This is a genomic window from Oscillibacter hominis (genome assembly GCF_014334055.1).
In the GTDB taxonomy this organism is placed as follows: Bacteria; Bacillota; Clostridia; order Oscillospirales; family Oscillospiraceae; genus Oscillibacter; species Oscillibacter hominis.
This window is the reverse complement of record NZ_CP060490.1, coordinates 2671416-2784587: the sequence shown is the minus strand read 5'-3', so window position 1 is coordinate 2784587 and position 113172 is coordinate 2671416. Positions and strand designations below refer to the sequence as shown.

The 113172-nt window shown below is 61.9% G+C and carries 109 protein-coding genes, 2 riboswitches and 1 other annotated feature (2 of these 112 running past the window's edge); of the genes, 46 read left to right on the top strand and 63 right to left on the bottom strand.

What is annotated here, in order from left to right:
- The 3 genes in view from dnaX to H8790_RS13610 are tightly spaced (at most 56 nt apart) and all read left to right on the top strand, a layout consistent with a single transcriptional unit that may run on beyond the window.
- A protein-coding gene (dnaX, locus tag H8790_RS13620) for a DNA polymerase III subunit gamma/tau (RefSeq protein WP_187333055.1) crosses the window boundary here: on the top strand, positions 1–417 show its 3' end. The gene continues 1299 nt to the left of window position 1, outside the view; only the last 417 of its 1716 coding nucleotides appear in the window; its start codon lies off the left edge, out of view; it ends in the stop codon at positions 415–417.
- 17 nt (positions 418–434) lie between these two features.
- The gene (locus H8790_RS13615) at positions 435–803 is read left to right on the top strand and encodes a YbaB/EbfC family nucleoid-associated protein (protein ID WP_187333054.1); all 369 of its coding nucleotides are present in this window, start codon (positions 435–437) and stop codon (positions 801–803) included.
- Positions 804–859: 56 nt separating this feature from the next.
- Positions 860–2617 carry a DUF4127 family protein gene (locus H8790_RS13610; RefSeq protein ID WP_187333053.1) on the top strand — a complete coding sequence of 586 codons (1758 nt, stop codon included), beginning with the start codon at positions 860–862 and terminating at the stop codon, positions 2615–2617.
- A gap of 46 nt (positions 2618–2663) precedes the next feature.
- On the opposite strand, the gene H8790_RS13605 is transcribed toward H8790_RS13610, so the two are convergent.
- Together H8790_RS13605 and H8790_RS13600 are read right to left on the bottom strand one after the other, a co-directional pair.
- Positions 2664–2930: a hypothetical protein gene (locus H8790_RS13605; protein WP_187333052.1), complete on the bottom strand. Its 267-nt coding sequence runs from the start codon at positions 2928–2930 to the stop codon at positions 2664–2666.
- Between the two features lies 1 nt (position 2931).
- On the bottom strand, positions 2932–3417 hold the full coding sequence (locus H8790_RS13600) for a hypothetical protein (protein WP_187333051.1): 486 nt from the start codon (positions 3415–3417) through the stop codon (positions 2932–2934).
- A gap of 268 nt (positions 3418–3685) precedes the next feature.
- Here H8790_RS13600 and H8790_RS13595 point away from each other — a divergent pair, with 268 nt between their 5' ends.
- Genes H8790_RS13595 through H8790_RS13575 form a run of 5 tightly spaced genes read left to right on the top strand, consistent with a single transcriptional unit; the run spans position 3686 to position 7763 of the window.
- Positions 3686–4705 (top strand): FAD:protein FMN transferase, encoded by a 1020-nt coding sequence (locus H8790_RS13595; protein WP_187333050.1) that lies wholly within the window; start codon positions 3686–3688, stop codon positions 4703–4705.
- Complete coding sequence (locus H8790_RS13590) at positions 4683–5087, top strand: NusG domain II-containing protein (RefSeq protein ID WP_187333049.1); 405 nt, start codon at positions 4683–4685, stop codon at positions 5085–5087. The genes H8790_RS13595 and H8790_RS13590 overlap by 23 nt, the downstream gene beginning before the upstream one ends.
- Before the next feature lie 12 nt (positions 5088–5099).
- Positions 5100–5621 (top strand): Gx transporter family protein, encoded by a 522-nt coding sequence (locus tag H8790_RS13585; protein WP_187333048.1) that lies wholly within the window; start codon positions 5100–5102, stop codon positions 5619–5621.
- Between the two features lie 19 nt (positions 5622–5640).
- Positions 5641–6777, top strand: coding sequence for an AAA family ATPase (locus H8790_RS13580; RefSeq protein WP_187333047.1), 1137 nt, complete (start codon positions 5641–5643; stop codon positions 6775–6777).
- The gene (locus H8790_RS13575) at positions 6774–7763 is read left to right on the top strand and encodes a 2-hydroxyacid dehydrogenase (protein ID WP_187333046.1); all 990 of its coding nucleotides are present in this window, start codon (positions 6774–6776) and stop codon (positions 7761–7763) included. The genes H8790_RS13580 and H8790_RS13575 overlap by 4 nt, the downstream gene beginning before the upstream one ends.
- Before the next feature lie 60 nt (positions 7764–7823).
- Here the strand turns inward: H8790_RS13575 and mreB are convergent, their stop codons facing one another.
- The 7 genes from mreB to H8790_RS13540 form a co-directional block, all read right to left on the bottom strand.
- Positions 7824–8852, bottom strand: coding sequence for a rod shape-determining protein (gene mreB / locus H8790_RS13570; RefSeq protein WP_187333045.1), 1029 nt, complete (start codon positions 8850–8852; stop codon positions 7824–7826).
- 126 nt (positions 8853–8978) lie between these two features.
- On the bottom strand, positions 8979–9629 hold the full coding sequence (locus tag H8790_RS13565) for a ComF family protein (RefSeq protein WP_243208522.1): 651 nt from the start codon (positions 9627–9629) through the stop codon (positions 8979–8981).
- The gene (gene recD2, locus H8790_RS13560; RefSeq protein WP_187333043.1) at positions 9626–11833 is read right to left on the bottom strand and encodes an SF1B family DNA helicase RecD2; all 2208 of its coding nucleotides are present in this window, start codon (positions 11831–11833) and stop codon (positions 9626–9628) included. The genes H8790_RS13565 and recD2 overlap by 4 nt, the downstream gene beginning before the upstream one ends.
- Positions 11796–12185 carry a hypothetical protein gene (locus tag H8790_RS13555; RefSeq protein WP_187333042.1) on the bottom strand — a complete coding sequence of 130 codons (390 nt, stop codon included), beginning with the start codon at positions 12183–12185 and terminating at the stop codon, positions 11796–11798. The genes recD2 and H8790_RS13555 overlap by 38 nt, the downstream gene beginning before the upstream one ends.
- A gap of 14 nt (positions 12186–12199) precedes the next feature.
- Positions 12200–12685: a GNAT family N-acetyltransferase gene (locus H8790_RS13550; protein ID WP_243208521.1), complete on the bottom strand. Its 486-nt coding sequence runs from the start codon at positions 12683–12685 to the stop codon at positions 12200–12202.
- 237 nt (positions 12686–12922) lie between these two features.
- Positions 12923–15751, bottom strand: a complete 2829-nt coding sequence (uvrA, locus tag H8790_RS13545) for an excinuclease ABC subunit UvrA (RefSeq protein WP_187333040.1) — start codon at positions 15749–15751, stop codon at positions 12923–12925.
- A 40-nt stretch (positions 15752–15791) separates the two neighbouring features.
- Positions 15792–16010, bottom strand: coding sequence for a helix-turn-helix domain-containing protein (locus H8790_RS13540; protein WP_187333039.1), 219 nt, complete (start codon positions 16008–16010; stop codon positions 15792–15794).
- A 74-nt stretch (positions 16011–16084) separates the two neighbouring features.
- Here H8790_RS13540 and H8790_RS13535 point away from each other — a divergent pair, with 74 nt between their 5' ends.
- Positions 16085–16330, top strand: coding sequence for a hypothetical protein (locus H8790_RS13535; protein WP_187333038.1), 246 nt, complete (start codon positions 16085–16087; stop codon positions 16328–16330).
- Here the strand turns inward: H8790_RS13535 and ybaK are convergent.
- From ybaK to radC, 6 genes are all read right to left on the bottom strand, one after another.
- The gene (gene ybaK / locus H8790_RS13530) at positions 16283–16795 is read right to left on the bottom strand and encodes a Cys-tRNA(Pro) deacylase (protein WP_187333037.1); all 513 of its coding nucleotides are present in this window, start codon (positions 16793–16795) and stop codon (positions 16283–16285) included. The genes H8790_RS13535 and ybaK overlap by 48 nt on opposite strands.
- Before the next feature lie 5 nt (positions 16796–16800).
- The gene (locus H8790_RS13525) at positions 16801–17679 is read right to left on the bottom strand and encodes a DMT family transporter (protein ID WP_243208520.1); all 879 of its coding nucleotides are present in this window, start codon (positions 17677–17679) and stop codon (positions 16801–16803) included.
- 15 nt (positions 17680–17694) lie between these two features.
- The gene (locus H8790_RS13520; protein ID WP_187333036.1) at positions 17695–18450 is read right to left on the bottom strand and encodes a hypothetical protein; all 756 of its coding nucleotides are present in this window, start codon (positions 18448–18450) and stop codon (positions 17695–17697) included.
- Positions 18450–18830, bottom strand: a complete 381-nt coding sequence (locus H8790_RS13515) for an MmcQ/YjbR family DNA-binding protein (RefSeq protein WP_187333035.1) — start codon at positions 18828–18830, stop codon at positions 18450–18452. The genes H8790_RS13520 and H8790_RS13515 overlap by 1 nt, the downstream gene beginning before the upstream one ends.
- Positions 18831–18932: 102 nt before the next feature.
- Positions 18933–20903, bottom strand: a complete 1971-nt coding sequence (uvrB, locus tag H8790_RS13510) for an excinuclease ABC subunit UvrB (protein WP_187333034.1) — start codon at positions 20901–20903, stop codon at positions 18933–18935.
- A 25-nt stretch (positions 20904–20928) separates the two neighbouring features.
- Positions 20929–21606, bottom strand: coding sequence for a RadC family protein (radC, locus tag H8790_RS13505; protein WP_187333033.1), 678 nt, complete (start codon positions 21604–21606; stop codon positions 20929–20931).
- A 232-nt stretch (positions 21607–21838) separates the two neighbouring features.
- A riboswitch (M-box (ykoK) riboswitch) is annotated at positions 21839–22000 on the top strand.
- 131 nt (positions 22001–22131) lie between these two features.
- Here radC and mgtE point away from each other — a divergent pair.
- The 6 genes from mgtE (at position 22132) to H8790_RS13475 (ending at position 26308) form a co-directional block, all read left to right on the top strand.
- Positions 22132–23520, top strand: a complete 1389-nt coding sequence (gene mgtE, locus H8790_RS13500) for a magnesium transporter (RefSeq protein ID WP_187333032.1) — start codon at positions 22132–22134, stop codon at positions 23518–23520.
- An 88-nt stretch (positions 23521–23608) separates the two neighbouring features.
- Positions 23609–24166, top strand: coding sequence for an RNA polymerase sigma factor (locus H8790_RS13495; protein ID WP_187333031.1), 558 nt, complete (start codon positions 23609–23611; stop codon positions 24164–24166).
- Positions 24159–25151, top strand: a complete 993-nt coding sequence (locus H8790_RS13490) for a hypothetical protein (RefSeq protein WP_187333030.1) — start codon at positions 24159–24161, stop codon at positions 25149–25151. Before H8790_RS13495 ends, H8790_RS13490 begins: the two co-directional genes overlap by 8 nt.
- A gap of 131 nt (positions 25152–25282) precedes the next feature.
- Entirely contained in the window at positions 25283–25474 is a 192-nt protein-coding gene (locus H8790_RS13485) for a DUF1540 domain-containing protein (RefSeq protein WP_187333029.1), read from the top strand.
- Between the two features lie 109 nt (positions 25475–25583).
- Positions 25584–25931, top strand: a complete 348-nt coding sequence (locus tag H8790_RS13480) for a TSUP family transporter (protein WP_187333028.1) — start codon at positions 25584–25586, stop codon at positions 25929–25931.
- A complete protein-coding gene (locus tag H8790_RS13475) occupies positions 25928–26308 on the top strand; it encodes a sulfite exporter TauE/SafE family protein (RefSeq protein WP_243208519.1) in 381 nt (126 codons plus the stop codon). Before H8790_RS13480 ends, H8790_RS13475 begins: the two co-directional genes overlap by 4 nt.
- Positions 26309–26324: 16 nt before the next feature.
- Here H8790_RS13475 and H8790_RS13470 read toward each other — a convergent pair whose 3' ends face one another.
- The 6 genes from H8790_RS13470 to H8790_RS13445 form a co-directional block, all read right to left on the bottom strand.
- Positions 26325–27053, bottom strand: coding sequence for an ABC transporter ATP-binding protein (locus H8790_RS13470; protein ID WP_187333027.1), 729 nt, complete (start codon positions 27051–27053; stop codon positions 26325–26327).
- A complete protein-coding gene (locus tag H8790_RS13465; protein ID WP_187333026.1) occupies positions 27050–27835 on the bottom strand; it encodes an ABC transporter ATP-binding protein in 786 nt (261 codons plus the stop codon). Before H8790_RS13465 ends, H8790_RS13470 begins: the two co-directional genes overlap by 4 nt.
- Positions 27836–27872: 37 nt before the next feature.
- A complete protein-coding gene (locus H8790_RS13460; protein ID WP_187333025.1) occupies positions 27873–28682 on the bottom strand; it encodes an ABC transporter permease in 810 nt (269 codons plus the stop codon).
- Positions 28675–29628, bottom strand: a complete 954-nt coding sequence (locus H8790_RS13455) for an ABC transporter permease (protein ID WP_187333024.1) — start codon at positions 29626–29628, stop codon at positions 28675–28677. The genes H8790_RS13460 and H8790_RS13455 overlap by 8 nt, the downstream gene beginning before the upstream one ends.
- Before the next feature lie 18 nt (positions 29629–29646).
- The gene (locus tag H8790_RS13450; RefSeq protein WP_187333023.1) at positions 29647–31200 is read right to left on the bottom strand and encodes an ABC transporter substrate-binding protein; all 1554 of its coding nucleotides are present in this window, start codon (positions 31198–31200) and stop codon (positions 29647–29649) included.
- 149 nt (positions 31201–31349) lie between these two features.
- On the bottom strand, positions 31350–32585 hold the full coding sequence (locus H8790_RS13445; protein ID WP_187333022.1) for an AI-2E family transporter: 1236 nt from the start codon (positions 32583–32585) through the stop codon (positions 31350–31352).
- 163 nt (positions 32586–32748) lie between these two features.
- Here H8790_RS13445 and H8790_RS13440 point away from each other — a divergent pair, with 163 nt between their 5' ends.
- A complete protein-coding gene (locus tag H8790_RS13440; RefSeq protein WP_187333021.1) occupies positions 32749–33639 on the top strand; it encodes a diacylglycerol/lipid kinase family protein in 891 nt (296 codons plus the stop codon).
- Between the two features lie 62 nt (positions 33640–33701).
- On the opposite strand, the gene H8790_RS13435 is transcribed toward H8790_RS13440, so the two are convergent.
- Together H8790_RS13435 and H8790_RS13430 are read right to left on the bottom strand one after the other, a co-directional pair.
- Entirely contained in the window at positions 33702–34634 is a 933-nt protein-coding gene (locus tag H8790_RS13435; protein WP_187333020.1) for an alpha/beta hydrolase, read from the bottom strand.
- A complete protein-coding gene (locus tag H8790_RS13430) occupies positions 34625–35647 on the bottom strand; it encodes a PhnD/SsuA/transferrin family substrate-binding protein (RefSeq protein ID WP_187333019.1) in 1023 nt (340 codons plus the stop codon). Before H8790_RS13430 ends, H8790_RS13435 begins: the two co-directional genes overlap by 10 nt.
- A 153-nt stretch (positions 35648–35800) precedes the next feature.
- On the opposite strand from H8790_RS13430, the gene H8790_RS13425 reads away from it, so the two are divergent.
- A complete protein-coding gene (locus tag H8790_RS13425; RefSeq protein WP_187333018.1) occupies positions 35801–36142 on the top strand; it encodes a cupin domain-containing protein in 342 nt (113 codons plus the stop codon).
- 50 nt (positions 36143–36192) lie between these two features.
- On the opposite strand, the gene H8790_RS13420 is transcribed toward H8790_RS13425, so the two are convergent.
- The 4 genes from H8790_RS13420 to H8790_RS13405 form a co-directional block, all read right to left on the bottom strand.
- Positions 36193–36741: a YcxB family protein gene (locus tag H8790_RS13420; RefSeq protein ID WP_187333017.1), complete on the bottom strand. Its 549-nt coding sequence runs from the start codon at positions 36739–36741 to the stop codon at positions 36193–36195.
- A 109-nt stretch (positions 36742–36850) separates the two neighbouring features.
- Entirely contained in the window at positions 36851–41464 is a 4614-nt protein-coding gene (locus H8790_RS13415) for a PAS domain-containing protein (protein WP_243208518.1), read from the bottom strand.
- Position 41465: 1 nt separating this feature from the next.
- Complete coding sequence (locus H8790_RS13410; protein ID WP_187333016.1) at positions 41466–41828, bottom strand: Hpt domain-containing protein; 363 nt, start codon at positions 41826–41828, stop codon at positions 41466–41468.
- Between the two features lie 3 nt (positions 41829–41831).
- Positions 41832–45431, bottom strand: a complete 3600-nt coding sequence (locus tag H8790_RS13405) for a response regulator (RefSeq protein WP_187333015.1) — start codon at positions 45429–45431, stop codon at positions 41832–41834.
- A 256-nt stretch (positions 45432–45687) separates the two neighbouring features.
- A riboswitch (cobalamin riboswitch) is annotated at positions 45688–45910 on the top strand.
- Between the two features lie 106 nt (positions 45911–46016).
- Between H8790_RS13405 and H8790_RS13400 the strand changes: the two genes are divergently transcribed.
- From H8790_RS13400 to H8790_RS13385, 5 genes are read left to right on the top strand one after another with little or no spacing between them, the layout of a single operon-like run.
- Complete coding sequence (locus tag H8790_RS13400; RefSeq protein WP_187333014.1) at positions 46017–48755, top strand: DUF4430 domain-containing protein; 2739 nt, start codon at positions 46017–46019, stop codon at positions 48753–48755.
- A gap of 14 nt (positions 48756–48769) precedes the next feature.
- On the top strand, positions 48770–50368 hold the full coding sequence (locus tag H8790_RS13395) for an S-layer homology domain-containing protein (protein ID WP_187333013.1): 1599 nt from the start codon (positions 48770–48772) through the stop codon (positions 50366–50368).
- 17 nt (positions 50369–50385) lie between these two features.
- A complete protein-coding gene (locus H8790_RS13390; RefSeq protein WP_243208517.1) occupies positions 50386–51144 on the top strand; it encodes a DUF4430 domain-containing protein in 759 nt (252 codons plus the stop codon).
- Entirely contained in the window at positions 51135–52016 is an 882-nt protein-coding gene (locus H8790_RS13955; RefSeq protein ID WP_243208516.1) for an energy-coupling factor transporter transmembrane component T, read from the top strand. The genes H8790_RS13390 and H8790_RS13955 overlap by 10 nt, the downstream gene beginning before the upstream one ends.
- Positions 51995–54361, top strand: coding sequence for an ECF transporter S component (locus H8790_RS13385; RefSeq protein WP_243208515.1), 2367 nt, complete (start codon positions 51995–51997; stop codon positions 54359–54361). Before H8790_RS13955 ends, H8790_RS13385 begins: the two co-directional genes overlap by 22 nt.
- A gap of 59 nt (positions 54362–54420) precedes the next feature.
- On the opposite strand, the gene H8790_RS13380 is transcribed toward H8790_RS13385, so the two are convergent.
- Complete coding sequence (locus H8790_RS13380; RefSeq protein ID WP_187333011.1) at positions 54421–55305, bottom strand: MBL fold metallo-hydrolase; 885 nt, start codon at positions 55303–55305, stop codon at positions 54421–54423.
- A gap of 194 nt (positions 55306–55499) precedes the next feature.
- Between H8790_RS13380 and H8790_RS13375 the strand changes: the two genes are divergently transcribed.
- A complete protein-coding gene (locus H8790_RS13375) occupies positions 55500–55679 on the top strand; it encodes a hypothetical protein (protein WP_187333010.1) in 180 nt (59 codons plus the stop codon).
- Positions 55680–55730: 51 nt separating this feature from the next.
- On the top strand, positions 55731–56147 hold the full coding sequence (locus H8790_RS13370) for a DUF3842 family protein (protein WP_187333009.1): 417 nt from the start codon (positions 55731–55733) through the stop codon (positions 56145–56147).
- 30 nt (positions 56148–56177) lie between these two features.
- Here H8790_RS13370 and H8790_RS13365 read toward each other — a convergent pair whose 3' ends face one another.
- The gene (locus H8790_RS13365) at positions 56178–56573 is read right to left on the bottom strand and encodes a transcription factor MYC/MYB N-terminal domain-containing protein (protein WP_187333008.1); all 396 of its coding nucleotides are present in this window, start codon (positions 56571–56573) and stop codon (positions 56178–56180) included.
- On the bottom strand, positions 56570–57034 hold the full coding sequence (locus H8790_RS13360) for a helix-turn-helix domain-containing protein (protein ID WP_187333007.1): 465 nt from the start codon (positions 57032–57034) through the stop codon (positions 56570–56572). Before H8790_RS13360 ends, H8790_RS13365 begins: the two co-directional genes overlap by 4 nt.
- A 232-nt stretch (positions 57035–57266) precedes the next feature.
- Between H8790_RS13360 and H8790_RS13355 the strand changes: the two genes are divergently transcribed.
- Entirely contained in the window at positions 57267–58748 is a 1482-nt protein-coding gene (locus H8790_RS13355) for a DUF1846 domain-containing protein (RefSeq protein WP_187333006.1), read from the top strand.
- A 46-nt stretch (positions 58749–58794) separates the two neighbouring features.
- Positions 58795–60957, top strand: a complete 2163-nt coding sequence (locus tag H8790_RS13350; RefSeq protein WP_187333005.1) for a Tex family protein — start codon at positions 58795–58797, stop codon at positions 60955–60957.
- Positions 60958–61056: 99 nt separating this feature from the next.
- On the opposite strand, the gene H8790_RS13345 is transcribed toward H8790_RS13350, so the two are convergent.
- The 10 genes from H8790_RS13345 to add all read right to left on the bottom strand — a co-directional run bounded on the left by H8790_RS13345 (position 61057) and on the right by add (position 69236).
- The gene (locus tag H8790_RS13345; RefSeq protein ID WP_243208514.1) at positions 61057–61641 is read right to left on the bottom strand and encodes a YitT family protein; all 585 of its coding nucleotides are present in this window, start codon (positions 61639–61641) and stop codon (positions 61057–61059) included.
- A 175-nt stretch (positions 61642–61816) separates the two neighbouring features.
- The gene (locus H8790_RS13340; protein WP_187333003.1) at positions 61817–62968 is read right to left on the bottom strand and encodes an AI-2E family transporter; all 1152 of its coding nucleotides are present in this window, start codon (positions 62966–62968) and stop codon (positions 61817–61819) included.
- 20 nt (positions 62969–62988) lie between these two features.
- Positions 62989–64452, bottom strand: a complete 1464-nt coding sequence (locus tag H8790_RS13335; RefSeq protein WP_187333002.1) for an S-layer homology domain-containing protein — start codon at positions 64450–64452, stop codon at positions 62989–62991.
- Between the two features lie 26 nt (positions 64453–64478).
- Entirely contained in the window at positions 64479–65459 is a 981-nt protein-coding gene (locus H8790_RS13330; protein ID WP_187333001.1) for an LCP family protein, read from the bottom strand.
- 163 nt (positions 65460–65622) lie between these two features.
- Complete coding sequence (locus H8790_RS13325; protein ID WP_187333000.1) at positions 65623–65871, bottom strand: hypothetical protein; 249 nt, start codon at positions 65869–65871, stop codon at positions 65623–65625.
- Between the two features lie 58 nt (positions 65872–65929).
- Positions 65930–66178, bottom strand: a complete 249-nt coding sequence (locus H8790_RS13320) for a sporulation transcriptional regulator SpoIIID (RefSeq protein WP_187332999.1) — start codon at positions 66176–66178, stop codon at positions 65930–65932.
- A 114-nt stretch (positions 66179–66292) separates the two neighbouring features.
- Positions 66293–66820, bottom strand: a complete 528-nt coding sequence (locus H8790_RS13315; protein WP_187332998.1) for an NAD(P)H-dependent oxidoreductase — start codon at positions 66818–66820, stop codon at positions 66293–66295.
- Positions 66821–66875: 55 nt separating this feature from the next.
- On the bottom strand, positions 66876–67616 hold the full coding sequence (locus H8790_RS13310) for a nucleoside phosphorylase (RefSeq protein WP_187332997.1): 741 nt from the start codon (positions 67614–67616) through the stop codon (positions 66876–66878).
- A gap of 29 nt (positions 67617–67645) precedes the next feature.
- Positions 67646–68179 (bottom strand): cysteine hydrolase family protein, encoded by a 534-nt coding sequence (locus H8790_RS13305; RefSeq protein WP_187332996.1) that lies wholly within the window; start codon positions 68177–68179, stop codon positions 67646–67648.
- Between the two features lie 37 nt (positions 68180–68216).
- Entirely contained in the window at positions 68217–69236 is a 1020-nt protein-coding gene (gene add, locus H8790_RS13300; RefSeq protein WP_187332995.1) for an adenosine deaminase, read from the bottom strand.
- A gap of 260 nt (positions 69237–69496) precedes the next feature.
- On the opposite strand from add, the gene H8790_RS13295 reads away from it, so the two are divergent.
- The 6 genes from H8790_RS13295 (at position 69497) to H8790_RS13270 (ending at position 76354) form a co-directional block, all read left to right on the top strand.
- Complete coding sequence (locus tag H8790_RS13295; RefSeq protein WP_187332994.1) at positions 69497–70645, top strand: BMP family lipoprotein; 1149 nt, start codon at positions 69497–69499, stop codon at positions 70643–70645.
- A gap of 100 nt (positions 70646–70745) precedes the next feature.
- Positions 70746–72305, top strand: coding sequence for an ABC transporter ATP-binding protein (locus H8790_RS13290; protein WP_187332993.1), 1560 nt, complete (start codon positions 70746–70748; stop codon positions 72303–72305).
- Positions 72298–73443 carry an ABC transporter permease gene (locus H8790_RS13285; RefSeq protein ID WP_187332992.1) on the top strand — a complete coding sequence of 382 codons (1146 nt, stop codon included), beginning with the start codon at positions 72298–72300 and terminating at the stop codon, positions 73441–73443. Before H8790_RS13290 ends, H8790_RS13285 begins: the two co-directional genes overlap by 8 nt.
- Positions 73436–74416, top strand: coding sequence for an ABC transporter permease (locus H8790_RS13280; protein WP_187332991.1), 981 nt, complete (start codon positions 73436–73438; stop codon positions 74414–74416). The genes H8790_RS13285 and H8790_RS13280 overlap by 8 nt, the downstream gene beginning before the upstream one ends.
- A 64-nt stretch (positions 74417–74480) precedes the next feature.
- Entirely contained in the window at positions 74481–75425 is a 945-nt protein-coding gene (locus tag H8790_RS13275; RefSeq protein WP_187332990.1) for a nucleoside hydrolase, read from the top strand.
- Positions 75422–76354 carry a nucleoside hydrolase gene (locus H8790_RS13270; protein WP_187332989.1) on the top strand — a complete coding sequence of 311 codons (933 nt, stop codon included), beginning with the start codon at positions 75422–75424 and terminating at the stop codon, positions 76352–76354. Before H8790_RS13275 ends, H8790_RS13270 begins: the two co-directional genes overlap by 4 nt.
- A 114-nt stretch (positions 76355–76468) precedes the next feature.
- Here the strand turns inward: H8790_RS13270 and H8790_RS13265 are convergent, their stop codons facing one another.
- From H8790_RS13265 to H8790_RS13245, 5 genes are all read right to left on the bottom strand, one after another.
- The gene (locus tag H8790_RS13265; RefSeq protein ID WP_187332988.1) at positions 76469–78562 is read right to left on the bottom strand and encodes a glutamine synthetase III family protein; all 2094 of its coding nucleotides are present in this window, start codon (positions 78560–78562) and stop codon (positions 76469–76471) included.
- 39 nt (positions 78563–78601) lie between these two features.
- The gene (asnB, locus tag H8790_RS13260; RefSeq protein ID WP_187332987.1) at positions 78602–80179 is read right to left on the bottom strand and encodes an asparagine synthase B; all 1578 of its coding nucleotides are present in this window, start codon (positions 80177–80179) and stop codon (positions 78602–78604) included.
- Positions 80180–80220: 41 nt separating this feature from the next.
- Positions 80221–80457 (bottom strand) — a binding site (T-box leader).
- Positions 80458–80718: 261 nt separating this feature from the next.
- The gene (purB, locus tag H8790_RS13255; RefSeq protein WP_187332986.1) at positions 80719–82137 is read right to left on the bottom strand and encodes an adenylosuccinate lyase; all 1419 of its coding nucleotides are present in this window, start codon (positions 82135–82137) and stop codon (positions 80719–80721) included.
- Positions 82138–82212: 75 nt separating this feature from the next.
- Complete coding sequence (locus tag H8790_RS13250; protein WP_187332985.1) at positions 82213–83487, bottom strand: adenylosuccinate synthase; 1275 nt, start codon at positions 83485–83487, stop codon at positions 82213–82215.
- Positions 83488–83616: 129 nt separating this feature from the next.
- Positions 83617–84330, bottom strand: coding sequence for a DUF5714 domain-containing protein (locus tag H8790_RS13245; protein WP_187332984.1), 714 nt, complete (start codon positions 84328–84330; stop codon positions 83617–83619).
- 184 nt (positions 84331–84514) lie between these two features.
- On the opposite strand from H8790_RS13245, the gene H8790_RS13240 reads away from it, so the two are divergent.
- The 3 genes from H8790_RS13240 (at position 84515) to H8790_RS13230 (ending at position 86879) form a co-directional block, all read left to right on the top strand.
- Positions 84515–85048, top strand: a complete 534-nt coding sequence (locus H8790_RS13240; protein WP_187334327.1) for a DUF6199 family natural product biosynthesis protein — start codon at positions 84515–84517, stop codon at positions 85046–85048.
- Positions 85049–85321: 273 nt separating this feature from the next.
- Positions 85322–85840, top strand: coding sequence for an ECF transporter S component (locus H8790_RS13235; RefSeq protein ID WP_207724192.1), 519 nt, complete (start codon positions 85322–85324; stop codon positions 85838–85840).
- On the top strand, positions 85833–86879 hold the full coding sequence (locus tag H8790_RS13230) for a uridine kinase family protein (protein WP_187332982.1): 1047 nt from the start codon (positions 85833–85835) through the stop codon (positions 86877–86879). Before H8790_RS13235 ends, H8790_RS13230 begins: the two co-directional genes overlap by 8 nt.
- 75 nt (positions 86880–86954) lie before the next feature.
- Here H8790_RS13230 and H8790_RS13225 read toward each other — a convergent pair whose 3' ends face one another.
- The gene (locus H8790_RS13225) at positions 86955–87326 is read right to left on the bottom strand and encodes a RidA family protein (protein ID WP_187332981.1); all 372 of its coding nucleotides are present in this window, start codon (positions 87324–87326) and stop codon (positions 86955–86957) included.
- 153 nt (positions 87327–87479) lie between these two features.
- Between H8790_RS13225 and H8790_RS13220 the strand changes: the two genes are divergently transcribed.
- On the top strand, positions 87480–88040 hold the full coding sequence (locus H8790_RS13220) for a hypothetical protein (protein WP_187332980.1): 561 nt from the start codon (positions 87480–87482) through the stop codon (positions 88038–88040).
- Between the two features lie 240 nt (positions 88041–88280).
- Here the strand turns inward: H8790_RS13220 and H8790_RS13215 are convergent, their stop codons facing one another.
- The 4 genes from H8790_RS13215 to spoVAC form a co-directional block, all read right to left on the bottom strand.
- On the bottom strand, positions 88281–89135 hold the full coding sequence (locus tag H8790_RS13215) for a MetQ/NlpA family ABC transporter substrate-binding protein (protein ID WP_187332979.1): 855 nt from the start codon (positions 89133–89135) through the stop codon (positions 88281–88283).
- A 15-nt stretch (positions 89136–89150) separates the two neighbouring features.
- On the bottom strand, positions 89151–89837 hold the full coding sequence (locus H8790_RS13210) for a methionine ABC transporter permease (protein WP_187332978.1): 687 nt from the start codon (positions 89835–89837) through the stop codon (positions 89151–89153).
- A complete protein-coding gene (locus H8790_RS13205; RefSeq protein ID WP_187332977.1) occupies positions 89830–90558 on the bottom strand; it encodes a methionine ABC transporter ATP-binding protein in 729 nt (242 codons plus the stop codon). Before H8790_RS13205 ends, H8790_RS13210 begins: the two co-directional genes overlap by 8 nt.
- Before the next feature lie 177 nt (positions 90559–90735).
- Positions 90736–91170: a stage V sporulation protein AC gene (gene spoVAC, locus H8790_RS13200; protein ID WP_187332976.1), complete on the bottom strand. Its 435-nt coding sequence runs from the start codon at positions 91168–91170 to the stop codon at positions 90736–90738.
- Positions 91171–91296: 126 nt separating this feature from the next.
- On the opposite strand from spoVAC, the gene hemW reads away from it, so the two are divergent.
- The 4 genes from hemW (at position 91297) to H8790_RS13180 (ending at position 98380) form a co-directional block, all read left to right on the top strand.
- On the top strand, positions 91297–92505 hold the full coding sequence (hemW, locus tag H8790_RS13195; protein ID WP_187332975.1) for a radical SAM family heme chaperone HemW: 1209 nt from the start codon (positions 91297–91299) through the stop codon (positions 92503–92505).
- Between the two features lie 239 nt (positions 92506–92744).
- Positions 92745–95723 (top strand): S-layer homology domain-containing protein, encoded by a 2979-nt coding sequence (locus tag H8790_RS14010; protein ID WP_187332974.1) that lies wholly within the window; start codon positions 92745–92747, stop codon positions 95721–95723.
- A gap of 313 nt (positions 95724–96036) precedes the next feature.
- On the top strand, positions 96037–97284 hold the full coding sequence (locus H8790_RS13185; RefSeq protein WP_187332973.1) for an HlyC/CorC family transporter: 1248 nt from the start codon (positions 96037–96039) through the stop codon (positions 97282–97284).
- Positions 97285–97360: 76 nt separating this feature from the next.
- Entirely contained in the window at positions 97361–98380 is a 1020-nt protein-coding gene (locus H8790_RS13180; RefSeq protein WP_187332972.1) for a putative ABC transporter permease, read from the top strand.
- Positions 98381–98517: 137 nt separating this feature from the next.
- Here H8790_RS13180 and H8790_RS13175 read toward each other — a convergent pair whose 3' ends face one another.
- Together H8790_RS13175 and H8790_RS13170 are read right to left on the bottom strand one after the other, a co-directional pair.
- A complete protein-coding gene (locus H8790_RS13175) occupies positions 98518–98973 on the bottom strand; it encodes a transcription factor (protein WP_187332971.1) in 456 nt (151 codons plus the stop codon).
- Between the two features lie 119 nt (positions 98974–99092).
- A complete protein-coding gene (locus H8790_RS13170; RefSeq protein ID WP_187332970.1) occupies positions 99093–99458 on the bottom strand; it encodes a winged helix-turn-helix transcriptional regulator in 366 nt (121 codons plus the stop codon).
- 155 nt (positions 99459–99613) lie between these two features.
- Between H8790_RS13170 and H8790_RS13165 the strand changes: the two genes are divergently transcribed.
- Positions 99614–100117, top strand: a complete 504-nt coding sequence (locus H8790_RS13165; RefSeq protein ID WP_187332969.1) for a flavin reductase family protein — start codon at positions 99614–99616, stop codon at positions 100115–100117.
- 118 nt (positions 100118–100235) lie between these two features.
- Here the strand turns inward: H8790_RS13165 and H8790_RS13160 are convergent, their stop codons facing one another.
- The 5 genes from H8790_RS13160 to H8790_RS13140 are packed head-to-tail and all read right to left on the bottom strand — an operon-like array spanning position 100236 to position 103948.
- A complete protein-coding gene (locus H8790_RS13160; RefSeq protein WP_187332968.1) occupies positions 100236–101105 on the bottom strand; it encodes a radical SAM protein in 870 nt (289 codons plus the stop codon).
- Positions 101102–101686, bottom strand: a complete 585-nt coding sequence (locus H8790_RS13155; RefSeq protein ID WP_187332967.1) for a thymidine kinase — start codon at positions 101684–101686, stop codon at positions 101102–101104. Before H8790_RS13155 ends, H8790_RS13160 begins: the two co-directional genes overlap by 4 nt.
- 2 nt (positions 101687–101688) lie before the next feature.
- Complete coding sequence (locus tag H8790_RS13150) at positions 101689–102027, bottom strand: PF20097 family protein (protein WP_243208609.1); 339 nt, start codon at positions 102025–102027, stop codon at positions 101689–101691.
- A gap of 2 nt (positions 102028–102029) precedes the next feature.
- Positions 102030–103106, bottom strand: coding sequence for an A/G-specific adenine glycosylase (gene mutY / locus H8790_RS13145; RefSeq protein WP_187332965.1), 1077 nt, complete (start codon positions 103104–103106; stop codon positions 102030–102032).
- Between the two features lie 8 nt (positions 103107–103114).
- A complete protein-coding gene (locus H8790_RS13140; RefSeq protein ID WP_187332964.1) occupies positions 103115–103948 on the bottom strand; it encodes a radical SAM/SPASM domain-containing protein in 834 nt (277 codons plus the stop codon).
- A 232-nt stretch (positions 103949–104180) separates the two neighbouring features.
- Between H8790_RS13140 and H8790_RS13135 the strand changes: the two genes are divergently transcribed.
- Genes H8790_RS13135 through H8790_RS13120 form a run of 4 tightly spaced genes read left to right on the top strand, consistent with a single transcriptional unit; the run spans position 104181 to position 106077 of the window.
- Complete coding sequence (locus H8790_RS13135; RefSeq protein ID WP_243208513.1) at positions 104181–104837, top strand: MerR family transcriptional regulator; 657 nt, start codon at positions 104181–104183, stop codon at positions 104835–104837.
- A complete protein-coding gene (locus H8790_RS13130; protein WP_187332963.1) occupies positions 104821–105084 on the top strand; it encodes a hypothetical protein in 264 nt (87 codons plus the stop codon). The genes H8790_RS13135 and H8790_RS13130 overlap by 17 nt, the downstream gene beginning before the upstream one ends.
- Positions 105065–105376, top strand: coding sequence for a YbjQ family protein (locus H8790_RS13125; RefSeq protein ID WP_187332962.1), 312 nt, complete (start codon positions 105065–105067; stop codon positions 105374–105376). The genes H8790_RS13130 and H8790_RS13125 overlap by 20 nt, the downstream gene beginning before the upstream one ends.
- A complete protein-coding gene (locus tag H8790_RS13120) occupies positions 105373–106077 on the top strand; it encodes an MBL fold metallo-hydrolase (RefSeq protein WP_187332961.1) in 705 nt (234 codons plus the stop codon). Before H8790_RS13125 ends, H8790_RS13120 begins: the two co-directional genes overlap by 4 nt.
- Before the next feature lie 181 nt (positions 106078–106258).
- Here the strand turns inward: H8790_RS13120 and H8790_RS13115 are convergent, their stop codons facing one another.
- Positions 106259–106774, bottom strand: coding sequence for an ECF transporter S component (locus H8790_RS13115; RefSeq protein WP_207724191.1), 516 nt, complete (start codon positions 106772–106774; stop codon positions 106259–106261).
- Between the two features lie 140 nt (positions 106775–106914).
- On the opposite strand from H8790_RS13115, the gene pdxR reads away from it, so the two are divergent.
- Positions 106915–108291 carry a MocR-like pyridoxine biosynthesis transcription factor PdxR gene (pdxR, locus tag H8790_RS13110; RefSeq protein WP_187332959.1) on the top strand — a complete coding sequence of 459 codons (1377 nt, stop codon included), beginning with the start codon at positions 106915–106917 and terminating at the stop codon, positions 108289–108291.
- 49 nt (positions 108292–108340) lie between these two features.
- Here the strand turns inward: pdxR and H8790_RS13105 are convergent, their stop codons facing one another.
- From H8790_RS13105 to dnaK, 5 genes are all read right to left on the bottom strand, one after another.
- The gene (locus H8790_RS13105) at positions 108341–109381 is read right to left on the bottom strand and encodes a putative glycoside hydrolase (RefSeq protein ID WP_187332958.1); all 1041 of its coding nucleotides are present in this window, start codon (positions 109379–109381) and stop codon (positions 108341–108343) included.
- Between the two features lie 12 nt (positions 109382–109393).
- Positions 109394–109831: a ribose 5-phosphate isomerase B gene (gene rpiB / locus H8790_RS13100; protein WP_187332957.1), complete on the bottom strand. Its 438-nt coding sequence runs from the start codon at positions 109829–109831 to the stop codon at positions 109394–109396.
- 75 nt (positions 109832–109906) lie between these two features.
- Positions 109907–110713, bottom strand: coding sequence for a histidinol-phosphatase HisJ family protein (locus H8790_RS13095; protein WP_187332956.1), 807 nt, complete (start codon positions 110711–110713; stop codon positions 109907–109909).
- A gap of 69 nt (positions 110714–110782) precedes the next feature.
- Positions 110783–111919 carry a molecular chaperone DnaJ gene (gene dnaJ / locus H8790_RS13090; protein WP_187332955.1) on the bottom strand — a complete coding sequence of 379 codons (1137 nt, stop codon included), beginning with the start codon at positions 111917–111919 and terminating at the stop codon, positions 110783–110785.
- Positions 111920–112077: 158 nt separating this feature from the next.
- Positions 112078–113172, bottom strand: partial view of a molecular chaperone DnaK gene (dnaK, locus tag H8790_RS13085; RefSeq protein ID WP_187332954.1) — the 3' portion only. 750 nt of this gene lie beyond the right edge of the window; 1095 of the gene's 1845 nt are visible here — the last part of the coding sequence; its start codon lies off the right edge, out of view; the stop codon is at positions 112078–112080.

Sequence of the window (113172 nt, the reverse complement as noted above, 5' to 3'; positions counted from 1 at the left end):
GCTCAGACAGTGGTAGAGGAGCGTCCTCCCCTTCCGGAGGAACCGCCCATTGTCCCGCAGGAGCCTGACGCGCCTCAAACGAAAGCCGCTCCCCCCTCCGGTGCCAATGTCTGGTGGCAGCGTTTGGCGGAGGAGTGTAAGGGCCAGCTGCCCGCCATGAACCGGGTCTATTTGGACAAGGTCACAGGCACTTTAGACGGCGGCCTTTTGACGGTGACCTGCCCCGACGAGCTAACAAAGGGCCGGCTGGACACGGACCGGGTCCGGGGCGTGCTCATTGCCCAGGCCGCAGAGCTTGCGGGAAAGCCGGTGCGGCTGACCTTTGTCCTTGGCCAGACCGCCGAACCCTCCCCGGAGGAGCGGATGAAGAATTTGATTGACTTCGGAAGCAAGTTTGACAGCTTCCAGATTAAGTAAGCAAGGAGAGTAAGACTATGTCATACAGCGCACGCCGCGGCTTCAGCAACGGCAGTATGAAACCAACCGGCGCCCAGCGCCAGCAGGAAATGCAGGAAAAGATCCAGCAGATGCAGGAGGAGATGGCCAAGGCTCAGTCCCAGGTGGAGGAGGCAGAGTTCTCCGCCAGCGTGGGCGGCGGCGTGGTCAGTGCCAAGGTCAACGGCAAGAAGGAAGTGCTCTCCGTGACCATCCAGCCCGACGCCGTGGATCCCGAAGATGTGGAGATGCTTCAGGATTTGGTGGTCTCTGCCGTGAACGAAGCGCTGCGCCAGGCGGACGAGGCCATGCAAAACAGCATGGCCCGGGCAACGGGCGGACTGAACTTAGGGGCTTTCGGCCTGTAATAACCAAACCCACAGCCTGCATGATGCTTCATGCAGGCTGTTTTGAGGAACTGATTATGAAGAAGCTTCTCTGTCTGCTGCTCACGCTGCTGCTGACCGGCTGCGGCGGTGAGCCGGTCTCCTATCCCGACCAGGCCCCCTCCTCCGGAACGGTGGCCTACGTTCCTTTAGACGACCGGCCGGTGAATTCGGACCGGGCGGTCTACCTGGCCCAGTCCCTGGGCTTTGAAATTCTGCTGCCGGACCAGGGCCTCTACCACACCAGCCTGGACGGCCAGGAGCGCAATCCCAGCGGCACCGCCTACGGCGACCGGGGCGCCCTGTGGCAGTGGGTGGCGGAGCAGGATGCAGCGGGCTGTGACCTCTTTATCCTGTCGCTGGATCAGCTGCTCTCCGGCGGCCTGGTCAGCTCCCGGTCCATGACCGGCTCCGATCCCATCCTCCTCTCCGACGGCACCGCGCTCAGTGAAGAGGAGGCGGTGAAGCGGTTCCTGCTGCCTCTTTGTGCCGACTCCGCCAACCAGGTCTATCTGCTGGACACGGTGATGCGGCTGGCACCCACCGTGGGGTATGACGGGTTTGATCTGGCCGGCTATGAGGCCCTGCGCTCCTACGGCATGGCGGAGCGCCCCACCCTCAGCAACAATGCGCTGACCATCTGCAACATCGTCGACACCTATCCCCTTTCCGCCCAGTCCGGCACGGTGCCCATACCCGACGGCCTGACTGAGGGCGCGGTGGAGGACTACCTCCAAGCCCGGGAGCGAAAACTCCGGCTCATTTCCTCCGTCCTTGACGCCACAGAGGATCAGGAAAACATCCATTTCCTCATCGGCGTGGACGACTCCGCCCCCTCGGCCAGCATACAGACCAACGAACTCAGCTTTCTGCGCCAGGCCGTGGAGGGCCGGGGCGCGGTGCTCTCCGGTGCCGACGAGATCGGTATGCTGGCCCTGTGCCGCATGTACGAGGACGTCATCTTCCAGGGGCGGCTGCCTGCGGTCCGGGTGCGTTATTTCGGCGGCAGCGAGGAGCGCGCTTCCAGCGACTACGACCATCAGCCCCTGACGGAGATCGTGGACGCCCACCTCGATTACCTGGGCCTCACCAAAGTTTCGGACGATTCAGCCGACTTTGAGCTCCTGGTGCTCACCGCCCCGGCGGATACGTCCAGGAGCGGCAGCTACTGCAGCGAGCTGATCCGCGCGCTGCGGGAAAATGAAAAAAGCGGCCTCCCCACCGCGTTGATGGACGCGGCCAAAAACGCCTACGGCACCTCATTCCAAAGCAAGCTGGTCAAAGAGGCCAACCTGGGGTCGCTCTTGGGTTACGCCGGATTTTACGACCTGGCCAACGCCACCGGCATCACGCTGGCCAACGCCGTGGCCCGGTGGCTGTGCCTCAGCTTGGGCGGCAGCCGCAGCGCCGCCCAGGAGGAGGCCTTTGTCCGTACCCTGGCCGACTCCCTCATCAAGGACATCTGCTACAAAAACGATGCAAAGATCGCCATCACCCAATACGTCAAAGGCGAGTTGGGCGGCGATCCGGACAACTTTGCCAAAACCGGAACCTCTTTGGATGCAGTGCTGCCCCAGCTGAACTCCTGCCTGGATGAGGCCTGTGCCGACCTGATCCTCAACTTGAACCACAGCAACCTCATCACCTCCCTGTCCCCCTACGAGACGGCGGGGCTCAGCGGCATCGGCATCGGAGCCGTCACCCTGCCCTGGCAGCGGGTCTTTGAGCTCCGCATGGAGCTCACTGTGGGTCCCTTTGTGACGCCACACCGGAAATTCCTCTTTTTCTACACCTGAAAAAAGCGCCCCGGAACTTGCGTTCCGGGGCGCTTTGACCTTATCTTTACAGTTGCTTCACCGTGTAGTAGACCGCCAGGGCAAAGAGCACCACGCCAAGGAGCCACATGGCGTAGTAGGCCGCGCTGCTCACGATCAGCGTCACGGCCAGGCTGGCTGCGGAAAGTCCGATGGAACTATACACCGGCAGGTAGTCCGCTTCCTTTGCAAACAGCCGCATGCCCTTGAGCTTACCGCCGTTTTTCTCCGCCACCCGGACCAGGACCACCAGCAGCGCCAGCACTGCGATCAGCACGCAGGCCGCGATCTTCACATTAGAAGCTGCGGCGGCAGGCGTAAAGCCCGATGAGCGCGAGGCTCAGGCTGCTCACGCTGAAAAAGCACTCCCTCTGGTACAGCAAAAACACCACGCCTAACAGCATGACCACCGGGACCGCCACACACATAGCCCGGGTCCCGTCTGCCACATAGTGGAGGCACACGAAGGTGGCGCCGGCCACGAACGCGCCCACGCCGGCGACCCATGCGGCAGTCCTGCGCATCGTTCCGCCCCGCTTCCACCAAAGGGCCAGCAGCACCACGCCAAGGGCCAGCACGCCGAGCCCGGCGTAAATCACATAGGGCAGCGCCTCGGCCATGGCCAGCACCTGATCCAGCGTGCCATCCACCAAATACTTGTTGATGAACAGCAGGTAGATCTCCGCCGCGCAGCCGGCCAGAAAAACGGCCATGGATGCGTGGAACACGGCGTTGCCCTTGCGGATATTCTTTGCAGAAGCGGGATTCGTTTTCTTTGCCATATATCGAAGCCTCCATCAAAAGAGGAGCAATTCCTCCTGAAAATTTGTAAAAAAGCGGAATCTTTTCCAGAAACAATTTCGCATAGGCTTATATTTTAACAGACTTGCACCTATTTTGCAAGGATTACCTTTTCAAGGCCCGTTCCGGGATTTTGGTTGTTCTGCGGGCAAAAATATGATATGGTATTTTCCAAAGGCAAACCGGGCGTTTTCCGCCGCCGGTTCTGTTCCGGCCCTGATTCCGCATTTTCCGAAAGCAGGTAATCCAATGAAACAATTTCTCGCTTTTCTTTTGCCCCTTCTGCTGCTCTCCGGCTGCGCTGAAACGGAGGGCGGCCCTCAGACCGCTCAGATCTTTGCCATGGATACGGTCATGGATTTCACCGTTTACGGCCCCTCCGCCGCCGAAGCCATCGGCGCCTCCACCCAGGAGATTCAGCGGCTGGAGCAGCTTCTCTCCCGCACCATCGAAACCAGCGAGGTCTCCCGCCTCAATGCATCCGCCGGAAAGGAGGAGGAGACCACCGAAGAGGTCTCTTCACTGCTGAAGGAGGCGGTCCGGCTCAGCGCCTCCACCGGCGGCGCCTTTGACATCACCGTAGCCCCGCTGGCCTCTGCCTGGGGATTTACGGAAGCGGAGTACCGCGTCCCAACCAAGGAGGAGATCGGCCGGCTGCTGCCTTTGGTGGACAGCAGCCGCATCCGCATCACGGGGCAGCAGGTGGAGCTGCCGGACGGCGCGGCCATCGACCTGGGCGGCATCGCCAAGGGCTATGCCTCGGACCAGGTGGCCCGCACCCTACAGGCCCACGGAGTGGAAAGTGCCATTATTTCCTTGGGCGGCAATGTCTACGCCAAGGGCGCCAAGCCCGGCGGCGACCCCTGGCGCGTGGCGGTCCGGGACCCCGGCGATCCGGCGGACTATGTGGGCATGCTGCTTTTAGAGGATGCCTACGCCGTCACCTCCGGCGGGTATCAGCGCTATTTTGAACAGGCTGGGCACATCTATCACCACATCATCGATCCCTCCACCGGCTACCCGGCGGACAGCGGCCTCACCTCCGTCACCGTGATCAGCAGCAGCGGCACGGTCTGCGACGCTCTGTCCACGGCGCTCTTTGTCCTGGGCGAGCAAGGGGCCGTGGACCTTTGGGACGGGGCGGACTGGGACCGGGGGTTCGACATGGTACTGGTGACGGAGGACGGCCGAGTGCTGATTACGGAGGGCCTCGCAGATCGCTTTGAACCAAAGGAGGGCAGTGCCTATGTCTATGAAACGCTCTCCTAAGCTGAAGCCCAGTCCTTGGGACATCCTGGTGGCGGCGGCGGTTCTGGCGCTTGCCGTGGCCTGCGGCGCGGCGGTGTGGAGCCGGGGTTCCAGCATCTCGCTGACGGCCGTTGTGTCCATCGAGGGCACGGAGACAGAACGCGTCAGCCTTGCCTCCAGCGCCCGGCGCACTTATTCCAGCAACGGCTACACCCTGGAGGTGGAGTTCTGCCCCGGCGGCGAGACCGGCGTCCGGGTGCGCTCCTCCGACTGCCCCAGCCAGGACTGCGTCCACACCGGAACCATCACCCGGAGCGGCCAGAGCATCGTGTGCCTGCCCGCCCGGATCAGCATCCAGCTGGTGGGGGATGCCTCCTCCGGGGCGGACGCGGTCATCGGATAGGAGGCGGGCTATATGAAGTGTTCCACCCGTCAGCTGACCTTATGCGCGGTGCTCACCGCCCTGGCGCTGGCCCTCTCCTACCTGGAGAACTTTCTGCCCCTGACTCTTCTGATCCCCCTGCCGGGAATCAAGCTGGGCCTTGCCAACATCGTCACCGTGTTCGCCCTCTACGCCTTAGGTCCGGCCCAGGCCTTTGCCATACTGCTGTGCCGGTGCTTTTTGGGCGCTCTCTTCGCCGGAAACGCCTCCGCCCTGATCTTCTCCCTCCTGGGCGGCGTCTGCGCCATGGCGGTGATGAGCATTCTCTGCCGCAGCCGCCTGCTCTCGGTGTTCGGCGTCTCCATGGGCGGCGCTGCAGCCCACAACTGCGGCCAGGTGGCGGCAGCCGTTTTGACCCTGGGCAACTCAGCTCCACTTTATTACCTGCCGATTCTGCTGGCGGCGGCCCTGGCCTCCGGCGCGCTGAACGGCTTCATCGCATCGCTGCTGTTCCGCGCCGTGGCCCATACGGACCTGTTGGCGGGACAGGAGTGAGGAAAGAAGGTCTTTTACTTTGGACAAGAGCAAAAAAGATGAGATCATCCTCCAGCAGTTAGACGTTATCCGCACCATGTCGGAGCACAATCTGAGCCGGATGGGCACCGACTTTTGGGGCAGCCCCCTGCCGGTGCGGAAGGAGGAGGACCAGCCAGGCTCCGCCGCCTCCACCGGCAACGACGACACCAAGGCGCCTCCGGCGGAAGATGCGGCGCCGCCGGAGAAGATCGAGGACCTCCAGGCAGAGCTGGACGGCTACATTGGCCTTGCCGCCGTGAAAAAAGAGGTTAAAAACCTCATCAACATGGTGACGGTTTACAAGCTGCGCCGGGACAACGGCCTGCCCACCACCGACCTCTCCCTCCACATGGTGTTCTCCGGCAACCCCGGCACCGGCAAGACCACCATCGCCCGGATCATGGCCCGTATCTACCACTCCCTGGGCATCCTCTCCAAGGGCCAGCTGGTGGAGGTGGACCGCAGCGGGCTGGTGGCGGGCTATGTGGGCCAGACGGCCCTGAAGACCAGCAAGGTGATCGACTCCGCCTTGGGCGGCGTGCTGTTCATCGACGAAGCGTATGCCCTCAACGGGCGGGCGGAGAACGACTTCGGCCAGGAGGCCATCGACACCATCCTGAAGGCCATGGAGGACCACCGGGACGACCTGGTGGTCATTGTGGCGGGCTACGACGGATTGATGGACGCGTTCATCCACTCCAACCCCGGGCTGGAATCCCGGTTCAACCGCTTTCTCCACTTTGACGACTACAGCGTGGACGAGATGCTGGAGATTTTCAAGATGCAGTGCAACAAGGGCTGTTATGAGCTGGGCGACGGCGTGGAGCAGCAGCTCCGGGAGTTCATCGCCGAGGAAAATACCAATTCCATCTCCTTCGGCAACGCCCGGGGCGTGCGCAACCTCTTTGAACGCATTTTGGTAAATCAGGCCAACCGTCTGGCCGCCCTGGACACGGTGACCCGGGAGGACCTGATGAAGATTACCACCCGGGATGTGGCGTTGGCCCGGGGGCTGGAGGAGGAGAGCTGTGCGGCCCAGGAAGGCACTCCGGATACACCGGAAGGGCGGGAGATGGCCCAGGAAAGCAAGCTGGATACGCCGCCCTCCGGCGGCTTAGGGGAGGATTTGAAATGAAGCTGTTGATTTTAGGCAAGCCCGACCACTACCGCCACTTCCTCCCGGACCTGCCCATCACCCGTCAGGCGGAGGCCGTCTACCGCAGCTTCCGCTGCTCGGAGGAGGAGCTGGCGGAGGCCGGCAAGGGGGCGGAGGTTCTGTGCGTCAACCCCACCAACACGGTCACCGCCTCCCTGATGGACCGCCTTCCCCAACTGAAGCTGATCCAGTCGGAGGGTGTGGGCTTTGACCGGGTGGACCTGAAGGCCGCTGCGGAGCGGAACATCTATGTCTGCAACGCGGCGGGCTGCAACGCCACAGCCGTGGCTGAGCAGGCAGTCCTGCTGATGCTGATGCTCCTGCGCCGGGCCATCCCCTACGACAAGGCCACCCGGGAGGGACAGGAGACGCCCATTCTCCGCCAGCTGATGCTCTCGCCCCTGACGGAGCTGGGTGAGTGCGCCGTGGGTCTCGTGGGCTTTGGCAGCATTGCCAAGGAGACGGCCCGGCGGCTGAATGCCTTTGGCTGCACCGTCTACTACAACGCCCCCCACCGCCGCACCGAAGCGGAGGAGCGCTCCTGGGGCGTCACCTACCTGCCCCTGGAGGAGCTGGCTGAGCGGAGCGACATCGTCAGCCTCCACTGCCCGGCCAACGACTCCACCCGCAACCTGGTGGACAGCGCCTTCCTGGGCCGGATGAAGCCCACCGCCTACCTCATCAACACAGCCCGGGGCGACGTGGTGGACTCCGAGGCGCTGCGCTGTGCCCTCCTGGAGGGGCGTCTGGCCGGGGCCGGCATCGACACCCTCTCCCCGGAGCCGGTGCCAAGGGACCATCCCCTCATTGATATCCCGGAGGAGCTGCGGGACAGGATTGTCTACTCGCCCCACATTGCCGGCGTCACCCGCACCTTTTTCCGGAAGGGCCATCGGATTCTGTGGGAGAATGTGGCCCGCGTTGCCGCCGGAGAGCGGCCGGAACACATTGTCAACGGCCTGTAGTGATTCCCTAATTTTCAAAAAAAGAGGTCTCCCTTTTTCTGAGGGAGACCTCTTTTCCATTCAGTTCATCTGTTTGCGGCGGCTCAGGTTCATGGTGCCGTCCTGCATATTGTTGAGGGAGTCCAGACTCTTGCCCGTTCCCAGGGCCACACAGGAGATGGCGTCCTCGGCGATGACCGTGTGGATGCCGGTGCGGGCGGTGACCAGTTTGTCGAATCCGGCAACCAGGCTGCCGCCGCCGGTCATGACAATGCCGTTGGTGGAGATATCCGCCACCAGCTCGGGGGGCGTGCGCTCCAGCACGGAGTGGATGGCCTCCATGATGCGCTCCACCGGCTCTTCAAAGGCGTCCATCATCTCCGTGGAGCTGACGGTGACCACCCGGGGCAGGCCGGTCAGCAGGCAGCGGCCCTTGACGTCGATGGTCTCCTCCTCTTCCTTGGGGAAGACGCAGCCGATCTTGATCTTCATATCCTCCGCGGTGCGCTCACCGATGAGCAGGTTGTGTTTGCGGCGCATATACTTGACCACTGCCTCATTGAGCTGGTCGCCGGCGATCTTGATGGAGCAGGACTCCACCACGCCGCTGAGGGAGATGACGGCGATGTCCGCGGTGCCGCCGCCCACGTCCACCACCATATGGCCGTCCGGCTGGGTGATGTCAATGCCCGCGCCGATGGCAGCCGCCACAGGTTCCTCAATCAGGAAGACCTTCCTGGCACCGGCCTGGATGCCCGCGTCGATGACGGCGCGCTCCTCCACCTCGGTGATGCCGGAGGGCACGCAGATGATGACGCGGGGCTTGAAAAACTGGAACCCGGCCACCTTGTGGATGAATTCCTTGAGCATCCGCTCCGTCATGTCGTAGTCGGAAATCACGCCCTCCCGCAGGGGGCGGATGGCGATGATGTTGCCGGGGGTACGGCCCAGCATGGCCTGGGCGTCCGCGCCCACCTTCAGGAGCTTGCCCGTGTTCTTGTCCAGTGCCACCACGGAGGGCTCATTGAGCACAACGCCCTTGCCCTTCACATATACCAGCACCGATGCGGTGCCCAAGTCGATCCCGATGTCTTTTGCCAGAGAGCACATAGTATATCCACCTCATTCGTTCGTTTCCACTCTATTTCAGCAGCTTTCGCAGCATACACGCGTACAGTTTATTATACAAATGCCAATTGCAATTTGCAAGCACATTTTTTGAACATTTCCACGCTTTTATGTGCGGTTTTGTGCATTGTTTGCAAAGGTGGTCTGCGCCACGGCGGCACACACCACCTGTTCGGCTCCCGCGAGGCGCAGCACTTTGACACATTCTGCCAGCGTGCTCCCGGTTGTAATCACATCATCGATGAGCAAAATACGCCTGCCTCTTGCCTCCGGCAGCGGTTCGTAGACGCCCAGCACATTGGCCCGCCTGGCCGAGGCGCTGCTCTGTCCGGATTGGGCGGGGTTATCCTGCACCTTTCGCAAAAGCCGGAGCGGCTTTTCTTCCCAGTGGGCGGACGCGGCTTCCGCCAGCATCTGCGCCTGGTCAAAGCCCCGCTTTCTCAAACGCCTGCGGGAGACGGGCACCCAGGTGACGCAGTCGAACTCACCGGCAAAGGCCTCCGCCGCGGCGGAGGCCAAAAAGTCGCCGAAGAGCTCGGCCCCGGAAATCTTCCCGTTGAATTTGAAGCGCAGAATCGCCTCGCGGACGCTGCCCTCATAGCGCAGCGGTGCGGCGCACCGGCCGAAGCCCGCGCCCTCCTTCACCAGCGGCTCCGCCCAGGGAAGCGACTGCCTGCACGCGGGACAGATGCCCGGCGCGTTTTGCACCTTTTGGCAGAAGGGACACTTGGGCGGAAACAGCAAGTCCAGAAAACTCACGAACGCTTCCCTCCCCGCAGCCGCCATTTCAATCCGGAGTAGCGCTTTTGCTGGCGGTCATTTTCCGTCATGCGGCCAACGGCCGTCTCGTCCCCCACCAGGATCAGCAGCTCCCTGGCCCGCGTGATGGCCGTATAAAGCACGCCGCGCACCATCAGCGCCGGGGCAGCGTTCACCGCCGCCAGCACCACGCAGCGGTATTCGCTGCCCTGTGCCTTATGGACGGTCATGGCGTAGGCCAGGTCGATCTCCGAAAGCTGATCCGCCGTGTAGGTGGCCAGGCGGTCGTCAAAGTTCACCGTCAGCCACTCGCCAGAGGGGTCGATCTGCTCAATGCGTCCCACGTCCCCGTTGAACATGCCGGTGCCCACGGTGCCGTCCGGCTTTTCCCACACCACATCGTAATCGTTTTTCGTCTGCATGATGCGGTCGCCCTCCCGGAACAGCCGCTCGCCCCAGCTCCGCTCCCGCCGGTCCGGCCGGCGGGGGTTCAGCGCCGCCTGAAGCACCCGGTTCAGATTCACCGTGCCCGCCTCCCCTTTATGGGTGGGCGTCAGCACCTGGATTTGCTCCACGGGGACACCCATCTTCTCCGGCAGCCGGGTCTGGACCAGCTCCACGATGGTGTCCGCCGTGCGGACCGGGTCCCGGCGGCGCAGAAAGAAAAAGTCCTCCTGGCCGTTGTCCAGGGCGGGAAGGCGGCCCTCGTTCACTGCGTGGGCATTGCGGACAATGGCGGAGCGCTCCGCCTGGCGGAAAATCTCCCGCAGGGCAACGGTGGCGATCCGCCCGCTCCGGATCAGGTCGGAGAACACATTGCCCGCCCCCACGGCGCTCAGCTGGTCCGGATCGCCCACCATCACCAGACGGCAGCCCGGCCGCAGCGAGCGCAGCAGCGCAGCCATCAGCATCAGGTCCACCATGGACATCTCGTCCACAATGACGGCGTCCGCCTCCAGCGGCTCCTTCTCCCCCTTGATGAACGTGGCCTCACCAGTGGATTCGGAAAAGCTCATGCCCAGCAGGCGGTGGATGGTCTGGGCCTCCATGCCGCACAGCTCCCCCATCCGCTTGGCGGCCCGGCCCGTGGGCGCCGCCAGCACGGTGTCCAGCCCCATCCGCCGGAACAGGGCCACAATGCCCCGGACGGAGGTGGTCTTTCCGGTGCCCGGCCCGCCAGTGAGCAGCAGCACGCCCTCCCGGGCGGCCAGTTCCACGGCCTGGCGCTGGGCCGGGGCGTAGGAGATGCCCTGCTCCTCTTCGATGCGGCCGATGAGCTCCTCCACGCCGCCGCCCTGGTCCGCGGCCGCGGAGAGCAGCAGCTCGATCTTCCGCTGGGCATAGCACTCCGCATCATAGAGGCGGCGCAGGTAGCAGGCCGTCACATTGGCCACCTGCTCCTGCACCACAGCGCAGCGCTCCACCAGCCCATCCAGGGCCTGCTCCACCTGTTCACAGCCGCAGTCCAGCAGCCGGGCCGTGGCGTCGATCAGCTTTTCCCTTGGTAAAAACACATGGCCGTTGTCGGCGTTGTGGTCCAGTTCAAATAGGACGGCCGCCTCCACCCGGCAGGCGCTGTCGGCCGGGATGCCCAGGCTGATGGCAATCTCGTCGGCCGTGGAGAACTCCACCCCAAAGGCCTCCCCGGCCAGGAGATAGGGGTTCTCCCGCAGCACATCCAGCGCTGTGCCGCCATAGCGCTTTTCAAGCAGCATGGCCAGCACGATGGGGAGTTCAAACCGGGCAAGAAATTCCATCAGCCGCCGCAGCTCCATCTGGCTGCGGAAGGACTGGGCGATCTCCATGGCCCGCTTGGAGGTAAGTCCCTTGAGCTGGGCCAGCTTCTCCGGCTCCCGCTCAATGACGTCCAGCGTTTCGGAGCCAAAGCGCTCCACCATGCGGGCGGCGGTGGCGGGGCCCACGCCCTTGATTGCGCCGGAGGAAAGGTAGCTCAAAATCTCATCCTCCTCCGCAGGCATCCGCCGCTCCGCGTCCCGTACGGAAAACTGCTCCCCGTGCTGCGGATGGACCTCCATCCTGCCGGTGAGCAGCATCCGCTCCCCAGGGGCGGCGCAGGGGAGGCAGCCCACCGTGTTGACCACCTCGCCCTCATCCGTCAAAAGGCGCAGCACCGTATATCCGTTGTCCGGGTTCTGGAAGATGATGCTATGTACCGTCCCCTCCAGCGTGCTGTATTCCTCCATCTGCCCTTCCCCTCTCCATCAGCTCTTGTGCAAACTCCTCCGCAGTGCAGAGAACCACAGCCCGGTCCTCGGCGCAGAGGAGCGCTCCGATCTTTTGGGCCTCTTCGGTGAGGCCGCAGTCCAGAATGACGATTGTCGTGTAGGCGCGCAGCTCGCCCCGGAGCTGCTCCAGCTCATGGACGCTCTGCTGAAGCGCCGGGGCGGCGCCGCTGGCCGGCAGCACCATGACCGGCTTCATCACCGGGCTGCGGCTCATCCGCAAAAAGGCGCCCGCCACCAGCCAGACCAGCGACGTCAGCCCGATGGCGGCCAGCATGGCGACAATTCCGTCCTGCCACAAATTCATTCCCATCACCTCGGGCCATCCTATGCAATTGGGCGGTCTTTGGTGTAACTGGGGCTAATGTGCTTTTCCATCACAAAATTCTCCAAAAGAACGCCGTTTCGCTCCACCAGCTGGGCGCGGACCAGGCGGTAGCCCCGCCCCTCAAAGAAGGGCCGCGCCGTACGGGAGGCATGAACCCGCAGCAAAGGGGCGGCGCAGTTCCACTCAAGGCAGTCACACAGCGCGCCGGCGATCCCCCGGCGCTGGAAGGCCCAGTGGACGTAGAGCCGGTCCAGATAGCCGTCCGGCAGCATGTCCCCAAAGGCGGCGAGCCGCCCCTGTTCCACTGCGATGATGCTGTCGTGGCCCAAAAAGGATTGGTTCCACAACGCAAGATCCCGCCGCGCCGGTGCCCAGGCGTCCAGCTGGGCCGGAGTGTAGTCCCCGGCGCAGGCACGGTGCACGGTCTCGTAGAAAAGCTGTGCGCACTCCCTGGCATAGTGTGGCTGATAGGTCCGCAGCTCCACCCCGGCCGCCTCCCCGCTCTCAAGTCTTACTACCGTTTCAGCACCTTTTTGAGATACTGGCCCGTGTAGCTCTGTTCGCACGCCGCAACCTCCTCCGGCGTGCCGGTGCTCGTCCTCGCAGGCTCCGCATCCCTCGCCCCGGTTATACACGCCGCGGCTCCCTCGCTGCGCCGCTCGTCCTCTCCCCGCCGAACCCATATGGGTCCGGCGGGGGCCCCGGATATTGTCTGCCCCGGTTTACCGCTTCAGCACCTTTTTGAGATACTGGCCCGTGTAGCTCTGTTCGCACGCCGCAACCTCCTCCGGCGTGCCGGTGCAGACAATGGTGCCGCCGCCGTCGCCGCCCTCGGGCCCCAAGTCCAGGATATGGTCCGCGCACTTGATGACGTCTAAGTTGTGCTCGATGACCACCACGGTGTTGCCCGCGTCCACCAGCCGCTGGAGCACCTCCAGAAGCTTGCGCACGTCGTCGGTGTGCAGCCCCGTGGTGGGTTCGTCCAGGATATAGATGGTGGAGCCGGTGGAGCGCTTGCTCAGCTCGGTTGCAAGCTTCACCCGCTGGGCCTCGCCGCCGGAGAGCTCCGTGGAGGGCTGGCCTAACTTCACGTACCCCAGTCCCACGTCGCACAGTGTGCGCAGTTTGTCCCGGATGCGGGGGATGCTGGAGAAAAACTCCACCGCCTCGTCGGCGGTCATGTCCAGCACCTCGGCGATGTTCTTGCCCTTGTAGCGCACCTCCAGCGTCTCCCGGTTGTACCGCCTTCCCTTGCAGACCTCGCAGGGCACAAAGATGTCCGGCAGGAAGTGCATCTCGATCTTCAGCACGCCGTCGCCGGAGCAGGCCTCGCAGCGGCCGCCCCGGACGTTGAAGCTGAACCGGCCCGGGCCGTAGCCCCGACTCTTGGCCTCCTGGGTGGCGGCGAACAGGTCCCGGATCTCGTTGAATACGCCGGTGTAGGTGGCCGGGTTGGACCGGGGCGTGCGGCCGATGGGGCTCTGGTCGATGTCCACCACCTTGTCCAGATACTCGATTCCCTCGATCCGCTCGCACTTGCCTGGATGGGCCTTCATGCGGTTCAGGTCCACGCCCAGGCGCTTGAAGAGGATCTCGTTGACCAGGGAGGACTTGCCGCTGCCCGAAACGCCCGTGACCACGGTGAGCACGCCCAGGGGGAACTCTGCGTCGATGTGCTTTAGATTGTTTTCGCAGGCGCCCACCACCTTCAGAAACTTCCCGTTCCCCTTCCGGCGCCGCTCCGGCACAGGCACCATCTTTTTGCCGCTGAGGTACTGGCCCGTCAGGCTGTCGGGGTTGGCCATGACCTCCTCCGGCGTACCGGCGGCCACCACCTCGCCTCCTGCCCGGCCGGCGCCGGGGCCGATGTCAATGAGATAGTCCGCCGCGCGCATGGTGTCCTCGTCGTGCTCCACCACCAAGAGCGTGTTGCCCAGGTCCCGCAGCCGCTGCAGCGTGGCCAGCAGCTTGTCGTTGTCCCGCTGGTGCAGCCCGATGGAGGGTTCGTCCAGGATATAGAGCACGCCCATCAGGGAAGAGCCGATCTGGGTGGCCAGGCGGATGCGCTGGCTCTCGCCGCCGGAGAGCGTTCCCGCGCTGCGGCTGAGGGTCAGGTAGCTGAGGCCCACGGACTGCAAAAAGCCCAGGCGGGACTTGATCTCCTTTAAAATCCGGTCGGCGATCCGGTGCTGCTGCTCCGTCAGCTCCAGGCCCTGGACGCGCTCCAGCTCATCGGTGACCGAGAGGTTGGTGAAGTCGTTGATGTTCATCCCCCCCACGGTGACGGCCAGGGATTCCCTGCGCAGCCGCTTTCCCTGGCAGTCCGGGCAGGGGCACTCGGACATGACCTCCTCCAGTTCCCGCTTGCTGGCGTCGCTCTGGGTCTCCCGGTAGCGGCGCTCCAAATTGTTGCAGATGCCCTCAAAGGGCTGGCGCAAAATGCCTTTGCCACGGGGCTGGTCGTAGTGCAGCTCCAATAGCTCTCCCTTGGTGCCGTAGAGGATAATGTCCTTCACCTCGTCGCTGAGCTGGGCAAAGGGCGTGGTGAGGGAAAACTGGTACTTTTTGGAGAGGGCCTCAAAATACATCCGGGAGATGCCGTCGGAGCGGATGGAGTTCCAGCCCGAGGCCTGGATGGCGCCGTCCAGGATGGACAGGCCCGGGTCCGGCACCACCATGGCCGGGTCCACCTTCAGCTGGCTGCCCAGGCCCGTGCAGGTGGGGCAGGCGCCGAAGGGGTTGTTGAAGGAAAACATCCGGGGCGTCAGCTCCTCGATGGAAATGCCGCAGTCCTCGCAGGCATAGTTCTGGGAGAACATCAGGTCCTTCTCCTCCCGCAGCAGGTTCACCACCACCAATCCGCCGGAGAGGGCGGAGGCGGTCTCCACGGAGTCGGTGAGCCGCTGGCGGATGTCGGGGCGGATGATGAGGCGGTCCACCACCACCTCGATGTTGTGCTTTTTATTTTTATCTAACTTGATCTCCTCGTCCAGCTCGTACATGGACCCGTCGGCCCGGACCCGGACATAGCCGGAGCGCTTGGCGTCCTCCAGCACCTTGTGGTGTTCGCCCTTTTTGCCCCGGATCACAGGGGCCATCACCTGGATGCGGGTGCCCTCCGGCAGCGAAAGCACCTGGTCGATGATCTGGTCGATGGTCTGCTGGCGGATTTCCTTGCCGCACTTGGGGCAGTGGGGTGTGCCCACCCGGGCCCACAAGAGACGCAGGTAGTCGTAGATCTCCGTCACCGTGCCCACGGTGGAGCGGGGGTTTTTGCTGGTGGTCTTCTGGTCGATGGAGATGGCGGGGCTCAGGCCGTCGATGTAGTCCACATCCGGTTTGTCCATCTGGCCCAGGAACATCCGGGCATAGGAGCTGAGGGACTCCACGTACCGCCTCTGTCCCTCGGCATAGATGGTATCGAACGCCAGGGAGGACTTGCCGCTGCCTGAAAGGCCCGTCACCACCACCAACTTGTCCCGGGGGATGGTGACGTCGATGTTCTTGAGGTTATTTTCCCTGGCGCCTTTGACAATGATTTTATCCTGCATGGTAAATTGGTTCTCCTTTTATTGTAAGCCGGCCGGCGGATTACCGTTCGTCCGTCCGGCCCAGTAGATAGTCCGTGGTCACGCCGAAATAGTCCGCAAGAAAGCACAACGTCAAGGTGGGAATGTTGATTTTTCCCTTTTCCACACGCTGATAATGGGCCTGCGTCACATGAAGCAGTTCCGCCACGTCGGCCTGACGCATGTGTTTTTCCTTGCGTAGGGCACAGAGCCGCTCCCCCATCGATTTTAGTATCTCCATAAAGTCCCCCTTGACATATGATCTTTTATGCCATATAATTTATATTACATTAAATGTAATGTGAGGTGTTTTCTATGCGTCCGGTCTATGCAAAGCTGTTTGGTACCTATGGCGACGCCATCCTTCAGGAGGCAGAGGTCTACAACGAAGAGGAGCTCAGCGGCCTCCTGGACGAGATGGCTTTGGACAGCTCCACCAAGCTTGATCTGCTCAACCTCTTTTTCGACTATTATTTCCGCTGGTCCGCGGACGCCTTTGCGGCAGGCCTCCACTTAGGGCTCAGCCTGCTCCACGACGAGGTCCGCCGAACCGGCCTCTAAGAGCGCTAAAAGCGCGTGGGGCTCCACCTCCACCTGTACGCCGATCTTTCCGGCGGAGAGGAAGATGGTCTCATACCCAAGGGCCGTCTCATGGAACACGGTGGGATAGCGCTTTTTCATGCCCACCGGGCTGCATCCGCCCCGGACATATCCGGTGACGGCGTTGATCTGGGCCAGGGGGAGCATTTCCACGGACTTCTCCCCCACCGCCCTGGCGGCCTTTTTCAAATCAAGCGTCTCCGCCACCGGGATGTCGAAGACATAGATTCCCCCGGACGCACCCCTTGACACCAGCGTCTTAAAGACCCGGCCCGGGTCCTCGCCCCGCTCCAGGGCCACATGGAGCCCGTATTCCCGGGTGTGGTCCGGCCCTTCCATCGCATCATAGGCATGGACGGTGCAGGGGATTTTCCGCTGCTCCAAAATGCGCACCACATTGGTCTTTTCTTCCTTCTGTTTTGCCACAGCACTCACCTCAAAATATACACGCCCGCCAATACGCACACGATGCCCGCGGCAGTCAGCACGCTCATGGGCTCGCCGAATACCAGCACGCCCACAAGCGACGCCACCACCGGCTCCACGCTGGCCATGATGGAGGCCTTGCCCGCCTCCACCCGGGAGAGCCCCCAGGTGTAAAGGAGGTACGGCGCCACGGTGGAGCACACCACCAGCCCAAGGGACATGAGCCACATCTCCGGCTGGGCGAACCCAAGGGCCAATTCCTCCGGCCGGAGGAAAACCAGTGAACCAAGGCCGCAGAACACAAAGGTCCACACGGTGACGGTCATGGAGGAGTAGTGATAGAGGGCATAGCGGCCGAACACGCTGTAGAGGGCGTAGAAAAACCCGGCGCCCAGCCCCAGCAGGATGCCGCCGGCCGTGACGGTCGCGGTGCCGGAGAAAAGCCCTGTGACGCAGGCGCAGCCCAGGAGCGTCAGCGACAGGGCCAGCAGCTTCTTTTTCGTCACAGGCTCCTTCCACAACACCGCGGACAAAATCACCACAATGGAGGGCGCCGTGTAAAGCAGGATGGAAGCCACCGCCAGGGAGCAGATCTCCTGGCAGGAAAAATAGCAGAGGGTGAACAGCACCACGCTGACCACGCCTGTGCCGAAAAAGTACTTCAGATGACAGCGTTCCACATGGAATACACTACGGTCCCGGAGGGCAAAAATCAAGAGTAAAAGCAACAGACCGCCAAAATTCCGCACCACCACAATGCTGTAGGGCGAAAATCCCCCGGCCATCAGATTGCGGTTCCACAGGCCGATCATCCCCCACAGCGCGGCCCCTGCCAAAATGGCAAGATAGGCGCTGGCCAAGCCCTGCTTTTTTGTCTCTTCCAAGCCGTTTCCCTCTCTTTAAACAAAGATTCCCAATGTTTTGATATAGGCTGCCAGCAGGATGACCGTCAGCACCAGCCAGCTGAAGTACTGCATCCCGATGTAGAACTCCGTGGGTTCCGGGTTCCGGACGGAAAAGTGGTAGCGCCAATGGAACAGCGCCATGGGAAATGCCGCATCCGCCATCACCAACAGCGTTAAAAACACCATCACCGCATAGAGTCCCCAGCTTCCCCGAACCGCCTCCTCCGGCCCGAAGGCAAACTGGAGGATGCTGGGGATGGCCGTTTCATAATCCGCCCAGGGGTCTCCGCCGGTGGAAAACCCAAAATGGATCAGTTCACTCATGGCAAGTTCTCCACTGCTGTCAAACAGCATGCCTGGAACGCCGTCTATCTCCCGCTCCGGATCGTAGGCCCCCTCAAAGAGCAGGGTATCGTTGCGGTAGATGCGGATGCCGCTGTAGGTGCCGTATTCCGTCTTCACCGATTTGAGCGGATACTCCACCCGGCAGAGGTCGTGAACCAGCTCTCCGATCTGAACCTCCACTGTAGTCACGCCCGCGCCGGCAGTGACCGTGATCTCCACCGGCTGGCCGTCCACCGTGCCGAAATAGTCTGCGCGCTCCGGCCCCACCATATAGTGCAGCAGCTGATCCCGGAACGCCACGCCGGGCTGGCTGCGGAAATAGGCCGTCAGCGCGCCGAAGACCAGAATCATGGCGGCCAGCGCCACCAGCACGATTTTTTGCAGCAGGTTCCGCTCTTCCCTCATCACATCTCCTCCTGTATCTCCCGCTGAACGTACTTGGGCAGCTTTTTAAGCACCAAGCGGTAGGACTCCTGGCAGAGGCGGCGCAGCACATCGTCCGGCAATTCGCCGTCCAACAGCACGGCGATCCAGGTGCGCTTGTCCGTGTAAAACCCGGGCAGCACCTCGGGGTACCGGGCCTGAAGCAGCTCCGCCTCCCGGGGATCGCACTTGAGGTTCACCAGGGAGTGGCCGCCGTAGAGGTGGTACTTCTCCTCCGGAGAGCACACGGCGGCAAAGAGCTTATCCCGGATTTTATACCGGAACCACTGCCACTCCATCTTATAGTCCTTCTCCACTCCCGGCAGGGAGAGCAGGTATTCGTCCAGCCAGTCATAGCGCATCTGATTCTTCCTTCCCGGCGCCAAGGCCTTTTTCGGTCTTTATTCCCGCATCCGGCACGGGTCAGGCGCGGCGGCGTTCCGGTCGCGGCATGCCAAAGCCCGTCACTTCTCTCCGCGCAGCTCGATGATCCGGTCACGCAGCACCGCCGCGTACTCGAATTCCAGCATCTTGGAGGCCTGGCGCATCTCCTTTTCCAGTTTGGAGATCTCTGCCTCCCGCTCCTGGCGGCTGAGCTTGCGGTGACGCCGGGCCCGCAAGGTATCCTCCTCCGCGGTTTTGGAGATCTCCAGCACCTCCCGGACGCCCTTGATGATGGTTTTGGGCACGATGCCGTGGGCCTTGTTGTAGGCGTCCTGAATCTCCCGGCGGCGGGAGGTCTCCTCCATGGCCGAGCGCATGGAGGGCGTGATCTCGTCGGCGTAGAGAATGACCAGACCCTCGGCGTTGCGGGCCGCCCGGCCCATGGTCTGGATCAGGGACGTTTCGGAGCGGAGGAACCCCTCCTTGTCCGCGTCCAAAACCGCAACCAGGGAAACCTCCGGCAGGTCCAGTCCCTCCCGCAGCAGGTTGATGCCCACCAGCACGTCGAACTCGCCCAGGCGCAGGTCCCGGATGATCTCCATCCGCTCGATGGTCTGCACGTCGGAGTGCATGTAGCGGACCCGGATGTCGGCGCTGCGGAAGTATTCGGTCAAATCCTCCGCCATCTTTTTGGTCAGCGTGGTGACCAGCACCCGCTCACCCCGGGCGGCGCGGAGGTTGATCTCGGCGATCAGATCGTCGATCTGTCCCTCCACCGGGCGGACCTCCACCACCGGGTCCAGCAGCCCCGTGGGCCGGATCACCTGTTCCACGATCTGGCCCGCCCGCTCCCGCTCATAGGGGCCCGGCGTGGCGGAAACGTAGATGGCCTGGTTGATGCGCTGCTCAAACTCCTCGAACTTCAGCGGCCGGTTGTCGTAGGCGCAGGGCAGGCGGAAGCCGTACTCCACCAGGGAGTCCTTCCGGGCGTGGTCGCCGTTGTACATGGCCCGCACCTGGGGCAGCGTCACATGGGACTCGTCCACAATAAGGAGGAAATCCTTGGGGAAGAAGTCCAGCAGCGTCATGGGCGCGCTGCCGGCGGGCCGGTCGGAGATGACCCGGGAGTAGTTCTCGATGCCGGTGCAGTAGCCTAATTCCGTCATCATCTCCATGTCGTACTCCGTCCGCTGACGGATGCGCTGGGCCTCCACCAGCTTGTCGTTGTCCGTGAAGTACTTCACCTGCTCCTCTAACTCCCGGCGGATCTCCTGCACCGCCCGGTCCATCTTGTCCTGGGTGGTGACATAGTGGGAAGCCGGGTAGATGGCCACATGGTTCAGCACCCGGGAGGCCGCGCCGGTGACGGGGTTGAACTCGCTGATGCGGTCGATCTCGTCTCCGAAGAACTCCACCCGGATGGCCCGGTCCTTATAATAGGCGGGGTAGATTTCCACCGTGTCGCCCCGGACCCGGAACATATTGCGCTCAAAGGCGATGTCGTTGCGCTCGTAGCGGTCCTCCACCAGGCGGTGGAGCAGCTCATCCCGATCCCATTGGGCCCCGGTGCGCAGCGAGATCATCATCTTGGCAAAGTCGTCCGGCTCGCCCAGGCCGTAGATGCAGGAGACGGAGGACACCACGATCACATCCCGCCGCTCCAGCAGCGAGCAGGTGGCGCTCAGGCGCAGCCGGTCGATCTCATCGTTGGTGGAGGCATCCTTAGCGATGTAGGTGTCGGTGTGGGCGATATAGGCCTCTGGCTGGTAATAGTCGTAGTAGGAGACAAAATACTCCACCGCATTGTTGGGAAAAAACTCCTTGAACTCAGCGCACAGCTGGGCGGCCAGGGTTTTGTTGTGGGCCAGCACCAGCGTGGGCCGCTGGACCTTCTCGATGACCTTGGCCATGGTAAAGGTCTTGCCCGAACCGGTAACGCCCAGGAGCACCTGCTCGTCCAGGCCGTTCTCCACGCCCGCGGCCAGGGCCGCAATGGCCTCCGGCTGATCGCCGGAGGGCTCGTATTCAGATACCACTTGAAATTTTGGCATGCGTGCAATCCTCCGCAGTTTTCTTTCAAAGGGACAGATAGCCCGATTCGGCCATGGACACAAAGTCCTCATCCGCCACAATGATGTGGTCAAGAAGCGGGATTTCCACCGCCTCCAGTGCATTGCGCGCCTGGATCGTGGCCGCCACGTCCTCCTGGGAGGGCAGGGCCACCCCGCTTGGATGGTTATGCCCCAGGATCACGCCGGAGGCTCTGCTGAGCAGCGCGTTCTCCACGATCTTGCGGAGGTTGACCGGCGCCGCGCCCACGCTCCCCTCGGAGAGCTGGCGGCAGGTCAGGAGCTTTCCCTTGCGGTCCAGGCACAGTTGGTATAGTTTTTCCGTGGTCTCCCCCGCAAGGCGCTCCATCAAATAGCGTCCAGACTTGCGGGTGGTGTTCAGTACGGTTTCATTCTCCGCCGCCGAGCGCTTTACCCGGCTGTACACCTTGGGGACCAGGTGAATCAGCGTGGCCGCGTTCCGTCCCACGCCCCTGACCCGGCAGAGCTCCTCCACCGGCGCGTGGAACACCGCGTCCAACGTGCCGAAGTGATCCATCAGCAGGTGGGCCGTCTCATTGGTGTCCCGCCGGGGGATGGCATAAAAGAGCAGCAGCTCCAAAACCTCGTGGTCGGCAAAGGAGTCCAGCCCGCTGTTTAAAAACTGCTCCCGCTTCTTCTCTCTGTGCCCGTCGTGAACGCCCATTCCGGTCCCCTCCGCCCCAAGTTTGATTTTGTAGCTCCGTTAAAAAGGAATATGTTATTATACCACACGAACAAATGTTTGGCAAGTGGCTTTTGTATTCAAACATTCCTTTTTCCGCCTGAAAAAGGGGCTTTTTGTGAACTTTGCCCACTTACTTCTGAAAAATGTACATTTTTGCTGAAAGCAGGGTTGACATGGTCAAATTTTTGGCATAGACTGAAACAGCAAAGTGAATACTGTCCGGTAGGTAAGGCTACCACAGGGATATGGGTTGCTGCCGCAGAGTGATGGAGACATCATGAGAGGGTTTGAACAGGCGATATCGAAACCAAGGTATCATCTAATGCAACTGCACCGCCTTGTGAGGCTAAAGCTTGAACGGTGGAACGGTCGCTCTTGGGCGGCTTTTCAGGGTATTTCCCCAATCGCGCCGGACGGAAGCGATTGGGGTATTTTTATGCGCTGCGCGATCCGTATGACGCGGGCCCGACGGCACAAACTACGCTTGGAAAGGAGGAGGCGCGCATGTTTGACTGGGAAACCGAAAAAGCAGAACTGCTGAAAAAAATTGAGGAGTTGATGGAGCGAAAGCGATACGCCCAGCTGCGTGAGATGCTTCTTCCCATGGAGGCGGCGGACATCGCGCTGCTGATGGAGGAGCTGCCGGAGGAGACCATGCCCCTGCTGTTCCGCCTGCTCCCCAAGGAGCTGGCGGCGGAGGTCTTCGTGGAGCTGGACTCCGACGAGCAGGAGCTGCTGATCTCCGGCTTTTCCAACACCGAGCTCAAAGAGGTGCTGGATGAGCTCTACCTGGACGACACCGTGGACATCGTGGAAGAGATGCCAGCCAACGTGGTCAAGCGCATTTTGAAGCACACCGACCCGGATGTGCGCAAAAGCATCAATGAGATTTTAAAGTACCCGGAGGACTCCGCGGGCAGCATTATGACCACGGAGTTCGTGGATTTGAAACGGGACATGACGGTGGAAGACGCCTTCAAGCGCATCCGCCGCACCGGCCCGGATAAGGAAACCATCAACGTGTCCTATGTCATCGACGAGGGCCGCCACCTCATCGGGCTGGTCTCCATCCGCACGCTGCTGCTGGCGGAGGAGGATGACGTCATCGAGGACATCATGCAGACCAACTTCGTCTCCGTCTCCACCTTGGACGACCAGGAACTGGCCGCCCGCTCTTTGAGCAAATACGGCTTTCTGGCCCTGCCCGTGGTGGACACGGAAAACCGCCTGGTGGGCATCGTCACTGTGGACGACGCCATGGATGTCCTGCAGGAGGAGGTCACGGAGGACATCGAAAAGATGGCCGCCATCACGCCCTCCGACAAGCCCTATCTGAAGACCGGCATTGTGGAGACCTTCAAAGCGCGCATCCCCTGGCTGCTGCTGCTGATGATTTCCGCCACCTTCACCGGCCAGATCATCAGCAGCTTTGAAAATGCCCTGGAGGCCTTTGCCGTGCTCACCGCCTACATCCCCATGCTGATGGACACCGGCGGGAACTGCGGCTCCCAGGCGTCGGTAACCGTGATCCGCGGCATCTCCCTGAGCGAGATCGAATTCTCCGACCTGCTGCGTGTGATCTGGAAGGAGATCCGTGTCTCCGTCCTCTGCGGCGTGGTTTTGGCTGCGGCCAATTTCGTCAAGCTGATCCTGGTGGACCATCTTCTGTTCCAGAACCCTGCGGTGACGCCCCTGGTTGCGGCGGTAATCTGCCTGACCTTGGTGTGCACGGTGCTGTGCGCCAAGCTGGTGGGCTGCACGCTGCCCATGCTTGCCAAAAAGTTAGGCTTTGACCCGGCGGTGATGGCCTCTCCCTTTATCACCACCATTGTGGACGCCATCTCTTTGCTGATCTACTTCCAGTTCGCCCATATGCTGCTGCATATTGGTTGACTAATTGCCGGCGGCTAATTTTAGCTGCCGGCTTTTTTGTAAGATCAGCCTTCAAACCGGTAGATATCTCATAGAGGGAGGTGGAACCATGGAGGACGCGCAGATTATCGCGCTGCTCTTCGACCGGTCAGAGCGGGCGCTGGAGGAGCTGGCCGCCAAATACGGCGCGCTGCTGCGCTGCATCACATCCAATCTCCTGCCAAGCGGAGAAGACGCCCAGGAGTGTATCAACGATACGTATCTTGCCCTTTGGAACGCCATCCCGCCTGAGAGGCCCGACCCTCTTTGCGCCTATGTGTGCGCCGTGTGCCGGAACCTGTCGCTGAAAAGGCGGCGCGATGATTCGGCCCGCAAGCGGGACAGCTCCTTTGACCGCTCCATGGAGGAGCTGGCGGAGACGTTGGGAACCAGTTCCACGGAGGCGCTCTGGGCGGCAAGGGAGCTGGGCCGGGAGATCGACCGCTTTTTGGATACGCTGGACCGGGAGAGCCGGGTGCTTTTTGTGCGCCGGTACTGGTTCGGCGACTCTGTGGAAGAGTTGTCCAGGGCCTTTCACATCTCGAAAAACAATGTGTCCGTCCGGCTCTCCCGCATCTGGGAAAAGCTGCGGCGGCATCTGTTGGAACAGGGGGTATACGATGGATAAAACAGATCTTGCGGAGGCCATGGGTTTTTTAAGCCCCGCCCACATCGCGGAGGCCGCCTCCTATGAAAAAAAGCCCCGGGCCTTCCCCATGGCGGCCCTTGCCGCCTGCCTCCTCCTGCTGGCCGCGGCGGCGTTCGGCGGCACACTCCCCTCCCAGACAGCCGTGCAGCCTCCTTCTTCCAGTGGTTCCGAAACCGCGGAGGCGGCGTACGGCTTTATCCTGAACGATCGGTTCTACCTTCCCATCACCTTCGATCAGCGCAAGGAGTTTGGCCTTGTGCCTGAGGATGCCGCGGGACTGGCGGAGGAGTATCGCTTCCCGCCGACGGAGGCGGACCTCGGCCGGCGGATCGGCTATGCCGAGCAGAGCGACGATCCCGCCCTTGTGGGCGCGGCCGTCTACCGCTGGGCAGCTCTTCCGGACAACGGGCGCATCTGTGTGGTGGAGATCAGCCAAGGGCGCTACGACTACTTTGTCTTTGCCTGGAGAACCGACGTGTCGGAGCCCGGCGCGGCCTCCACGGAGATTTTCGACGCCTACGGCATTCGCTCCGACTCGGTGCAGTCCATCGACGTGACCACCGGCGACGACCGCCCGGTGACCGTCCTGTCCGGCGAGGAGGACATCTCCCGTCTGTTAAACCTCTTTTCGGGACGGGAGGACATGGGGGCCAAGGCCCATGAGCAGCGTTTTTCAGATTTGTGGTATGAGACCTACGGCACCCGGGAGGTTTATCTGGACGGGGAGTCCATGCACTACGACGGGCTGGACAAAGACGACTGGACCATCTATGACCGGGCCCACAAGCTCTGGAACGGCCATCAGCGGCAGCTGCTCCTCCATCTGAAAAATGGCGATCAGCTCTGTCTTCTCTACAATCCGGCGGTGCGGTCGCTCTCCATCCACAACAGCTTTTTTGCCCTCAGCACGGAGGAGTGCGCGGAGCTGAACGGCCTTCTGGCCGTGGACAGTCCGGAGGGCTGAAACGCGGCGGCGACGCATGCTGCGGAAGACTCACTGGCGGAAAATGATATTTTCCAGCGCATAGTTTGACCGCCTCCGCACAGACTATGCTTTGGCGAAAGCCAAAACATTTTCTTCAGGAGGAACCTTCCATGACGAAAGATTGCACCAACGGCGGCTGCGCCTGCACTCCCAACACCAGCATCAAGTGCACCGTGAACAACTGCGCCAACCACTGCCAGGAAGCCGACTACTGCGGCCTGGATTCCATTATGGTGGGCACCCATGAGGGCAACCCCACTCAGGACCAGTGCACCGACTGCAAGAGCTTCAAGCTGAAGTAACTGCCCTTTTCCGACAGCGGGAGAGTGTGCGTGAAAGCAGAGACCTTCCCTTCTTTCACGCCTTCTCCCGCAGAACATACGCCGCCTACATAGTCTGGAGGTGAACGCATTGAGCAATGTGTGGAAGGCCCGGCTGGCGGGCGCGTCCGCGGGGGCGGTGAACGGGCTTTTCGGAGGCGGTGGCGGCATGATCTTTTTGCCCCTCTTGTCGGGACAGTTGAAAGACCGGCGGCTCTTCGCCACCTGTGTGGCGGTTATCCTGCCCATCTGCTGTGTATCGGCAGCCGTGTACTTCTTCCGCGGCGGCCTTTCCTTCCTGACCGCGCTGCCCTATCTGGCGGGCGGAGCGGTGGGCGGCTTTGTGGGCGGCCGGTTCTACGGGAAAATCCCCACCATCTGGCTGCGGCGGGCCTTTGGGCTGTTCCTGCTCTACGGCGGCGTGCGCTACCTTCTGTGAAGTGGGTGCTGCCGGTCCTGTGCGGCGCATTCACGGGAATGGTCTCCTCCTGGGGGATCGGCGGCGGCACGCTGCTGCTGCTTTTGATGACCCTCTTTTTGGACGTACCCCAGCAGACCGCTCAGGGCATCAATCTTTTGTTTTTCCTGCCCACCGCCGCCGCGGCGCTGTACTCCCACTGGAAAAACGACTTTTTGGATAAGCCCACCATCCGCGCCGCGGCCCCCTGGGGCGTGGCGGCTGCGCTGGCGTGTGCCTGGATCGCCACCGCTGTGGAGGTAGAGCTTCTGCGCAAGCCCTTTGGCTTATTCTTGCTCTATGTGGGCGCAAACATGCTTTGGAAAAGCTTTCAGAAAGACAAAAAGGACGGAACTTAGGTTCCGTCCTTTTATACTATTGAGCCGCTGCCAGGAGCTGTTTCGTGTAGGGATGCCGGGGATGGTCAAAGAGATCGTCCACCAGGCCCTCCTCCACAATGGAGCCGTTTTCCATCACCAGCACCCGGTCGCACAGCTGATAGACCACATTGAGGTCGTGGGAGACGAAGAGGAAACTGAGGTTCAGCTCCCGGCGCAGGTCCCGCAGCAGCCTTAGAATCTGAGCCTGGATGGTCACATCCAGGGCGGAGACCGGCTCATCGGCAATCAAAAACCGGGGCCGCTGGATCAGTGCCACGGCAATGGACACCCGCTGGCGCTGGCCCCCTGAGAGCTCGGAGGGCCTGGACCCCAACACCTCCTCCCCCAGCTCCACACGGCCGAGGATGTCCCGCACCCTGCGGCGCCGCTCCATAGCGTCGTACTTGCCATAGATGCGCAGCGGCTCCTCGAGGATCCACTCCACCGTCCTTGCAGGGTTCAGGGAGCTGTAGGGATCCTGAAAGATCATTTGGGGCCGCTTGGTGTAGTGGACCACTTCCCCCGCGTCCGGGCGGACCAGGCCCAAAATCACCTTGGCCAGGGTGGACTTGCCGGAGCCAGACTCCCCCACCAGGCCCAGAATCTCCCCCTGGCGGACGGAAAACGACACGTCCCGCAGCACCTCCTGGCGGCTGCGGGAGAGGCCGCGGCGGCGGTAGCTGCTGAACACGTGGTCCACCTTCAGCACCAATTCCTCCTTCACAGCTCCCTCCTCTCCCGCCTTGGGATGGCGGCGATCAGTTTTTGGGTGTAGGCGTCCCGGGGGCTGGCATAGACCTGCTCCGTCTCCCCCGCCTCCACAATATGTCCCCGCTGCATCACCACCACACGGGAGCACAGCCTGCGCACCACCTGTAGGTTGTGGGAGATGAACAGCATGGAGATGCCCTGCTCCCGGTTCAGCTTTTTCAAAAGCTCCAGTATCTGGGCCTGGATGGTCACATCCAGGGCCGTGGTGGGCTCATCCAACAGCAGCAGCTTGGGCCGGGTCAAAATGGCCGCGGCGATCATGGCCCGCTGGAGCTGCCCGCCGGAGAGCTCATGGGGGTATTTGCCGTACACGGTTTCCACATCGCCAAGCTCCACCTGCTCCAGCCCGCGGAGGGCAGCCCGACGGCGCTCCGCGGGGGAGGCGTGGGTGTGAATGCGCAGCGCCTCCTCCACCTGCGTTCCCACCTTCATCAGCGGATCCATGCAGCTTTGGGGCTCCTGGAAGACCACGCCGATCTCTTTGCCCCGCAGACGGCGCATCTCCTGTTCGTTCAGGGTCAGCAGGTCGGTGCCGTCCAACAGGACGCGGCCCCGGGCATCCGCCTTTTCCCGGTTCAAAAGGCCCGCAACCGTCATGGCCGTCACGGACTTCCCTGAGCCGGATTCGCCCACCAGGCCCAGGATTTCCCCGTCCGAAATGGAGAAGCTGATCCCGCCCACGGCCTCCCGGTCCCGGGCGTGGAACTTGACGTGCAGGTCTTCAATTTTCAGCATTTCTCCACCTCCTGCGGCTCCCTTCCTGCGGCATCCGCTATCCCTCCCTGCTCCGGCGCTGCAGCCCCTCGCCGATGAGGCCCACGCCCAAAATCAGCAGCACAATGGTGCCGCCGGTACAGAGGGCATACCAGGGTGAGGCGGAGAGGTACTGCTGGGAGTCGGAGAGCATGTAGCCCAGGGAGGTGTCCGGCAGCGTGATGCCGATCCCCAGGTAACTCATGGACGCCTCCGCCAGCACCACATTGTTGAACCCGATGGTGACGGCCGGCAGCAGCACCGCGCCTGTGTTGGGCAGGATGTGGCCAAGGAGGATCCTGCTGCTGCCCGCCCCCATCAGCCGGGCGCTGATCACATAGTTTTTGTCCCGGCAGGCGGCAAAGGCTGAGCGGGACATGCGGGCATAGCTGGGGATGAAGACAATCCCCAGCGCAAGGATCAGGTTGATCTTCCCCGGGCCCAGCACGGAGATCAGCACCAATGCCAGCAATATGCTGGGGAAGGCAGTGATCACGTCGTTGAGCCGCATCAGCCCCCGGTCCAGCCAGCCGCCGAAATACCCGGTTAGGGCTCCCAAGGTGATCCCCGCGCCGCCGCCGATGGCCAGGGCGCACAGCGCCACAAAAAGCGTGGTGCCGCCGCCCTTGAGCACGCGGCTGAAGATGTCCCGGCCAAAAAGGTCCGTGCCGAAGAGGTGGCGGAGTGACGGGGCCAGGTTCTTCTCCGCCCCGTTCATGGCCGCGGGGTCATAGGGCGTCCAGAACCAGCCGATGATAAAAAGTGTCAGCAGTACGCCGGTGAGGGTCAGCCCCCAGAAGAGGTAGTGCTGGGTTTTCCGCCTATTCATGGTCCGCCTCCAGTCTCAGCCGGGGGTCGATGCGCTGGTTGATGAGGTCCGCGGCCGTGTTCACAGCCACCACCCAGAAGGCGATCAGCACCACGATGGCCTGGGCCACGGGGAAGTCCCGGCCGGAGATGGAGCCCAAAAGGAGCCTTCCCAGCCCCGGGATGGCGAAGACCTGCTCCACCACCACGCTGCCCGCAACGATCTCCGCCATGGTCTGGGCCAGGAAGGTCACCAGGGGCACGGCGGAATTTTTCAGCACATGGCGGTACAGGAGATAGCGGCTGTCGCCGCCCCGGGAGAGGGAGGTGCGCACATAGTCCTTATGCAGCTCCGCTAAGATGGTGCCGCGCATCATCCGCACGCACATGGCCGCCCGGGGCAATGCGATGGAGAGGGCCGGCAGAATGAGATAGCCCAGAAATCCGGAGCGGCTCTCACTCCACGGCACGTATCCGCCGGGGGTGAACCAATGCAGCACCAGGCCGAAGAGCCAGGTGAATAAAATCCCGGTGAAAAAGGGCGGCACCGCCATGACTATCTGATTCAGCACCGTCAGTCCACGATCCAACGCGCCGCCGTGGCGGCGGCCGGAGAAGATGCCAAGGGGCACCGAAAGCGCCGCGATCATCAAAAAGGACATGGCCGTCAGCACGGCCGTCACCGGCAGCTTCTGGCCCACCAACTCCGCCACCGGCACGCCATAGCTGTAAGAGGTGCCCAGCTGGGCAATGAAAAAACCGGCCAGCCACTCGCCGTAGCGCAGGAGGAAGGGGCGGTCCAACCCCATCTCATGGCGCAGCGCCTCTACCCTTTCCGGCGTGGCCTGGGTGCCTAACATCTGGGTGGCCGGGTCGCCGGAGAGGACCTGGAAGGCCAAAAAGGCAAAAAAGGAGACGGCCACCATGGTGATGAGCAGCATGGCAAGCTTGCGCGCTGCATGTTTCATGGTCGTCGCCTCCTCAAATTATCCCGCGTACCGCACGGTGGACAGGTCCATCACGTAGATGGGATAGAACCGGTAGCCCTCCAGGTCCTTGGAGATGGCCACCAGGTCCGCCATATCCTGGATGTAGACGTTTGCCGCGGTCTCGGTGAGCACAGCCTCCATCTGCTTGTAGAGCTCTGTCTGCTTCTGATCGTCCCCGGCGGCTATGGCCTGGGCGAAGAGCTGGTCGTACTCGGGGTTCTCATAGTTGATAAAGTTGTCGCTGGCGTCGCTGGTAAACCGCTCCAGCATGGCCCGGGCCGTCATATTGCTGGCGTCCACGCCCACCACCGTGGACTGGAACTGCCGGTCTGTGTAGACACGGGACACCCAGGTCCCCCAGTCCACCCGCTCAATGGTGGCGGTGACACCCACCGCCTTCAGCTGCTCCACCAGCACCTGGGCGGTATCCACATGGGGCTGATAGTTGGAGGGCACAGTGATGGTCATTTCGAACCCATCTGGGTACCCTGCCTGGGCCAGCAGCTCCCTGGCCTTGGCGGGATCGTAGGTATAGTAGTCATTGAGCTCCTCCACGAAGTACTTGGTGAAAGCCGGGTACATGGAGCTGCCCACCTCTTTGCCGTGGCCGTCGGCAATCATATCCATCACCTGCTGGGGATCCACGGCATAGCTGAGGGCCTGCCGTACCAGCTGGTTGTCAAAGGGCTTTTCGGCGTTGTTCAGGTACAGGGCCTGGACCAGGTTCATGGTGCCCTCCAGGATGTTGAACCCGTCTCCCAGCTGGGCGGCCTGGTTCGCCGTCAGGTGGGCGCACAGGTCGATGGAGCCGCCCTGCAGGGCCAGCACCAGAGCGTCCGCGCTCTCCATGATTTTGAACGTCACCTTGCTGAGCGCCGCCTTGTCGCCCCAGTAGTCGTCAAAGCGCTCCAGCACGATGGAGTCCTGGGCGCTGCGGGAGACAAAGCGGAAGGGGCCGGTACCCACGGGGGCGGTGTCCTGCTCCGGGTAGTCCTTGGGCAAAATTGCCGTGGTCAGATAGGAGAGGAACTCATTGTTGCGCTGGTCGATGGTGATGACGACCGTGCGGTCGTCGGCGGCTACTGCCGACTGGATAACAGAAAACGCCGGGACCAGGGGCGTTTTACCCTCCGAGTCGTCGGCGCAGCGTTCAATGGATGCGATTACATCGTCCACAGTTACTGCCCGTCCGTCGTGGAACCGGATGCCTTCACGCAACGTGAAGGTATAGACCGTTCCATCCTCGGACACCTCACAGCTTTCAGCAACCGCAGGGACGAGTTCTCCGTCGGGGGTGGGCTTTACCAACCCCTCGAATACGTTAAACAAGATCTCCTTGGTTCCTGCATACACCGCAAGGTGCGGGTCAAGACTGTCGTCCAGATCTTGAGCGATACCCACGGTGATTTCATCACTGGGGGTATTCACGGCAGAGCCGATGTCCGTGCTTGCTTCCGGATCTGCTTCTGTGCTGCCGCCTCCACAGCCAAGGAGTGCAGCGCACATGGCAAGAGCCAGAAGAAGGGACACGATGCGTGTCAGATTCTTCATCTTGCTCCTTTCCCCGCATTAGCGGGAGACATCGTTCTCTACATTCAATTGTATGCCGCCCCAGCCGGCCCGATCCAAGACCGGCTGCGGCAACACCGCGAATTTTACACGAGTGGTGTGAAAAAAGCAAGAGGATTTGCAAATTTCCCCTATTTTTTTTCATCCTCCGGCGGGGCGGAAGGGGGCTCATTGCGCAGATCGGTGGTATAGAAAGCCGTGTCCACAGGAAGGTCTTTTTTCCGCAGGCAATAATCGGTGTACGCGCCCACGGCGGTATATAAGCAGGCAAAAATGGGCACACCGAAAAACATGCCAGGAATCCCGAAGAACCCGCCGCCCACCAAAATGGCCACAATCACCCAGAAGCTGGAAAGTCCCGTGGAGTCCCCCAGAATCCTGGGGCCGATCAAGTTGCCGTCCACCTGCTGGAGCACCAGCACAAAGAGGATGAAGTAGAAACATTTGATGGGGCTGACCAGCAAAATGAGGAACGCGCTGGGGATGGCGCCCAGAAACGGCCCGAAGAAGGGGATCACATTGGTGACACCCACCACCACGCTGACCAGCGGGGCATAGGGGAACTGGAACCAGGAGGAGAAGACAAAGCAGATGATGCCGATGATCAGCGAGTCCAGCAGCTTGCCCCGGACAAACCCGCTGAAGATGCCGTCCACCCGGCGCAGCCCCCGGAGCAGCCAGCCGGCCTGCTTTGGGGAGAACAGGGCGTAGACCATCTTACGGCTGCTGGCGGCGCAGCCCTCCTTGGTGGCCAGCAGGTAGATGGACACGATCAGGCCCACCACCAGGTTTTTGGCAAAGGTCAAAACCGACATGATGCCGCCGGTGACGGCGCCCAACAGCTGCTGGGCCTGGGGCACCACCTTCTGGGTCAGCCAGGTCAGCAGGTTTTGGTAAGAGGCGTCCAGTTGGGCGGTGGCCCACTTCTCCACATCCGGGTTGCTCTCCAGAAGGTCGTTGACCCAATTGTATACGGTATTGTAATAGGTCTCCGCATTGTTGATCAGCACAAGGATGCTTTTGTAGAGCTGGGGCAGGAGGATGGACAAGAGCAGGTAGGAGAGGAAAAACACCAGGATCATGGTCAGCAGGATGCTGATGGCCCGGGCCACGGGGGAGCGGAACTTCCCCTTCCGGACGCGGCAGACCCGCTCGGGCAGGAGGCGCTCAAAGTAGTTCACCACCGGCGAGAGCAGATAGGCGATGAAAAAGCCATAGAGCACCGGGGCCAGGATCCTGAGAAGACGGTGCAGGAAGAGGACCAGTGTCCCGGTGGAGAAAAACGTGTCGTACAGCAGCAGGATGGCACAGACCGTCAGAAATGCCGTCAGGCCCCACTTCACGTATACATTGTCCCGTCGTCTCATGATCTGCCTCCGCCTTTTCCCCGGAATTTTTCCGCTTTTTTATCTTATCATAAGCGATTTACAAAACAATTGCAATAGCGCAGTTCCTGTGCTACAATACAGAAACTGTTTGAATCCAGGCACTGCGTGCCGCTTTTAGCGAAAGTGAGGCTTGTTCAATCCCATGGTGAAAAAGCTGCTGTTCATTGTCAATCCCAGAGCGGGTCGGACCAAGTCCCGGGCGCCGCTTTTTGACGCTGTGTCCATCTTTTCCGACGCGGGATTTCTGGTCTGTGTCCGCTGCACCGCCGGACGGGGCGACGCCACCCGCTTTGCCGCGGAGGAGGGGGCCGATTACGATGTAGTGGTCTGCAGCGGCGGAGACGGCACCCTGAACGAGACCATGATGGGCCTGATGCGGTTGGACAGGGAGAAGCGCCCCCTGTTAGGCTACCTGCCCCAGGGCAGCACCAACGACTTTGCTTCCAGCCTGAATATCTCCGGCAATCCCGTCGACGCCGCCGACGCCATTGTGCATGGCAGCCCCAAGGTGCTGGATGTGGGGAGATTCCAGGAGCGCTGCTTCGTTTATGTGGCCTCCTTTGGGGCCTTTGCCAAAAGCTCCTATTCCGCCTCCCAGAGCGCCAAAAACGCCCTGGGCCATTTTGCCTACATCCTGGAGGGGATGAAGGACCTCAACACGCTGCGGCCCTATCGGGTCCGCATTGACGCGGACGGAGAGGTCTTTGACGGAGAATACTTGTTCGGCGCGATCTGCAACTCCACCTCCATCGGCGGGCTGATGCGGCTGGACCCGGAGAACGTGGTGCTGGACGACGGCAAGTTTGAACTGCTGCTGGTCCCCAGCCCCAAAAACCCAATCGAGCTGCAAAACCTGCTGCTGGCCCTTCTATCACAGCAGTATGAGCAGGGCGGCCTCATCTTCCGCCATGTGTCCCATGTCCGCGTGGAGACAGAGGAGGAGCTCTCCTGGTCGTTAGACGGGGAGTACGCCCCCAGTGAGCCCACGGTGGAGATAGAAAATATCCAAGGTGCGCTGGATATCCTGCTCTGATGTTTTGAGCCATAATGTGTTTGATAAAAAGGACGTATCCTGCTGCATAGGATACGCCCTTTTTACTCATATTTCTTCAAAAAGCAGGTAAGCTCCCTCACATAGCCCTCCGGATCCACAGCAAAGCTCATGCCGTGATCCGCGCCCTCCACAAGGAACAGCCGCTTTTCGCTGCGGCAGGCCTCAAAATTCCTGCGCGTCATGTCCGTGGGCACAAAATGGTCCCGTCCGCCGTGGACAAAGAGCACCGGCAAGCGGATGGTCTCCATGGCATCCAGGGTGGATCGCTCAAAAAAGCTCCAGCCCGCCAAAAGGCGGTTGATCCCGTTCACCACCCACAGCATGGGGAAGGCCGGCAGGTGCATGAGCGTCTTCAGCTCATGGCGGAGAATATCTCCGGCGGAAGTAAATCCGCAGTCCGCCACCACGCCCTTCACATTCCCCGGCAGCTCCTCCCCCGCGGCCATCAGCACGGTGGTGGCGCCCATGGAGACGCCGTACAGGAAGAGGGGCAGTTCCGCTCCATAGCGGCGGTTGGCCCAGTCGATCCAGTCCCGGCAGTCCCGCTGCTCCAGCGTGCCGAATCCGATGTACTTCCCCTGGCTCCTCCCGTGGCAGCGCTGGTCCACCAGTATAAGGTCGTATCCCATGCGGTGGAGCTCCCGGGCGGCCATGGGGAAATCCTGGAGCGGCCCGGAGCGGTAGCCGTGGAACAGCAGCACCCGGCCCCGGGGCGTCCCCTCCGCCGCCAGGCAGTCTGCCGTCAGCGCCAGGGCGTCGAAGCTCTCCATGGTCACGGTCCGGACGCTTTGGCTCCGAAGCCACTGCGCCGAGCGCAGCATGGGCGATGGGTCGATGCCGCAGCGCCGGGCGCGGCGGCGCAGTGCTTCCTCCGGATCGTGGGAGCCCTCCCTGCGGATCACGGCCTTTCGAAAGAGGGCCCAGCCAAAGGCAGCCACCCCCGCCGCGGCCAGCACAAGGACTGCTATTGCCATGTCTCCCCCTCTGTGGTCAGCATCCGCCGCAGGGCATCCATCTCCTCCGGCGCAACCGGCCCATAGGAGTCATACCCGCCCACCGTCTTCAGGAGAGCCCCGCCCTCCCGGGTCCGGGCCAGGGCGGGAATCGCCTCCCGGAGGGCACGGGTCAGCCGTTCGTCCTCCGCCGCGGCCGGCGAGACGACGATCACGCCCGTGGGAATCCGCTCCGTCAGGGCAAAGGGCCTGAGTTCCTCCTCCATGGAGTCTGTCCGGCCGAATCCGTGGGCCCCGCTTTCGTCGGTACGGGTGGCTTCCATGGTCCAAAGGGCCTCGTACCCCTCCCGGAGGCCCTCCGGCAGGGCGATGACATCCACTTCCCCCTCTGCCGCCCCGCGCAGCAGCGCCTCATAGCTCTGGTAGGTCTTTACCTGCTCCAGGTCGTCCACCGTGCTGCCCTCATAGTGGTCCGCCAGCCACAGGTTGGGCAGCCGCCGGCCATACAGCGAATCCTCTTCCAGCAGCCCCCAGACGGCATGGGCCAGCTCGGACCAGCCCAGGCGCTCTGTCTCCTCCGCCCGGTCCGCCAGGGCCCGGCCGTAATCCGAGGGCGTGGCGCAAAGCTCCGTCCTTCCCCCCTCGCCCGGCGCGCCCAAAATGATCTGGGACGGGCCGGCCCAGAGCACGCAGTCCGCGGCGCCCATCAGCGCCGCGTCCACGCCGCCCTCCTTCAGGGCCGCACCGGTGGCGCTGGCGGATGTGCCGATGGTGACGCTGACCCGCTCCACCTCCGCGCCGCTCTCCCTGAAAGCCGCCCGCAGCAGCTCCGGCAGAGTCCCGGCGGCCTTCAGCAGCGCATCTGCGTCCGCGCCGGAGCAAAGCTCAAAACGCAGCTCTTCGATTTGCAGCGGCCCCTCCTGTTCCGATGCGGAACCGGACGCGCTGCCGGAGGAATCCCCCCCCTGTCCGCAGCCCGTCAAAAGCAGCCAGACCAGCGCGGCGCTGGTAAGCCAGGCAATGTGTCGTTTCATATTCGCCTCCATCGTGCGTCTTCTCATTTTCTATGGACATTTCTCCCGCATTTGTTACAATAGAGGGAGAGTTCGTTTCGTTATTGTAGCACATCCGCCCGGACGCCGCAAGGCGGCGCTCAGGGCGGGCCGAGCATTGGAAAGGAGTCTGACATGGTAAAAAAAGAACTTCCCCACCGGGAAAAGGACGGCGTCCAGGGCGGCAGGGGCGTCATTGAATTTTCAGACCTGGCCTCCATCGACGAGACCTACGGGCACATCCGGCTGTTGTCCACCTGTACGCTGCACCCGGGATGCAGCATCGGCTACCACACCCATGAACAGGAGACGGAATTCTACTACATCCTCCAGGGGGAAGCGGTGGTCAGCGACAACGGCACGGAGGTGGTCATGCACCCGGGCCAGGTGATGTCCACCGGCAACGGCCAGGGCCACAGCATTGAAAACAGGACCCAGAGCGACGTTGTGATTTTGGCCATGATCGTCACAGCATGAAGTCAGAAAAAAGGGAGTTCATACCCGCGGGTATGGACTCCCTTTTTCAATCATTTCTTCCTCCCCATCAGGTCGGGCAGGGTCATGGAAAAAAGCCCCCTGGCCTTTTTCCACTCCAAGCCGCAGGCACTGGACAGTGCCTCGCGGAACGCCTTCTCCTCCTTGGGCCGGATGGTGCTTTTATCCACCACAAAGCAGGACTTGTCCTTCAGGAAGAGAAAGAAGTACAGCGGGTCCTCGTTGAGAAGCAGCACGTCGGAGTAGAGCGTGACGGTCTCCTTCCCCTCATAGACGGAGAGCATCCTGGTCTCATAGAAGGTGTAGCTCAAAGAGGGAAGCTTGCCGTCCAGCTGCTTGATGAGCTGTCTTGCACCCTCCCTGCCCGGATGGGCCACAAACGGCAGGACCCAGCAGCCCAAGAACAAAAAGGCCATCCGCACCACAATGTGGTATGTGCTCATCATGCCAATGGTGAGGCCCCCCACGCACAGGACGATCTGGAGGGCCAGCACCTTCTTGTTGAACGCAAGGTAGTGCTGTTTCATCAGCCGCCGGATGGAGTCCTCTGTGTTTTGTATGGATGCGGTATATGTCTTCATGGCTTCCTCCAGTTTGGCCCTTCCGTTTCAGGGCGAATGACACCATCATAAAAGGAGTTGGGGCTTCTGTCAAGGCCCGCCTTTTCTCTTTTTTGGCCTTCCCGCCGCCTCACTCCGAAGCGTTCAGCAGCCGGTCCAGGGTACTCCGCAGCGCCCCCACGTCGATGGGCTTGGCCACGTGGGCATTCATCCCGGCCTCGATGGACTTGCGCACGTCCTCGTCAAAGGCGTTGGCGGTCATGGCCACGATGGGAATGGTCGCGGCGTCGGGCCGTTCCATGGCGCGGATGGCGCGGGTGGCCTCATAACCGTTCATCTCAGGCATCCGGATGTCCATCAAAATGGCGTCATAGGTTCCCGGAGCAGACTCGCCAAAGGCCCGCACAGCCTGAAGCCCGTCCTCTTTCACCACCGATCCGGCGCCGAACATCTGCAAGATCTCGCAGAGAATCTCTGAGTTGATGGCATTGTCCTCCGCCACCAAAAAGCGCCGGCCGTCCAGAGACCAGCCCTCGGGCAGGGCGGTATCCTTACGGCGGGGGGCTTCCTCCTGCCTGGCGGTTTCAAACTCCAACTCCACCTGGAACGTAGTGCCCTCATGCACCTTGCTCTCCACGGAGAGCTTGCCGCCCATCAGCTCCACCAGTCCCTTTGTAATGCTCAGGCCCAGACCAGTGCCTTCCACGCGGGAGGTGTTCTGGCTGCGGGTAAATGGCTCAAAGAGGTGGGCAAGGAACTCCTCGGACATGCCGATCCCCGTGTCGCGGATGGTGAAGCGGTATCGGGCATAGCCCTCCCCCTGGAGCGGCGGCAGCTCCTCCGCCGTTAAGACCACCCTGCCGCCCTCTGGGGTAAACTTGACAGCGTTTCCAAGGATATTGATCAGAATTTGATTGATCCGCAGGGCATCCCCATAAAAGCAGGGATGCTGGATTCCTATCAGGCTGCTCTCCAGGCTCAGCCCAGCCTCCTCCGCCTGCGCCGTCAGCATGGCCGAGAGCTGCTCCATCAGCTCGGGGAGCACCACTTTCTCCCGGCTGAGGGTGATCTTCGCCCGTTCGATCTTGCTCATGTCCAGGATGTCGTTGATAAGGCTCAGCAGATGCTTGGAGGAGAAGGTGATCTTCTTCAGGCAGTCCTCCACCCGCTCCCTGTCGTCCAAGTGGGCGCCGGCCAGGGCCGTCATGCCCATGATGGCGTTCATAGGAGTGCGGATGTCATGGCTCATGGAGGAGAGGAAGTCGCTTTTTGCCTGATTGGCCGCCTCCGCCAGGGCCAGCGCCTTTTCCAGCGCGTCCTTGGACCGGCGCTCCGCCGCCAACATATCCGTCACATCCGCCTGCACCACGCAGACAGTCTTTTGGTTTCTGTCGCCCCAGAGCACGTTGACCTGCTTATACCGGGTCCCCTTCTCTGAGCGGCAGGGCAGGACGAAATCGTAACCGTCGGGTGAACGCTCCAGCCGGCCGCACAGCGTAGACAGCCGGAACAGTTCCTCCTGGCCATCCTCCAGCTCATAGGCCCGGGCCAGGCGGTTCATGAGGTCGGCGCTGTTTTTCTCCACCAGGGGCGGCAGGTTCTCCAGCAGCGCCTGGCGGGTGTAAAGGGTCAGCTGCTCCGCATCCACGTCGATGAGAGCCAGCAGTTCAAAGGTGTAGGCAATTACGCTGAGCAGCCCCTGCTGCTCCCGCACGGAGTCCGTGATGTCGGCGCGGGCCAGGCAGACGCGGCCCAGGCGCAGATCCACCGCGGAAACCGTCAGGTTCTTGGTCCTGATCTCCCCATCCTCTCCCATGATGGAGTAGGGGAAGGAATAGGTCCCCTCCCGCTGAAGCCGGTCCTGCATGTACGTCTGGTCCAGCATCTGCGCAGTATGCTTTTGATCCTTGGGAAGCACCTGCTGCCCAAGGAGATGGGCAACGTGCTGGGAGTGGCTCCCCTTCCAGTGACCGGAGATGTTCCCTTTCTCCCCGCTGAGCACGGTGTAGGTGTCGTTCAGAAGGTCCACATCCGCCACCAGATCACAGTTGGCCACCGACAGGCGGCGCAGAATCCCATCCTCAATGGTTTGCTCCGTAACATCCGTCACTGTCAAAATTCCGGTGATGTCACCGCTGTCCGGAGCCTTCACCAGGTTGATCTTAAACTGCGCGTAGCGGCCTGTCTTACCCCGTGGCAGCTGGATGAAGCACTTCTGGATCAGCTCGGTCTCCCCCCGGGCATAGGCTGCCAGGGATGGTTCGTTGAGATAGGCAGATAAAAACTTCCGCCGCTCCTCAGCATCCACGATAAATTGGGAAAGGCCGGTGAAAAAGCTCTCCCGCTCCGATCCAAAGGTTTTCAAAAGGTCAGAGTGAGTGTAGTCGATGATCTCCAGTATTTTGTTTTGGGTCACGTCGCAGTGGCCCACAACCAGCGCGTTGGGCCCCGGAGTACGGTAATGCTGCACAATGAGATCGTTATACTTACGGCGCAGCTGCTCCTGCTCTTCCCGCTCCCTGGTGATGTCGTGGTAGCCGGCGTAGATCCGCCGCTCTCCGCCCTCGCTCTGGATCATGGAGAGGTTGTTCCGAACCCAGGCATAACTGCCGTCGCCCCGGGCCAGGCGGTAGGTCAGCTCTCCCTGTGACTCGCCGCTGGCCACAAACTCAGCCATCTCATTTGTGATCCGGTCCCGATCCTCCGGATGCACGCCGGCCATGGCGTCCTGGCGGTACAGCGTCCAGGCTTCCTCCAGGTTCATCCCCATCATGGCGGCAAACCCATCGGAGAGGAACTCCGGCCGCATGGAGCCGTCCTTTGCATACCGGACCACCGCCACACCGCCCGGAAGACGCTTGACCACCGTCTGGAAATACTCCTCCAGGCGCTCTTTTTCCCGCCTGGTCTGCATCTCCTCCGTCACGTCCTGCACAAATTTGATATACGCTGGAATCCCGCTCCACTCCGTCTCCCGGAACCGGGTGTTATAAAACCGCTGTGTTCCCTCCATAGCCATTTCGTGGGCCACCCCGTCCGCCGCGTGGCTCTTGAGCGTGCAGAACTCGCAGGGCGCGCTTTTCCCGTGAAGCGCTGCATAGCATTTCTCCCCCACTCCGTCCCCGCTCCGGTTGAACAGGTTTTTGGACTCGTTGACGTACAAAAGGTCATAGGTATTTTTATTGATGACATAGATCGCATCAGCAGCCTCATTGGCGATGTTCTGAAAAAGCCGGGTCTCATCCGACATACCGGTGAAGACCGCATAGAGCCGCATCCCCTCGGAAAGGGGGTCCATGCGCCGTCCGTTGAGGTGGATCCAGACCAGATGCCCGTCCTTATGGCGCGTCCGGTAGGAAACGTCCAGCACGGCTCCGCTTCTCAGTGCGGAGCGGACGGCCTCAAGCACCCGCTCCCGGTCCGCCTCATAGATGACGCCGAAGGCATCCTCCCGGATCATCTCCTCAAACTCCTCCCGGGTGTGGCCGGATAGGGCCGGCACTCCGTCTGAGAAAAATGTGGGGACAATGCGGCCCTTCTCCACCCGGCAGCTGGCAATGCCGCCGGGAATGGAGTTGACCAGATGCTTCATCTCCAGCTGTGCCTCCTTGAGGTCGGAGATGTTGTGGAAGACACAATGGAGCAGGGGGCACCCGTCCTCTTCGCCGATCCACTTAACCTGGGCCCGAACCCACACGATATGGCCGTCCCGGTGCTGTTTGCGGAATTCAAACCTGGCAATCTGGTGGGTCCGGATGACCTCCTTGGCCCTGGAGACCACCATCTCCGTATCCTCCCGGTAGGTCATCTCCGCCGCATCCCGCCGGACAAGCTCCCGGTACTCTTCCACCGTGTATCCGGAGAGCTCCGGCACGCCATCTGAAAAATAGATGGTTTCAAAGATGTCCGATACCTTGTAGATGGCCACGCCGCCGGGAATGGCATTGACAATATCCTGCATCTTTTCATTGGCGCCGATCAGCTCTTTTTCCAGCCGCTGCTGGCCGGTGACATCGCTGTAGACAGCATAGAGATATTTCATGCCGTCTTCCCGGGTTTTGACAGATCCCTCCAGATGGATCCATTTTTCGGCTCCGCAGTTGGCGAGGCGATAGGTATGCTGTACCAGTCCGCCGTTTTGAAAGGCATTCCGGATTTTCCGCTTCAGCTCCTTCAAGTCCTCCGGGCAGATACCCAAATCATCGGCCCTCTGGCCAGTGAGGCAGGAGTGTTCCCGATCGTATCCCGTGATCTCAAAGAAGGCTGTGTTGTGGGTCACCGGAGTGATCTCCTCCCCGTCAAACTGGTAGACGCCCAAGCCGCAGGGGATGCTGCTGAAAATAGCCAGCATCTTTTCCTGGAATTCCAGGGACTGGCGCTGTTCCTCCTGGGCCTGGGTGACATCTGAAATGTACTCGATATGAGCCGCCCTTCCGCCCCAGTCGATGATCTTCCCACTGAGCTGATAGGTGCGTCCGTTCAGCGGGAAGTGGAAATTCCGGACGGAGAGTTCCGTGCGGCTCATCTGTCCGGCGTGGCAAAACGGGCAGGGCTCTTCAAACCCCATGGCCTGATAGCAGGTGAGCCCCGGGCGATAGGGCGAGCGCAGGAGGACCTCCCTGGCCGCCCTGTTCATATAGAGCAGTTCCTTGGTGTCCGCCGTACTGACTGTAATGGCCACCGGCGCATTGTCCAGTACGGCCGTCATCTGGTGGACGGAGAGCGCAAAGCAGGCCTCCGCCATGCTATCTGCCCCCTTTCAGCTGTTCCAAAAAGGCGTCCGCCCGCCCGAATTCCTCCTGAACGCGCTGATATGCCTGCGAATAGTCCCTCTCTTCCCGGTTCCGCAGCGGCTCCACAATGGCGCACACCTCCTTATAGAGCGGCGTCAGGCCCAGGTTGCCCGTGACGCCCTTGAGGGTATGGGCGGCCTCAAAGGCGGCGGTCAGGTCGCCGTGCTCTATGGCCTCGCCCAGCTTTTGCAGGTTGTCATCCTGGAAGAGCATGTTCAAAAACCTCAGATACATCTCCTCATTTCCCAAAAAACGGCTCATGGTCGTCTGATAGTCCGCGCCATAGCCCTCAAATACCTCCTGAAAACTCCGCATCGTTTACTCCCCCTTTCCAAAAATAAAATCGTAAAGCGTCTGATAGAGCCGGGCCGGGTCGATGGGCTTCGCCAGATGTGCATTCATCCCTGCGGCCTTGCTCTTTTCGATGTCGTCGTCAAAGGCGTTGGCGGTCATTGCAAGGATAGGGACGGTTTTGGCATCGGCATTGCTCAAGCGCCGGATGCTGGACGCGGCCGTCAGCCCATCCATCAGCGGCATCCGGATATCCATCAGCACCGCGTCGTAATACCCCTCCGGCGATCTGCTGAACAGCTCCAGCGCCCGCTGCCCGTTCTCCGCCGTATCCACCGTAAAGCCCTTGCTCTTCAGCAGCAGCACCGCCACCTCCGTATTGAGGGCATTGTCCTCGGCCAGCAGGACCCGCTTTCCCGTGAAGTCGAAGTCCGTCTCCTCCCGGCGGGCCCGTTTCTCCTTCTCGCCCAACGCCTTGGCGAAGGCGGAGACGATGGAGGATTTGAACACGGGCTTGCTCATCAGAAAATTGACCCCCGCCAGTTTCGCCTCGTGTTCAATGGATATCCAGTCGTAGGCGGCCAGAATGATGTTGGTGGTCTCCGGGCCCACCACGGCACGGATGCGCCGGGCCGTTTCAATCCCGTCCATCTCCGGCATTTTCCAGTCAACAAGAACCATGTCATAATGCTCTCCCTGGTCCCAGAGGGCACTCACCCGCTCTACCGCCTTGCGTCCGCTATCCACCCAATCGGCCTTGACCCCCATCTGGCGGAGGAGGGCCACAGCACTTTCACAGACGGTCACGTCATCGTCCACCACCAGGGTCTTCAGGTGCGAAAAATGATAGGCCTGTTTCTTTTTGCGGCATTGTGGAGGATCCTCCGGGATGCCAAGCTTCACATCCACCGTGAACTCAGTGCCCACGCCTTTGGTGGAGCGAACCGCAATCTTTCCGTCCATCATGTCCACAATGCTTTTGGAGATGGCAAGGCCCAGGCCAGTGCCGCCGTACAGCGCGGTAGTGCCCGTGGACTCCTGGGAGAATGGCTCGAAAATATGAGGCAGGAACTCCTCGCACATGCCCGCGCCCGTGTCGTTGATCACAAAGCGCAGCTCGGCACTGTTTTGGGTTCTCCCCCGCTGGGCGGCCGAGAAGGTGACCTTCCCGCCCCCGGCTGTAAACTTCACCGCATTGCCCAGGATATTGACCAGCACCTGCTGGAGCTTCATGGAATCCCCCATGTAGTAATCCTCTAACACAGGGTCCAGGACGCACTCGTAGTCCACGCCCTTGGCCGCCGCCTGGCTGTAGCAGATGGCGTTGACCCCGCCTAAAAACTCCTCCATGGGGATCTTTTCATTTTTCAGCAGCATCTTTCCGCTCTCGATCCGGCTCATATCCAGGATATCGTTGATGAGGGACAGGAGAAAGCGGGAGGAGATACTGATTTTGGAGATGCAGTCAGCCACCTGGTCGTCGTCCCCGATGGACTGGGCCGCGATGGTGCTCATGCCGATGATGGCGTTCATGGGCGTACGGATTTCGTGGCTCATGCGGGAGAGGAAATCCGTCTTGGCGGCGTTGGCCTGCTCCGCTGCCACCAGGGCGGCGGCCAGTTCCTCCTTCTGCCGCTGCTCCTGCCGCACCACATCCGTCACGTCGGAGCGGACCGCGCAGACCCGGCCCAGCTCCTTGTTGATATAAAAGACCTTGACCCGCTTGACCCGCAGTTCGCCCCGTTCATCCTTCATCTCCACCAGGAACGAATAGGCGCTCTGGTGTTCCAGTGTCTTTTGTATGTATTTGTAGTCCAGCTTGCCCAGGTATTCCCCCTTGGCCTCCTCATCCATGAACCGGTCTGCGACCCTTCGGATTTCCTCCTGGAAATGGCCCTGGCGGGGGATGGTGTCGACGCGGCCACTGTCCACGGAAACCACGCAGTGGGAGTCCCGGGGAATGTCGATGTCCGTAATGACGTCGTAGTCCAGTTCCGTCAGCTGGTTCAAAAGCTGCTTTTGAATCTTCTGCTCCGTCACATCCTGAGTGTAGAAAAAAAGCAGCACGTCCCGGGTCTCGGGGTTGAGATAGGTGCGCATCTTTGTGCTGCCCCAGAACATGGTGCCGTTGTTGCGGCGGCGGAGGAAGTCAAAGTGGTATTCCGTCTTTCCGGAGGTATAGTCCAAAAGCACCTTCTCCCGCTTCAGCGCCTGGCGGATCTCCGCTCCCCGGTCCGGGTCCACCGCAGAGTCTGACAAACTGGCAATGGTCCGGTCATAGGAGTCCCCAATCCGGGCCACAGCCACATCCGCCGTGGATAGGTAATTTTCCATCCGGTTGCGGGTGACGTTGATGGTGCCCTGAATAGACCCCTCGGAAGAGGCCATGCGGGCAAAGTAGGACCACTCGCTCTCATAGAGCTCCCGCATCCGTTCCCGAAGGATTTTCTCCTCGGTGATGTCCACAAAGACACAATAAAAATACGGCTCCCCCTCCTCAAGGAACAGCTGGGCGTTGATGGAGATCCACCTCACCGTGCCGTCCTTGCACACCAGGCGGTTTTCATTGTGGATGGTGCTGCCGCAGCTCAGCTGGGCGTTGAGCTTGTCCGCCATCCCCGCCAGATCCTCCGGATAGATCACGGCGGACATGCGGTTTCCCATGGCCGCAAACTCCTCCCGGCTGTAGCCCACGAATTCAAAGAGGCCGTCGTTGGCGTCGATGATGGAGAAGTCCTCGTCAAAGCGGCAGCGGAACACGGCGCCGGGGATGTTGTTGTAAAGCCGCAGCACCTCTTCCTGGGCCTGCTTTTGGGCCGTGATGTCGATGCACACGGACACAACGGCACTGCGGCCGTCCTCGGTCCGGACCTGCCGCCCCTGGTCGTGGACCCAGATGTAGGAGCCGTCCTTTTTCCGCATCCGGTACTCGACCACATATTCCTCTCCCCGCTGCAGCTGCTCCACCACTGAAGCGTCCACCCTATCCCGGTCTTCCGGATGCATGCAGTTGGAGATCAGGCCGCCGATATCGGAGACAAAGTCCTCCTCCGTTTCATAACCCAGGTAGTCCAGCATACGCCGGTTGACAAAATAAAAGGGGAAGCCCTCCCCCATGTAGCCGCCCATCATGCCGCCGGAGAGGGAGTCGCTTAGAAGCTGTTGACGCTGCTGGGCGATGCGCTCGATTACAATCGTCTGGGGATAGTGCTCACCAGGGCGCTGGCTGCTGCCCGGCTCCGAAAAGTGGAGTTCGCAGATCTGCCAGTTTCCCGCGGCCTCCCTGCGCAGGGTAAAAAACCCCCGCAGATGCCAGGTGTAGATCGTATTTTTCAAAGACATCGCCGTGGAGACGGTCTGTAGGCCGTCGGTCAGGAGCAAGTCCTGAATCACCTGGAGTTCACAGGAAAAGGGCTCCGGAATCTCCTCAATGTCCTGCCGGACATACTCGGCCATCTGGCCGATCCCCCGGGCGGTCTCATTCTCTCCTGTGCCCACAAAGCACACGTCCGGTGAAAAGAAGGCGATGGTCTCCTCTGTGCTGCGCCGCTCAAACCAGCTGCGGCAAAAGGATTGCAAGGTCTGCTCTGCGCTTATTTGACTTTTGTTCCACTCTATTTTTTCCATGGTCTGCATCGCCTTTCATCGGGGCCCAGCCTCTGCGCGGCACTCATTCACCAATATCTGCCCCGGTATGGAGATTGACGCACAGCGTCGGGCGGCCTCTGAGGTCCGCCTGCGTAAAAACGGGCATTTTATAAAAATTATTGTAACACACCCGGACAAAACACGCAATCTTTCTACAAATTTGACCCTTTTTTTCGTTTGGACTATCCAGGCGGCAAACCGCTTTACAGAATTGATAAAACATGGTATCCTTGGAGCAATTCAACACTTCTTTGTGACCCCGGCGGCGAGGAACCGCCGGGGGTGGACAAGGGAACCGGGTGGGAACCCCGGACGGTACCGCCGCTGTATGCGCCGAAGCCGTGTCCGTCGGCGAAAGCCGGTCACTGGGCCCCTGGGCCTGGGAAGGCAGGGCACGGCTGTGAAAGGTCACTTTCAAACGCGCGAGTCAGAAGACCTACAAGGGAGGAGAACAGGCTTGCCGGCCAATGGCCCGCAGGCTTTGTTGGCATGGGAAAACGGCCGTGGCAACCATTTTGGCTGCCACGGCTTTGCTGTCCTTTCCCAGAAGAAAGGAGAAGCCAAATGAAACGATCCATCCTGTCACTGCTGCTGGCCATTGCCATGGCCTGCACCCTCATCCCCCCCGCGTGGGCCGCGGAGGGGGGCGGCGTCACGGTGCGCGTCGCCAGTGCAACACAAGGGGGCGAATTTCCCCTCGGGCCCTTTGAGGCCGCCTATACCCAGGACATGTCCGCCTGGGACGCGGTGAAGGCCGCCCTGGAGGAAAACCACGTCCCCTACTCGGCCACTGACTCCGGCGGCTCCGTATACATCAGCTCCATCAACGGCCTTACTGAGTATTCCTCCGGGGACTACTCCTCCTATCACGGCTGGATGTTCGCCGTGGACGGCGTAATCCCTTCCGCCGGCATCTCCTCAGTCGTCCTGTCCGGCGGGGAGGACATCCTGCTCTACTACTCCACGGACTTCACCATCCCCGGCGCCGTGTCCGGCTCCGGCGGGGAAAGCGCCGGGGGCCTGGCCTTTTCCGCTGGAGAGCTGGCCTCGGTCCCCGCCGCCGGAGGAAGCCTTCTGACACTGAGCGTGGCTGAGGGCGTGCCATACGTGCTGCTGACCGGCGTGCCCGGCGGCGCGGGCCAGAGCGTCCAGGTCAACTACGCAGACTACGACCTCTCCGCTCCCAGCCGCATCCCCCTTTCCAACGGAGGAGTGATCACGGTGGGCGTGGGAGCGTATCCCGACACGGTCTACTACAACGTCAATGTCTCCATCCGCCCCCAGGCGGAGCTTCTCTCCGGTCTGGCGCAGGGCTATGACGGGCGCTCCGCGCCCTGGACGGCGGTTGACCTGGCCTCCTACGGCCTCTATGCCGGAACCACCGCTTTTTCCGCAGATGCCCAGGCCGTCATTGACGACGCTGTTGCCGCCGCTTCCGCCCAGGTTCCGGATGACGCCGCGCTGGCCAAATCGTTTTTGGACCTGCGGGCCCTCGGAGTGGACCCGGACACCCTGATCTCCGCCGACGGGACGGTCCTCAGCGTCACCGACGCCCTGATGGGCTCCACCACCAACAGCTGCTACAGCGCCCCCTATGTGCTGCTGGCCCTGGAGCAGTCCGGCAAGGCCACATCGGAAAAGATGAGCGGCGTCCTCTCCCAGATGGAGGCGGCAGCCGGGGACGATTTCCTCTTCTCCTACAGCTGGGAAGGCATCACCTATCCCAGCCCCGACACCGCCGGGGCCGTGCTGGCGGCCGTGTCCCTCTGCGCCGGCGGTGCATCCGATCCCTACGGCATCCGCGGCCGATGCTCCGCTCTGCGCGACGGCATCCTGGACGCTCTGGCAGAGGACTCGCTCCAGGATCGGTTCGGCAGCTACGGCAATAGCTGCACCGACGCCATGGTGGTGACCGGCCTGTGCGCCGCCGGGGTGGATCCCACCGCCGACGAGCGCTTTACCACGGAAGGAGGCAGCCCTTACACCGCCCTGCTCTCCTGCGCCAAGGAGGACGGCTTCAGCCTCACGCCCGGCGCCGAGGCAGATGACTTCTCCACCGAGCAGTGCTTCCGGGCCCTGACCGCCGCCGCCCGGTTTTTGAAGGGGGAGAACCCCTGCAACGTCTATGACTTTACCGCCTTTGCATCAGAGCCGGGCTACGCATCCAGCGTCTCCGGCTGCCCGGTGGTCTTCTCCACCACCCCCGCGGGCGCGGAGGTCTCCCTCACCCTTGCCGGCGTGCCGGTGGAGCCTCTTTCCCCCGGCCGCTACATTCTGGACGAGGGCAGCTACAGCTACTCTGTCAGCGCCGGCGGGTACGCCGCAAAGTCCGGCACGCTGACCGTCTCCTCCCAGGAAGCCCAGCAGCACAAAACGCTCCGGGTCAACGTGTCCCTGGTCCATGCATCCGGCGGCGGCAGCGGGACCATCACCGTGTCCTTCACCCTGGTGGGCGACAGCCTCCACGGCGGCGGAACCACCCACATCTACAAACATGACAAGGGTGCGGGCCGGGTCTGGCTCTCAAAGCGGGAGGTGTCGCTGCCCGCCGGCAGCTCCGCCTTTGCCGCCTTTGACCAGGCCCTCACGGACGCTGGCCTCACCTATGTGGAGCCCTCCCTCAGCTACATTTCCTCCGTCACCAACACGGACGGCACCACCCTTTCCGAATTGGACAACGGGGCCCTCTCGGGCTGGCAGTACCTGGTCAACGGCTCATCCCCCACCACGGGATGCAGAAACCACACCCTCCGCAGTGGGGACCAGGTGGTCTTTTACTACACCGACGACTATTCCAGGGAAACCGGCTCTGAGCAATGGAGCGGAGGCGGTACAACAGCGCCCGGCACCGTCCGGTTTGAGGACGTGGAGGCGGACTCCGTCTACGTTAGGGCCATTGAGGCCATGGCCGAGGCCGGCTATATGACCGGCACGGGGGAAAAGACCTTCTCCCCCGGGGAGGAACTGACCCGCGCCCAGGCCGTGACCGTGCTCTGGCGCATGGCGGGGAGTCCCGAAGCCACCGCCGCGTCCGCCTTCCCCGACGGCGCCGACTGGTATTCCGGCGCCCTGGACTGGGCCGCCGAAGAGCGCATCGCCCTGGGCTACGGTGACGGCTGCTTCCACGGGGAGCGGCCCATCAGCGCCCGGGAGCTGAAAGACCTCCTCCTCCGCTGGGCCGTCTTTCAGGGGTGGCCTCACTCCAAGGCGGAGGCTTGGGCGGAGCAGCTCACCCTTCCCGACCGCGTCACCCGCGCCGCCGCGGCCGCAGCCTTTGACGATCTGGCGGCGCAAGTAAAGTAAAAAGGGGGATTTTTATGAAACTCCGTTCTCTCCATGCGCTGCTCCTTGCCCTGCTGATCGCCTTCTGCTCCACAGCGGCGGCTCCGGCCGCCGAGATGGCCGATGTGAAAGCGGCGGCGGAAAAAACAGCCTCCTACGTCCTGGAGGCCGTGCCGGAGCCCACGGTGGGCTCCATCGGCGGCGAGTGGGCGGTGCTGGCCCTGAGCCGGGGCGGTTGGCCTTCCTCCCAGTCCTGGTACGAAGGCTATCTCCAGCGCCTGAGCGATGCTTTCAAGGAACATGGCGGGGTGCTCAGCTCCACCAAGTACACCGAATACAGCCGGGTAATCCTGGCCCTCAAGTCCATGGGCGCGGATGTGCGCTCCGTGGGCGGCTATGACCTGCTGACCGTCCTCTCAGACCGCTCCTCCGTCACCCGCCAGGGCGTCAACGGCGCCGCCTGGGCCCTGATCGCCGCCCAGGCCCTGGATCAGTGCGCGCTCTACGACGCGGATGCGGACGGGACCGTGGTCCCGGCCCTGGACTGGTACCGGGAGGAGGTGCTCTCCGCCCAGCTTCCCAGCGGGGGCTGGTCGCTTGCTGGGCGGGAGCCAGCCGATGCGGACCTGACGGCCATGGCGCTGACCGCCCTCTCCCCTTATCAGGGAGTGGAGGCCGGTGTGGACAGCGCCATTGAGGCGGGACTAAAATGCCTTGCTGGGATACAGCGTGAGGACGGTTCCTTCGGCACTCCCGCCAACGCCGAATCCTGCGCCCAGGTGGTCATGGCCCTTGCGGAATTGGGGAAAGAGCAGTCCCTCCTCACCCGCAGCGGCAAAACCCCTGTGGATGCCCTGCTAAGCTTTGCCCGGCCCGACGGGTCCTTTGCCCACACCGCCGGGGGCGGCGCCGACCAGATGGCCACGGAGCAGGCCCTGTGCGCCCTCTCGGCCCTGATGCGCCGGAGCGAGGGCCTCTCCTCCTTTTACCACATGGGCGTGCGCAGTGCCGGAGGGCCTCTTCAGTACAACCCGGCGGTCCATCTGAGCGCTGAGGCCAATTTAATCGTGGACTATCCGGACTTAGGCGGCCTCACCGAATCCCAGCGGGAGGCCGTGGAGGTGCTGACCCGGCGGGGCGTGTTCACCGGCCGCGGCGACGGCTCCTTTGCTCCCGGAGACTCCATGACCCGAGCGGAGTTCTGCGCCGTTCTCTGCCGCGCCCTGGGGCTTGAGGGCGATGGGGAGAAGACCCCGTTCACCGACCTTCCCGGCTGGTGCGCCGCCTATGTGGCGCCGCTCTACGGCTGCGGCATCGTAAAGGGCACCTCCTTAACCGCGTTCTCCCCCAGCGGCACCATCACGCGGCAGGAAGCCGCGGTGATGATCGCCCGCGCCGCCCAGTTCGCGTCCATGCGCGCCGTGGGCTTCAGCTCCTCCTGCCAGCGCTCCATCCTTGACCCATATCAGGACTCCGGGCGCTGCGGCCAGTGGGCCCTGCCCTCCCTGGCGCTGTGCCTCCAAAACGGCCTCTTAGGCGGCACGGAGCAGGAGATACGGCCCGGAGCCCCCATCACCCGGCTGGAGATCGCCGAAAGCATCTATGCGCTGTTGAAGAGCCCGTTTGTCCAATAAAGAAGGAAGGAAGACATTTGAACCGATTGATTTCCACCGCCCTGCCCCTGCTGCTGGCGCTGTGCCTTTTGGCCGGATGCGGCGCGGACCGCGGGGATGCCCTGCCCTCCCAGGCTGTAAACCCTCCCGTTTCCTCCGCGCCGGCGGAGAACCCGGCCTCCTCCGAAGGGGCTTTCGCCGAAATGAAGCCTCCCGCGTCCTCCGACGCCCAGGAGGCGTCCACACCTTCAGACCCCGCCCCGTCCCGTTCCCCTGGCGAGCCCCCGTCCAAAGCGGCCCCCTCCGGCGCCGCTTCTCCCGGAGGATCGTCTTCCGGCAGTGCTTCTTCAGGGGGCGCCGACGTGCCTCAAGAGGAACCGGCCGCCCCCACCTGCACCCTAACGGTCCACTGCGGCACGCTGTTGGATCACCTCGAGGACATGGAGGAGGCCAAGCGGGACCTGGTGCCCTCCGACGGCGTGCTGTGGGCGGAGCAGACCGTGTCCTTTACCGAGGGAGAGAGCGTCTTTGACGTGCTGCTCCGTGAGATGCAGTCCTCCAAGACCCACCTGGAATACGTCAATACACCCTTTTACCACTCCGCCTACATTGAGGGCATCGGCAACCTCTATGAGTTCGACGGCGGCCCTCTCTCCGGCTGGGTTTACTCGGTCAACGGGGAGTTCCCCAACTACGGCTCCTCCCGCTATACGCTTCAGGACGGGGACAGCGTGGTCTGGCAGTATACCTGCGACTTGGGCGCGGATGTGGGCGGAGACAACGGAGCGTGGTCGTGAGCCGGGCCTTTGACTCCGTGCATCCGGCCGTCAGCCTGCTCTACTTCGGGTCGGTGCTGGGCTTTGGCGCCGTGGTGATGCATCCGGCGCTGCTTGTTGCCGGCTTTTTCGGTGCCCTCTGCTGCTCCGTCACGCTGTTAGGCGGGCGGGAAACCCTGCGGCGGCTTGCGTGGATCGCGCCGGTTGCCCTTGCGGCACTGATTTTCAATCCGGCCTTCAACCACCGGGGCGTCACCATCCTGGCGTACCTCCCATCCGGCAACCCCCTGACGCTGGAGTCTCTCATTTTCGGCCTGGCCTCCGGGTGGATGCTGTCGGCTGTTTTGCTCTGGTGCGCCTGCCTCAGCCATGTGATGACCTCGGACAAGGTGCTCTACCTCTTCGGCCGGGCGGCTCCGTCCCTCTCGCTGCTTCTCTCCATGACGCTGCGATCCATCCCCCGGTTCCGCCGCCAGGCCCGGCGCATCGCCCAGGCCCAGCAGGGACTGTATGGACCGCCCAAGGGCCTTTTGGGCCGCGTCCGGGCCGGGGCCGGGACGCTCTCCATCCTTTTGACCTGGGCGCTGGAAAATGCGGTGGACACGGCGGACTCCATGCGCGCAAGGGGCTACGGCCTCCGCGGGCGCACCGCCTTCTCCCTCTACCGCCTGGAGCGCCGGGACAAGGGGCTTTTGCTTTTTCTTGCCGCAGCGCTCCTGCTCACCGGAGCGCTTGGCGCATGGGGCGGCTTGAAGTGGACCTACTATCCCGCCCTGGGCGGGACACTGGACTGGCGCACCGCCCTTGCCGTCTGCGCCTACCTGACGATTTGCCTCATCCCGGTCTGGCTGGAACGAAAGGAGGAACGGGTTTGGTCACGCTGGAACATCTAAATTTCACCTATCCCGGCTCCGCCTCCCCCGCTCTGCGGGACGTGTCGCTCACTGTGGCGCCGGGCGAATTCGTCACCCTCTGCGGCCTCTCCGGCAGCGGCAAGACCACGCTGCTGCGCTGCCTCAAGCCCTCCCTGACCCCCACGGGCTCCCTGACGGGGAAGCGGCTTGTGGCGGGCCGGGAGAAGCTCACCCTCCGGGAGGACAGTATGCTGATCGGCTTTGTTGGCCAGTCGCCGGAGAACGGCGCCGTCACCGACAAGGTGTGGCATGAGCTGGCCTTTGGTCTGGAGAGCCTGGGCCTTCCAACCGGGGAAATCCGCTCCCGGGTGGCGGAAACCGCCGCCTTTTTCGGCATCCAGCACTGGTTCCACCGGGAGGTCTCCAGCCTCTCCGGAGGTCAGAAGCAGCTGCTGGCCCTGGCCTCCGCCGTGGTGATGCAGCCGGAGCTGCTGCTGTTAGACGAGCCGACCGCCCAGCTGGATCCTGTGGCCGCAGCCCACTTCTTAGAGGCTCTGAGCCGGCTGAACCGGGAGCTTGGCACGGCCATTTTGCTCTCGGAGCACCACCTGGAGGAAGCGGTGCCTCTGTCCGGCCGCCTCCTGACCCTGGAGGGCGGCCGGGTCATCGCCGACGGGACGCCCCGGGAGGCGGGAGCGGCGCTGCGTTCCCTCCGCCATCCCCTGTGCGCGGCCCTGCCCGCGCCCATGCGGGTCTGGGCTGGCCTGGACTCCCCCCTTCCCTGTCCGGTCACCATTGCCGAGGGCCGCGCCTTCCTCCTGAAGACGCCTCACAGCCTCCCTCTGCCGCCCGAGCCCCAGCGGCCGGGGACACCCCCCCTCCTCCAGATGGAGGAGGCCTGGTTCCGCTATGAGCGGGAGGGCACCGACGTGCTGCGTGGCCTCACCCTCACCGTGGGCCGGGGCGAGTGCCTTGCCGTGGTGGGCGGCAACGGCGGCGGAAAGAGCACGCTGCTGCGGCTGCTCTCCGGCCAGCTCCAGCCCCAGCGGGGCACGGTGCGCCGCAGCGCCGTCGCCGAAGTGGGCCTTCTGCCCCAGGACCCCCAGCTCCTCTTCACCGCCAAAACCGTGGAGCTGGACCTCCGGGAAGCGGCAGCAAAGCTGCCGGAGCCGGAAGCGCGTGTTGAGGAGGTGGTGGCGCTCTGCGGCCTGCAGCATCTCCTTTGCCGCCACCCCTATGACCTATCCGGCGGCGAACAGCAGCGCGCCGCCCTGGCCAAGGTACTGCTGCGCCGGCCGGAGCTGCTGCTGTTGGACGAACCCACCCACGGGCTGGACGAATCCTTCCGCCGGTCGCTCTGCGACATCCTAAAGCATTTGTGCGGCCGGGGGGTCACGGTGGTGCTGGCTTCCCACGACATCGACTTCTGCGTCCGCTGCGCCCACCGGTGCGCCTTCCTCTTCGACGGGGCCGTGGTCAGCGAGGATACGCCCCGCCGCCTGTTCTCCGCCAATGCCACCTATACCACGGCCGCCGGGCGGATGGCCCGGTCCATTGTCCCCGGGGCGCTGCTGCCGGAGGAGCTGATCGCCGTCTGCGGCGGCCGGGAGGAGCCCCTCCTTCCACCGCCCTCAGTGCCGCCCCAGGCCGCGAAAACCGGGGCCCAGCCGCTTAACAAAGCGCCGCGGGCGCGGCCGCCCGTCCATCCGGCCTCCTATCTGACGCTCCTCCTTTTGATCCCTGCCACTGTGGCGGCCGGCGTCTTTCTGCTGGGGGACCGGAAGTACTATTTCATCAGCCTTGCTGTGATCCTCGAGTCCATGCTCCCGGTTTTCCTAACCTTGGAGCGCCGCAGGCCCCGGGCCCGGGAGGTCCTCCTGCTCTCCTCGCTGTGCGCCCTTGGCGTGGCCGGCCGGGCGGCGCTGTATATGCTGCCCCAGGTGAAGCCGGTGGCGGCGCTGTGTGTGGTGGCTGGCGCCTGCTTTGGCCCGGAGAGCGGCTTTTTGGTGGGCGCGCTGACCATGTTCGTCTCCAATTTGTTTTTCGGCCAGGGCCCCTGGACGCCATGGCAGATGTTTGCCTTTGGGCTGTCCGGCTTTCTGCCCGGAATCCTGTTCCGGGGAAGGCCCAGGCGCCGCCTTCCGCTGTGCGTGTACGGCGCCTTTTCCGCCCTGGTGGTCTGCGGGCTTCTTCTGGACACCGGCTCGGCCCTGATGTGGCTGGCCCAGCCCAGCTGGGGGGCCCTGTGCTCCTACTACCTCACCGGCCTGCCCTTCAATCTCCTCCACGCGGGGGCAACCGCGCTGTTCCTCTGGTTCTTTGCCGACCCGGTGGTGGAGAAGTTGGAACGGGTGCAGGTGAAGTACGGCATATTCCCGTCTTAAGGGCAAGGTTTCCGGTCCATTTCAGCGCAAAAAAGAGGCCGGATCATCCGGCCTCTTCCCTATTTTTCAGCTGCCTGCCACACCAGCCGGTTGTCTGCGAACCGCGTCTCCACCATGCCCCGATCCAATAAGAAGCTCAGGCAGGAGCGCACCGTGCTCCCCACCAGCACATACTGGTTCCAGTCCATGGTGAGGCCGTACCGGTCGAACAGGCCCTTCAGCAGTTCTTCAAACGCCGCCCCATGGGCGCTCAGTTCCTTGAGGACGCTCAGAATCTCCCGTACCTTGGCCCGGTTCGCCTGGGCCAGGGGGCGGATGTCCTCCACCGCCGGGGCGTGGGATGGAATAAACAGCCTCCCTGTAAGGCGCTCCACCTCATCCAGCCCCCTGAGATATCCCTCCACATCATAGAGAAATGGGATGTGATATTTTTTCAGCACCGCCTCACTGGCCACGCTGTCGGCCAGGAACCACACGTCGTCCTCTGTCCGGAAGGCCGCCATGGAGAAGGAGTGTCCGTCCAGGCGCAGCAGCTCCAGGCCCTCCGGCAGCACCTGCTCCGTCAGCTCCTCCGCGTCACAGGGCTGGGCCATCAGGAACTTGTTCCGCAGCGCGGCCGCGGGATAGCCCCCGTAGAGGAAGGAGGGCTCCAGCACCGGGTGGCGGGTGAAGTCCAGGTCCACGCCGGGCGCAAAGACTCGGCAGCCGGTGCGCTGGCGCAGCAGCGCGGCGCCGCCGGTGTGGTCGGCATGGGAGTGGGTGCACAGCACCGATCGCACCTTCCAATCGTTGGCCTCCAGATGACGCAGGACCTTTTTGGCCCCGTCCTTGTCGCTGCCGCTGTCTATGAGGCAGACGGTATTGTCCTCCGTCCGGAAGATGCCCACCTTGGATGGGCTGTCCACATAGTAGGTGCGCTCGCCAGCCTGGATCAGTTCATACACGTTCATCCCTCCTGTCTCCGGTTTTTTCAAGTGTAGCATGCGGATTGCCCAAACACAAGATTTTCTGCCGCACTTCGCCCTTCCAGAGGGCAGTTCGACAAATTTCGACACAATGTGCTTTTTCTGCTCGTGTATACTGAATGTGTATAGGCGGGTTCACCGGTTGCTGGCATTCTGAATGGGAGGTCGATTTTATGAGTGATTGGCAGGATCAGATAGGGTCTGCTGTTGCACCGCTTTTATCCCAGATGGAGCAGACAGCCCAGCACTTGTCGGAAACCGGGGAACGTGTGGACCCGGCTCATCTCAGCGCCCTGTCCGAATCCATCCAGGAAGTCCGCCAAATCGTTTCCTCCCTGGACAGGGAAAAATAGTTGCGGTCGTCCATCCCAGTTTGCTATACTGAACATGGGAGGGATGCAGAGATGCGAAATAAGATTTTAGTCATTGACGGCCAGGGCGGGAAGTTGGGCCGCAGCCTCATCGAGGCCATCCGAGTCCGCTGCCCGGAGGCGGAGATCACTGCCGTGGGCACCAACGGCCTGGCCACTTCCGCCATGTCCAAGGCTAAGCCGGATCACATAGCCACCGGAGAAAACGCGGTGATGGTATGCTGCCGGACGGCAGAGCTGATCGTCGGCCCCATCGGCATCGTCATCGCCGACTCCCTCCTTGGGGAGATCACCCCCGCAATGGCCGTGGCCGTGGGCCAAAGCCCCGGGGAAAAGCTCCTGTTGCCGGTGGGAAGCCGGTGCAGCAAGCTGGTGGTAGGCGCGGAGGACCTGCCGGTCTCCGCCCTGGTGGAACAGGCGGCGGAACTGGTTTTGGAAAAACTGAACTAAAAAAGCGTCCTGCCGCGGCAGGACGCTTTTTTATTCTGTTATGCTGATGGACAGGCCCAATACGCCCTCGCAGAAGCTGACCGCCACGGATGTGCCCTCCTTTTGCAGCAAAAATCCGGCGGACTCGTCGCCGCTTTCCCCGGCGGCCTGGTAGAACCCGTCCTCTTCCAGTGCTTCAAGGTACGCCTCACCCTGCTCTCTGGTGATGTCCTTCCAAAAGACGGCATAGGTCCCATCCCCCTCGATCACATAGTCCGGAGTGCCCTCCTCCGGTTCGGGCAAGCGCTCGGTATAGGCATTGTCCGGCCAGCGGTCGATTTCCTCCCTCTCCATGCCGGCGGCCGAAGACGCGCCGGCAGAGGAGGCGGGGGCGGCGCAGCCGCCCAGCAGGAGGAGGGCCAGCGCCAAACTCAACTGCTTTTTCACGTTCCGCGCCTCCTTTTTTGGAGGAGGGAGCGGCAGAAGACAATTGCTGTCGCGGCCACGGTGAACGCCGTAACGGCGCACAGCCCATAGACCCAGAGCGGAAGCCCGTAAACCGCGATCCCCGTGGGGCCGTCGGCATAGCCGATGGCGTTTTCCGGCAGGGGGTTCCCCCAATTGGCGGCCAGGGCCCCGGCGGTGGCCAGGATCAGGACCAGGCTGGCCGCAGGCAAAACGGCCCGTTTCCACGGCTGCTCCCTTTTGTCCGCAGCCGGGACGGCCAACTCCACCGGGGAAAGTCCAAACGCCCCGCAAAGGGCCAGCAGCTTGGCTGTGCTGGGCGCCGAGGCGCCGCTCTCCCACTTGGTCACCGCCTGCCGGGAGACTCCCAGCTGCTCCGCCAGCGCCTCCTGGGAAAGCCCCCGCTCCAACCGCAGTTCCCTGATTCGTGTTCCAATGTCCACAGTGCTCCTCCTTGCATTGAATTGAGCCCATTCTATGATAAAAACGGCGCTTTGTCCACCAACTATCCGGCAACCATTGGTTGCAGCCGGGTAAAAGCGGGGCAGCTTCCGCCTTTATTACATTTAGACGCGGCAGCATAAATTTTACGGGAAAAGTCATGCCGGCGCACTTTTCAACGGTGTGAAAATATGGTATTCTGTCTATTATTGTGAGTTGTACGGAGGAAGCAGTATGAGGATCGGATTTGACAATCAAAAATACCTGACCATGCAGTCCGAGCAGATCAGGCGGCGCATCAGCCAGTTCGGCGGCAAGCTCTATCTGGAATTCGGCGGCAAGCTTTTTGACGACTATCATGCCTCCCGGGTTCTGCCCGGTTTTGAGCCGGACAGCAAAGTCCGCATGCTCTGCAAGCTGCGGGAGGATGTGGAGATTGTCATCGTTATCAGCGCCGGGGACATTGAGAAAAACAAAATCCGCGGCGACCTGGGCATCTCCTATGATGAGGACGTGCTGCGGCTCATCGATATCTTCCGGGGCATGGAGTTTTACGTGGGCAGCGTGGTGCTCACCCAATACACCGGCCAGGCGGCAGCCGACGCTTTTTTGAAGCGTCTCACCACACTGGGCATCCGCTGCTACCGCCACTACCCCATCGCCGGCTATCCCTCCGACGTGAAGCACATCGTCAGCGAAGAGGGCCTGGGCAAAAACGACTACATTGAGACCAGCCACTCCCTCATCGTGGTGACGGCGCCCGGCCCCGGCAGCGGCAAAATGGCCACCTGCCTCAGCCAGCTCTATCATGAGAGCCGCCGGGGCATCCAGGCGGGCTATGCCAAGTTTGAGACCTTCCCCATCTGGAACCTGCCCCTGAAGCATCCGGTGAACCTGGCCTACGAGGCTGCCACAGCGGATTTGAACGACGTGAATATGATCGATCCCTTCCATCTGGAGGCCTATGGCAAGACCACCGTCAACTACAACAGGGACGTGGAAATCTTCCCGGTCCTCAACGCCATTTTTGAAAAAATCCAGGGAAGCTCCCCCTACCGCTCCCCGACGGACATGGGCGTCAACATGGCGGGCAACTGCATCGTGGACGACGAAGCCTGCCGGGAGGCCTCCCGCATGGAGATCCTGCGCCGGTACTACGCGGCCCAGGTGGACCACGTCCGGGGCGGCTGCGACGAAAAGGTGCTGGGCAAGTTAGAGCTTTTGATGAACCAGGCCAACGTGACGCCGGAGCTCTGCCCGGCGGTGTCCGCCGCGCTGTTGAAGGCGGAGCGCACCGGCGCACCGGCCGGGGCCATGGTGCTGCCTGACGGGCGGGTCATCACCGGCAAGACCTCCCCCACCCTGGGAGCGGCTTCGGCGCTGCTGCTCAACGCGCTGAAGGCCGTGGGCGGCATCGACGATGCCCTGGAGCTGATCTCCTGCCAGGTATTGGAGCCGGTGTGCCGCCTGAAAACGGAGCACCTGGGCCACCGCAACCCCCGCCTCCACACCGACGAGGTGTTGGTGGCGCTGTGCATCTCCGCCCTGACCAATCCTCTTGCGGACCTGGCACAGCAGCAGCTTGGCAAGCTACGGGGAAGCGACGCCCACTTCACCGTCATCCTCTCCGAGGTGGACGCCAAGCTCTACCACCGCCTGGGCATCAACGTCAGCTGCGAGCCCCACTACGAGAGCAAGCGGCTTTACCACAAGTAACGAAGCGGCCGCCGGTGCGCGGCCGTTTCCTCTGAAAGGACAGACTATGGAATCCATCATCCAGGTTTTATCCAGGGAATTGAACCAAAAGAGCGAGTACGTAGAAAATGTGGTGCGTCTCATCGACGAGGGCAACACCATCCCCTTCATCGCCCGCTACCGCAAGGAGCTCCACGGCTCCATGGACGACACGGCCCTGCGCGCCCTCAACGACCGGCTCACCTATCTAAGGAACCTGGCCCAGCGGCGGGAGGAGGTCAAGTCCTCCATCGAGGCCCAGGGCAAGCTGACGGAGGGGCTCTCCGCCGCCATAGAAAGCGCCGCCACGCTGGCGGAGGTGGAGGACCTGTACCGTCCCTACAAACAAAAGCGCAGGACACGGGCCACCATGGCCCGGGAAAAGGGCCTCGGACCGCTGGCGGAGCGGATTTTTGCCCAGGGCGGCGACCTCCACGACCTTCGGGAGGAGGCCGCGGCCTATGTGGATCCGGAAAAGGGCGTGGAAACGGTGGAGGATGCCCTGGCCGGCGCCAGCGACATCATCGCCGAACAGATCAGCGACGACGCCGCGCTGCGCAAAGCCCTGCGGGAGCTGATGCTGCGCCACGGACAGCTGGCCTCACGCGCTGCCACGGAGGAGGACACGGTTTACCGGCTCTACTACGACTTCTCCCAGGCCATCCCCAAGCTCCAGGGCCACCAGATATTAGCCATCAACCGGGGCGAGCGGGAGGAAAAGCTGAAGGTGTCCGTGGAGGTGGACCGGGAGCTGGCCCTGCGCGCCGTCCGTCGGGCGGCGGTGGTGCCCGGCTCCCCGGCCATGGAGTTTGTGAAAGCCGCCGCAGAGGACGCTTACGACCGGCTCATCCAGCCCTCCATGGAGCGGGAGATCCGCGCCGCGCTGACCGAGGAGGCCGGCGAGGGCGCCATCGGCCAGTTTGCCCTTAACTTAAAGCCCCTTTTGATGCAGCCTCCGGTGAAGGGCAGGGTCACCATGGGCCTGGACCCCGGCTACCGCAACGGCTGCAAGGTGGCGGTGGTGGACGGCACCGGCAAGGTGCTGGACACGGCCGTGGTCTACCCCACCTATGGCGAGCGGCAAAAAAACGAGGCCATCGCCAAGCTGAAAACCATGGTCCGCCGCCACAGCGTGGAGCACATCGCCATCGGCAATGGCACCGCCTCCCGGGAGACGGAGCAGATGGCGGTGGAGCTGATCCGCCAGTGCGAGGGGGATGGGATGCGCCTCTCCTATATGATCGTCAGTGAGGCGGGCGCATCGGTCTACTCCGCCAGCCCCCTGGCGGCCGAGGAATTCCCTCAGTTCGACGTGAACCTGCGCAGCGCCGTGTCCATTGCCCGGCGGCTCCAGGACCCCCTGGCGGAACTGGTGAAGATCGACCCCAAGTCCATCGGCGTGGGCCAGTACCAGCACGACTGCCCCCAGAAACGGCTCAGCGAGGCCCTCTCCGCTGTGGTGGAGGACTGCGTCAACTCCGTGGGCGTGGACGCCAACACCGCCTCGGCCTCTTTATTGGAGCAGGTGTCCGGCCTCACCGCCTCCACGGCCAAAAACGTGGTGAAATACCGGGAGGAGAACGGTCCCTTTACCTCCCGCAGGCAGCTTTTGAAAGTGCCCAAGCTGGGCCCCAAGGCCTTTGAGCAGTGCGCCGGCTTTCTGCGGGTTCCGGAGAGCGAGTCCGTACTGGACAACACCGCCGTGCACCCGGAGTCCTATGGGGCGGCAAACAAGCTTCTGGAGCTCACCGGCTACACCCTCTCCGATGTAAGGGAGGGAACCATTGGGGAGCTTCCCCAGCGGCTCAGGGCCTATGGGGAGGAGAAGGCGGCGGAGCAGTGCGGCGTGGGCGTGCCTACGCTGCGGGACGTGGCGGCGGAGCTCTTAAAGCCCGGCCGGGACCCCCGGGACGAGCTGCCCAAGCCCATCCTCCGCACGGATGTGATGGAGATGAAGGACTTGAAGCCCGGTATGGTCCTCTCCGGCACGGTGCGCAACGTGATCGACTTCGGCGTCTTTGTGGACATCGGCGTCCATCAGGACGGGCTGGTCCACATCTCCCAGGTCTCCGGCAAATTCATCCGCCACCCTTCCGAGGTGGTCAGCGTGGGCGATGTGGTGAAGGTGGTTGTGCTGGAGGTGGACGAGAAGAAAAAGCGTATCTCCCTTTCCATGAAGCAGGCCAAATGATGAAAATAAACGCCCTGTACGATTTTTGTACAGGGCGCTCTTCTTTTACTCATTTACAAGGCGGCGCGGACAGCGCGGTCAAAAAGCAGCGGAACCTTTTCAGTCCTGCTGCGTCTCCGGGGTGAGCCCCGGCAGCCGGATGCGCTGCACCAGGCCGATCAACTGGCCGGAAAGCACCACGGTCAAAAGGGAGTAGGACAGCCGGGCAAAGGGGATATAGCTGAGGGACAGCGCCAAAACCACCAGGTCACTGATGAGGTACACCCGCTGGATGCTCCAGCCGGTGAGGTGGGAGATGCTCATGGCCAGGGCGTCGTCTCCGCCGGGCGCTCCGCCGGCCCGGACGCTCAGGCCCACGCCCACGCCGACAAACAGCGCGCCCACCACCGCCGCTGCCAGCGGCATCTCCATAAGCCCCGGCCAAAGGGGCGGAAACCGCTCACAGACGGCATAAAACAGGGAAAACCCGCCGCCGGCCACCAGGGAGTACAGAATGAACGTCCTGCCTAAAAGCCGCCAGCCCAAAAGGTAGCAGGCAAGGTTCATCACCAGCCCGGACACGGCCGGGGAGAGATGCAGCCAGTGGTGCAGAAGCAGCGTCATGCCCAGCACGCCGCCCTCCGTCACCCCGGCAAAGGAGTGCACATGATAAAGCCCGAAGGCCAGAATCCCGCTTCCGATCAATGCAACAACACAGTTCCTGCACTTGATTTGCAAGTTAACAAACCCTTTCTCTTGTAGTCGCCCTTATCCGGCCGGAGCGCTGCGCCCTATCCATTGTATGGCGCTTTTGGGGATGCTCACAACCACGAGGCCCTTCCCGCCTATTTTGCACAAAGCGCCGCGCCCAAGGAAAGCCTCAGCGCTTGGGCCTGGGCGGCGCCTGCTGCGCGGTCTGGGCCTTCAGCCTGCGGCGGACGTTCTGGCGCAGCAGCGCATAAAGCACGGAGGCCGTGGGAATGAACAGCAGCATTCCCACCACGCCGGAGGTGCTGCCGCCGATGGTGACGGCCACCAGCACCCAAATGGGGGGAAGCCCCACGGAGGAGCCCACCACCCTGGGATAGATCAGGTTCCCCTCCACCTGCTGGAGCACCAGGAAGAGCACAATGAACCACAGCGCCTGGATGGGGTTTTCCACCAGGATCAGGAAAGCACCCACCACACAGCCGATGAAGGCGCCGAACACGGGGATCAGGGCGGTAAAGCCCACCAGCACCGCAACCAACAGCGCAAAGGGGAAGCGGAAGATGCTCATGGCCACAAAGAACATAAAGCCCAGGATGCAGGCCTCCAGGCACTGGCCGGTGAAAAAGCTGGAGAAGGTGTCGCCGGTCAGCCGGCAGACCCGGAGCACCTCGTCCACCAGGTGTCCGGGGAGGTAGGCACGCATCAGATGGACCATCTGACGGCCCAACTTCTCCTTCCCCGCCAGGATATAGAGCGCGAAAACAAAGGCAATGCTGAACGTCACCACTCCGGAGAAGACGGAGGTGGCCAGATTCAGTGACGAGGAGAGCACGTCCTTCCCCAGGGAGGAAAGCCAGTTGGACAGCTCCGATGTCAGTTTATTCAGGTCCAGCCCGATGTTGTTCACCGCCACGGTGATCTCCGGCAGCCGCTTGGAAAGCTCCGCCGCCAATGCCTCGCACTCCCTGATGAAGCCGGGGAAGCGGTCGCGGATGGAGGCGACGGTGGTCCCAATCTGGGGCGCCACCACAAAGACCACGGCGCTGATGACGCCCAGAACCAGGATCAGCGTCACTACGATGGACACAGGCCGTACCCACGCCCCGCTGCCCACCTTGCTCAGGCCCCGCTCCACGGCCCGCATGGGAATGTTCATCAAAAATGCCAGGCCGCAGCCGATGAGAAACGGCGAGGCAAAGCCGATCAGCGTGCCAAGGGCCTTGCCGATCACCTCCAGGTGATTGAGTCCCCAGTAGAGCGCCACGGTCCCCAACACCAGAAGCGTCACATTCCGAAAGGAAAAGGAGTGCTGTTTATCCATTGGTTCACCTCAATTTACTCTTACCACGGGTGGGCGGCCCAGGACTGGGCGGAGGTCATGCCGAAATACGCATAGTCCGTTTTTGCTCCGCTGTCGCCCCAGGTGGTGTCAATGTGATAGTCCGTGCCGTCCAGATTCGCCACCGTCCAGATGTGGTCGGCGTTGGAAAGGCCGTAGCACTGGATGCCCTCCAGCTTCAAAAGCAGGTTGTAGGCCCCTGTATAGCCGTCGCAGACCGCCTTGCCATAAGCAAACACGCTGTAGGCCAGGTGGCTGAGGGAGAGGTCCGAGGCTCCCTGGTCATAATAGCAGTTTTCGCAGACCCAAGCATAGTATACCCTGGCCTTGTCATACTCCGTCATGTCCGCCGTGATCTCTCCGGACTCCCACAGCTGGTCGTGAACCTCGATGGCCCGGTCCATGGAAAAGCTCCGGTAGGAGCTCAGCTGGGACGCCGTAGAGCTGGCCGCGGAAAAGTTCAGCGTGACCGTGCCCTTGGCCAGGTCATAGGTGCAGCTGACCGTGTTGTACATCTGCTCGCAGTAGGACTTCACATTGGTCAGGGCGGAGTTGAGCAGGTTGTTGACAAAGGAGGCGGTCAGGGAGTTGCCGGGATACTGGAGGCTCATGGTGCGCTGCCCGCTTGCAAGCATGGAGCGGACGTTGCCCCGGATTTCGGCGGCGGAGGCTGGATTGGCCACGAACTGGGCCGTGGGCACCAGGTCCGCCATGGTGGTGCCCACGGCGCTGTAGTCCGGGGCCGCCGACCAATCCAATTGGAGCCGCAGCGACTCGTCCACCATACGGCTGAGCATGGAGGCGGCCTCACCCCGGGTGATGTTAGACGCCGGCCGGAACGTTCCGGTGCTTCCGCTGCCCTGGAGGATTCCGCACTTATAGAGCTTGAGGATATCGGGCTGATAAGGGGTATACTCCGTCACATCGGTGATGTAGCGGCCGGTGGCATACCCTTCCGTCACCGCCTGGTCGTTGATGGACGGCAGGGCGGAGTCCGGCAGCACATGGGCCAGCACATGGGCCATCTGCGCCCGGGTGGCGGCCTTGTCCAACACGCCTTCCAGCTCCGAGCCCAGAACCGCCTCCGCCTGGAGATATGAAAGATAGGGCACGTAGGTCCGGTAGGGCTCTTCAAGGGTCCCCGCAGCGGAGCGGTACCCATTTGCCCCGGCCTCCGCGTCTCCGGTGCGGTAGAGGCTCCGGATGCGTCCGGCAAAGACCACGGCCTCCCCGACGCTCAGGGAGTCCTGCACGCCGAAGGTTCCGTTCCCTTTGCCCACCGTCAGGCCGTACTCATAGAGGGCCGCTACGCTGGCATAGTGGGCCGAGGCGGGGGCAAGATCGGAGAACTGGCGGGTATAGGTCTTCACCCGGGTGAAGTTCTCCATGCTGTCCTCCGCGGCCAGCGCCGTACCGGTACAAAGCAGCGCGGCGCAGAGCAGCAGGGCCAAAAGACGCCGTTTCATTCAGCTCCTCCTTCTTTTTTGGTCCCTCAGGTGGGGATGTTCAGATCCGCTGCCGTGCGGGGCTCCACATAGGGGTTAAAGTGTTCGTTCACCAGGGTGAGGGCAGCCTCCGGGTCCACCAGATAGAGCGCGCGCCGGTCGTTCCAGACACCCTCCAGGGTGGAAAAGCCGATGTTGTCCGTTCCGATGTCAAAGGCCTCCTGGCCCAGCCAGGCCAGGTTCCCCACTGAAAGATCGGTGTCGACATAATCCTGGAAAATCTGCGCCATGGTGCCGATCTTGGCGAGGTTGGCCGGCTGGAGCACCTGCTTGGCCACCGCCTTCAAAAAGGCCTGCTGGGTTCCAATGCGGCCCAGGTCCTCGGTCCCGTAGCCGGTGCCGTCGTTGTTGTGGCGGAAGCGCACCACGCCCATGGCCTTCTTCCCGTCCAGGTGCTGCATGCCCTTGCTCAGATGGATATGGAGGTCCTGGAGGGGATCGTCGTAGTTCATGTTGATGGGCACTTCGAAATCCACGCCGCCGACGGCGTCCACCAGCTTGACAAAGCCGCGCAGGTCCACCGACACGTAGAAATCCACCGGGATACCCAGCAGATCGCCCACCGTCTGGCGCAGCAGCTCCGTCCCGCCGGCGTTATAGGCGTAGTTGATCTTCCGGGCCTTGCCCTTGATGTAGGCGCCGCTGTCCCGGGGGATGCTGACGCACTGGATCGCGCCGTTTTCCGCGTCCACCGCCACCAGGATATTGGTATCGCTGCCGCCGTTTTCATCGTCCTCGCCGCTGACCAGGATGGTATAGAAGTTGGGCTTTCTTGCAGAGGTGTCCGCCATAGAGGCGGAGGCGGAGGTCTGGACGGAGCCGGAGGAGGCCGACCCATCCGGGTCCACAGGGTGCAGCTCCGGCGGGCGGATGAGGCATTTGGCCGCTGCCACCAGTCCGGCGGCCATAAAAATAAGGATCAGCAGCACCCGGCCGGGATGTCTTTTTTTCTTTACTCTCTTTGCCATACTCTTGTCCTCTTTTTTGCGAACTTCCGGCGCCGGGACAGCCCGGCCCAAAGATTTACATAATACAATTCATTATACAAACTTCTCCGCCGAAGCACAAGAGAAAAAGTGTAATAAATCGTTACAAAAAAGAAACAAGGAGAATTCCTTGTTTCTTTTCCCGCTATTTACAGTTTTCCGATGTATCCTGGGCGATGGTTTCCAGCAGTGCCTTGATGTCGGCCAGAAGCTGGTTCTGATAGGCCAGGGTACAGCATACGTAGTGGAGATCCGGCTGCGGCAGGTCCGGCTGGATCGGATGGGGCCAGCGGCGGACAGGCGGCTCCTCCGCCCGAAGGGGGACAATGGGCGCCGGAGGCGGAGCAGACGGGCGCTCAGCGGCCTGGCGTTGTCGGTGGCAGCGGTTTTGCATGGCAATCCCTCCGTTTTCTGATTCTGTTCTCAGCTTATGCAGCCAAGCGGAGGTCGGTTCAGGCTCCTTTGTATTTTTTTCGGGTTGCCATCCCGCCCCGGATGTGGCGCTGGGCTTTATTGACCTCAAGAACCTCCTTGACCTGAAGGAACAGGCTCCGGTTGTAGAGCGGGAGCCGTTCGCTGATGTCCTTATGTACAGTGGACTTGGAAATGCCGAACTTCTGGGCGGCGGCGCGGACCGTCGCCCGATTCTCTATAATGTATTGAGCGAGGCGCTCGGCCCGCTCCTCCATGTTTCCCTTCAATGACAACACTCCCCGACTGGTGTTGCTCATATCTATGCGCCATCCGGCCGGGATATGCGGAAAGGAGGCCTCCATAAGCCTCCTTTCCGTACGTCATCCTAATTATACAGGGAATTACAGCGACATCGCCAGCTCCTGCGCCTGGCGGCAGGCCTTCTCAAGCACTGCGGACGCGTCCACGCCCTCGCTGTCCAGCCCGTCCGCCGCCACGCAGGTGTAGTCTCCGAATCCAAAAAATGTGTGCAGCGCGTCCAGGTACCGGCTGCCCTGCTCCAGTTCCGGCTGGGCTTTATAGCATCCGCCCCGGGTGGTGAGAAACACGCAGTGCTCCGCCCGGCACAGCCCGTGGAGCCCCCGGGCGTCGCAGCCAAAGGTGATGCCGTCCACAGACACCTGCTCAATGTAGATTTTCAGCAGCGCGGGAAAGCCCAAGTCCCAGAAGGGCGCGGCAAACACCACCAAATCCGCCCGGGCCAGCTGGCGGGCATAGCGGAACCGGTCATGGGACAGCTCTCCGGACTGGATCAGCCGCTCCCTTTCCCAAAAATACTCGCCGACAAGTGGGCCAAGCCCCTCCTGCATCAAATCCAGCCGCGTCACCTCATACGCATCCGGCAGCGCGGCAAAAAACGCGTCGGCCACTTCCGGGTCCTGGACTGCTCCCCCCGGATGCAGCAATCCACAAAAAGGGCCTGCTTCATCTTGTTTCCTCCTCCATTCGATAAAGGGCCTCCAGGGCCACCAGGATTTCCCTGGCCTCCCCCAGGGCGGTCCTGTCCTCGCCGCCGGCGTAGTCCCCAATGGAGCCGGCGGTGTCCCGGCCCCACAGCACCACATTGTTGAGAATGGACGCGGTGCGCACGCCCCGCAGCCTTCCCACGGTGAACAGGGCCGCCGTCTCCATGTCGGCCCCCAATACGCCCAGGGCGGACCAGCGGTTGGAGACCTCCTCCTGATCGTCGATGTAAAAGCTGTCGTGGCTGCGGACCAGCCCTGTGTGAAAGGGCCAGCCCTGCTCCGCCGCAGCGGCCTGGCAGCAGCGCAGCAGCCCGTCGTCCGGCACCGCCGGGTAGCGCAAATCCGCATAGGCCCGGGAGGCGCCGTCGTCCCGGATTGCGCCGCAGGCGAAGATCAGGTCTCCCAGATCGATCTCTTTTTGCAGCGCGCCGCAGGAGCCGATGCGGATCATGGCCGTGACGCCGATATGGCGCAGCTCCTCCACGGCGATGGCGGCGGAGGCGCCGCCGATGCCTGTGGAAAGGGCCAGCACCGGCACGCCGCGGTAGGTGCCCCGCAGGCTGCGGAACTCCCGGTTGTAAGCAAGCTCCTGAACCTCTTGCAGGTGGGATGCGATCCGATCCACCCTGGCCGGATCGCCGGGCAGCAGGGCGCAGCGGATGCCAAGGGACTCATCCAATTGAATATGGGGCTGAAGCATGCACTCGCCTCCTCTGAAATAGGGCCCGCTCAGCGGCCCAGGACCTCGACCTGAAGGCCCTGGAGCACATCCAGCGTCTTTTCATTCAGCACTGGGTCAAAGCTGCCCGTCAGCCTGGCATCCACCACGATCTGGGCCTGGGGGTAGCGGCTTTGGAGCACTGCGGCGTTGCTGATGACGCAGATGTTGGACACCAAGCCGCACAGCTCGATCCGGTCGGCCCGCTCCGGCAGCGCCGCCGCCACAGCCGGGTCCGTGATGTCGATGCCGAAGGATTCTTTGTCAATCCCCTGGGCGCCCACCTCGTGCAGGGCAACCGCCGTTTCGCCGAACAGCTCCCACCCGGCGCTTCCCTTCACGCAGTGCACGGCGGGCAGATGGCGGCCCTCCCGGGTGGAGAGGTAGTCGCCACCATGGGTGTCCCGGGTGAAGAAGACGCGGCCCGGGCCGTACTGGCGCACCCGCCGGGCAATGGGGCCGTCCAGAGTCTCCGCGCCGGGGAAGCCCAGGGCGCCGTCCACAAAGTCGTTTTGATAGTCGATGACAAAAAGATACTCTTCCATGATTGCTTCCTTTCTTTATTCAGTCCGGCAGTGAGGCTCAGCGGCTCTTCTCCGCCTGATCCAGCCGGTTTCTCAGCACAGTTTTCTCCGCCTCCGGCAAAAAGGCCCCTTCCACGGCGTTACGGGCCATGCGCACCAGGTCCTTCTCTGAAAAGCCCATTTCCCTGAGGCAGTGGCCGTACTCCGTATCCAGGCTGACGCCGGCCAGGGCCATGTTGTCCGTGTTGATGGTTACGGCAATCCCCATGTCCAGCAGCGCCTTGGCCGGATGGGCCCGGTAGGAGGGCTGGGTGCGGCACTGGATGTTGCTGGTGGGGCAGATCTCCAGGACGATCCCCTCCGCCGCCGCCCTGCGGCACAGGTCTTTGTCCTCACAGATGCGGTGGCCGTGGCCGATGCGCCGGACGCCGAAGTCCATGGCCTCGCGGACCGTCTCAGGTCCCTGGCTGTCTCCGGCATGGCAGGTGCAGGGCACGCCCAGCTCCAAGGCCCGGTGGAAGAGGGGCGCAAAGTTCCTAAGGGGCACGATCCCCTCGGCCCCGGCCAGGTCCATGCCCGCGACGCCCCGGCCCAGATAGGCCCCGGCCAGCTCCGCTGTTTCCCAGTTCTCTTTCCAATTGGCCGCCTCCGGCCCCACGCACATGGTGCACAGCAGGATGCCGATGCCGATCCCCGGGCGGGACTCCAGAGCCTGGCGCCGCCCCTCGATCACGGCCTCCACCGCATCGGCCTGGGAAAGGCCCCGCCGGGTGTGGAGCTGGGGCGCGAAGCGCACCTCCGCATAGCAAAGCCCCTGGGCAGACAGGGTTTCGATCAGCTCCCGGGTGACGCGCGTCAGACTCTCCCGGTCCTGCATCACGGCAAGGGGGGTCTCAAACATCTCAAGATACCGGTTGACGCTGCCGCAGTTGGCGGACTCCGCGATCAACCGGCGGTATCCCTCCGGCGAGCCGCCGCCCACCGTCACGCCCTGCTGCGCCGCCAGCACCCAGATCGTCTCCGGCTCCACGGAGCCGTCCAAATGCAGGTGCAGGTCTATCTTGGGAAAGCGGATCATTGCGCAGCCCCCTCTCCTTTGTTTGTCCCATGATACCGCTTTTTTGCCGCAAGCGTCAAGCAGAAGCGGCCCGAACAGCCTAAGTTAATCAGAGTGTAAAGAAATACTAAAATTTTTTGTGGAAAACAGATAAATTTTTTCGTTGAAATTGACACTGATTCGGAAACAGTTTACAATTGCTTTATCCCAAGTTCTTGATATCCCTGTTGATACAGTTGATAGCAAAGACGAGGGATTATTTTATTTTTGGAGGGTTTTGCATGAAAAAGGTATTTGCATTGCTTCTTGCCCTTGCCATGTCGCTGTCTCTTGCGGCCTGCGGCGGCACCGGCTCCGGCAGTGGAAGCGGCTCCTCGGCGGCAGGCAGCGGAAGCGCTTCCTCTTCCGGAGAGAGCGGCGGAAAGGTCTACAATGTCTGCAACCTGGTCAACGGCAATCTGGGCGACAAGTCTTTCTTTGACTCCGCCGAGTCCGGCCTGGCCGAGCTGAAGGCGGCAGGCCGCATCGAGTACAAGACCATTGAGATGGGCGGCACCGACGAGGATCAGCCCAGCTGGCTTTCCACCCTGTACGAGGTCTCCGAATCCGGGGAGTACGACCTGATCGTCTGCGGCACCTATCAGATGCCGGAGTACCTGGATGAGGTGGCTGCCCAGTATCCGGATCAGAAGTATCTGATCTACGACTCCGAGTCCAGCCAGCCCAACGTGGTCAACATCAACTACAAGCAGAACGACATGGGCTACCTGGTGGGCGTATTTGCCGCCAACATGACCACGGACACCAACCTGGAAAAGATCAATGAAGACGCGGTGATCGGCTTTGTCGGCGGCGTGGACAGCCCCGTCATCAACGACTTCCTGTACGGCTTCATCCTGGGCGCCCAGAGCGTCAACGCGGATGTGAAGGTGGACACCCGTTACACCAACGACTATGTGGACACCGCCATCGCCAAGGAATACGGCCTGTCCATGATCAACGACAACAAGTGCGACATCATCTGGGGCGTTGCGGGCAACGCCGGCAATGGCGCCGCTGAGGCCGCCCTGGAGAGCGGCAAAGCCTGGTTCATCGGCGTGGACTCCGACCAGGAGCTGACCCTCTCCTCCGACCTGGCCGCCATCACCCTGACCTCCGGGCTGAAGAACATCGGCAATTCCCTGGTGTGGTTCTTTGACCAGTGGGATGCGGGTGAGGACCTGTTCGGGCAGAACATCCTGTTAGGCATCGCCGAGGGCGGCGTTGGCATCGTCACCGACAAGAACTTTGCTACATACGCCTCCGACGACACCAAGGCCGCTGTCCAGGCTGCTCAGGACGGCATCCTGGCCGGCGAGATCACCGTCCCCACCGCCATTGGCGATACCTCCGGCGCTGTGGCGGATCTGCGCGAAGCCGTCCGTCCGTAAGAAAGCAAATCAAACGTAAGAGGGGGCATCTGCCCCCTCTTGCCGTATCAAACCGGCCGTTCCCCGGCCGCAGAGTTCAGAGAAAGCGGGAGGAGCCCATATGGAAGAAGAGTATGTCGTCCAGATGAAGGGGATCACCAAGGTGTACCCCAACGGCATTGCCGCCAATCAGAATGTGGATTTTTCCGTCCGCAGGGGTGAAATCCATGCGCTGATGGGCGAAAACGGAGCGGGAAAATCCACACTGATGAAAATGCTCTTTGGCCTGGAGCAGCCCACGGAGGGCGAAATCCGGGTCAACGGCGAAAAGGTCAGCCTCACCTCCCCCACCGCGGCGATCTCCAAGGGGATCGGCATGGTGCACCAGCACTTCATGCTGGTGCCCAGCCTGACGGTGGCGGAAAACATGGTGCTGGGCATGGTTCCCAAAAAATCCGGCCTGTTCATTGACCGCAGGCGGGCCACTGAAATCACCCGGGAATACTCAGAAAAGTTCAACCTCCACGTGGATCCGGACGCCAAGGTCATGGACATCCCCGTGGGCATGAAGCAAAAGGTGGAAATCCTCAAGGCGCTGGTCCGCGGCGCCAAAATCCTCATCCTGGACGAACCCACCGCCGTCCTCACAACCCAAGAGACCTCTGAGCTCTTCAAAGAGCTGATTCACCTGAAAGATCAGGGATATACAATCATCTTCATCTCCCACAAGCTCAACGAGATCATGCAGATCACCGACCGGCTGACCATCATGCGCGCGGGTAAGTCCATGGGCGTCTATCAGACGCGGGACGTGACGCCGGAGAAAATCTCCCGGCTGATGGTGGGCCGGGACGTGGTGCTGAAGGTGGAGAAGGAGAAGGCCAGGCCCGGCGACACCGTGCTGCGGGTGCGGGACGTGGAATACGTGAACGAGTGGGGCAAAAAGATGCTGGATAAGGTGTCTTTTGACCTGCGAAAGGGCGAGATCTTAGGCATCGCCGGCGTGGAGGGCAACGGCCAGAAGGAGCTGGTGGATATGCTCTTCCATCTGAACACGCCCAACTCCGGCTCCATCGAGGTCAACGGGACCTCCATCCTGGGCCTCTCCCAGGGGCGGATCCGGGAACTTGGCGTCTCCCTGGTGCCGGAGGACCGGATGCTCTACGGCATTGCCGGCGGCGGCACCATCGAGGAGAACCTGATCGCCGACCGGTGCAGCGCCAAACGCCTCAACCGCGGCCCCCTGTTCAATATGAAGGCCATCCACGAGGAGTCGGACCGGCTGATCGGCGACTACACCGTGCTCTGCAAGTCCCGGGCCCAGCAGGTAAAAATGCTCTCCGGCGGCAACATCCAAAAGGTGGTGGTGGCCCGGGAGTTCTCCAACTCCCCGGCGCTGATCATCGCCGACCAGCCCACCCGGGGCATCGACGTGGGCGCCACGGAGTTCATCCGCCGCAAGCTGGTGGAGCTGTCCCGCTCCGGCATCGCGGTGCTGCTGGTCAGCGCCGACCTCAATGAGGTCATGGAGCTTTCGGACAGCCTGATTGTCATGTACGGCGGGAAAATCGCCGCCTATTTCGAGGATACGGACGCGCTGAACGACGAGATCATGGGCGAGTACATGCTGGGTCTTCAGCACCAGCCGTCCGAGCAGATCGGGAGGGTGTGCCATGAGTAAAAGAAGGAACCTGATCTTCGGCCTCGTCCGGGGCCTGGCCGCCATCTGCATCGCCCTACTTGTGGCCACCGTTCTTATTTTCATCTGCGCCGAGGGCGGCAGCTTCTCCCAAAAGCTCAGCCAGACCGCCGGCGCGCTGCACCAGCTGCTCATCGGCCCGGCCTTCCGTGCCAACGGCTCGCTGAGCATCAAAAACCTCTGCGACATCCTGGCCTCCATGATCCCCACCATCTTCACGGGCCTTTCCGTGTGCGTCATGTTTTCCGCCAACCAGTTCAACTTAGGCGGCGAGGGCGGCGCCATGCTGGGCGCCTTTGTGGCCGCGCTGTGCGCCATCTACCTGAACCTGGGCGCCGGCATCCATGTGGTGGTCTGCATCCTGGCCGGGGCGCTGGCCTGCGGCGCCATGATGCTGATCCCGGCGCTTTTGAAGGTGAAGCTGGACGTCAGCGAAATGGTGTGCTCGCTGATGCTCAACTATGTGGTCATGTACTTCATCAAGTACATGGTCAACAGCCATCTGGCCGACAAGAGCAAGGGCCAGATTCAGACCTTCCCCTTCCAGCCCACCGCCCAGGTGCCCCAGCTGGTGGAAAATGGCTCCAAGCTCTCCTGGGGCTTTGTGGTGGCCATCCTCTTTGTGGTGCTGACGGCCCTGTTCATGTACCGCACCCGCTGGGGCTATGCCATCCGCATGATCGGCATCAACAAGGACTTTGCCATGTACTCCGGTATGAAGGTGGGCGCCGTCATCGTCCTGGCCCAGGTGCTGGGCGGTGTGCTGGCGGGCATGGGCGGCGGGCTGGAGATGCTGGGCCGCTACAGCACCTTCTCCTGGAGCGCGCTGCCTGGCTACGGCTGGACCGGCATCACCATTGCCATCCTGGCGGGCAACAACCCCATCTTTGTGCCCTTTGCCGCCTTCTTTATGGCCTATTTGGACAAGGGATGCAATCTGATGTCCACTTACTCCGGAGTCCCCTACCAGCTCATCGACATCATCCAGGCAGTCATTTTCCTCTTCTTTGCCGCAGAGCAGTTCCTCTCCCGCTACCGCCAGAAGCTGGTGGTCCGAAGCACTCAGGAGGAGCTGGCCCAGAAGGCCGCCGCGGAGGAAGGAGGCGTGAAGCATGTTTAGCCTTTTGATCGAACGGATCCTTACCGCTGAGTTTTTCTTCTCCGTCCTGCGCATCACCGCGCCCATCCTCTTTGCCACGCTGGGCGCCGTGGTGGCGGAAAAGGCGGGCATCTCCAACATCGGCCTTGAGGGCATCATGATGGTCTCCGCCCTTTTCGGCTCCCTTTCCTGCTACTGGACCGGCAGCTGGTTCGTGGGGGTGCTGGTGGCGCTGCTCCTTGGCACGCTGATGGGCCTTGTGATGGGCTTTTTCGCCTTCAACCTGAAGACCGACATCATCCTTGTGGGCATTGCCATGAACATGGTGGGCTCCGGCGGCACGCTCTTCCTGGTCAAGGTCATCACCAACCTGACCGAGGGCAAGGCCCTGGCCTCCACCACCTCGCTCATCACCAAAAATCTGCAGATCCCCTCCTGGGATATTCCCCTGATCCGGAACATCCCCCTGGTGGGCGATATCCTCTCCGGCCACTGCATCCTGACCTATCTGGCCTTTTTGCTGGTGTTCCTCACCTGGGTCATGCTCTACAAGACCTCCCTGGGGCTGAACATCCGCTCCGTGGGGGAAAATCCCAATGCCGCCGCATCGGTGGGAGTCAGCGTACTGAAGATCAAATATGTGGGCATCGCCTTCTCCGGCGCCATGGCGGGCTTCGGCGGCGCGTTCATGTCCATGTACTACGCCATGGGCTGGTCCCAGGACATGGTGGCCGGACGCGGCTTCATCGCCCTGGCCGCCCAGGCCATGGGCGCCGGCGAGCCCCTTGGCTCCATGCTCTCCGCCCTGGTCTTCGGCTTTGCCCAGGCCCTGGGCATCAAGGTCTCCGCCCTTGGCGCAGACTCCAACCTGGTGTCCCCCATCCCCTATCTGGTCACCATTTTGGGCCTGGTGGTCTTCGCTCTTGCCACCCGGCGGCGCATCCGCCGCCAGCACTCTGCCGCCGCGCTGGCAGAGGCCGCCAAACGGGGATAGCCTCTTTCCCGGCAAGTAGGCAGTTCCCAGTATCTCTCAGTGAAGCAAGGGAGGGTTTCCATTGATGAAGCAACGCATTCCCGTGATCCTGGACGGCGATCCGGGCCACGACGACGCCATCGCCTGGGTGCTGGCCCGCTCCAGCCCCCGGCTGGACATTTTGGCCGTCACCTCCTCCAACGGCAACCAGACCATTGAAAAAACCACCTACAACGCCCTGCGGGTCTGCACGCTTCTGGGCATCGGGGCACCGGTGGCCAGGGGCCTGCCCCGGCCGCTGCTCAGCGAGGTGGTGAGCGCCGGGAACATCCACGGCCAGACCGGGCTGGACGGCCCCAAGCTGCCGGAGCCGGCCATGGCGCTCTCCCCTCTGAACGCGGTGGAGCTGATGGCCCAAGTCCTGTCGGAGGCCAGGGAACCAGTGACCATCGTCTCCACCGGCCCCCAGACCAATGTGGCGGCGCTGCTGCTGTCCCACCCGGAGCTCAAGCCCAAGATCGGCCGCATTTCCCTGATGGGCGGCGGCATCGCCTACGGCAACTGGACGCCGGCGGCGGAATTCAACATCCTCTGCGACCCGGAGGCGGCGCAGATCGTCTTCTCCTCCGGCCTTCCCGTCACCATGGCGGGGCTGGATGTGACGGAAAAGGCGCTGGTCTTTCCGGAGGACTTCCAGCGCATCCGGGCGGTGGGGAACCATGTGGCGCGGGTGGTGGCGGATTGGCTGGAGTTCTTCTACCAGTTCCACCGCTCCATCGGCTACGCCGGCGCGCCGGTCCACGACGCGGTGGCCGTGGCGGTGCTGCTGCACCCGGAGCTTTTCGAAACCCGGGACCTCTATGTGGAGGTCGAGACCTGCGGCGAGTACTGCCGGGGCTGCACCGTGGGTGACCTCCACGGCCGAACGGGCAGGCCGCCCAACGCCCGGTGTATTCTGGACCTGGACCGCCAGGGGTTTGTAGACCTTTTGGTGGAGGGCGCAGAAGGCTATGAGGAGGTGAAGGGATGATGGAGCGCATTCCCGTCTGGATTGACTGCGACACAGGCGTGGACGACGCGGCGGCGCTGTTGGTGGCCCACCGGCTCCCCCAACTGCGGATTGTGGGCATCTCCGCCGTGGCCGGCAATGTGGAGCTGCACCACACCTTTGAAAACGCCCGCCGGGTCTGCCGCCTGATGGGCGCGGACTACCCGGTGTACCGGGGCGCGGAGGGCCCGCTGCTGCGGCCGCTTACCACCGCGCCCTATGTCCACGGGGAAAACGGCCTGGGCGGCGTGGAACTGCCCCCCTCGCCCCTGATGGAGGAGACGCTTCCGGCCTGGGACGCCCTCTACGCCGCGGCACGGGCGGAGGGCGGACACCTGCAGGTGATTGCCATTGGGCCGCTGACCAATCTGGCCATTGCACTGAGCAAGCACCCGGACCTGAAAGACCTGGTGGAGCGGATCGCCATTATGGGCGGCGCGGCCCAGGGCGGCAATGCCACCCCCTGCGCGGAATTCAACATCTTTGTAGACCCTCACGCGGCCCAGATGGTCTTCCAGTCCGGCATCCCCATCGTCATGTGCGGCCTGGATGTGACGATGGATGCCTATCTCTCCCCCAAGGAGGTGGAAGAGCTGGGCCGGGCCGGGACGCCAGTGTGCCGGTTCTTCCAGCAGAGCACCCGGCTGGCCATGGCCTTCAGCGAACGGGTCAGCAAGCCGGGCCTCTGCCTCCATGACGTGTGCCCGGTGCTGTACCTCACCCATCCCCAGCTCTTCTCCGGCGAGGAGGCCGGGGTCTATGTGGAGACCCGCGGCTCCATCACCACGGGCAAGACCGTCACCGACCTCTGGAGCGACAAGCAGTTCCCCCAGCACAACGCTTTTGTGGTGCTGGGCGTGGACCGCCCCCGGTTTGTGGAGATCGTACGTTCCATCCTGCTCAGCTACTGAACCGTAAGTAAACATAAGGGGGGCCCGGAGCGCACTGCGCTCCGGGCCCCCCTTATGAACAGAAAAAGGATTCGTTTGCAGGTAGAGAAGGATTGCTGCCGGGCGCCGTCCCGATCAGACGGAAAACAGCAGGGTGCTGTAGGTCGGGAAGGGCCAGTAGTCCCGGTCGGTGATCTGCTCCATCTCATCGGCCAGCACACGGGCCTTGCCCATCAGGGCAAAGATCACATTGTGGTAATAGTGCATCTGCTCCTCCGTGCTGCCGGAGGGCACCTGGGCCAGGGCCGTCTCCAGCTCCTCGGTGATATCGGCCAGGGCGTCGGTCTTCTCCGTCACCCGCATGGCAATGGACTGCTCATAGCGGCAGGGAAGGCCCGCCTCTTTCAGGGTGTGGAGCCGGTTGCACAGCACGGCGCCGTAGTTGGAGACAGCGGGCAGAATCTCGTGGCGCAGCATGTCGACCATGGTGGTGGCCTCGATGGAGAGCACGGTACAGTAGTTCTCCATATGGATTTCCTGGCGGGCGGCCATCTCCTGGGCGGTAAACACGCCGTGCTTTGTGAACAGTGCCACATGTTCAGGGTCGGTATAGTGGGGCAGTGCCTCCGCTGTGGTCTTCAGGTTGGCAAGCCCGCGGCGCTCCGCCTCTTCGATCCAGGCGGCCTCATAGCCATTGCCGTTGAAGATGATCCGGCGGTGTTCGGTCAGCGTCTCCCGGATCAGCTTCTGGAGATCGCCCTGGAAGTCGCTGGAGGCTTCCAGGCGATCGGCAAACTGGCTCAGCTCCTCGGCCATCATGGTGTTCAGGGCGATGTTGGGCCCGGCGATGGACTGGGTGGAGCCCAGCATGCGGAACTCAAACTTGTTGCCGGTGAAGGCCAGGGGGGAAGTGCGGTTGCGGTCGGTGTTGTCCATGGGGATGGAGGGGAGCACATCCACGCCGATCTCCAGCGTCTTTTTCCCGGCATCGGTATACTCCCGGCCGGAGATGATGGCGTCCACCACAGCGCCCAACTCGTCGCCCAGGAAGATGGAGATGACGGCGGGCGGCGCCTCCTGGGCGCCCAGGCGGTGGTCGTTTCCAGCAAAGGCCACCGTGCAGCGCAGCAGCTTCTGATACTCATCCACACCCTTGATGAAGGCGGCCAAAAACAGCAGGAACTGGGCGTTCTGGCTGGGCGTTTTTCCGGGCTTGAAGAGGTTTTTGCCCGTATCGGTGGCCAGCGACCAGTTGTCGTGCTTGCCGGAGCCGTTGACGCCGGCAAAGGGCTTTTCATGGAGCAGGCACACCAGGTCGTGGCGGTCCGCCACCTCTTTCATCAGGTCCATGGCCAGCTGGTTGTGGTCGCAGGCCGTGTTGGCGTCGGAATAGATGGGGGCCATCTCATGCTGGGAAGGGGCCACCTCGTTGTGCTTGGTCTTGCTGAGCACCCCCACCTTCCAAAGTTCCTCGTCCAGGTCCCGCATATAGGCGGCGACCCGGGGGCGGATGGCGCCGAAGTAGTGATCGTCCAGTTCCTGGCCCTTGGGCGGCTTTGCGCCGAAGAGCGTCCGGCCGCAGAGCCTCAGGTCCTCCCGCTTTAAAAACGCCTGCTTATCCAGCAGGAAGTACTCCTGCTCCGCGCCCACCTGAGGCGTGACCCGGCGGCTTTCCGTGTCGCCGAAGAGGCGCAGGATGCGGATGGCCTGGCGGCTGACCTCATCCATGGAGCGCAGCAGCGGTGCCTTCTTGTCCAGCACCTCGCCGGAGTAGGAGCAGAACACCGTGGGGATGTACAGGCTGGTGCCCTTGATGAAGGCAAAGGAAGTGGGGTCCCAGGCGGTGTAGCCCCTGGCCTCAAAGGTGGCCCGCAGCCCTCCGGAGGGGAAGCTGGAGGCGTCGGGCTCGCCCCGGACCAGCTCCTTGCCGGAAAACTCCATGACCACCTTGCTGCCGCCCTCCACAGGAGTGATGAAACTGTCGTGTTTTTCCGCGGTGTAGCCGGTCATGGGCTGGAACCAGTGGGTGAAGTGGGTGACACCCTTTTCGGTGGCCCACTGCTTCATGGCCTCCGCAATGTCGTTGGCAATGGTCAGGTCCAATGCGGTGCCCTCTTCGATGCACTTGCGCCACGCCTTGTAGGATGCCGGGGACAGGCGCTGCCGCATGACCTCCTCATTGAATACCATGCTGCCGAACAGCTCGGGGACCTGGGTGGTTTTGGACATAGCTTTTCCTCCTCTATCTGAATCTTGACTGATTCCCTCTTATTCGCCGCTGCCGCCGTAGTTGGCCAGGACCCGGGCGGAGGGGTCGTTGACGTCGCAGCCCTCCCAAGACCTGTTGGGCATCCAAAAGTCCTTGACCATGGGCGCCTGGCCGGGGTAATACCGTTCAAAAATCTCCCGGTAGAGCAGGCTCTCCTTGGTGAAGGGAATGGCAAAGCCGTACTTTTTCCGCTTTTCCTCATACGCTTCATCGGAGTAGACTGCCTCGGCATACTCCTTCAGATCGTCCACCATGGAGTGGCCCACTGCATCGGAAAAGGCGGCCTTCTCCCGGTAGAGAATGTCATGGGGCAGCAGGCCGCCCTCAAAGGCATGGCGCAGCAGATACTTCCCCTTGTGGTAGACGTTCCTCTTCTTGGCCGGGTCCACGCTCATGACGTAGCGCACGAACTCCAAATCCCCGAACGGCACCCTGGCCTCCATGGAGTTGACGCTGATGCAGCGGTCCGCCCGGAGCACATCATACATGTAAATCTCATCAATCCGTTTTTTTGCCTCCTCCTGGAAGGCCTCCGGCGACGGTGCAAAATCGGTGTATTTATATCCGAACAGCTCATCGGATATCTCGCCGGTCATCAGCACCCGGATGTCCGTCCGCTCGTGGATGGCCTTGCAGCAGAGGTACATGCCCATGCTGGCCCGGATGGTGGTGATGTCGTAGGTGCCCAGCAGGGCAATCACCTCTTCCAAAGAGGAGATGACCTGATCCCGGGTCATATAGACCTCCGTGTGGTCGGCGCCGATGTAATCGGCCACCTCCCTTGCGTACTTGAGGTCAATGGCGTCCTTGTCCATTCCGATGGCAAAGGTGCGGATGGGTGTTTTAAGCAATTTCGCGGAGATGGCGCACACCAAGCTGGAGTCCAGCCCGCCGCTGAGCAAAAACCCCAGAGGCGCATCGGCGTCCAGCCGCTTCTTCACGCCGGCCACCAGCTTATCGCGGATGTTGGCGCAGACGGTCTCCAGGTCGTCCTCACAGTACTCCTTCACCGTGGTCAGGTCCGCATAGCGGACAAACTTCCCAAAGGCGTAGTAATGTCCCGGCGGGAAGGGACGGATTTCCCGGCACAGGCCCACCAGGTTTTTTGCCTCGCTGGCAAAGACGATGGCGCCCGCCTTGTCATAGCCGTAGAAAAGGGGCCGGATGCCGAGGGGGTCCCGGGCGGCCACCAGTGTGTCTGTCATGCTGTCGTAGAGAATCAGCGCAAACTCCGCGTCCAGCCGGGGAAACATGGACAGGCCGTACTCCCGGTACATGGGCAGCAAAAGCTCACAGTCGCTGCCGCTCCGGAAGCGGTAGTGCTCCTCCAGCTTCTTTTTCTGTTCCCGCCAGTTGTACAGCTCGCCGTTGCACACCACCAGGTCGCCCTCCAGTTCAAAGGGCTGCATGCCGGTTTCCTCCAGGCCCATGATGGCCAGCCGGTGGAAGCAGAGATACCCGGATTTGGTCTCCACAATGCGGGACATGTCCGGTCCCCGGGACTTGGTGCGGTCGAAATAGGTCCGGATTTCCTCCCGGCTGACGGTCTTTTTGCTGAATCCCATGATTGAACACATAAAAAGGCACCTCCGAATCAAATTTGCAGCATTCTCCCTTTTCTTAGGACGAATGCTGCGATCCGCGGTGCCACCTAACTTGCTGCCTAAAGACAGCCCCTTTCAAGGTTCCAATAAACCCGTGCGGTATAACGGCCGCAGCCCGTCTCCCCTACTTGCAGTTGTTCGGTTCGCCGCTCCGGAGTGTTATTCCCTCAGGCTCTAAGTGCGGGGTTCCCACTCTCTCCCGCTCACTGGAACCGATTTCCCAAGGTACTTCTCTCCATCTTCGCTTTTGCTGTATTCTGTTGGTTTTGCAAGTTCCCTTCCGGTCCGCTGCAAAATTTATGTTTCGCAGTTTATCACCACAGCGGTCCGCTGTCAATATAAATTTTCACAAAATCGCAAACAAAGTTGACTAAAATTTTTGTCTGTAAAAAAATACAAAAAATTCCTTTTTCCTTCCTTGTATTTACTGCAATCAGTCAACGCTTTCCATTGACCGACCACATGGCAATGGAAAGCGCCGGAGAACATACGTTCTCCGGCGCAATTGCTTTTTACAGGGTGATCTCCTGGCCGTGCTCCGCCTTTTCCGAAAGCAGTGGCCGGACGGAGGCCACATAGCGCTCCACCTGCTGGGCGCAGCGGCCTGTGTAAAGGGCGGGATCCAGCAGCTCCCGCATCTCCTCCCCGGTCATGGCAAAGGCGCTCTCAGCGGCCAGACGCTCCAGCAGGTCGCACCGTTCCCCCTCCTTCATGCGCCCGGTGGCCTCCATGGAGCAGCGGCGGATGATCTCGTGGAGCTGCTGACGGTCGCCGCCCCGCTTCACTGCCTCCATCAGCAGGTTTTCCGTGGCGATGAAGGGAAGGTACTCACGCACCGTGCGGTCCACGATCTTCTCGTTGACGTGGAGGCCATTGGTGACGTTCTGCACCAGGCGCAGTATGGCGTCGGCGCAGAGGAACCCCTCGGGCAGGGAAATACGCCGGTTGGCCGAGTCGTCCAACGTCCGCTCCATCCACTGGACGGAGGCAGTCATGGGGGCGTTCATGGCATCGGCCATCAGGTAGCGGCTCAGGGAACAGATGCGCTCGCAGCGCATGGGGTTTCTCTTATAGGCCATGGCGGAGGAGCCCACCTGCTTGTCCTCAAAGGGTTCTTCCACCTGCCGGTCGTGCTGCAGCAGCCGCAGGTCGTTTGCAAAGCGGTAGCAGCTTTGGGCAATGGAGGAGAGCACGTTTAAAATCCGGCTGTCGGTCTTGCGGGGGTAGGTCTGGCCGCAGACCGGGAAGCACTGGGCAAAGCCGAACTCCTCGGCGATCAACCGGTTCATCTCGTCAATCCTGTCCGTGTCCCCCTCAAAGAGGTCCAGGAAGCTTGCCTCCGTGCCTGTGGTGCCCCGGCAGCCTAAGAACTTCATGGAGCCGATGACAAAATCCAGCTCTGCAAGGTCGCTCTCCAAGTCCTGCAGCCAGAGGGTGGCCCGCTTGCCCACGGTCACCGGCTGTGCTGGCTGGTAGTGGGTGTAGCCCAGGGTGGGCATGGCCCGATAGCGCTCCGCAAAGTCGCAGAGGTTGCTCATGGCCGCCAGCAGCTGGCGGCGCAGATAGCGCAGCCCCTCCCGGTAGAGGATCAGGTCCGCGTTGTCAGTGACATAGCAGGAGGTGGCGCCTAAGTGGATGATGCCGGCGGCCTTGGGGCACACCTGGCCGTAGGCGTAGATGTGGGCCATGACGTCGTGGCGGATTTCCTTCTCCCGGGCGGCCACCACGTCGTAGTCGATGTCCTCCGTATGGGCGGCCAGCTCCTCCACCTGCTCCGCGGAAACCGGCAGGCCCAGCGTGTGCTCCGCCCGGGCCAGGGCCACCCACAGCCGGCGCCAGGTGGAAAAGCGCATGTCCGGTGAAAAGAGGTGCAGCATATACTCCGAGGCGTACCGGGACGCCAGGGGCGATTCGTAACGGTCTTTGCGCATGAGACAAACCTCCTGTCAGATCATCGTCGGCAGACTTTAAAAAGCCCTCCCGCGGCTGGCGCGGGAGGGGCAAGCTCAGCGGATGACGATGGACTCCCGCTCCGGGCCAACGGACACATAGCCGATGCGGCAGCCGATCCGGGATTCAATGTACTCTACGTACTTCCGGGCCGCCTCCGGCAGGTCCTCCCACTTCCGGGCGCCGGAGATGTCGCACTGCCAGCCGTCCATATACTCGATCACAGGCTTGGCCGCATCCAGCATAACCGGGAAGGGGAACTCGTTGCTCTCTCTGCCGTCCACCAGATAGTGGGTGCAGACGGGAATTTTCTTCATATAGCTGAGAACATCCAGCTTGGTCAGCGCGATGTTGGTGGCGCCCTGCACCATCACGCCGTAGCGGGTGGCCACCAGGTCGATGGGGCCCACACGGCGGGGCCGGCCGGTCTTGGCGCCGTACTCACCGCCCGCCTTGCGCAGCTCCTCCGCCTCGTCGCCGAACCACTCGGCGGTGAAGGGGCCCTCGCCCACGCAGGTGGAGTAGGCCTTCACCACGCCGATGACCTCCTCAATCCTTGCGGAGGGCAGCCCGGACCCCACGGGGGCATAGGCCGCGATGGCGTTGGAGGAGGTGGTGTAGGGATAGATGCCGTAGTCCAAGTCCCGCAGGGCGCCCAGCTGGGCCTCAAAGAGGACCTTCTTGCCCTCGTCCTGGGCCCTGCGCAAAAAGGCGCCGGTGTCGCAGACATAGGGGCGGATCTTCTCGCCGTACTCGGCGATCCACCGCTCCAGGTCCTCCATGGTATAGGGCTTGGCCCCATACACCTTCTCAAGGGTCAGGTTCTTCCACTCCAAAAGGTCGGCCAGATGGCGGCGCAGGTGCTCCGGATAGAGGAGCTCGCCGGCCATCACCGTCTTTTTCTGGTACTTATCGCTGTAAAACGGGGCGATGCCCTGCTTGGTGGAGCCGTACTTCTTGTCCTTCAGCCGGGCTTCCTCCAGTCCGTCCAAATCCCGGTGCCAGGGCAGCAGCAAAGAGGCCCGGTCGCTGACCTTCAGGTTCTCCGGCGTCAGTGCCACGCCCTTGCTCATCACATCCTGCATCTCAATCCACAGGTTCTCGCAGTCCAGCGCCACGCCGTTGCCTAACACGTTGACCACGCCCTTGCGGAAAATCCCGGAGGGCAGCAGGTGCAGCGCAAACTTGCCGAATTCGTTCACCACGGTGTGCCCCGCGTTGCCGCCGCCCTGGTAGCGGACCACCACGTCGTAGTCAGAGGTGATGAGATCCACCATACGGCCCTTTCCCTCATCGCCCCAGTTGATGCCAACAATCGCGCAATGTCCCATAAAAAGCCCTCCCGGTTCTTGTTTTCTTCTGTAGGGGCCGCAAAAACCCCAAACCTTATTAAGTATACAGGAGAAAATTCCATCAGTAAAGATGCAATTTGATATCTTAACTATAAATTTTACTAATGCCTATATCATATCCCCGGCACCCAACCGGTTGTACGGGCAGCGGCGGCCCAGGCACTGCTGATTTTCCGATGAAAAGCCGCACACGATGGGGCCTTCCAAATCCATCTCCACATGCAGATGCTCCCGGGCAAAACGGACAGCCAGCACCAACGCGGTGAAGGAATTGCGCTTACAGCACCGGGGGCCGCCCAGGCGGCTGATCTGCTCCAGCACCAGGGAGGTCATCCGGTTGGAGAGCGCCCAGCTCTCCCGCTCCAGCGGCGTGGCGCCGGTGGCGATGCTGACAAACATGCCCGCGCTGGCCGCAGCGCCGCAACAGCCCCAGAATCCACAGGCACCGCCGGGCACCTGGCGTCCCCGGTTCTCCATCTCATAGAGGGCCGCGGGCCAGTCCAGCTCTCCTCCGGCGTTGTGATAGGCGGTCAGCAGCACGCTGCCCACCAACACGTGGTGCTCCGGCCCGTGCATATAGACATAGGGGTTTTCCATAATCTCCCGGGCCAGCTTTACCGGATCGGTCAGCCTGCTGTGCAGGCAGCTCCAGCGGATGGCAGCCAGCCCCTTTGCCGCGTGGCAGTCGTCACAGACAAAATGCCCGTCCTCACAGCTGGCGTTGGATGGAAATTTTTTATGGCAGAATACGCACTCCATCTCCCGGGCCGTGTCGAAATACCGCAGGGGTTTCCCGCAGACAAGACATGCGCCTCGCTCCATAGTATGCCGCCTCCTTGCTTGTTCCCGTCTTTCGACGGCTGCATTTATGATATCCGACCGATGGGTGGAAGTCAACAGCAATCACCATTTGACCAGGGGAAGAGCAACTTTTTCTTTTCCCGGACAACATTCTATGATAAAATAGGAAAAAGTGTATATTCGGAATTGTGGAAGGAGGTGCGGGATGCAAATGCGTCTTTTTGCGCTGCCGGTCTTGCTGCTCTCGCTGCTGTGCGCCTGCGGGAGCCCGGCCCCCTCAACCAATTATGAGGTCAGCCAGGACGGCTGGGAGTTCGTGGTGGACACCGAGCAGCAGACCATCACCCACGGCGACGATGTGTTCCGGTACACGGTGGGAGGCCGGACGGTGGAGATCACCTATCCCGACGGTTCCACCTATTTTCGGACCTACGACAGCGCAGGCTGGCACGGCGGCTGGAGCGACGATTACTCAGAGGACCGGTACATCCCCGGCGACACGCTGGTGGAACTGCTCTCCGACGGGGCACAGCCGGAAAAGAGTTCCGGCAATTCTCCTTTCATCGGTGTGCTCCTTTTGGCCATAGGCGGCTTCAACGCCATCTCGCCCCAGACCTCCTGGTACCTCAGCTACGGCTGGCGGTTCAAAAACGCCGAGCCCAGCGACGCCGCGCTGCTGCTTGGCCGCTGCGGCGGCGTGCTTGCCGCGGTCATCGGGCTCTTTTTGCTGTTTCTCTGAGGTGACGCCCCAATTCTCCTGCTTATGTAAAATCACAGAGCCAAAAAGGAAGCCGCCGAAGCTCTTAGCATACACAAAGCTCCATTGACACAGCCGGTTTCGTGTGGTAAAATACTCCGGAACCGACAGGAAGCCGGTCCACACCGGCCCAGCCGGTTTCGCGTCTCCGTACATTGTGATACCAGGAAGGTATCTGTTTTCAGCAGAAAGCAGATGCCTTCCTTATATTTTTTTGCACCCAACGTGCGTGCGATACAAAGGAGAGAACCCCATATGAACCTCAAAAAGCTGACGGTATCCGCCCTGATGCTGGCCCTGTGCATGGTGCTGCCCTTTCTCACCGGCCAGATCCCCCAAATCGGCAGCATGCTGCTGCCCATGCACCTTCCCGTGCTGCTGTGCGGCTTTCTGTGCGGCTGGCCCTACGGCCTGGCGGTGGGCTTCATCGCCCCGCTTCTGCGCTTTGCCATGTTCGGCATGCCGCCGATTTTCCCCACCGGCATGGCTATGGCCTTTGAGCTGGCGGCCTACGGTGCCTTTACCGGTGTCTTCTACCAGCTGCTGCCCAAGAAGACCGGCATGCTCTTTGTCTCGCTGATCCTGGCCATGGCGGCAGGCCGTGTGGTCTGGGGCATTGCGGAGTGCTTCCTCCTGGGGCTGGGCGGCTTCACCTGGGCGGCCTTTGTCTCCGGCGCTTTCCTCAATGCCATTCCGGGCATCATTTTGCAGATCGTCCTGATTCCCGCCATCCTGATCGCCCTGCGGAAAGGAAACCTGATGCTTGATGAGTGAGTTTACATCCATTCTCCGCCGCCATGCCGGCGTCTACAGCGCCATGGAGTGCGCCGATGCCGTAAAGCTCTGCTATCAGGCCGAATTCGGCGGCGAACACCTGCTGGGTGATGCGGAGTCCGCCCTGGCGCTCATTAGAAAGGAGTCTCCCTCCGCCCCAGCGGACACGGCGCTCAGCGAGCCCTGCGGGGAGCGGGTCTCCCGGCTGTACCTGGGCCCCGCCCGGGAGGCGGGGCTGAGGGAGGAGACGATTGCCCAGCTCTTCTGCCGTTCGGCGGAGGAGCGCAGCGGCAGCGCTGACGGCTTTTTGCGGCGGCTGTCCGATTTGAAGGAGAACATAGACGCCTTTTCCTTCGACCTGCAGGCGCTGGACCGCTTTTTGGCAGGCTATGACTTCTCCTCCCTCCCGCCGCTGCGCCACAGTGAGTCCTACCGGCGGCTGTACCGTCCGGCTTACCGGCTGATTTCCGCCCGATATGAGCAGCTGCTGCCTCTTCTTTGCGCCATGGAGGACGTGCTGCGGAAAAAGGGCCGGGTGGTTGTGGCCCTGGACGGCAACTGCGGAGGAGGAAAAACCACCCTGGCAGAGCTGCTGGCCCCCCTCTATGACAGCACGCTGATCCATATGGACGACTTTTTCCTGCCGCCGGAGCTGCGCACCCCTGAGCGCCGGGCCAGGGGCAACGTCCACTACGAGCGGTTTCAGGAGGAGGTGCTCACGCCCCTTATTCGGGGGGAGTCCTTTGCCTACCGGCGGTTTTCCTGCCGCCAGGGAGGCTACTGCGGCACTGTCCGCACAGAGGTACGGCCCGTCACCATCATAGAGGGCACCTACAGCTGCCATCCCTACTTTGGCAGCGGCGCCTACGATCTGCGGGTATTTGTGGAAACCCCGCCGGAGGAGCAGGCCCGGCGCATCCGCCTGCGGGGCGGAGAGGACTCCTACGAGCAGTTCCGTACCCTCTGGATCCCGCTGGAAAACCAGTACTTTGCAGCCAATCAGACCCGGGCTCGGGCGGACCTCATCATACGGACGTAAGATCGTCAGTCCACGGGAAATGAAGCAAGTCCAACGGCATAAAAAAAGAAGGAGCAGATGCTCCTTCTTTTTCATTTACAGCTCTGCGACTGCCTCCACTTCCACCAGAGCGCCCTTGGGCAGAGCGACTACGGCAAAGCAGGAGCGGGCGGGCCGGTCGGGGAAATACTTGGCATACACCTCATTGAAGGCAGCAAAGTTCCCCATGTCGGTGAGGAAGCAGGTGGTCTTCACCACCTTGGAGCAGTCGGATCCCGCCGCTTCCAAGACCGCCTTCAGATTGGTCAGCGCCTGTTCGCTCTGGGCCGCGATGTCGTCGCCCACCAGGGCGCCCGTGACAGGGTCCAGGGGAATCTGGCCGGAGGTGAATACAAAGTTGCCGGTGGATTTTGCCTGGGAGTAGGGGCCTACGGCCGCGGGGGCCAGGTCGGTATGGATGGTCTTCATCTGCAGCACTCCTTACGTTATATTCTTCTTTCGTTATACCACATTCTCCTCTGTCCCACAAGAATTTTTCCGCTTGCACGCAGCCGTGCAATTTCCTGTAAATACGGGCGGAAGGTTGATTTCCCGTATCTCTTCAGAATGAAAGGAGCGCTTATGAACCATACGCAAACCTATGAGCTCAACCAGTGGGAGGACAGCGACCGCATCCTCCGCACGGATTTCAACGCCGACAACCAGAAATTGGAAAACGCCCTGGGGGCCAAGCTCCAGTACTACAAGCTGAAGGAAGTGGTCACCCAGGAGAAGGCCGCCCGTGTGGAGGTGGACGTCACTGACATCAACTTTGCCGACTGGAAGTACCTGGTGGGTGTGCTGACGCCCACCAGCGTGGGAACCTGCAGCTGGTGGTACTCTCCCCCCGGCGGGACCACTAACAAATGCTCCTGTGACTCCATGGGCAACTTAGGCTCCGATTTCGTGGGCCTGGGCAGGTTTTATTCCTCCAGCTCCACGCTGAACACCGTCTACATGATCGCCCTCATCCTCCACAACCCTGCCCAGTACCTGCGCGGCATCACCTTTGGCGGCGTTTTCTTCTATGGAAAAAGCAACACCTACACGTACGAAGGCCTCAGCGCCCTGGTGCTTAACGGCGCCAGCGACACCGACTTTATCGGGGCCGGGTCAAAGATCGAGCTCTGGGGGGTGAAGTAGATGACCATCGACGTTTTAATCTGCCGTGCCGACGGCACCCAGGAGCTGGTCCGCCGGGAGGTTCCGGAGGACTACTTTGAATCCACTCCCCAGACGGAGGAGGAATCCTAATGAGGCGGCGCGGAAACTTTTGTTTCCGCGCCGCCTGTTTTTTCAGTTCACGGACAGCATCGGCCAGCGGACCGCAAGGGAAAAAATCCTGTGAAAGAATCGAGTGGCATTCTGCCCATCGCGCTCTTCTCAATAGTCAAATGTGACCTGATCATCGCTTTCATAGAATGCAAATACGCCGGGGAGCTGTTCGTCGATGGCATCCCGGACGCTCTGCTCTTTGAAGCACTCGGCATAGGCTACGGCCCAATCGGACTGGGCATCCTCCCCCCGGACAATGGCTCCCATGGGATAGTTGATCATGACGGAGTCCCGGACAATATAGGAGGCAGGGTCCTTGCCGGCATTGCTCATATGGGTGAAGAATACGCAGGCCGCGTCCATGTCCGTCAGCGCTGCCACGGTCTGGGCCTGATCCATGTCGATAATCTGCAGATTCTTGGGATTTGCAGTGATATCGGCAGTGGTATAGGTATCCACGGATTCATCCAGTTCGATCAGTCCCGCATCCCGCAGGATCATCAAGGCAATGGACATATTCTGGGCATCATTCATAATCGCGATCTGCGCGCCATCGGGGATTTCATCGATCGCTGTGTATTTTTCAGAATACAGGCCGATTCCTGTGTAATACCCATAGGGCTTGACCATGGTTAGGTCGGACCCGTTGTTTTCATTATAGGTCTGGACATAGCGGGCGTGCTGGCCCAGGGCCATGTCCACCTCGCCGGCGGCACAGGCCTCCAATACCACAGGGTTGGAATCAAACATGACAAATTCCGTCTGGTAGCCTTTGTCCGCAAAGCGAGACTCAATGGCCTCATAGGTGATTTGGGATATGGCGGTCACACCGATCTTGATGGTCTGCAAAGAGTCGGTCGAGGCGCCGCTGGACGCGCTGCCGGAGGCGGCAGTTCCGCAGCCGGTGAGAGACAAAGCCAGCAGCAAAGCCGCTGCAGTCATGCGAATCATTTTGTTTTTCATCTTTTTGTTCCTTTCTTATTTCAGCCGCTGGTAAAGCAGCTTGCTCAACGATTGCAGCAAACTCACAATGACGATCAGGATGACAACGACAACGTACATGATTACGTAGTCGAATTGCTGGTACCCATAGGTCAGGGCGATTGCGCCAAGGCCCCCGGCGCCCACCGCGCCCGCCATGGCCGACATGTTGATCATGTTGATCAGCATGATGGTATAGTTGGAAACCAGAACAGGCAGCGCCTCAACAAACAGCACCTTCCAGATGATCTGGAAAATAGACGCTCCAAAAGACTGCATGGCCTTTACAAGCTTCCGGTCCACAGTCTGCAGGGCGGATTCCGTCATTCTGGCCGCGAAGGGGAAGCAGCCCAGGGTAATGGCAAAGATGGCGGCCTTGGTGCCGATGGTGGTTCCGATGACCGCCCGCGTCAGAGGGCTGACCGCCACAATCAAAATAAATGTGGGAAACGAGCGGATCACATCGGTCACCCGGCTCAAAATCCCATATATGTACCGGTTTGGCAAAAGCCCATCCCGATCGGTGACATACAGCACCGAACCAAGCACCATGCCGATGGCAATGGAAAAGACCGCTGAAACCGCCACCATGGTCAGGGTTGACCCTATGGCCGGCAGAATGACAGTGGGCAGGTACTTAATCAGTCTGGATTTGGCGAATTCCGCGGCAAGCGTGCTAAGCATCCGTCAACTCCCCCTTCAAAGAACGCAGCGCAATGGAGGGCCGGTCAAAGAGGCTCTCCGCCATGCCCTCCTCTGCAACTCTGCCCTGCTCCAAAATGCACACGCGATTGCAGATGGACTCCACAATGTCCAGTTGATGGGACACCAAAACGATGGTAATTCCATATCTGTGGTTGATATCCTGCAGCAGCTTGACAATGGATATCGCCGTCTTGGGATCCAATGCAGAGGTTGCCTCGTCAGAGAGCAGATAAGAGGGATTCAGCGTCAGGGCGCGGGCAATGGCCACCCGCTGTTTCTGTCCGCCGGAGAGCTCTGCGGGCCGAACCGCCAGTTTCTCTTCCAGGCCTACAATTTCCGCCAGCTCCTCCACCCGCCGTTTGATTTTGACCCGGTCATATCCCCAGCACTCCAAGGGCATTGCAATGTTGTCAAATACGTTTTTCCGCCCGATCAAGGAAAAATCCTGAAAGATCATCCCCACATTTTTGCGAAATATCCTCAGCTCCCGGCGGCTCAGCGTCTCCACACGGAGCCCGTCCACGTCGATCGTACCGCTTTCAAATTCCTCCAGACGGTTGATGCAGTTCAGCAGCGTGGATTTCCCCACGCCGCTTTGTCCCACCACGCCATAGATGTCGCGGGGTTCGATGGTGAGGCTGATGTCGTTGAGGACGGCCTCATCCCCATATTTTTTTGTCAGATGCTCAATTCGAATCAAATGCGTTCACTCCATTGACAGTCTTCCCAAGCACAGAGGGGCTCCTTGGGAACAGGAAGCCCTTTTTACTTTAATTAGGCAGCGGGAGTTTGTCCAACGGATAATATCGATAAAAATTCCTTATAATAGATCAAAACATTAAAAAGGAAAAGGCAGGGGGAAACCCCCTGCCTTTTCCTATGCCCCCATCAGGCACAAAATCACGCCGTAAATCACGCTGGCTGTGACGCCGAAAACGATCACCGGACCGGCGATGAGGAACATCTTGGTGGCCATGCCGGTGATGATGCCCTCGCTTTTGAAATCAATGGCCGGCGAGACCACCGCGTTGGCAAAGCCGGTGATAGGCACCAGCGTGCCCGCTCCGCCGAACCGGGCCAGCTTGTTGTAGAGGTTCAAGCCGGTGGCCAATGCGGAGAGAAACACCAAGGCCTCGGACGTGGCGGTCCCCGCGTCTTCCTTCCCCAGGCCCAGCGCGCTGAAGCCGTTCATAATCAGCTGCCCCAGCACACAGATGGCTCCGCCGATGACAAAGGCCAGAAGCAGATTCTTGGCCAGGGGGGACTTTTTCTGCTTTTGCTTGACGTAAGATTGGTACTCCTTTGGTGTCATATCGCTGCCTCCTTCCGCCTTGTAGTTTCTCCCTATTTTGAGAAAACTATCCCCTTTTCCTTGCCAAAGCCGGTCAAAGGCGCTACACTATGTGCGGATTCAACGATTGGATGGGAGAGATTCCGCATGAAAGAGCCGAAACGCCCCCTTGGGCTTTATATTCACATCCCCTTTTGCAAAAGCAAATGCATCTACTGCGATTTCTACTCCCTGCCGGAGCGGGAAGGGAGGATGGATGCGTATGCCAAGGCCCTCTGCTCCCATCTGAAAGAGGCCGCTCCCCGGGCCCAGGGGCACAGCGTGGACAGTGTCTATTTCGGCGGGGGCACCCCCTCCTACTTGGGAGCCTCCCGGCTGTGCGCCATCCTGAAGGTCATCCGAAAACACTACGGCGTGACAAAAGACGCTGAGATCACCCTGGAGGCCAATCCTGACTCCGCCGACAGCTATAAGGACCTGCGCGCCCTGCGGCGCTGCGGCTTCAACCGCATTTCCCTTGGGATGCAGTCCGCCGACGACGCGGAGCTGCGCGCCATCGGCCGCGTCCACACCATGGACCAGGTCCGCACCGCCGTGGAGAATGCCCGGAAGGCCCGGTTCCCCGATGTGTCGCTGGACCTCATCTACGGCCTGCCGGGGCAGACCATGGAGCGCTGGCAGGAAAACCTCTCCGCCGCCGCGGCCCTGGACCCGGACCATCTTAGCTGCTATGGGCTGAAGGTGGAGGAGGGCACGCCTCTCTATCAGGCCAAAGACCGCCTCGCTCTGCCCGGGGACGATCTCCAGGCGGACATGTACCTCTACACGGTGGAGTTTTTGCAGCACATGGGCTACCGGCAGTACGAGATTTCCAACTTCGCCCGTCCGGGCCATGAGTCCCGCCACAACCTGAAGTACTGGACGCTGCAGGAATACGCGGGCTTCGGCCCCGGCGCCCACTCGGATTTCGGCGGCGTCCGCTATGCCTATGGCCGTGACTTAGAGGGCTACATCCAAGGCGTCCTGACCGGTTCGCCCATGGTCTCCGAATCGGAGCGCATCCCGCTTACAGAGCGGGACACGGAGTACATCATGCTGCGCCTGCGGACAGCCCTTGGGCTGGACGTGAGGGAGTTTGAACGGACCTTCCGCCGGCGCTTTGACCCGCTGGAGCCCCTGATGCGCCGCTTTGCCCAGGCCGGCTACGCCCTGGAAGAGGACGGCCGCTGGCACCTGACACCCACAGGCTATTTGGTCTCCAACCAGATCATCGGTGCGCTGCTGGAGGCCCTGGCGGCGGACAAGGCCCGACGCGCCAGCGCCCGGGAGCAGGGGGATTTCCGGGTGGAACACTGATCGAGGCCGCTTGCCGGAAGCCTGGGCTTCCGGCAGCTTTCTTTTTCCCCTCTTTTACGGCGGGCCTCCATACAGCTGCCCCATGCAACTTTTTCCGCTCCCGCTCCGTCTAAAAGAAAATTCGTCCCACAGCATTCCCACGGATTTTACGGTTTACATTTTTCCCGGAGCGTGCTATGCTATGTGGGACTGTATCGGTATTATGTATACCAAGAGAATGTACTAAATGGAGGCAACGCATGAGAAAGTTCCTGTGCAGAGCAACATCCCTGATCTTAGCGGCGGTGCTGGCCAGCGCCTCGCTGTCCGCTGCGGCATCCTACGCCATGGGTGACGACCTGACCAACGTCTCCACCGGCCTGCATGAGGAGACGCAGCTGAACACCAGCGTGTTCTGGAGCAGCGCGTATTCCGATCTGCGGACGGAGAACGTGGTGACCTATGTGCCCAGTGAATCCGTCACACCCATCGTCACCTACGGCGGCGCGATCACCCAGCGCTCCACCGTCTCCGCCACCGCGAAGGCGCTGGAAGCCCAGGGCTACCGGGTGGTCGCCGGGATCAACGGCGACTTCTATAACACAGGAAACGGCGTGCCCATCGGCCTCGTGATTACGGAGGGGCAGATCCGCACCGGCGCCGCCGCTTACCACGCCATCGGCTTTTGCGCCGACGGCACCGCGGTGCTGGGAAAGCCGGGCATCAAGTACTCCATCAACTTGGGGCAGAACGCCTCCGGCCAGACTGTCATCCGCTCCATCACCGACGTGAACAAGGCACGGGTCTCTGAGGGCGGCATCTACCTCTATACTTACGACTTCAACGCCAAGCACACCAACGGCACCACTGAGCCCGGCGTGGACGTGGTCTGCTCCATTGTGGACGGCTCGTTGTCCATCGGCACAGAGATGACCCTTCAGGTGGAGCAGGTGCTCACCGACGCCTCCGCCACCGCTGTGGGCGCCAACAGCGTGGTGCTCTCCGCCAACAACAAGACCGGTACCTACTACACCGACGCGCTGAAGAACCTGACACCGGGCCAGACGCTGACATTGTCCGTCACCGCCTCCGACACGCGCTGGAACGACGTGGAGTACGCCGTGGGCGCCCTCTACTCCCTGGTCTCGGGCGGAGCGGTCGCCTCCGGACTTCCCAGCGGGCAGGCGCCCCGCACCGCCATTGGCCAGAAAGCCGACGGCACGCTGGTCTTCTACACAGTGGACGGCCGCAAGAGCGGCCACAGCATCGGCGCCACGCTCTCCCAGGTGGGCCAGCGGATGGTGGAGCTTGGCTGCGTCACCGCACTGGGATTGGACGGCGGCGGCTCCACCACACTCTCCGTCACCTCCCCGGACACCACCTCCGCCTCCACCATCAACACCCCATCCGAGGGGTCGGAGCGGTCCGTGTCCAACCACGTCTTTTTGGTGGCCTCCAACTCCTCCACCGGCATTCTGAGCCATTATTATGTCAAGCCCGAAAGCTCCTACGCCCTCACCGGCAGCACGGTCAGGGTGTCTGCCTCCGGTGTGGACACCAACTATATCCCCATGGACGCGGGCTATGACCTGTCCTCTTCCGACGGCACCGTGGAAAACGGCGCCGTGATCCTGCCCGCCTACAGCGGTGACGTCACCGTCACAGCCTCCGGCGAGGGCCGCAGCGGCAGCGCGGTCATCCACACGGTGGACAAGGTGGACAGCCTCAGCATCTCCGGCCCCGCCGGAGCCCTTTCGGCCGTGACCATTGCCCCGGGGGAAAGCGTCCAGCTGACGCCCAAGGCAACGTACAACCACCTCTCCCTCTTCTCCTCCGCCAGCGCCTATACCTGGAGCATCTCCGGCGACGTGGGCACGGTGGACGCCGCCGGTAAGTTCACCGCCTCCCTCCAGCCCGGCACCGGCACCCTCACCGTTTCCGGCGGCGGAAAGAGCGTCTCTTTGCCCGTCCGCGTGACCTCTTTGTCCCTGAACACCCTGGAGGACTTTGAAGGCGGCCTGGTCGAGTGGAGCGCCTCCACCTCCGGCACCGCGCTGGAGCGCAACACCAACGTGGAGACTGTCCGCTTCGGCAAGGCCTCCGGCGCGCTGAGCTATGTCATGGATGAGGCAACCTCCAGCGCCTCGCTGTTCCTCACTTCCCTCAGCTTCAAGGCCAACTACAACCGGCTGAACCTTTGGGTCTACGGCGACGGATCCGGAAACACCCTCTCCGCCACCACCTTTGACGGCGCCAACTACAGCTCCGTGACGCTGGCCGCCCTGGACTTCACCGGCTGGAAACAGCTCAGCGTCAAGCTGCCTGAGGGCGCCACGTCCATCACCGACCTGACCGTCTCCGGCACAACGCCCTCCGGCACCATCTATCTGGATCAGATCGTGTGCTCCTACAACGACATTGTGGATCAAACCGCCCCCGCCGTCACCGCCTCTCTCTCCGGCACGGCCCTGAGCGGCGCCGTGTCCGACGAGGTGGACGGCCTGCTGCCCAAGGCGAACATCTCCGTCACAGTGGACGGCAAGGCGGTTTCCTTCAACTACAATGAATCCACCGGCGCCGTCTCCGCCGCCGTGGCGGTGGGTGACGGCAGCGGCCACCGGGTGAGCATCATTGCCACCGATGCCTCCGGCAACATCAGGCGCGCCTCGGCGGACGCGGCCTCCACCGCCCAGGCCCCCCATTTCAGCGACACTGCCAATTACTGGGCCTCCGCCTATGTGGACTACCTCTACACCTCCGGCATCACCACCGGCTATGCCGACGGCACCTTCCGCCCCTCCCGCAACATCTCCCGCCAGGAGTTCGCCGTGATGCTGTACCGCTACCTGGGGCTCAGCGCCGGAGCGTATGAGTCCGTGGAGCTGCCCTTCGCGGATCTGGATCAAATTGGGGACTTTGCCCTGACCGCGGTAAAGGCGCTGTATACCGAGGGCATCCTCAACGGCACCATGGGCTCCGACGGCCGGCTGTACTTCAAGCCCGCCTCTTCCATTACCCGGGCCCAGGCCGCGGCCATGATGGGCCGCACCCAGCCCAAGGGCTACACGGAGTCCACCCTGTCCTTCACCGACACGGCCTCCATTCCCGCCTACGCCGGCTACTATGTCTCCACCATGGTCTCCCAGGGCGTCATCAGCGGCTATGAAGACGGCTCCTTCCGGCCCAACTCCCCCATCTCCCGGGGACAGATGGCAAAGATTCTCTACAACCTTCTGTAACAGGAAAGCTCCCGCCGCACTGGCGGGAGCTTTCTTAACGGATCGTTGATTGCCTTTTTTCCCATGCCATGGTATACTGGCAGCATCGCGCATCTCTTTCGCCGGTATTTTGGAAAAGGAGTCAGTTCCGTGGACGAACCACCGTTGCCACCCATCTACATAAACATTGCTGACAGGGACGGTCCCATCCTCTTTTGTGATGGGGCGGTTCCTGTCTGTTTTTTTATCCATGGGTTCGGACGGCGAAGTTGTGGGGCGGCAATGGGTCAGCCCCGCACCATTTTTGATCTTGAAAAAGGAGTGATGAGTCCTCATGGACAGTCCCAGTATCACAATGGCCATCGCAATTCTTGCCCTCATATGCCTCTCAGCCTATTTCTCCGCCACGGAGACCGCCTTTTCCAGCCTGAACCGGATCCGGCTGAAAAGCAAAGCCGACGGCGGCGACCGCCGGGCGGCGCTGGCCCTTTCCCTGTCGGAGGAATATGACCGGCTGCTCTCCACCATCCTTATCGGCAACAACATTGTGAACATCACCGCCACCACCGTGGGCACCGTGCTGTTCACCCGCCTGGCGGGCGCATACGGCCCCACGGTCTCTACGGTGGTGCTCACTGTGGTCATCCTCATCTTCGGCGAGATCTCCCCCAAAAGCCTGGCCAAGGAGAACCCGGAGAAATTTGCCATGGCCTCGGCGCCGGTGCTGCGCGTCTTCCTTGTGATCCTGCGGCCGCTGAACTTCCTCTTTGCCCAGTGGAAGCGGCTGCTCAGTGTGATATTCCGCACAGAGGAGAGCCAGGGTATCACGGAGGAGGAGCTGATCACCATGGTCTCCGAGGCGGAGAACGAAGGCGGGCTGGACCAGCATGAGAGCGAGCTGATCCGCTCGGCCATCACCTTCGGCGATCTGGAGGCAGGCGACATCCTGACGCCCCGGGTGGACATTGCCGCCATCTCAGACCGGGCCACCACGGAGGAGATCGCCGCCATCTTTGCCGAAAGCGGCTACTCCCGGCTCCCGGTCTATCACGAGGGCATTGACGATATCATCGGTGTCGTCCACGAAAAGGACTTTTATTCCGCCCGCTACCGGGGCCAGGGCGACATCTCCGCCTGCATCAGCCCCATCCACTACACCGCGCCCAACACCCGGGTGGATCAGCTGCTGCGGACGCTTCAGACCAAGAAGCTGCACATGGCCGTGGTAGTGGATGAGTATGGCGGCACAGAGGGCCTTGTGACCATGGAGGACATCATGGAGGAGCTGGTGGGTGAAATCTGGGATGAGCACGACGAGGTGTCAGAGTATTTCCGCCCCCAGGGCAACGGCAGCTACCTTATCTCCGGCAGCGCCGACCTCTCCGACCTGTATGACCTCTTCTCCATCCGCGGCCAGTGTGACGCCAGCACGGTCTCCGGCTGGGTGGTGGAACAGCTCCGCCGGCTGCCTCAATCCGGCGACCGCTTCCAGTGGGAGGGCCTGGACGTCACCGTCACCCAGGTGGACCACCGCCGGGTGCTGGAGGTTCTCGTGAAGCCTGTTCCGGAGGAAGCGCAGTGATACGCCGCTTCTTTGGTTGAATCACGCCCGTATTTGTGCTACACTGATACAATCCGATCATCAAAGGAGAGGTTTCATGTCCCACTACACCCTGTCCCAGTGGATTCTGTTCTTTTTCTTTTACTGTTTCTGCGGCTGGATCTGGGAGTCCTGCCTCGTTTCCGTGCAGAAGAAGACATGGGTCAACCGGGGGTTTCTCCACGGCCCGCTGCTGCCGATCTACGGCTCCGGGGCGCTGATCATCCTGCTGGCCACCCTCTCGGTCCAGGACAACCTCTTCCTGGTCTTTTTACTGGGCATGGTCGCCGCCACCATTTTGGAGTATTTTACGGGCGCCGCCATGGAGCGGCTTTTCCGCGTGCGGTACTGGGACTACAGCGACAAGCCCCTGAACCTCAACGGCCACATCTGCCTGTTCTGCTCCCTGGGCTGGGGCGCCTTCTCCATCTTTTTGGTACAAATCGTCCATCCGCCCATTCAGCGCCTGATTTTGAGGATTCCGGAGGGAATTGCCCAGGTCGCTGCCTTTTTGCTGGCCGTGGCCACCACCGTGGACGCCGTGCAGTCCTTCAACGCAGCCATGAACCTGCGGGAGATGCTGGAAAACCTTGCCCAGAGCAACGAAGACCTCCAGCGCATCCAGAAGCGGCTTGAGGTGTACTCCGCCTTCGCGGAGGAGGATTTACAGCGCTTCCGCGACAAGCTGGACGAAGGCCGCTACCGCCTGGAGGGGCTGCGCCAGGAGCGCGCCATGGAAAAGGCCCTCCGCCGGGCCAGCCTCCGCGCCCAGATGCAGGAGAACGTCCAGCGCCGCCGTGCCTGGAAGCTCAGTGTGGTCCAAACCCTTGCCGATGGGCTGGAGCAGTACAGGGAGAAGCTGGACTCCGCCACCGACCTATCCGCCGAGTACCTGGAGGAAAAACGCGCCGAGATCGCCGAGGCCCTGGAGAAGCTCCAGCGCCAGCGGGAGCGGATCCGCTCCACGTCCGACAAGGCCTACGCCCGGGCCGCCCGCATCCTGCGGGGCAACCCCTCGGCCAGGTCCAAGGGTCTGGAGGAGGCGCTGGAGGAGCTGCGCAGGCTGTCCTCCAAATAACTGCCTATCGCATATGGGACGGCCATGCCTTCAGTTTGAGCCGCTGTGGAACAAAAAAGGGCGGTCTCAACTTCAGAATATGCCGGGGAAAGAAATAAAAAGGGGCGGTGCCTTCCGGCGCCGCCCCTTTTTCCTATTCAGTTCAGGTTCGGAGCGGCGTTTACAATGGCTTCTTTCCACTCCTTCAGCTTGGGCAGGGTGAGGACGATCTTTTCACCGTCAGCGGTAACGACGATGAGGATCTTTTGCAGCAGGCCCATCTTGCCCTCCTCCACGGACCGTATCTGCTCCAGCGGAACGGAGACCACGCCGTATTTGCTGGTCATCTTGTTGACAACGGCCGCCGTCAGCACCGAGGTCAGGTTGAATCCCTCTAATTTTTCAGGCACCACCAGAAGCCGGCGGTCAGTGAGATAGATGGAGGCGTTGGTGCCCATCTTGCCTGCGGTATAGGTGCCCGGCGCCTCACGCACCTTCTGTTCCGGGTCGCTCCCGGTGAGATCGGTATTGCACCGGGGACAGTGTGTAAGCGTTTCGTCAGGCGCTTTCTCTCGGTAGGCGCAGATCGGACAGATTACTTTTGCCTGTTTCATGGCGGACAGACCTCCCAATATAATGTGGACCCTTGGGATATCAAGGGCCGTTTCCCGTCTGATGATACCACCATCCGACAACGGAGTCTTGTATCATATCGGCATGTGGGAGGCAGCTATTACGGAATGTACTCAAACCCCCATTTGGTCATGGCATAAAAGACGGGTAGCAGCGCCTTCCCCCGCTCGGTCAGTGAGTACTCCACATGGGGAGGGATCTCGTTGAACTGGACCCGGGAGACCAAGCCGTCCCGCTCCAACTCCCGCAAAGAGCTGGTCAGCATGGTGTTTGTGATCCCCGCAAGGCTTTTCTTGAGTTCTCCGAAGCGAATCTGGCCCTTGATGCACAGCTCGTAGATGATCTGAAACTTCCACTTGCCCTGCAGCATCACCAGAAGCGGCGTCACCGGGCAGTTCCCGGAGCTTGTGAGAATCCCCTGGCGCACCTGCTCCACATACTCCTCATAGCTCATGTCCTTATCCATATGTTCCCCTTCCCGGCGGCCCGTATGGTATGCCGCACCATACTATGTAAGAATAATCTGCGTACTTGCATGTTTATATGGCCTTAGTATAATAAACATATCAGCAAAAGGCAAGCAGGGCCGGACGGCCTTCACAACCGGAAAGGATGATCACCATGAAAGAACTGGAGTTTCGCAAGGCGGCTGAGTTCACCTCCCCCAACCCCCTGGTCCTGGTCTGCACAGAGAAGCCGGACGGCTCCGTGAACCTGGCCCCGGTGTCCTATGTGAGCTATCTCTCCTCCAACCCGCCCATGCTGGGCTTTGCCATGGGCAAGGGCTCCTACACCGGGAAGAGGACCCGGGAGACCGGAAAGGCGGTCCTTGCCGTCCCCGGCAGCAGCCTCCGGGACGCGGCCATCCACTGCGGCTCCGTCAGTGGAAAAGACACGGACAAGGTTCAAAGCTTTCAGATTCCTCTGGCCTCCCTCCCCGGCACCAGCATCCAGATTCCAGCAGATACCAGGCTGGCCCTTGTGGTCTCCCTTTCTCAGACAGTAGAGGTCGGCAATCACTTCCTCCACATCTGCAGCATCGACAAGATTTACGGAGATGAGGAAAAGGACGCGCTCTTCGCCTGGGACGGCTATCTTCGGGCGGCATGTGCCCGGGAAAAATAAAGAAGAAGGCCCTGCGATAAAGCCGCGGGGCCTTCTTCTTTATTTTGTCTCTTGGTATCTGCCATCCAGCGCAGAAATACGTCATCGTGTCCAAACCGGCCCGGGCCTGTTTTCCCCGTCATACGCCGGTCAGGTCAAAGGGCGGGGTGTATTCCTCCCTGGCTGAGGTGCGTTCCTGGGTAAAGCCGTCCACAATGCCGCAGTTTTCCATGTATTCCACCGCGGCGCGGTATTCCGCCCCCGTCACATGGCGGTCAAGCTCCCGGGGGCCGTCCGGCTGGGGCGTATACTGCGCCATGAGGGAGAAAAGCACGTCTCCGGGGCGGAACTGCTCCGCCACCCAATCGATGCAACGGCGGGTGTTCTCCATCTGGCCCGGCAGCACCAGGTGGCGGATGACCACGCCCCGGCGCAGCAGCCCATCTTCCATCTGATAGGGGCCGGTCTGGCGGAACATCTCCAATATGGCGGCGGAGGCGTAGTCAAAATAGTCTGCCGCCCGGGAGTAGCGCAGCGCCGGCTCCTTCATGGCGTATTTGAAATCCGGCAGGTAAATCTGCACCTTCCCCTCCAGCGTGCGCAGCGTCTCCACCGTTTCATAGCCGCCGCAGTTCCACACCACGGGCACGCCCAGAGGCTCGTTCAGCGCCTCTAAAATCCAGGGCGTGAAATGGGTGGGCGTCACCAGGTTGATGTTGTGGGCTCCCTGGGACACCAGCTCCTCCATGATCCGGCACAGCCGGTTCGTGGAAACAGCCTTGCCGAATCCGCCGGCGCTGATGGTCCCGTTCTGGCAAAAACAGCAGCGCAGGTTGCACCCGGAGAAGAAGATGGCACCTGAGCCCCGCTCTCCGCTGATGCAGGGCTCCTCCCAGAAATGGAGCCCCGCCCGGGCGATCCGCAGACCCGCGGGCATGGCGCAGGCCCCCGCCCCGGAGCGCTCCGTCCGCTCCGCGGCACAGCGGCGCGGGCAAATGTTACAGATCATCTCTTCACCTGAAATCCCGGGCCTAAGTTGCCCTCTCTCCAGTGCCGCCGGCAGAGACTGGTGTACTTCTCCCCCGCGCCCAAAACCACCTGCTCCCCCTCCTTGAGCACATGGCCCTCCGCGTCAAAGCGGGCGTTGAAGGTGGCCTTCCGGCCGCACCAGCAGACGGTCTTTACCTCTTCGATCTTGTCCGCCATCACCAGCAGCTCATAACTGCCGGTGAAAAGATTCCCCTTGAAGTCCGAGCGCAGCCCGTAGCAGATCACCGGGATGTCCAGGTCGTCCACAAGGTGCACCAGGTGGCGGACCTCCTCCCGGCTGAGGAACTGAGCCTCGTCCACGATGACGCAGGCAAACTCCTTCAGCTCCGCCTCCCCCATGGCCTCCAGCTCGTCAAAGTAGATGCAGGGATGGCTGAGGCCGATGCGGGAGACCACCATATGGTCCCCATCCCGGCTGTCCAGCCGGGGCTTCACCAGCAGGGCCTTCTGGCCCCGCTCAGCATAATTATAGTGAACCATCAGGGCGTTGGCGGTCTTGCTGGACCCCATGGCCCCATATTTGAAGTAAAGCTGCGCCATGCTCAATCCTCTTTCCGTGTATACTCTCCGGACCCGTAGGGCGGGCACATCCCGGCCGCGTCAATGGCCATCTTTTCGCACTGGGGGCAGTACCAGGCGGTCTTGTACGTAAAAAGCAGTCCCTCATCATCCACTCTCAGCGATTGGTTGGGATCCGGCCCAATCAGCTTGCTCTTCCACTCGATCTCCCCCTGCACCCACCAGACGGCGCCGCCGCCCTTGGCTAAGAGATGTCCCAGCCTCATTTCGCCGCCGCACCAGGGGCAGCACTGGGGCGTTTTTACCTCTTTGGCCGGACTTTTTTGGGGCTCGTCCCAAGGTTCCCGCTCTTTAGCTGTCATGCTCACTCGCTCCCCTCCTGTCTCTCCAGGTGCTCCAGCGCCTCCTCCCGAAACCGGGCAAAGGCCGTGGGCACCGTCTTATCGGCAAAGTCCCGTCCGTCCGACCAGCAAAAGTCCGCAGGGCCAGAGGGCTGGCAGAGCAGCACATAGCCGGTCATATGCCACTCCACATGGGTGAAAATGTGCTTCGCGGCGATTCGTTTTTCCCACCGGAGCGGCTCAATGCCCCAGCACTTCAAAACGCGGGCCGCCTCCTCTTCACGGAGCGCCCCCTCCACGTTGGGGAATTCCCAGAGGCCGGCCAGAAGGCCGGTCTCCGGCCTCCGGCGCAGCGCGGCGCCCTGGCTGGAGAGGAGGACAAATACGGTGCGCTCCTCCAGACGTCTTCCTTTTTTCGGGGCCTTTACGGGAAGCGACGACTGGCGGCCCGCCTCCCGGGCAGCGCAGAAGTCCCGGCCCGGACACAGCAGGCACATGGGCTCCCCGTTGGGCAGGCACACCGTGGCCCCCAGGTCCATCATGGCCTGGTTGTAGTCCCCGCAGCGCTCGGCCGGCGGAAGCGCCTCCTCCACCCAGGATCGGAAGCGCCTGCGGACCTTGATATCGGAGATGTCCTCATCGCAGTCCATGATCCGCGCCGCCAGGCGCAGCACATTGCCGTCCACCGCCGGAACGCGCTGGCCCCAGGCGATGGACAAGATGGCCCCGGCGGTGTAGTCCCCGATGCCGGGCAGGCTCGTCAGGTCCTCATAGGTCCGGGGCAGCTCTCCGCCAAAGCGCTCCATGGCCTGGCGTGCCGCTTTTTGCAGATTCCTTGCACGGCTGTAGTAGCCCAGGCCCTCCCAGCACTTCATCAGCCGCTCCTCCCCCCGGGCCAGGTCCGCCAGGGTGGGAAATTCCCTGAGGAAGCGGGCATAATACTCCCGTACCGCCGCCACCCGGGTCTGTTGGAGCATGATCTCCGAAATCCACACATGGTAGGCATTGGCCGGCGTCTCCCGCCAGGGAAGCTTCCGGGCGTTTTGCTCATACCAGCTCAGGAGCGGGGCGGTGAGTTGTTTTAGTTTAGACTGATCCATAAACCCTCTCAAAATCGCTTGGCGTAGCCGCAGCGGCGGCACAGCTCCTCCGCCGGGCGGCGATGGGAAAAGCCGTCATAGATGGCCCGGGCCCTGGGGGAGTTCAAAATTTCATCCAGCTCCTGGTGCAGCAGGTTCCCCAGCGCCAGGTCCCCCTCGTGGTCCAGGCAGCAGGGCACCACCGTGCCGTCGCACAGGACCGCCGCCTGGTGGCGCAGGGCGTAGCAGAACTCCGTGTCCTTCTCCTCTGCCGCCAGGTCCGGCCAGTCGAACTTTCCGTCCCTCTCCAGATAGAGCCGCTCCCCCAACTGCCAGGTGTTGGGACGCGGCCTGGCCCAGCCCTCCCGGGGGCCTGCCTCCGTCTCCAGAAAGTGGAGAATCTCGTCGTTGCGAAGGTCCTCTCCCCCCTCGTTCCAAAGCCGCAGCACACAGAGGACGCCCCGCTCCGACGCCCGGCGGCAAAACGCCCAGCACTGCTTGAGGTAGGGTGCCATGTCCGCGCCGCCGTTACCCTCAAAGCTGTGGAGGGAGACGGACACTTTGTGGAGCGCCGGCGCGGCCAGCAACTCCTCCTCCCGGCGGGAGAGCAGCGTCCCGTTGGTGGTCAGACAGACCCGAAAGCCCTCCTGGCCCGCCAGCGCAAGGAACCGTCCCAGCCGGGGATGGAGCAGCGGCTCGCCCATCACGTGAAAATAGAGGTAGCGTGTCTTTCCCCTCAGGCGGGAGAGCACCGTGGAAAACTCCCCCTCCTGCATGTCCCGAAGGGGCCGCGCCGTGCCGGGGCAAAATGCGCACCGGAGGTTGCAGCGGTTGGTGATCTCCACATAAATCCGTTTGAACATGACTCTCCTTCCCGGCTCCAGCTGCTGGAACCTTTTGATGCTGCCTATGATTATATCAAACCTTGCGCCCTTTTTCCACCCGCGTTTGCCTTTTGCTCCCCTCCCGCTGTGCTTTGGAGAACCAGAGCCCGGCATTTCCCGCCTGGTAACGGCTTTTTCTCAAATTTGAAAATTTCTCTTGACCTTCCCCCGGCTGGAAGGTATATAGTTAGGTCAGCCAAGGAGGTGAAGATTGCTGAAAATCAACGAAGTGGAGGCCCTGGTGGGCATCACGAAAAAGAACATCCGATTTTATGAGCAGGAGGGCCTGCTCAATCCCCGGCGCAACAGTGAAAACGGGTACCGGGACTATCAGGAGGAGGATGTGGAGGCGCTGCAGCGGATCAAGCTGCTTAGGAAGCTGGGCCTTCCTCTGGAGGAAATTCGGAAGATGCAGAGCGGTGCCCACACGATAAGCGACGGCATGCGGCGTCACCTGGTGACGCTGGAGCGTGAGATCAAAAACCTGGAGCAGGCCACGGAGCTGTGCGCTTCCTTGCAGGAGCAGGATCAGCCCCTGAGCAGCCTGGATGCCGGAGCGCTGCTGGTCCGGCTGGAGGAGATGGAACGGGAGGGAACCACCTTTATGGATAAGCAGAAAAACGACACCAAGCGCATCCGCTATGTGGCGCCGGTGGTCATCGCGGTTTTGATGACCGTCCTGATGGGCGCCCTGGTCTGGCTCTTCGTCTGGGCAGCGAAAACCGATCCCCATGGCGCGCCGCCCATGCCGCTGCTTGCGCTGCTCATCGCCATCCCCGTGGTGGTGATCCTGGGCGTGGTGCTGGCCATGATCCTCCGCATCCGGGAAATTGGAAAAGGGGAGGAAGACGATGCCAGAAATTATTGAGGCCGCGAAACGGCACCGCCGCCGTCAGGCCGTTTTATCCGCCCTGGTCAACGGCTTTTTGCTGCTTTTTTCCGCGGCCGTGCTGCTCATTGTGCGCAGCAGGTTTGACCTGAGCGGCTTTGTATCCGGCCTGCTGGCATTTTTTGCGGCAGCCAACACAATTTGCATCATTCCGCTGCTCTACAGCCTGCGGGAGAGATTACAGGAAATTCAAGGAGGAGAAGAAGATGAAGCTCGTCACTATTGATTACATCCCCGGTCAGGATTTTGAGGCCATGGACATCGTAAAGGGCACCGTGGTCTACAGCAAAAACTTCGGCCGGGACTTTATGGCCGGCATGAAGACCCTGGTGGGCGGCGAAATCGTGGGCTACACGGAGATGCTCAACGAGGCCCGCCAGATCGCCACCAAGCGCATGGCCGATGCGGCCGAGGCCCTGGGCGCCGACGCCGTGGTCAATGTCCGCTACGCCTCGTCCTCGGTGATGCAGGGTGCCGCCGAGGTGGTAGCCTATGGCACCGCCGTCAAGTTCAAATGATCCGCGTCACCTACATCGGCCACTCCGGCTTCCTGGTGGAGTGGCCGGAGCAGTACTGGCTCTTTGACTACTACAACGGCACGCTTCCGCCCCTATTGCCGTCCAAGCCCCTGCTGGTCTTTGCCAGCCACCGCCACGCCGATCACTTCAACCCGGCCATCTTCCGCCTGCCCCACCCGGATGTGCGCTACATTCTGTCCAAAGACATCCGCCTGACGGAGCGGAAACGGGAGGAATACGGCGTGCCGGAGGGCGCGGAGATTTTGTCCCTCAGCCGGAGGGAAACAGTGAACCTGGGGCCACTGAGCGTCTGTACCCTTCCCTCCACCGACGAGGGCGTGGCCTTTCTGCTCACCTACAACGGCCGCCGGGTCTATCACGCCGGCGATCTGAACTGGTGGGCCTGGGCCGGGGAGAGCGAGTCGTACAACCACAACATGGAGGCCAACTTCAAGCGCTTCATCGAACCCCTTCGGGGCGTCCATCTTAATCTGTGCTTCGCTCCCCTGGACCCCCGGCAGGAAGGCGACTACGCCCTTGGCCTCTCCTATCTCCTAAAGCTGGCCCAGGCCGACCACGTCTTTCCCATGCACCTCTGGGACGACTACGGCCTGATCGAGACCTTCCGCGCCGCCTATCCTCAATTGAGCGGCCCGGTGGTCTCCATCACCCACCAGGGCCAGAGCTGGGACCTCACATAAAAAGTGCGTTCCGCGCTTTTTCCCGCGGGGTCCGGCCGCCATGGTGTCCGTCCGGCTAATCAGTGCGCTATGCAATCCAGCCCAACACAGGGCATCTCCTCAGATGCCATCAAACCGAAAGAGCCGCCGTGAAGCAATTCACAGCGGCTCTTTTGAAGAGGATCCCTTTTCAGAAAGTGCTTTACAGGGCGGGATAGGCCTTGCGCACATAGCTGTTGCGGCGCAGCACGCCGGTGAGCAGCGTGGCGGCCACCAGGCCGAAAGCTCCCTGGAGGAGGTTGGCCGGGATGCCCACCGCCGCGCCCAGGCCCTGGCCCAGGAGCGCCGCCTCAAAGAGGAAGTAGCCGAAGACCATAATGAGCTCGGAGGGCAGTCCGGAGAGGATCAGCCCTGCCTTTTTATGGCCCATGGCGCGGTACATCAGCCCGGCCACCAGGCCCATGCAGCCCTTGATGATCAGCGTGGCCGGCACCCAGGCCATATAGCCGGCCCAGAAATCCGCCAGCGCGGAGCCAATGCCCCCGGCCAGCATCCCGTACACAGGCCCCAGCAAAAAGGCCGACAACAGCACGATGGTGTCTCCCAGGTTCACATACCCGCCGGTGGGGGTGGGAATCCGGATCACGTAGGTGGCCACCATGGTCAGGGCCGCCAGCAGAGCGGTCATCACGATTTTTCTTGTCTTGTTCTCTTCCATTGCAGCGCTCATTCCTTTCCCGGCCCCGGCTTTTGATTGGGGCTGGATCATTTTGGTATGGCCATTTTAGTCCAGATGTGGTATGATTGAAATGTCCACTTTATGAATATTTTATAAGGTCAGATGAGGAGGCGCGGCAGATGCTGACATATGATATGGACAACCGGGGGACGGAGACGCTGCAAAACCATCTCTACCGCTGCATCCGGGAGGACATCCGCAGCCGGCGCCTCTCCCCTGACGAGCGGCTTCCCTCCAAGCGCGGCCTGGCCCGCCACCTGCACATCAGCGTCATCACGGTGGAAAACGCCTACGCCCAGCTCACGTCGGAGGGTTGGCTCTACGCTCTGCCCCGGAAGGGTTTTTTTGTCTCCCGGGTGGAGCACCCGCCGGAGGACCTCCGCTACGCCCCGCCCGGCGTTGCGCCTCAGCCGGTGGCGGAGTACCGGCTGGACCTGGGGCGGGGCCGGGTGGACCCCTCCCGCTTCCCCTTTGCCACCTGGTCCCGGCTGATGCGCCAGGTGCTCTCGGAGCAGGACAAGAAGCTTCTACTCCCCATCCCCAGCCAGGGCGTGGAGGCGCTGCGCGACGCCATCGCCGCCTACCTCCATAGCTTCCGCGGCATGGAGGTCTCTCCGGAGCAGATCATCGTGGGCGCCGGTACGGAATACCTTTATCAAATGATCACCCTCCTTTTAGGGCGGGGCCTCCGCTTTGCCGTGGAGGACCCGGGCTACTCCAAGCCGGAGCGCATCTACCGCAGCAACGGCGTGGACTGCGTCAGCGTGCCCCTGGACGAGTGGGGGATGAGCGTTTCGGCCCTGGGTCGCTCCGGGGCACAGGTGGCACACGTCTCCCCGTCCCACCACTACCCCACCGGCATCTCCATGCCCATCGGCCGCCGCCAGGAGCTGCTGCGCTGGGCCGGTACGGAGCGCTACATCTTAGAGGACGACTACGACAGCGAGTTCCGCTTCACCGGACACCCCGTCCAGACCCTGCAGAGCATCGACCGTCAGGGGCGGGTGATTTACCTGAACACCTTTTCCCAGACCATCGCCCCCTCCATGCGCATCAGCTACATGGTGCTGCCGCCCCGGCTGGTGGAACGCTACCGGCGGGAGCTGGGGTTTTACGCCTGCACCGTGCCCAGTTTCGAACAGTTCGCCCTGGCCAAATTCATCGCCGGAGGATACTTTGAAAAGCACCTGAACCGGATGCGCCTTTTTTACCGCACCCGGCGGGAACAGGTCCTTTCCGCCTTCCGCTCCAGTTCTTTCGCCCACCGGATCACCTTGACGGAGCGGGGCGCCGGGCTCCACTTCCTCCTCAAGCTCCAGACCGAACGCAGCGACGAGGAGCTGCGCAGCAGGGCACTGGCCCTTGGCATCCATCTGAGCTTTCTCTCGGAGTACACCCGCCGGGGCGGCTTTGAGCACACGCTGGTGATCAACTATGGCGGCGTGGAGCGCCCGGAGGAGGCGGTATTGGCGCTGGCGGAGGTCTTTGCGGAATAAGAAAAAAGAGATGCGGATTGTTCCGCATCTCTTTTTTGATCATGGTTGCTTACGGCAGCTGCAAATAGTCGCCGGTCTCCAGTGCCGTCCCCTCCACTACCAGCGTCACCTGATCGGAGACGGCGGCCACGCGCTCTCTCAGCACCGCCGCCTCTTCCGCCGGGGCCGCAACATAAATCCGATCCACTATAGCCGCCGCGTCGCTCAGGTCCTGCCCCGACACCTGGTCGGTTCCAACGGTGAGGGTCTGGGCGCTCAGCTCCACGGAGAGCTTTACGTCATACTCCTCCAACGCATCCGCCATACCCTGGAGGAAGGCGCGCAGGTTCACGGGCTGTTCCACCGATCCGTACTCGATCTTATTCAGCTTTCCCTCGGTGGGATAGCTGAAGTCTGTCAGGAGGATTTCGTCAAAGCCCAGGGCCGCGCACTCCCGGGCAATCTCATAGAGATAGGCCCGGGCCCCCTCCTTGCCGGGGTCCAGCCACTGGGTGTTGTTCCCGTCGTAAAAAATATATCCGCCCGTATTCTTCAGCCCCGCGCCGTCCATGTTGGCGTTGGCATAGAGGCTGTCGCGGAAGCAGGAGAGCCTGGCGATGCTGTAGTACTCCTCGCTGCCCAGAAGCCCTTCCAAGGCGGTCATGCTCTGTTCATTGCCCTGCACGGCGCCGGAGGAGACCGCTGCTTCCACCCTGGAGTCATACAGCAACTGCCCGCCCGCGGCCTTCATGGTCACCGCAAAGGCATTCTGGCCGCCAGCACGGAGGGCCGAAACAGCCTGGGTCCAATCGCCTTCCAAACTCCCGTCGGGCAGCTGGAGGATATGGAGTTCCTCCACATCCTTTCCCTCCGGCTCGGAGATGATGATCTGCAGGTCCTCGTCACTGACCGGCGGCAGGCTGGAAGACCCGTCCGGCTTCATCCAGGGTAGCTCCAGCCGCACGGCGCCGCTGTCGTCATATACGATATACTTTTGCAGGAACAAGAAGGTGCAGGCCGCCAGAAGGATCAGCGCCAGGAGGATCGCCAGCGCGATTTTCCAGCGGGGCACCCGTCCCCGGTAACTGCTGTAGCCCCTTGAACCTGCCATAGAACCTCTCCTTTATTCCTCGATGGCGTCCAGTTCCGCTACGCGGCGGGCATGGCGCCCTCCCTCAAATTCCGTGGTCAAAAAGACCTCCACCATCCGTTCGGCCAGGTTCCGGCCGGTGAAGCCCGCGCCCAGGGCCAGCATATTGGCATTGTTGTGGCGGCGGGTCATCTCCGCCTGCAGGGAATCGGCGCAGTGGGCGCAGCGGATGCCCTTTACCTTGTTGGCGGCAATGGAGATTCCGATGCCGGTGGTGCAGATGACAATGCCCATCTCGCACTGGCCGGAGGCCACCGCCCGGGCGGCCGCCTCGCCGTAGATGGGGTAATCGCAGCTCTCAGTGGAGTAGCAGCCGAAGTCCTCATAGTCATAGCCTAATTTTTTCAGCAGCTCTGCAATGTGGCACTTGAGTTCGTAGCCGCCGTGGTCAGAACCTAACGCGATCTTCATATCGGTTTCTCCTTCTTTCACAATGGTTCGCTTCCCTATTTTATCCGCTTTTTCCGCATTTTGCAAGCAGGACGTTTACAGGTCGTGCCACTGGGGCCTTCTGCAGGAAAAGCAGCAAAAGCGGGTGAACCCGCACCTTTTCAGCAGCTCCTGATTTTGGCGGAGGGCGCAGCCCACATACTCCGGCGTATGCGCGTCGCTGCCCAGGGTGATGCGCTCGCCCCCCAGGCTGCGGTACATCCGCAGCCACTTTTCGCTGGGCAGCGGCTCGTTGCCCCGGTTGGTGTTCAGCTCAATCCCGCAGCCATTGGAGATCAGCGCCCGGAAGATGGCCTCCAGCCGCTCTTCAAAGCCGTCGAAGGTCATGTGCATGCCGTGCTTCTCATTCAGATACCGCAGCGGCAGTGTCAGATGGCCCAATACGTCGAACTGGCCCCACTCAGCCAGCAGCAGCACCTGATCCAGGTAGTCCCCAATGGCAAGCCGGGCCTCCTCTTCACTTTTGCAGTCGAAATAATAGAGGCTCCGCCGGCCGTAGGCCTCGGACAGGGCGTGGACGGAGCCGATGACAAAATCCAGCTCCGGCGCCTGGGCCATCATCCGCTCCGCCGCGGCAAAATCCGCGTTGGCTCCGCCTAACTCCGCGCCCAGCCTCAAAACAATGGGCTGGCCCTCCATCTCCCGCCGCGCCGTTTCAAAGGAGTCCTTTAGGGCGGCCCAGTCGCAGCTGGGCCTGATCTCCCCAATGGGCGCGGTCTCTATGTGATCGGTAAAACACATCTCCTGCACTCCCGCGGCCACTGCTGCCCTGGCCATATCGGCCATGGAGCAGCGGGCGTCCGGGGAGCACAGGGAGTGGGTGTGATAATCTGCCAGGTACATGCCGTTCCTTTCCCGCGTATCCTTCTGTTTGATTCATCCTGGGGACATGGATTGCCGCGAAAAGATTGGTTATTTCTTGAACTTCTTGAAGAAATTCCGGCGCTGTTCGTAGTTGTTCTCCCCAAGGGTGTCGGCAAACTTCTTCAGCGCTTCCTTCTGCTCCCGGTTCAGGTTGCGGGGCGTCTCGATATACACGGTTACGTACTGGTCGCCCCGGCCCCGGCCGTTGAGGGAGGGGATGCCCTTGCCCTTCAGCCGGAAGGTGGTGCCGCTTTGGGTCCCCTCGGGCAGGTCGTATTTCACCTTGCCGTCGATGGTGGGAATCTCCAGCTCTGCGCCCATGACCGCCTGGGCAAAGGTGATGGGCGCTTCGCACAGCACGGAGGTGCCCTCCCGGCGGAAGATGGCGTGGGGCTTTACGGTGATGGTGATCAGCAGGTCGCCGCTGGGCCCGCCGTTGCGTCCCGCGTCACCCTGGCCCCGGATGGAGATGGTCTGGCCGTTGTCGATGCCGGCCGGGATAGCGGCCTCAATGGTCCGGCGCTTGCGCACCATGCCGCTGCCGTGGCACTCGCCGCAGGGCTGGTGGATGATCTTGCCCGTGCCGCCGCACTTGGAGCACGGCGACGTGCTGGCAAAAACGCCCATGGGCGTCTGACGCCGGGTCTGGACCGAGCCGGTGCCGTGGCACTCCGGGCACACCTCCGGCGTGGAGCCCTCGGCGCAGCCATTGCCATGGCAGGTGGGGCAGGACTCCATCCGCTCCGCCGTCACCGCCTTCTGGCAGCCAAAGGCCGCCTCTTCAAAGGTGATGGCGATGGACATGCGGATGCTGTCGCCCCGCTGGGGCGCGTTGGGGTTGGTCCGGCGCGCACCGCCGAACCCTCCGCCGAAAAAGCTGCCGAAGAGGTCGCCCAAGTCCCCAAAGTCGAACCCCGCGCCGCCGTAGCCTCCGCCGCCGGCCCCAAAATTGGGGTCCACACCGGCGTGGCCGTACTGGTCGTAGCGGCTCTTCTTCTCCGGGTCGGACAGGATTTCATATGCCTCGTTGATTTCCTTGAACCGGGTCTCCGCCGCCTTGTCACCGGGGTTCAGGTCGGGATGGTTCTCCTTGGCCAGCTTTCTATATGCCTTTTTGATCTCGGCATCAGAGGCGCTGCGGCCCACGCCCAACACCTCGTAATAATCTCGTTTTTGTTCTGCCATTTGTCGCGCAAGGTTTGCCGCGCAACAGCTCCGCTCACATGGAAGCCGCCGCCTGCCTCCCCGCTCCTCCTCTCTGTCCCGGCTCCGCCGCGCTGGGCTTTGGGCCGGGAATATACAGGGGATTATGCGGAGCCGCTGACGCGGCTCCGCATAATACATTACTTGTTCTTGTCGTCCTCATCCACGACCTTGTAGTCCGCGTCGTAATACTGGCCGCCCTGGGCGCCCGCGTCCTCGCCGCCCGGCTGCGCTCCGGCAGCGCCCTGGGGATTGGCCTGCTGGTACAGCTTTTCGCTAACCGCATAGAAGGTCTGGGTCAGCTCCTCGGTGGCGGCCTTGATGGCGGGGATGTCCGTGCCCTTCAGGGCCTCCTTCAGCTTGTCGATGCCGGACTGGACCTTGGCCTTCTCATCGGCGGGAATCTTGTCGCCCATTTCGGAGAGGGTCTTCTCGCTCTGGTAAACCATCTGGTCGGCCTGGTTGCGGGTTTCCACCTCTTCTTTCAGCTTGGCGTCCTGAGCCGCGTACTGCTCCGCCTCTTTGACCGCCTTTTCAATGTCCTCCTTGGACATGTTGGAGGAGGAGGTGATGGTGATGTGCTGCTCCTTGCCGGTGCCCAGATCCTTGGCGGAGACGTTGACGATACCGTTGGCATCGATGTCGAAGGTCACCTCGATCTGGGGCACGCCGCGGCGGGCCGGGGCGATGCCGTCCAGGTGGAAGCGGCCCAGGGACTTGTTGGCCGCGGCCATCTCCCGCTCACCCTGGAGCACGTTGACCTCCACGGAGGTCTGGTTGTCGGCGGCGGTGGAGAAGATCTGGCTCTTCTTCACGGGAATGGTGGTGTTGCGGTCGATAAGCTTGGTGAACACACCGCCCATGGTCTCAATGCCAAGGGACAGCGGAGTGACGTCCAGCAGCAGCAGGCCCTTCACGTCGCCGGTCAGCACGCCGGCCTGGAGGGCGGCGCCCATGGCCACACACTCGTCGGGATTGATGCCCTTGAAGGGCTCGGAGCCGGTGAACTTCTTCACAGCCTCCTGCACGGCGGGGATGCGGCTGGAGCCGCCCACCAGCAGGACCTTGGAGAGGTCGGAGGGCTGCAATCCGGCGTCGGACATGGCCTGGCGCACAGGGCCCATGGTGGCGTCCACCAGATGGGCGGTGAGCTCGTTGAACTTGGCCCGGCTCAGCGTGACGTCCAGATGCTTGGGGCCGGTGGCGTCAGCGGTGATATAGGGCAGGTTGATGTT

Excerpts from the sequence above, each read along its gene's own strand:
- H8790_RS13485 (WP_187333029.1), top strand. The coding sequence starts at position 25,283 with ATGACGAAAGATTGCACCAACGGCGGCTGCGCCTGCACTCCCAACACC.
- H8790_RS13125 (WP_187332962.1), top strand. The coding sequence starts at position 105,065 with ATGAAGCTCGTCACTATTGATTACATCCCCGGTCAGGATTTTGAGGCC.
- H8790_RS13105 (WP_187332958.1), bottom strand. The coding sequence starts at position 109,381 with ATGGCAGGTTCAAGGGGCTACAGCAGTTACCGGGGACGGGTGCCCCGC.
- H8790_RS13150 (WP_243208609.1), bottom strand. The coding sequence starts at position 102,027 with ATGACAGCTAAAGAGCGGGAACCTTGGGACGAGCCCCAAAAAAGTCCG.
- H8790_RS13490 (WP_187333030.1), top strand. The coding sequence starts at position 24,159 with ATGGATAAAACAGATCTTGCGGAGGCCATGGGTTTTTTAAGCCCCGCC.
- H8790_RS13450 (WP_187333023.1), bottom strand. The coding sequence starts at position 31,200 with ATGAAGAATCTGACACGCATCGTGTCCCTTCTTCTGGCTCTTGCCATG.
- H8790_RS13415 (WP_243208518.1), bottom strand. The coding sequence starts at position 41,464 with ATGGCGGAGGCCTGCTTTGCGCTCTCCGTCCACCAGATGACGGCCGTA.
- pdxR (WP_187332959.1), top strand. The coding sequence starts at position 106,915 with ATGCTGACATATGATATGGACAACCGGGGGACGGAGACGCTGCAAAAC.
- H8790_RS13245 (WP_187332984.1), bottom strand. The coding sequence starts at position 84,330 with ATGGAGCGAGGCGCATGTCTTGTCTGCGGGAAACCCCTGCGGTATTTC.
- H8790_RS13290 (WP_187332993.1), top strand. The coding sequence starts at position 70,746 with ATGGAAGAAGAGTATGTCGTCCAGATGAAGGGGATCACCAAGGTGTAC.
- H8790_RS13440 (WP_187333021.1), top strand. The coding sequence starts at position 32,749 with ATGGTGAAAAAGCTGCTGTTCATTGTCAATCCCAGAGCGGGTCGGACC.
- H8790_RS13325 (WP_187333000.1), bottom strand. The coding sequence starts at position 65,871 with ATGCAAAACCGCTGCCACCGACAACGCCAGGCCGCTGAGCGCCCGTCT.
- hemW (WP_187332975.1), top strand. The coding sequence starts at position 91,297 with ATGAAAGAGCCGAAACGCCCCCTTGGGCTTTATATTCACATCCCCTTT.
- H8790_RS13295 (WP_187332994.1), top strand. The coding sequence starts at position 69,497 with ATGAAAAAGGTATTTGCATTGCTTCTTGCCCTTGCCATGTCGCTGTCT.
- H8790_RS13350 (WP_187333005.1), top strand. The coding sequence starts at position 58,795 with ATGGAATCCATCATCCAGGTTTTATCCAGGGAATTGAACCAAAAGAGC.
- spoVAC (WP_187332976.1), bottom strand. The coding sequence starts at position 91,170 with ATGACACCAAAGGAGTACCAATCTTACGTCAAGCAAAAGCAGAAAAAG.
- H8790_RS14010 (WP_187332974.1), top strand. The coding sequence starts at position 92,745 with ATGAGAAAGTTCCTGTGCAGAGCAACATCCCTGATCTTAGCGGCGGTG.
- H8790_RS13285 (WP_187332992.1), top strand. The coding sequence starts at position 72,298 with ATGAGTAAAAGAAGGAACCTGATCTTCGGCCTCGTCCGGGGCCTGGCC.
- H8790_RS13540 (WP_187333039.1), bottom strand. The coding sequence starts at position 16,010 with ATGGAGATACTAAAATCGATGGGGGAGCGGCTCTGTGCCCTACGCAAG.
- H8790_RS13535 (WP_187333038.1), top strand. The coding sequence starts at position 16,085 with ATGCGTCCGGTCTATGCAAAGCTGTTTGGTACCTATGGCGACGCCATC.
- H8790_RS13165 (WP_187332969.1), top strand. The coding sequence starts at position 99,614 with ATGAAAGAACTGGAGTTTCGCAAGGCGGCTGAGTTCACCTCCCCCAAC.
- H8790_RS13425 (WP_187333018.1), top strand. The coding sequence starts at position 35,801 with ATGGTAAAAAAAGAACTTCCCCACCGGGAAAAGGACGGCGTCCAGGGC.
- H8790_RS13590 (WP_187333049.1), top strand. The coding sequence starts at position 4,683 with ATGTCTATGAAACGCTCTCCTAAGCTGAAGCCCAGTCCTTGGGACATC.
- recD2 (WP_187333043.1), bottom strand. The coding sequence starts at position 11,833 with ATGGAGGAATACAGCACGCTGGAGGGGACGGTACATAGCATCATCTTC.
- H8790_RS13230 (WP_187332982.1), top strand. The coding sequence starts at position 85,833 with ATGAGTGAGTTTACATCCATTCTCCGCCGCCATGCCGGCGTCTACAGC.
- H8790_RS13265 (WP_187332988.1), bottom strand. The coding sequence starts at position 78,562 with ATGTCCAAAACCACCCAGGTCCCCGAGCTGTTCGGCAGCATGGTATTC.
- H8790_RS13225 (WP_187332981.1), bottom strand. The coding sequence starts at position 87,326 with ATGAAGACCATCCATACCGACCTGGCCCCCGCGGCCGTAGGCCCCTAC.
- H8790_RS13515 (WP_187333035.1), bottom strand. The coding sequence starts at position 18,830 with ATGCGCTATGACTGGCTGGACGAATACCTGCTCTCCCTGCCGGGAGTG.
- H8790_RS13160 (WP_187332968.1), bottom strand. The coding sequence starts at position 101,105 with ATGATCTGTAACATTTGCCCGCGCCGCTGTGCCGCGGAGCGGACGGAG.
- H8790_RS13410 (WP_187333016.1), bottom strand. The coding sequence starts at position 41,828 with ATGCGGAGTTTTCAGGAGGTATTTGAGGGCTATGGCGCGGACTATCAG.
- uvrA (WP_187333040.1), bottom strand. The coding sequence starts at position 15,751 with ATGCAGGATAAAATCATTGTCAAAGGCGCCAGGGAAAATAACCTCAAG.
- H8790_RS13355 (WP_187333006.1), top strand. The coding sequence starts at position 57,267 with ATGAGGATCGGATTTGACAATCAAAAATACCTGACCATGCAGTCCGAG.
- H8790_RS13375 (WP_187333010.1), top strand. The coding sequence starts at position 55,500 with ATGAGTGATTGGCAGGATCAGATAGGGTCTGCTGTTGCACCGCTTTTA.
- H8790_RS13405 (WP_187333015.1), bottom strand. The coding sequence starts at position 45,431 with ATGGAAAAAATAGAGTGGAACAAAAGTCAAATAAGCGCAGAGCAGACC.
- H8790_RS13610 (WP_187333053.1), top strand. The coding sequence starts at position 860 with ATGAAGAAGCTTCTCTGTCTGCTGCTCACGCTGCTGCTGACCGGCTGC.
- H8790_RS13585 (WP_187333048.1), top strand. The coding sequence starts at position 5,100 with ATGAAGTGTTCCACCCGTCAGCTGACCTTATGCGCGGTGCTCACCGCC.
- rpiB (WP_187332957.1), bottom strand. The coding sequence starts at position 109,831 with ATGAAGATCGCGTTAGGTTCTGACCACGGCGGCTACGAACTCAAGTGC.
- H8790_RS13170 (WP_187332970.1), bottom strand. The coding sequence starts at position 99,458 with ATGGATAAGGACATGAGCTATGAGGAGTATGTGGAGCAGGTGCGCCAG.
- H8790_RS13370 (WP_187333009.1), top strand. The coding sequence starts at position 55,731 with ATGCGAAATAAGATTTTAGTCATTGACGGCCAGGGCGGGAAGTTGGGC.
- H8790_RS13185 (WP_187332973.1), top strand. The coding sequence starts at position 96,037 with ATGGACAGTCCCAGTATCACAATGGCCATCGCAATTCTTGCCCTCATA.
- asnB (WP_187332987.1), bottom strand. The coding sequence starts at position 80,179 with ATGTGTTCAATCATGGGATTCAGCAAAAAGACCGTCAGCCGGGAGGAA.
- H8790_RS13220 (WP_187332980.1), top strand. The coding sequence starts at position 87,480 with ATGAACCATACGCAAACCTATGAGCTCAACCAGTGGGAGGACAGCGAC.
- H8790_RS13420 (WP_187333017.1), bottom strand. The coding sequence starts at position 36,741 with ATGAAGACATATACCGCATCCATACAAAACACAGAGGACTCCATCCGG.
- H8790_RS13340 (WP_187333003.1), bottom strand. The coding sequence starts at position 62,968 with ATGGATAAACAGCACTCCTTTTCCTTTCGGAATGTGACGCTTCTGGTG.
- mgtE (WP_187333032.1), top strand. The coding sequence starts at position 22,132 with ATGTTTGACTGGGAAACCGAAAAAGCAGAACTGCTGAAAAAAATTGAG.
- radC (WP_187333033.1), bottom strand. The coding sequence starts at position 21,606 with ATGGGCGTTCACGACGGGCACAGAGAGAAGAAGCGGGAGCAGTTTTTA.
- H8790_RS13095 (WP_187332956.1), bottom strand. The coding sequence starts at position 110,713 with ATGTACCTGGCAGATTATCACACCCACTCCCTGTGCTCCCCGGACGCC.
- H8790_RS13115 (WP_207724191.1), bottom strand. The coding sequence starts at position 106,774 with ATGGAAGAGAACAAGACAAGAAAAATCGTGATGACCGCTCTGCTGGCG.
- H8790_RS13600 (WP_187333051.1), bottom strand. The coding sequence starts at position 3,417 with ATGGCAAAGAAAACGAATCCCGCTTCTGCAAAGAATATCCGCAAGGGC.
- H8790_RS13435 (WP_187333020.1), bottom strand. The coding sequence starts at position 34,634 with ATGGCAATAGCAGTCCTTGTGCTGGCCGCGGCGGGGGTGGCTGCCTTT.
- H8790_RS13330 (WP_187333001.1), bottom strand. The coding sequence starts at position 65,459 with ATGGCAAAGAGAGTAAAGAAAAAAAGACATCCCGGCCGGGTGCTGCTG.
- H8790_RS13270 (WP_187332989.1), top strand. The coding sequence starts at position 75,422 with ATGATGGAGCGCATTCCCGTCTGGATTGACTGCGACACAGGCGTGGAC.
- H8790_RS13555 (WP_187333042.1), bottom strand. The coding sequence starts at position 12,185 with ATGGGAATGAATTTGTGGCAGGACGGAATTGTCGCCATGCTGGCCGCC.
- H8790_RS13310 (WP_187332997.1), bottom strand. The coding sequence starts at position 67,616 with ATGCTTCAGCCCCATATTCAATTGGATGAGTCCCTTGGCATCCGCTGC.
- uvrB (WP_187333034.1), bottom strand. The coding sequence starts at position 20,903 with ATGCCAAAATTTCAAGTGGTATCTGAATACGAGCCCTCCGGCGATCAG.
- H8790_RS13520 (WP_187333036.1), bottom strand. The coding sequence starts at position 18,450 with ATGAGGGAAGAGCGGAACCTGCTGCAAAAAATCGTGCTGGTGGCGCTG.
- H8790_RS13250 (WP_187332985.1), bottom strand. The coding sequence starts at position 83,487 with ATGGGACATTGCGCGATTGTTGGCATCAACTGGGGCGATGAGGGAAAG.
- H8790_RS13595 (WP_187333050.1), top strand. The coding sequence starts at position 3,686 with ATGAAACAATTTCTCGCTTTTCTTTTGCCCCTTCTGCTGCTCTCCGGC.
- H8790_RS13615 (WP_187333054.1), top strand. The coding sequence starts at position 435 with ATGTCATACAGCGCACGCCGCGGCTTCAGCAACGGCAGTATGAAACCA.
- H8790_RS13335 (WP_187333002.1), bottom strand. The coding sequence starts at position 64,452 with ATGAAACGGCGTCTTTTGGCCCTGCTGCTCTGCGCCGCGCTGCTTTGT.
- H8790_RS13445 (WP_187333022.1), bottom strand. The coding sequence starts at position 32,585 with ATGAGACGACGGGACAATGTATACGTGAAGTGGGGCCTGACGGCATTT.
- H8790_RS13400 (WP_187333014.1), top strand. The coding sequence starts at position 46,017 with ATGAAACGATCCATCCTGTCACTGCTGCTGGCCATTGCCATGGCCTGC.
- dnaJ (WP_187332955.1), bottom strand. The coding sequence starts at position 111,919 with ATGGCAGAACAAAAACGAGATTATTACGAGGTGTTGGGCGTGGGCCGC.
- H8790_RS13460 (WP_187333025.1), bottom strand. The coding sequence starts at position 28,682 with ATGAATAGGCGGAAAACCCAGCACTACCTCTTCTGGGGGCTGACCCTC.
- H8790_RS13465 (WP_187333026.1), bottom strand. The coding sequence starts at position 27,835 with ATGCTGAAAATTGAAGACCTGCACGTCAAGTTCCACGCCCGGGACCGG.
- H8790_RS13275 (WP_187332990.1), top strand. The coding sequence starts at position 74,481 with ATGAAGCAACGCATTCCCGTGATCCTGGACGGCGATCCGGGCCACGAC.
- add (WP_187332995.1), bottom strand. The coding sequence starts at position 69,236 with ATGATCCGCTTTCCCAAGATAGACCTGCACCTGCATTTGGACGGCTCC.
- H8790_RS13455 (WP_187333024.1), bottom strand. The coding sequence starts at position 29,628 with ATGAAACATGCAGCGCGCAAGCTTGCCATGCTGCTCATCACCATGGTG.
- H8790_RS13495 (WP_187333031.1), top strand. The coding sequence starts at position 23,609 with ATGGAGGACGCGCAGATTATCGCGCTGCTCTTCGACCGGTCAGAGCGG.
- H8790_RS13305 (WP_187332996.1), bottom strand. The coding sequence starts at position 68,179 with ATGGAAGAGTATCTTTTTGTCATCGACTATCAAAACGACTTTGTGGAC.
- mreB (WP_187333045.1), bottom strand. The coding sequence starts at position 8,852 with ATGTGCTCTCTGGCAAAAGACATCGGGATCGACTTGGGCACCGCATCG.
- H8790_RS13215 (WP_187332979.1), bottom strand. The coding sequence starts at position 89,135 with ATGAAAAACAAAATGATTCGCATGACTGCAGCGGCTTTGCTGCTGGCT.
- H8790_RS13130 (WP_187332963.1), top strand. The coding sequence starts at position 104,821 with ATGCCAGAAATTATTGAGGCCGCGAAACGGCACCGCCGCCGTCAGGCC.
- mutY (WP_187332965.1), bottom strand. The coding sequence starts at position 103,106 with ATGGATCAGTCTAAACTAAAACAACTCACCGCCCCGCTCCTGAGCTGG.
- H8790_RS13175 (WP_187332971.1), bottom strand. The coding sequence starts at position 98,973 with ATGAAACAGGCAAAAGTAATCTGTCCGATCTGCGCCTACCGAGAGAAA.
- H8790_RS13235 (WP_207724192.1), top strand. The coding sequence starts at position 85,322 with ATGAACCTCAAAAAGCTGACGGTATCCGCCCTGATGCTGGCCCTGTGC.
- H8790_RS13575 (WP_187333046.1), top strand. The coding sequence starts at position 6,774 with ATGAAGCTGTTGATTTTAGGCAAGCCCGACCACTACCGCCACTTCCTC.
- H8790_RS13395 (WP_187333013.1), top strand. The coding sequence starts at position 48,770 with ATGAAACTCCGTTCTCTCCATGCGCTGCTCCTTGCCCTGCTGATCGCC.
- H8790_RS13210 (WP_187332978.1), bottom strand. The coding sequence starts at position 89,837 with ATGCTTAGCACGCTTGCCGCGGAATTCGCCAAATCCAGACTGATTAAG.
- H8790_RS13140 (WP_187332964.1), bottom strand. The coding sequence starts at position 103,948 with ATGTTCAAACGGATTTATGTGGAGATCACCAACCGCTGCAACCTCCGG.
- H8790_RS13120 (WP_187332961.1), top strand. The coding sequence starts at position 105,373 with ATGATCCGCGTCACCTACATCGGCCACTCCGGCTTCCTGGTGGAGTGG.
- H8790_RS13240 (WP_187334327.1), top strand. The coding sequence starts at position 84,515 with ATGCAAATGCGTCTTTTTGCGCTGCCGGTCTTGCTGCTCTCGCTGCTG.
- purB (WP_187332986.1), bottom strand. The coding sequence starts at position 82,137 with ATGCGCAAAGACCGTTACGAATCGCCCCTGGCGTCCCGGTACGCCTCG.
- H8790_RS13155 (WP_187332967.1), bottom strand. The coding sequence starts at position 101,686 with ATGGCGCAGCTTTACTTCAAATATGGGGCCATGGGGTCCAGCAAGACC.
- H8790_RS13430 (WP_187333019.1), bottom strand. The coding sequence starts at position 35,647 with ATGAAACGACACATTGCCTGGCTTACCAGCGCCGCGCTGGTCTGGCTG.
- H8790_RS13280 (WP_187332991.1), top strand. The coding sequence starts at position 73,436 with ATGTTTAGCCTTTTGATCGAACGGATCCTTACCGCTGAGTTTTTCTTC.
- H8790_RS13180 (WP_187332972.1), top strand. The coding sequence starts at position 97,361 with ATGTCCCACTACACCCTGTCCCAGTGGATTCTGTTCTTTTTCTTTTAC.